Annotated in this window: 109 protein-coding genes and 1 riboswitch (1 of these 110 cut by a window edge); of the genes, 46 read left to right on the top strand and 63 right to left on the bottom strand. The window is 71.5% G+C overall.

Annotated features, from left to right (window positions below; translation table 11 throughout):
* Positions 1-26 precede the first annotated feature (26 nt).
* Positions 27-3,302 (bottom strand): efflux RND transporter permease subunit, encoded by a 3,276-nt coding sequence (locus tag ACTWPV_RS18165; protein ID WP_443152660.1) that lies wholly within the window; start codon positions 3,300-3,302, stop codon positions 27-29.
* Positions 3,303-3,407: 105 nt separating this feature from the next.
* Here ACTWPV_RS18165 and ACTWPV_RS18160 point away from each other — a divergent pair, with 105 nt between their 5' ends.
* Positions 3,408-3,872, top strand: a complete 465-nt coding sequence (locus ACTWPV_RS18160; RefSeq protein ID WP_347645128.1) for a MarR family winged helix-turn-helix transcriptional regulator — start codon at positions 3,408-3,410, stop codon at positions 3,870-3,872.
* A 66-nt stretch (positions 3,873-3,938) separates the two neighbouring features.
* On the opposite strand, the gene ACTWPV_RS18155 is transcribed toward ACTWPV_RS18160, so the two are convergent.
* Positions 3,939-6,317 carry a HelD family protein gene (locus tag ACTWPV_RS18155; RefSeq protein ID WP_443152659.1) on the bottom strand — a complete coding sequence of 793 codons (2,379 nt, stop codon included), beginning with the start codon at positions 6,315-6,317 and terminating at the stop codon, positions 3,939-3,941.
* A gap of 146 nt (positions 6,318-6,463) precedes the next feature.
* Between ACTWPV_RS18155 and ACTWPV_RS18150 the strand changes: the two genes are divergently transcribed.
* Positions 6,464-6,826: a DUF488 domain-containing protein gene (locus tag ACTWPV_RS18150; protein WP_443152658.1), complete on the top strand. Its 363-nt coding sequence runs from the start codon at positions 6,464-6,466 to the stop codon at positions 6,824-6,826.
* Positions 6,827-6,888: 62 nt separating this feature from the next.
* On the opposite strand, the gene ACTWPV_RS18145 is transcribed toward ACTWPV_RS18150, so the two are convergent.
* Complete coding sequence (locus tag ACTWPV_RS18145; protein WP_443152657.1) at positions 6,889-7,080, bottom strand: hypothetical protein; 192 nt, start codon at positions 7,078-7,080, stop codon at positions 6,889-6,891.
* Between the two features lie 108 nt (positions 7,081-7,188).
* On the opposite strand from ACTWPV_RS18145, the gene ACTWPV_RS18140 reads away from it, so the two are divergent.
* The gene (locus ACTWPV_RS18140) at positions 7,189-7,557 is read left to right on the top strand and encodes a hypothetical protein (protein WP_443152656.1); all 369 of its coding nucleotides are present in this window, start codon (positions 7,189-7,191) and stop codon (positions 7,555-7,557) included.
* Between the two features lie 153 nt (positions 7,558-7,710).
* On the opposite strand, the gene ACTWPV_RS18135 is transcribed toward ACTWPV_RS18140, so the two are convergent.
* Together ACTWPV_RS18135 and ACTWPV_RS18130 are read right to left on the bottom strand one after the other, a co-directional pair.
* Positions 7,711-9,978, bottom strand: coding sequence for an NACHT domain-containing protein (locus tag ACTWPV_RS18135; RefSeq protein WP_443152655.1), 2,268 nt, complete (start codon positions 9,976-9,978; stop codon positions 7,711-7,713).
* 69 nt (positions 9,979-10,047) lie between these two features.
* Complete coding sequence (locus tag ACTWPV_RS18130; protein ID WP_443152654.1) at positions 10,048-10,239, bottom strand: hypothetical protein; 192 nt, start codon at positions 10,237-10,239, stop codon at positions 10,048-10,050.
* Between the two features lie 63 nt (positions 10,240-10,302).
* Between ACTWPV_RS18130 and ACTWPV_RS18125 the strand changes: the two genes are divergently transcribed.
* The 5 genes from ACTWPV_RS18125 (at position 10,303) to ACTWPV_RS18105 (ending at position 13,345) form a co-directional block, all read left to right on the top strand.
* On the top strand, positions 10,303-10,470 hold the full coding sequence (locus ACTWPV_RS18125; protein ID WP_443152653.1) for a hypothetical protein: 168 nt from the start codon (positions 10,303-10,305) through the stop codon (positions 10,468-10,470).
* An 83-nt stretch (positions 10,471-10,553) separates the two neighbouring features.
* Positions 10,554-11,225 carry a hypothetical protein gene (locus tag ACTWPV_RS18120; RefSeq protein ID WP_443152652.1) on the top strand — a complete coding sequence of 224 codons (672 nt, stop codon included), beginning with the start codon at positions 10,554-10,556 and terminating at the stop codon, positions 11,223-11,225.
* Between the two features lie 219 nt (positions 11,226-11,444).
* The gene (locus ACTWPV_RS18115; RefSeq protein ID WP_443152651.1) at positions 11,445-11,696 is read left to right on the top strand and encodes a hypothetical protein; all 252 of its coding nucleotides are present in this window, start codon (positions 11,445-11,447) and stop codon (positions 11,694-11,696) included.
* A 73-nt stretch (positions 11,697-11,769) separates the two neighbouring features.
* Positions 11,770-12,027 (top strand): hypothetical protein, encoded by a 258-nt coding sequence (locus tag ACTWPV_RS18110; RefSeq protein WP_443152650.1) that lies wholly within the window; start codon positions 11,770-11,772, stop codon positions 12,025-12,027.
* A 901-nt stretch (positions 12,028-12,928) separates the two neighbouring features.
* On the top strand, positions 12,929-13,345 hold the full coding sequence (locus ACTWPV_RS18105; RefSeq protein ID WP_443152649.1) for a recombinase family protein: 417 nt from the start codon (positions 12,929-12,931) through the stop codon (positions 13,343-13,345).
* 92 nt (positions 13,346-13,437) lie between these two features.
* Here ACTWPV_RS18105 and ACTWPV_RS18100 read toward each other — a convergent pair whose 3' ends face one another.
* Together ACTWPV_RS18100 and ACTWPV_RS18095 are read right to left on the bottom strand one after the other, a co-directional pair.
* Positions 13,438-15,255 carry a hypothetical protein gene (locus ACTWPV_RS18100; protein WP_443152648.1) on the bottom strand — a complete coding sequence of 606 codons (1,818 nt, stop codon included), beginning with the start codon at positions 15,253-15,255 and terminating at the stop codon, positions 13,438-13,440.
* A 234-nt stretch (positions 15,256-15,489) separates the two neighbouring features.
* Positions 15,490-15,675, bottom strand: a complete 186-nt coding sequence (locus ACTWPV_RS18095) for a hypothetical protein (RefSeq protein ID WP_443152647.1) — start codon at positions 15,673-15,675, stop codon at positions 15,490-15,492.
* A 475-nt stretch (positions 15,676-16,150) separates the two neighbouring features.
* On the opposite strand from ACTWPV_RS18095, the gene ACTWPV_RS18090 reads away from it, so the two are divergent.
* Positions 16,151-16,912 carry an SDR family NAD(P)-dependent oxidoreductase gene (locus ACTWPV_RS18090; protein WP_443152646.1) on the top strand — a complete coding sequence of 254 codons (762 nt, stop codon included), beginning with the start codon at positions 16,151-16,153 and terminating at the stop codon, positions 16,910-16,912.
* Between the two features lie 42 nt (positions 16,913-16,954).
* Here ACTWPV_RS18090 and ACTWPV_RS18085 read toward each other — a convergent pair whose 3' ends face one another.
* From ACTWPV_RS18085 to ACTWPV_RS18075, 3 genes are all read right to left on the bottom strand, one after another.
* A complete protein-coding gene (locus tag ACTWPV_RS18085) occupies positions 16,955-17,425 on the bottom strand; it encodes a pyridoxamine 5'-phosphate oxidase family protein (protein WP_347645119.1) in 471 nt (156 codons plus the stop codon).
* 112 nt (positions 17,426-17,537) lie between these two features.
* Positions 17,538-18,278 (bottom strand): CPBP family glutamic-type intramembrane protease, encoded by a 741-nt coding sequence (locus tag ACTWPV_RS18080; RefSeq protein ID WP_443152645.1) that lies wholly within the window; start codon positions 18,276-18,278, stop codon positions 17,538-17,540.
* Positions 18,279-18,395: 117 nt separating this feature from the next.
* Positions 18,396-19,799: a hypothetical protein gene (locus ACTWPV_RS18075; protein ID WP_443152644.1), complete on the bottom strand. Its 1,404-nt coding sequence runs from the start codon at positions 19,797-19,799 to the stop codon at positions 18,396-18,398.
* Between the two features lie 357 nt (positions 19,800-20,156).
* Between ACTWPV_RS18075 and ACTWPV_RS18070 the strand changes: the two genes are divergently transcribed.
* From ACTWPV_RS18070 to ACTWPV_RS18060, 3 genes are all read left to right on the top strand, one after another.
* Positions 20,157-20,516, top strand: coding sequence for an ArsR/SmtB family transcription factor (locus ACTWPV_RS18070; protein WP_443152643.1), 360 nt, complete (start codon positions 20,157-20,159; stop codon positions 20,514-20,516).
* Positions 20,517-20,653: 137 nt separating this feature from the next.
* Positions 20,654-21,202 carry a dihydrofolate reductase family protein gene (locus tag ACTWPV_RS18065; RefSeq protein WP_443152642.1) on the top strand — a complete coding sequence of 183 codons (549 nt, stop codon included), beginning with the start codon at positions 20,654-20,656 and terminating at the stop codon, positions 21,200-21,202.
* A 90-nt stretch (positions 21,203-21,292) separates the two neighbouring features.
* Positions 21,293-21,655: a cupin domain-containing protein gene (locus ACTWPV_RS18060; protein WP_347645113.1), complete on the top strand. Its 363-nt coding sequence runs from the start codon at positions 21,293-21,295 to the stop codon at positions 21,653-21,655.
* 138 nt (positions 21,656-21,793) lie between these two features.
* Here ACTWPV_RS18060 and ACTWPV_RS18055 read toward each other — a convergent pair whose 3' ends face one another.
* The gene (locus ACTWPV_RS18055; RefSeq protein ID WP_443152641.1) at positions 21,794-22,567 is read right to left on the bottom strand and encodes a CGNR zinc finger domain-containing protein; all 774 of its coding nucleotides are present in this window, start codon (positions 22,565-22,567) and stop codon (positions 21,794-21,796) included.
* Between the two features lie 33 nt (positions 22,568-22,600).
* On the opposite strand from ACTWPV_RS18055, the gene ACTWPV_RS18050 reads away from it, so the two are divergent.
* A complete protein-coding gene (locus ACTWPV_RS18050) occupies positions 22,601-23,479 on the top strand; it encodes an SCO6745 family protein (protein ID WP_443152640.1) in 879 nt (292 codons plus the stop codon).
* Between the two features lie 8 nt (positions 23,480-23,487).
* Here the strand turns inward: ACTWPV_RS18050 and ACTWPV_RS18045 are convergent, their stop codons facing one another.
* Positions 23,488-23,829, bottom strand: a complete 342-nt coding sequence (locus ACTWPV_RS18045; protein ID WP_347777195.1) for a VOC family protein — start codon at positions 23,827-23,829, stop codon at positions 23,488-23,490.
* 63 nt (positions 23,830-23,892) lie between these two features.
* Between ACTWPV_RS18045 and ACTWPV_RS18040 the strand changes: the two genes are divergently transcribed.
* Together ACTWPV_RS18040 and ACTWPV_RS18035 are read left to right on the top strand one after the other, a co-directional pair.
* The gene (locus ACTWPV_RS18040) at positions 23,893-24,228 is read left to right on the top strand and encodes an ArsR/SmtB family transcription factor (RefSeq protein WP_443152857.1); all 336 of its coding nucleotides are present in this window, start codon (positions 23,893-23,895) and stop codon (positions 24,226-24,228) included.
* On the top strand, positions 24,225-24,662 hold the full coding sequence (locus ACTWPV_RS18035) for an SRPBCC domain-containing protein (RefSeq protein WP_443152639.1): 438 nt from the start codon (positions 24,225-24,227) through the stop codon (positions 24,660-24,662). Before ACTWPV_RS18040 ends, ACTWPV_RS18035 begins: the two co-directional genes overlap by 4 nt.
* On the opposite strand, the gene ACTWPV_RS18030 is transcribed toward ACTWPV_RS18035, so the two are convergent.
* The 7 genes from ACTWPV_RS18030 to ACTWPV_RS18000 all read right to left on the bottom strand — a co-directional run bounded on the left by ACTWPV_RS18030 (position 24,659) and on the right by ACTWPV_RS18000 (position 29,568).
* Positions 24,659-24,871, bottom strand: a complete 213-nt coding sequence (locus ACTWPV_RS18030) for a hypothetical protein (protein WP_132599661.1) — start codon at positions 24,869-24,871, stop codon at positions 24,659-24,661. The genes ACTWPV_RS18035 and ACTWPV_RS18030 overlap by 4 nt on opposite strands.
* A gap of 3 nt (positions 24,872-24,874) precedes the next feature.
* On the bottom strand, positions 24,875-25,609 hold the full coding sequence (locus ACTWPV_RS18025) for an alpha/beta fold hydrolase (RefSeq protein ID WP_347645107.1): 735 nt from the start codon (positions 25,607-25,609) through the stop codon (positions 24,875-24,877).
* Positions 25,606-26,217 (bottom strand): LysE family translocator, encoded by a 612-nt coding sequence (locus tag ACTWPV_RS18020; protein WP_443152638.1) that lies wholly within the window; start codon positions 26,215-26,217, stop codon positions 25,606-25,608. Before ACTWPV_RS18020 ends, ACTWPV_RS18025 begins: the two co-directional genes overlap by 4 nt.
* A gap of 41 nt (positions 26,218-26,258) precedes the next feature.
* Complete coding sequence (locus ACTWPV_RS18015) at positions 26,259-27,242, bottom strand: helix-turn-helix transcriptional regulator (RefSeq protein ID WP_443152637.1); 984 nt, start codon at positions 27,240-27,242, stop codon at positions 26,259-26,261.
* 185 nt (positions 27,243-27,427) lie between these two features.
* Positions 27,428-28,189: a sulfite exporter TauE/SafE family protein gene (locus tag ACTWPV_RS18010; RefSeq protein ID WP_443152636.1), complete on the bottom strand. Its 762-nt coding sequence runs from the start codon at positions 28,187-28,189 to the stop codon at positions 27,428-27,430.
* A gap of 79 nt (positions 28,190-28,268) precedes the next feature.
* On the bottom strand, positions 28,269-28,886 hold the full coding sequence (locus tag ACTWPV_RS18005; RefSeq protein WP_347619437.1) for an ATP-dependent Clp protease proteolytic subunit: 618 nt from the start codon (positions 28,884-28,886) through the stop codon (positions 28,269-28,271).
* Between the two features lie 112 nt (positions 28,887-28,998).
* Complete coding sequence (locus ACTWPV_RS18000) at positions 28,999-29,568, bottom strand: ClpP family protease (RefSeq protein WP_443152635.1); 570 nt, start codon at positions 29,566-29,568, stop codon at positions 28,999-29,001.
* A gap of 143 nt (positions 29,569-29,711) precedes the next feature.
* Here ACTWPV_RS18000 and ACTWPV_RS17995 point away from each other — a divergent pair, with 143 nt between their 5' ends.
* Both ACTWPV_RS17995 and ACTWPV_RS17990 read left to right on the top strand, forming a co-directional pair.
* Positions 29,712-30,941, top strand: coding sequence for a sensor histidine kinase (locus ACTWPV_RS17995; protein WP_443152634.1), 1,230 nt, complete (start codon positions 29,712-29,714; stop codon positions 30,939-30,941).
* A complete protein-coding gene (locus ACTWPV_RS17990) occupies positions 30,938-31,603 on the top strand; it encodes a response regulator (RefSeq protein ID WP_443152633.1) in 666 nt (221 codons plus the stop codon). The genes ACTWPV_RS17995 and ACTWPV_RS17990 overlap by 4 nt, the downstream gene beginning before the upstream one ends.
* A gap of 24 nt (positions 31,604-31,627) precedes the next feature.
* Here the strand turns inward: ACTWPV_RS17990 and ACTWPV_RS17985 are convergent, their stop codons facing one another.
* Both ACTWPV_RS17985 and ACTWPV_RS17980 read right to left on the bottom strand, forming a co-directional pair.
* A complete protein-coding gene (locus tag ACTWPV_RS17985; protein ID WP_443152632.1) occupies positions 31,628-32,491 on the bottom strand; it encodes a DUF2268 domain-containing protein in 864 nt (287 codons plus the stop codon).
* A gap of 61 nt (positions 32,492-32,552) precedes the next feature.
* Positions 32,553-33,326, bottom strand: coding sequence for a hypothetical protein (locus ACTWPV_RS17980; RefSeq protein ID WP_347645095.1), 774 nt, complete (start codon positions 33,324-33,326; stop codon positions 32,553-32,555).
* A 56-nt stretch (positions 33,327-33,382) separates the two neighbouring features.
* Between ACTWPV_RS17980 and ACTWPV_RS17975 the strand changes: the two genes are divergently transcribed.
* The 7 genes from ACTWPV_RS17975 (at position 33,383) to ACTWPV_RS17945 (ending at position 39,787) form a co-directional block, all read left to right on the top strand.
* Positions 33,383-34,384 carry an AAA family ATPase gene (locus ACTWPV_RS17975; RefSeq protein ID WP_132599621.1) on the top strand — a complete coding sequence of 334 codons (1,002 nt, stop codon included), beginning with the start codon at positions 33,383-33,385 and terminating at the stop codon, positions 34,382-34,384.
* Positions 34,385-34,388: 4 nt separating this feature from the next.
* Positions 34,389-35,321, top strand: coding sequence for a DUF58 domain-containing protein (locus ACTWPV_RS17970; protein WP_347645094.1), 933 nt, complete (start codon positions 34,389-34,391; stop codon positions 35,319-35,321).
* 64 nt (positions 35,322-35,385) lie between these two features.
* A complete protein-coding gene (locus ACTWPV_RS17965; protein ID WP_347645093.1) occupies positions 35,386-36,333 on the top strand; it encodes a VWA domain-containing protein in 948 nt (315 codons plus the stop codon).
* A gap of 11 nt (positions 36,334-36,344) precedes the next feature.
* A complete protein-coding gene (locus ACTWPV_RS17960; RefSeq protein ID WP_347645092.1) occupies positions 36,345-36,935 on the top strand; it encodes a class I SAM-dependent methyltransferase in 591 nt (196 codons plus the stop codon).
* On the top strand, positions 36,932-37,471 hold the full coding sequence (locus ACTWPV_RS17955; RefSeq protein ID WP_443152631.1) for a TrmH family RNA methyltransferase: 540 nt from the start codon (positions 36,932-36,934) through the stop codon (positions 37,469-37,471). The genes ACTWPV_RS17960 and ACTWPV_RS17955 overlap by 4 nt, the downstream gene beginning before the upstream one ends.
* A gap of 36 nt (positions 37,472-37,507) precedes the next feature.
* Positions 37,508-38,308, top strand: a complete 801-nt coding sequence (locus ACTWPV_RS17950) for a glycerophosphodiester phosphodiesterase family protein (RefSeq protein ID WP_443152630.1) — start codon at positions 37,508-37,510, stop codon at positions 38,306-38,308.
* Between the two features lie 45 nt (positions 38,309-38,353).
* On the top strand, positions 38,354-39,787 hold the full coding sequence (locus ACTWPV_RS17945) for an MFS transporter (protein ID WP_347645088.1): 1,434 nt from the start codon (positions 38,354-38,356) through the stop codon (positions 39,785-39,787).
* Between the two features lie 4 nt (positions 39,788-39,791).
* On the opposite strand, the gene ACTWPV_RS17940 is transcribed toward ACTWPV_RS17945, so the two are convergent.
* A complete protein-coding gene (locus ACTWPV_RS17940; RefSeq protein ID WP_443152629.1) occupies positions 39,792-40,298 on the bottom strand; it encodes a winged helix-turn-helix transcriptional regulator in 507 nt (168 codons plus the stop codon).
* 33 nt (positions 40,299-40,331) lie between these two features.
* Here ACTWPV_RS17940 and ACTWPV_RS17935 point away from each other — a divergent pair, with 33 nt between their 5' ends.
* From ACTWPV_RS17935 to ACTWPV_RS17925, 3 genes are all read left to right on the top strand, one after another.
* Positions 40,332-40,841, top strand: coding sequence for a nuclear transport factor 2 family protein (locus tag ACTWPV_RS17935; protein WP_443152628.1), 510 nt, complete (start codon positions 40,332-40,334; stop codon positions 40,839-40,841).
* 93 nt (positions 40,842-40,934) lie between these two features.
* A complete protein-coding gene (locus ACTWPV_RS17930) occupies positions 40,935-41,561 on the top strand; it encodes a hypothetical protein (RefSeq protein ID WP_443152627.1) in 627 nt (208 codons plus the stop codon).
* Between the two features lie 202 nt (positions 41,562-41,763).
* Entirely contained in the window at positions 41,764-42,108 is a 345-nt protein-coding gene (locus ACTWPV_RS17925; RefSeq protein WP_125637410.1) for an RNA polymerase-binding protein RbpA, read from the top strand.
* A gap of 57 nt (positions 42,109-42,165) precedes the next feature.
* Here the strand turns inward: ACTWPV_RS17925 and ACTWPV_RS17920 are convergent, their stop codons facing one another.
* The 12 genes from ACTWPV_RS17920 to ACTWPV_RS17865 all read right to left on the bottom strand — a co-directional run bounded on the left by ACTWPV_RS17920 (position 42,166) and on the right by ACTWPV_RS17865 (position 56,185).
* Complete coding sequence (locus ACTWPV_RS17920; protein WP_347645083.1) at positions 42,166-42,669, bottom strand: FxsA family protein; 504 nt, start codon at positions 42,667-42,669, stop codon at positions 42,166-42,168.
* 220 nt (positions 42,670-42,889) lie between these two features.
* On the bottom strand, positions 42,890-43,639 hold the full coding sequence (locus tag ACTWPV_RS17915) for a polyprenol monophosphomannose synthase (protein WP_443152626.1): 750 nt from the start codon (positions 43,637-43,639) through the stop codon (positions 42,890-42,892).
* Between the two features lies 1 nt (position 43,640).
* Entirely contained in the window at positions 43,641-45,194 is a 1,554-nt protein-coding gene (gene lnt, locus ACTWPV_RS17910; RefSeq protein WP_443152625.1) for an apolipoprotein N-acyltransferase, read from the bottom strand.
* Between the two features lie 851 nt (positions 45,195-46,045).
* Positions 46,046-48,238: a HelD family protein gene (locus ACTWPV_RS17905; RefSeq protein WP_443152624.1), complete on the bottom strand. Its 2,193-nt coding sequence runs from the start codon at positions 48,236-48,238 to the stop codon at positions 46,046-46,048.
* 349 nt (positions 48,239-48,587) lie between these two features.
* Positions 48,588-50,075 carry a glycosyltransferase 87 family protein gene (locus ACTWPV_RS17900; protein ID WP_443152623.1) on the bottom strand — a complete coding sequence of 496 codons (1,488 nt, stop codon included), beginning with the start codon at positions 50,073-50,075 and terminating at the stop codon, positions 48,588-48,590.
* Between the two features lie 158 nt (positions 50,076-50,233).
* Positions 50,234-50,704 carry an Lrp/AsnC family transcriptional regulator gene (locus tag ACTWPV_RS17895; RefSeq protein WP_443152622.1) on the bottom strand — a complete coding sequence of 157 codons (471 nt, stop codon included), beginning with the start codon at positions 50,702-50,704 and terminating at the stop codon, positions 50,234-50,236.
* Positions 50,705-50,727: 23 nt separating this feature from the next.
* Entirely contained in the window at positions 50,728-51,321 is a 594-nt protein-coding gene (locus ACTWPV_RS17890) for a GTP-binding protein (protein WP_443152621.1), read from the bottom strand.
* A gap of 258 nt (positions 51,322-51,579) precedes the next feature.
* Positions 51,580-52,446 (bottom strand): terpene synthase family protein, encoded by an 867-nt coding sequence (locus tag ACTWPV_RS17885; protein WP_443152620.1) that lies wholly within the window; start codon positions 52,444-52,446, stop codon positions 51,580-51,582.
* Between the two features lie 221 nt (positions 52,447-52,667).
* The gene (locus ACTWPV_RS17880) at positions 52,668-53,420 is read right to left on the bottom strand and encodes a protein phosphatase 2C domain-containing protein (protein ID WP_443152619.1); all 753 of its coding nucleotides are present in this window, start codon (positions 53,418-53,420) and stop codon (positions 52,668-52,670) included.
* A gap of 27 nt (positions 53,421-53,447) precedes the next feature.
* A complete protein-coding gene (locus ACTWPV_RS17875) occupies positions 53,448-54,086 on the bottom strand; it encodes a hypothetical protein (RefSeq protein WP_443152618.1) in 639 nt (212 codons plus the stop codon).
* Complete coding sequence (locus tag ACTWPV_RS17870) at positions 54,083-54,916, bottom strand: hypothetical protein (protein WP_347645071.1); 834 nt, start codon at positions 54,914-54,916, stop codon at positions 54,083-54,085. The genes ACTWPV_RS17875 and ACTWPV_RS17870 overlap by 4 nt, the downstream gene beginning before the upstream one ends.
* Positions 54,917-55,075: 159 nt before the next feature.
* Entirely contained in the window at positions 55,076-56,185 is a 1,110-nt protein-coding gene (locus tag ACTWPV_RS17865; protein WP_443152617.1) for a M24 family metallopeptidase, read from the bottom strand.
* A gap of 146 nt (positions 56,186-56,331) precedes the next feature.
* Between ACTWPV_RS17865 and ACTWPV_RS17860 the strand changes: the two genes are divergently transcribed.
* Positions 56,332-57,552, top strand: coding sequence for a PP2C family protein-serine/threonine phosphatase (locus ACTWPV_RS17860; RefSeq protein ID WP_443152616.1), 1,221 nt, complete (start codon positions 56,332-56,334; stop codon positions 57,550-57,552).
* Between the two features lie 31 nt (positions 57,553-57,583).
* Positions 57,584-58,477, top strand: a complete 894-nt coding sequence (locus ACTWPV_RS17855; RefSeq protein WP_443152856.1) for a 5'-3' exonuclease — start codon at positions 57,584-57,586, stop codon at positions 58,475-58,477.
* Here the strand turns inward: ACTWPV_RS17855 and menD are convergent.
* Together menD and ACTWPV_RS17845 are read right to left on the bottom strand one after the other, a co-directional pair.
* Positions 58,474-60,135, bottom strand: a complete 1,662-nt coding sequence (menD, locus tag ACTWPV_RS17850; protein ID WP_443152615.1) for a 2-succinyl-5-enolpyruvyl-6-hydroxy-3-cyclohexene-1-carboxylic-acid synthase — start codon at positions 60,133-60,135, stop codon at positions 58,474-58,476. The two genes, ACTWPV_RS17855 and menD, sit on opposite strands and share 4 nt — an antisense overlap.
* Positions 60,132-61,025, bottom strand: coding sequence for an o-succinylbenzoate synthase (locus tag ACTWPV_RS17845; RefSeq protein ID WP_443152855.1), 894 nt, complete (start codon positions 61,023-61,025; stop codon positions 60,132-60,134). The genes menD and ACTWPV_RS17845 overlap by 4 nt, the downstream gene beginning before the upstream one ends.
* Positions 61,026-61,163: 138 nt before the next feature.
* Here ACTWPV_RS17845 and ACTWPV_RS17840 point away from each other — a divergent pair, with 138 nt between their 5' ends.
* The 3 genes from ACTWPV_RS17840 to ACTWPV_RS17830 all read left to right on the top strand — a co-directional run bounded on the left by ACTWPV_RS17840 (position 61,164) and on the right by ACTWPV_RS17830 (position 64,221).
* Positions 61,164-62,309, top strand: coding sequence for an AMP-binding protein (locus ACTWPV_RS17840; RefSeq protein WP_443152614.1), 1,146 nt, complete (start codon positions 61,164-61,166; stop codon positions 62,307-62,309).
* A 43-nt stretch (positions 62,310-62,352) separates the two neighbouring features.
* A complete protein-coding gene (locus ACTWPV_RS17835; RefSeq protein ID WP_443152613.1) occupies positions 62,353-62,691 on the top strand; it encodes a hypothetical protein in 339 nt (112 codons plus the stop codon).
* A 183-nt stretch (positions 62,692-62,874) separates the two neighbouring features.
* Entirely contained in the window at positions 62,875-64,221 is a 1,347-nt protein-coding gene (locus tag ACTWPV_RS17830) for an RNA polymerase sigma factor (RefSeq protein WP_443152612.1), read from the top strand.
* A gap of 63 nt (positions 64,222-64,284) precedes the next feature.
* Here the strand turns inward: ACTWPV_RS17830 and ACTWPV_RS17825 are convergent, their stop codons facing one another.
* The gene (locus tag ACTWPV_RS17825) at positions 64,285-64,683 is read right to left on the bottom strand and encodes a hypothetical protein (protein WP_443152611.1); all 399 of its coding nucleotides are present in this window, start codon (positions 64,681-64,683) and stop codon (positions 64,285-64,287) included.
* Positions 64,684-64,797: 114 nt separating this feature from the next.
* Here ACTWPV_RS17825 and ACTWPV_RS17820 point away from each other — a divergent pair, with 114 nt between their 5' ends.
* Positions 64,798-65,358 (top strand): TetR/AcrR family transcriptional regulator C-terminal domain-containing protein, encoded by a 561-nt coding sequence (locus tag ACTWPV_RS17820; RefSeq protein ID WP_443152610.1) that lies wholly within the window; start codon positions 64,798-64,800, stop codon positions 65,356-65,358.
* 200 nt (positions 65,359-65,558) lie between these two features.
* The gene (locus tag ACTWPV_RS17815; RefSeq protein WP_132341476.1) at positions 65,559-65,756 is read left to right on the top strand and encodes a DUF5999 family protein; all 198 of its coding nucleotides are present in this window, start codon (positions 65,559-65,561) and stop codon (positions 65,754-65,756) included.
* On the opposite strand, the gene ACTWPV_RS17810 is transcribed toward ACTWPV_RS17815, so the two are convergent.
* Positions 65,723-66,394, bottom strand: a complete 672-nt coding sequence (locus ACTWPV_RS17810; protein WP_443152609.1) for an alpha/beta hydrolase family protein — start codon at positions 66,392-66,394, stop codon at positions 65,723-65,725. The genes ACTWPV_RS17815 and ACTWPV_RS17810 overlap by 34 nt on opposite strands.
* 81 nt (positions 66,395-66,475) lie before the next feature.
* Here ACTWPV_RS17810 and ACTWPV_RS17805 point away from each other — a divergent pair, with 81 nt between their 5' ends.
* Complete coding sequence (locus ACTWPV_RS17805) at positions 66,476-66,823, top strand: hypothetical protein (protein WP_347645060.1); 348 nt, start codon at positions 66,476-66,478, stop codon at positions 66,821-66,823.
* Positions 66,824-66,932: 109 nt separating this feature from the next.
* Here ACTWPV_RS17805 and ACTWPV_RS17800 read toward each other — a convergent pair whose 3' ends face one another.
* The 12 genes from ACTWPV_RS17800 to ACTWPV_RS17745 form a co-directional block, all read right to left on the bottom strand.
* A complete protein-coding gene (locus tag ACTWPV_RS17800; protein ID WP_443152608.1) occupies positions 66,933-67,730 on the bottom strand; it encodes a tetratricopeptide repeat protein in 798 nt (265 codons plus the stop codon).
* 93 nt (positions 67,731-67,823) lie between these two features.
* On the bottom strand, positions 67,824-70,655 hold the full coding sequence (gene gcvP, locus ACTWPV_RS17795; RefSeq protein ID WP_443152607.1) for an aminomethyl-transferring glycine dehydrogenase: 2,832 nt from the start codon (positions 70,653-70,655) through the stop codon (positions 67,824-67,826).
* Positions 70,656-70,833: 178 nt separating this feature from the next.
* A riboswitch (glycine riboswitch) is annotated at positions 70,834-70,933 on the bottom strand.
* Between the two features lie 58 nt (positions 70,934-70,991).
* On the bottom strand, positions 70,992-71,612 hold the full coding sequence (locus ACTWPV_RS17790; protein ID WP_132507171.1) for a MerR family transcriptional regulator: 621 nt from the start codon (positions 71,610-71,612) through the stop codon (positions 70,992-70,994).
* A 147-nt stretch (positions 71,613-71,759) separates the two neighbouring features.
* Positions 71,760-72,230 (bottom strand): bifunctional nuclease family protein, encoded by a 471-nt coding sequence (locus ACTWPV_RS17785; RefSeq protein WP_090771501.1) that lies wholly within the window; start codon positions 72,228-72,230, stop codon positions 71,760-71,762.
* 132 nt (positions 72,231-72,362) lie between these two features.
* A complete protein-coding gene (gene ftsR, locus ACTWPV_RS17780) occupies positions 72,363-73,022 on the bottom strand; it encodes a transcriptional regulator FtsR (protein WP_347645056.1) in 660 nt (219 codons plus the stop codon).
* Positions 73,023-73,089: 67 nt separating this feature from the next.
* A complete protein-coding gene (locus ACTWPV_RS17775; RefSeq protein ID WP_132603765.1) occupies positions 73,090-73,602 on the bottom strand; it encodes an FHA domain-containing protein in 513 nt (170 codons plus the stop codon).
* Between the two features lie 268 nt (positions 73,603-73,870).
* Complete coding sequence (locus tag ACTWPV_RS17770) at positions 73,871-76,375, bottom strand: sugar phosphate nucleotidyltransferase (RefSeq protein WP_443152606.1); 2,505 nt, start codon at positions 76,373-76,375, stop codon at positions 73,871-73,873.
* A gap of 4 nt (positions 76,376-76,379) precedes the next feature.
* Positions 76,380-76,961: a CDP-alcohol phosphatidyltransferase family protein gene (locus tag ACTWPV_RS17765; protein ID WP_347645053.1), complete on the bottom strand. Its 582-nt coding sequence runs from the start codon at positions 76,959-76,961 to the stop codon at positions 76,380-76,382.
* A gap of 256 nt (positions 76,962-77,217) precedes the next feature.
* On the bottom strand, positions 77,218-78,012 hold the full coding sequence (locus ACTWPV_RS17760; RefSeq protein WP_443152605.1) for a GNAT family N-acetyltransferase: 795 nt from the start codon (positions 78,010-78,012) through the stop codon (positions 77,218-77,220).
* The gene (locus ACTWPV_RS17755) at positions 78,012-78,599 is read right to left on the bottom strand and encodes a phosphoribosylanthranilate isomerase (RefSeq protein WP_347645051.1); all 588 of its coding nucleotides are present in this window, start codon (positions 78,597-78,599) and stop codon (positions 78,012-78,014) included. Before ACTWPV_RS17755 ends, ACTWPV_RS17760 begins: the two co-directional genes overlap by 1 nt.
* A 162-nt stretch (positions 78,600-78,761) precedes the next feature.
* Complete coding sequence (locus tag ACTWPV_RS17750; RefSeq protein ID WP_443152604.1) at positions 78,762-79,439, bottom strand: response regulator; 678 nt, start codon at positions 79,437-79,439, stop codon at positions 78,762-78,764.
* Entirely contained in the window at positions 79,436-81,040 is a 1,605-nt protein-coding gene (locus ACTWPV_RS17745) for a sensor histidine kinase (protein ID WP_443152603.1), read from the bottom strand. The genes ACTWPV_RS17750 and ACTWPV_RS17745 overlap by 4 nt, the downstream gene beginning before the upstream one ends.
* A gap of 129 nt (positions 81,041-81,169) precedes the next feature.
* Here ACTWPV_RS17745 and ACTWPV_RS17740 point away from each other — a divergent pair, with 129 nt between their 5' ends.
* Entirely contained in the window at positions 81,170-81,760 is a 591-nt protein-coding gene (locus ACTWPV_RS17740) for a class I SAM-dependent methyltransferase (protein ID WP_347645047.1), read from the top strand.
* A gap of 26 nt (positions 81,761-81,786) precedes the next feature.
* Entirely contained in the window at positions 81,787-82,968 is a 1,182-nt protein-coding gene (locus ACTWPV_RS17735; protein WP_443152602.1) for an acyl-CoA dehydrogenase family protein, read from the top strand.
* A gap of 283 nt (positions 82,969-83,251) precedes the next feature.
* Here ACTWPV_RS17735 and ACTWPV_RS17730 read toward each other — a convergent pair whose 3' ends face one another.
* From ACTWPV_RS17730 to ACTWPV_RS17720, 3 genes are read right to left on the bottom strand one after another with little or no spacing between them, the layout of a single operon-like run.
* Positions 83,252-84,031, bottom strand: a complete 780-nt coding sequence (locus ACTWPV_RS17730; RefSeq protein ID WP_347645045.1) for an enoyl-CoA hydratase/isomerase family protein — start codon at positions 84,029-84,031, stop codon at positions 83,252-83,254.
* Positions 84,028-84,942 carry an alpha/beta hydrolase gene (locus ACTWPV_RS17725; protein WP_443152601.1) on the bottom strand — a complete coding sequence of 305 codons (915 nt, stop codon included), beginning with the start codon at positions 84,940-84,942 and terminating at the stop codon, positions 84,028-84,030. Before ACTWPV_RS17725 ends, ACTWPV_RS17730 begins: the two co-directional genes overlap by 4 nt.
* Positions 84,943-84,951: 9 nt before the next feature.
* Positions 84,952-85,638: a gamma-glutamyl-gamma-aminobutyrate hydrolase family protein gene (locus ACTWPV_RS17720; RefSeq protein ID WP_347645042.1), complete on the bottom strand. Its 687-nt coding sequence runs from the start codon at positions 85,636-85,638 to the stop codon at positions 84,952-84,954.
* Positions 85,639-86,132: 494 nt separating this feature from the next.
* Between ACTWPV_RS17720 and ACTWPV_RS17715 the strand changes: the two genes are divergently transcribed.
* Positions 86,133-87,251: a globin domain-containing protein gene (locus ACTWPV_RS17715; RefSeq protein WP_443152600.1), complete on the top strand. Its 1,119-nt coding sequence runs from the start codon at positions 86,133-86,135 to the stop codon at positions 87,249-87,251.
* An 83-nt stretch (positions 87,252-87,334) separates the two neighbouring features.
* Positions 87,335-88,852, top strand: a complete 1,518-nt coding sequence (locus ACTWPV_RS17710; RefSeq protein ID WP_443152599.1) for a sialidase family protein — start codon at positions 87,335-87,337, stop codon at positions 88,850-88,852.
* Positions 88,853-88,895: 43 nt separating this feature from the next.
* Here the strand turns inward: ACTWPV_RS17710 and ACTWPV_RS17705 are convergent, their stop codons facing one another.
* The gene (locus ACTWPV_RS17705; RefSeq protein WP_347645039.1) at positions 88,896-89,687 is read right to left on the bottom strand and encodes a helix-turn-helix domain-containing protein; all 792 of its coding nucleotides are present in this window, start codon (positions 89,685-89,687) and stop codon (positions 88,896-88,898) included.
* 152 nt (positions 89,688-89,839) lie between these two features.
* Between ACTWPV_RS17705 and ACTWPV_RS17700 the strand changes: the two genes are divergently transcribed.
* Both ACTWPV_RS17700 and ACTWPV_RS17695 read left to right on the top strand, forming a co-directional pair.
* Positions 89,840-90,919, top strand: a complete 1,080-nt coding sequence (locus ACTWPV_RS17700; RefSeq protein ID WP_347645038.1) for a WD40/YVTN/BNR-like repeat-containing protein — start codon at positions 89,840-89,842, stop codon at positions 90,917-90,919.
* A 3-nt stretch (positions 90,920-90,922) separates the two neighbouring features.
* A complete protein-coding gene (locus tag ACTWPV_RS17695) occupies positions 90,923-91,231 on the top strand; it encodes a hypothetical protein (RefSeq protein ID WP_201761224.1) in 309 nt (102 codons plus the stop codon).
* Between the two features lie 108 nt (positions 91,232-91,339).
* Here ACTWPV_RS17695 and ACTWPV_RS17690 read toward each other — a convergent pair whose 3' ends face one another.
* The 6 genes from ACTWPV_RS17690 to ACTWPV_RS17665 all read right to left on the bottom strand — a co-directional run bounded on the left by ACTWPV_RS17690 (position 91,340) and on the right by ACTWPV_RS17665 (position 99,652).
* Entirely contained in the window at positions 91,340-92,293 is a 954-nt protein-coding gene (locus tag ACTWPV_RS17690; protein WP_443152598.1) for an endonuclease/exonuclease/phosphatase family protein, read from the bottom strand.
* A 259-nt stretch (positions 92,294-92,552) separates the two neighbouring features.
* The gene (locus ACTWPV_RS17685; RefSeq protein WP_443152597.1) at positions 92,553-93,560 is read right to left on the bottom strand and encodes a C-terminal binding protein; all 1,008 of its coding nucleotides are present in this window, start codon (positions 93,558-93,560) and stop codon (positions 92,553-92,555) included.
* Positions 93,547-95,316: an IlvD/Edd family dehydratase gene (locus ACTWPV_RS17680; protein ID WP_347645034.1), complete on the bottom strand. Its 1,770-nt coding sequence runs from the start codon at positions 95,314-95,316 to the stop codon at positions 93,547-93,549. The genes ACTWPV_RS17685 and ACTWPV_RS17680 overlap by 14 nt, the downstream gene beginning before the upstream one ends.
* Positions 95,316-96,686 carry a glucose-6-phosphate dehydrogenase gene (locus ACTWPV_RS17675; RefSeq protein WP_443152596.1) on the bottom strand — a complete coding sequence of 457 codons (1,371 nt, stop codon included), beginning with the start codon at positions 96,684-96,686 and terminating at the stop codon, positions 95,316-95,318. The genes ACTWPV_RS17680 and ACTWPV_RS17675 overlap by 1 nt, the downstream gene beginning before the upstream one ends.
* The gene (locus ACTWPV_RS17670; protein ID WP_443152595.1) at positions 96,683-98,512 is read right to left on the bottom strand and encodes a glycoside hydrolase family 15 protein; all 1,830 of its coding nucleotides are present in this window, start codon (positions 98,510-98,512) and stop codon (positions 96,683-96,685) included. The genes ACTWPV_RS17675 and ACTWPV_RS17670 overlap by 4 nt, the downstream gene beginning before the upstream one ends.
* 102 nt (positions 98,513-98,614) lie before the next feature.
* Complete coding sequence (locus ACTWPV_RS17665; protein ID WP_443152854.1) at positions 98,615-99,652, bottom strand: NAD(P)-dependent alcohol dehydrogenase; 1,038 nt, start codon at positions 99,650-99,652, stop codon at positions 98,615-98,617.
* Between the two features lie 256 nt (positions 99,653-99,908).
* Between ACTWPV_RS17665 and ACTWPV_RS17660 the strand changes: the two genes are divergently transcribed.
* On the top strand, positions 99,909-100,694 hold the full coding sequence (locus ACTWPV_RS17660; protein ID WP_443152594.1) for a universal stress protein: 786 nt from the start codon (positions 99,909-99,911) through the stop codon (positions 100,692-100,694).
* An 80-nt stretch (positions 100,695-100,774) separates the two neighbouring features.
* Here the strand turns inward: ACTWPV_RS17660 and ACTWPV_RS17655 are convergent, their stop codons facing one another.
* Positions 100,775-101,386, bottom strand: a complete 612-nt coding sequence (locus tag ACTWPV_RS17655; RefSeq protein ID WP_443152593.1) for a TetR/AcrR family transcriptional regulator — start codon at positions 101,384-101,386, stop codon at positions 100,775-100,777.
* Between the two features lie 95 nt (positions 101,387-101,481).
* Between ACTWPV_RS17655 and ACTWPV_RS17650 the strand changes: the two genes are divergently transcribed.
* A complete protein-coding gene (locus tag ACTWPV_RS17650; protein WP_443152592.1) occupies positions 101,482-102,987 on the top strand; it encodes a carboxylesterase/lipase family protein in 1,506 nt (501 codons plus the stop codon).
* 52 nt (positions 102,988-103,039) lie between these two features.
* Here the strand turns inward: ACTWPV_RS17650 and ACTWPV_RS17645 are convergent, their stop codons facing one another.
* On the bottom strand, positions 103,040-104,197 hold the full coding sequence (locus ACTWPV_RS17645) for an amidohydrolase family protein (RefSeq protein ID WP_443152591.1): 1,158 nt from the start codon (positions 104,195-104,197) through the stop codon (positions 103,040-103,042).
* A gap of 41 nt (positions 104,198-104,238) precedes the next feature.
* On the bottom strand, positions 104,239-106,377 hold the full coding sequence (locus ACTWPV_RS17640) for an anthranilate synthase component I (protein WP_443152590.1): 2,139 nt from the start codon (positions 106,375-106,377) through the stop codon (positions 104,239-104,241).
* A gap of 267 nt (positions 106,378-106,644) precedes the next feature.
* Here ACTWPV_RS17640 and ACTWPV_RS17635 point away from each other — a divergent pair, with 267 nt between their 5' ends.
* The 3 genes from ACTWPV_RS17635 to ACTWPV_RS17625 all read left to right on the top strand — a co-directional run.
* A complete protein-coding gene (locus tag ACTWPV_RS17635) occupies positions 106,645-107,838 on the top strand; it encodes a cytochrome P450 (RefSeq protein ID WP_347645025.1) in 1,194 nt (397 codons plus the stop codon).
* Between the two features lie 120 nt (positions 107,839-107,958).
* Complete coding sequence (locus tag ACTWPV_RS17630; protein WP_347645024.1) at positions 107,959-108,567, top strand: TetR/AcrR family transcriptional regulator; 609 nt, start codon at positions 107,959-107,961, stop codon at positions 108,565-108,567.
* 210 nt (positions 108,568-108,777) lie between these two features.
* Positions 108,778-111,243: the 5' portion of a S8 family serine peptidase gene (locus ACTWPV_RS17625; RefSeq protein WP_443152589.1), read on the top strand. The gene runs 1,020 nt beyond the window's last position; 2,466 of the gene's 3,486 nt are visible here — the first part of the coding sequence; it begins with the start codon at positions 108,778-108,780; its stop codon lies off the right edge, out of view.

Below are 111,243 nucleotides of genomic sequence, written 5' to 3'. Positions count from 1 at the left end.
GGCGACCTCCCGCCGCCGTGACCCCCTCAGGCCGGATGACCGGCCAGATCCTGCGCCCCCGCGCCGCCGGCATCCTCCCGCACCCGGGGACCCACCGGCCCCCGCCCCTGCTCGCCGCCCTTGCGCGTCACCACGACGTACAACGTCGGCACCAGAACCAGCGTCAGCAACGTCGAGGAGATCAGACCACCGATCACCACGATCGCCAGCGGCTGCGAGATGAACCCACCCGAACCCGTCACCCCCAGCGCCATCGGCGTCAGCGCGCAGATCGTGGCCACCGCCGTCATCAGAATGGGCCGCAACCTGCGCCGGCCACCCTCGATCACCGCCTCCACCACACCCATGCCCTGATCCCGGTACTGGTTGATCAGGTCGATCAGCACGATCGCATTGGTCACCACGATGCCGATCAACATCAACATGCCGATCAGCGCCGGCACCCCCAGCGCCGTGTCCGTGGCCACCAGCAACCCCACCGCGCCCGTCGCCGCGAACGGGATCGACACGAGCAGGATCAACGGCTGGACGAAACTGCGGAACGTCGCCACCATGATCAGGAAAACGATCGCGATCGCCGCCAGCATCGCCAGCCCCAGATCAGCGAACGCATCGGCCTGATCGGCCGACACACCACCGATCTCGTACGACACCCCCGCGGCCAGCGACAACCCGTCCAGCTTCGTCGTCAACGCCTGCGTCACACTGCCCAGATCCGCCGCGTCCGCCTTGGCCGACACCGTCGCCGACCGCTCACCGTCGATCCTGCTCACCTGCGTCGGCCCGGCCACCTCCCGCACATCCGCCACCGACGACAGCTTCACCATCCCGGCAGGCGTCGGCAGCTTCAAACCCTCGATCGCCTCGACGTCCTCCGGCGCGTCAGCCCCCCGCAGCACCAGATCGCTCGCCCGCCCGTCCAGCATGATCTGCCCCAGCGGCGCGCCACGGAACGCCTGCGCCACCGCCTGACCCACCTGCGCCTCCGACAGACCCCGCTCGGCGGCCTCCGCACGGTCCACCACGACCTCGACCCGCGGCGCACTCGACTCCAGGTCCGACGACACGTCCTTCAACCCGGAAACCTCGCCCATCGCCGCCGCCACCGTGTCGGTCGCCGCACGCAACGCCTCAGCCTCGGAAGCCTGCACGATCACATCGATCGTGTCGGAAGCGAACCCGGCCGCCTGCGCCCCCACCGTGACCTCGCCGACCCCCGACAGGCCCGCCACCTCATCACGCAGCGCCTGCTCGACCCTCACGGTGTCGGCACCCTCCTCAAGGGTCACCGAGTACGAAGCCCGATCCGCGCCACCGCCGACCGCCCCGCCCGACATCGCGTTCCCGCCGCCCACGTTCACCTGGTACGTCTCCACGCCGTCCAGGCCCGCCAGCACCTCCTCGACCTTCTGCGCCGCCTCATCGGTGGTCTTCAGATCGGTGCCCACCGGCATCCGCTGCGACAGCGAGATCGTGTTCTGCCCCGAGGCGTCCAGGAAGTTCGTCTGCAGCCCGCCCGCCAGCCCCATCGTGCCGACGAACACCGCCACCCCGATCAGCACCGTCACCAGCTTGAACCGGGTCGCGAACCGCAGCACAGGAAGGTAGGACCGCTGCAACGGCGAGCGCAACTCCTTCGCCTCGGCCTCCTCACGCTGCTTACGCGCCTGCTCCGGCGTCAGCGCGGGCGCCTTCAAGAACCAGTACGCCAGCACCGGCACCACCGTCAGCGACACCACCAGCGAAGCCAGCAACGCCACCGCCACCGTGATCGCGAACGGGCTGAACAACTCGCCCACCATCCCGCCCACGATCGCGATCGGCGCGAACACCGCCACCGTGGTCAGCGTCGAAGCCGTCACCGCCCCCGACACCTCGCGCACCGCCGTCAAGATCGCCTGAAGCTTCGCCTCGCCGTAACCCAGATGCCGCTTGATGTTCTCCAGCACCACGATCGAGTCGTCCACCACGCGGCCCACCGCGATCGTCAACGCCCCCAGCGTCAGCATGTTCAGCGAATAGTCGCCCGCCCACAACGCCAGCAACGCGATCACCACCGACAGCGGGATCGACACCGCCGTCACCACGGTCGACCGCACCGACAACAGGAACACCAGGATCACCAGGACCGCGAACACCAGACCCAGCAGGCCCTCAGTGGTCAGGCTCTCGATCGACTCCTCCACGTACGGCGCCTGGTCGAACACCACCGACACCGCCGTGTCCGACGAGTCGCCCAGCGCCCTGGTCAGCTCAGGCAACTTCTCCCGGACATCGTGCGAGATCGTCACCGCGTTGCCGTCGGGCGTCATCGTCACCGCCACGCCCAGGCTCGACCTGCCGTCCGTACGGGTGAGCGTCGTCGCCTCCGCCAGCCCACGCTTGATCTCGGCGACATCACCCAGCTTCACCGGCTTGAGCGGCTTCGGCCTGGCCGGCTGCTGCGCGACCGCCCCCTGACCCGGCCGGCCCTGGGCCTGCCCTTGCTGCGGGCTCTGCCGCTGCCCCTGCTGCTGAGACTGCTGAGACTGCTGCGGCCGAGCCTGCTGAGGAGCCGCCGCCGGCGGCGCAGGCGTCAGATACAGGCTCTCCAGCTCCGACACCGAGTCGACCCGCGAACCCACCTGGACCGTCAGCGCCTTGCCGTCATCGATCAGCGTCCCCGCCGGGATCGGCGTGCCGTTCGCCTTCAGCACCTCGGGAATCTGCGCCGCCGACACCCCCGCCAGCGCCATCTTCCTGGCATCCGGCTCGATCGTCACGACCTCCTCGCGGGTGCCCGTGACCGACACCTCGCGCACGCCCTCAACGCCCTGCAACTCCGGCACCAGGATCCGGCGCAGCTTGTCGGCCATCGACCGCTCGTCGCCGCCGTCACCCACCGCCAGCACCAGCACCGGGATGTCATCGGTGTTGCCCGCCACCACCTGAGGCTCGACGCCCTCCGGCAACGTCACCCGGTTGATGGCCTGCTGCATCTTGTTCACCGACGACTCGACGTCGGTGCCGTACTCGAAGGCCACCTGGATCTGCGCCAGGCCCTCCTTCGAAGTCGAGGTCATCTGCTCCATCCCGGCGAGCCCCTGGAAGGAGTCCTCGATCGGCTTGGTGACCTGATCCTCGACGATCTCCGGCGAGGCGCCGGCGAACGGCGCCACCACGAACGCGCCGGGGAACGACAAGGACGGCAGCAACTGCTGTTTCAACTGAGGGATGGCGAACACGCCGAACGCGCTGAGCACCACCGCGATCAGGATCACAAGGCTGCGGTTGACCAGGCTCAACCGGGCGAAAGCGGTCATGGGGTTCCCTCCAAGAGTTCGCCACAGACTAACACTTCGCCTGACACGAATATTTAGACAAGCCGAGCCTTCCTGATAGCCTTCTCAGGAAGGCGAGAGGTGAGTGTGAGCAGCGAACGCGAAGACCTGATCCACCGGATCTCCGAAACCCAGCGTGGCCTCGGGCGACTGTTCGCCCAGCACCACTCCCCCCTGTTCACCTCCAACCTCACCATGCGGCAGCTCAAGGTCGTCATGCTCCTGGCGATCAACGGCTCCTCCTCCGGCCAGGAGCTCGCCCACGCGCTCGGCGTCGGCCTCGGCACCGTCACCGGCATCGTCGACCGCCTCGTCGCCCAGGGCCTGGCCGACCGGCACGAAGACCCCCAGGACCGGCGCGTACGCCGCGTCCAGCTCACCCCCGAGGGCACCGCCCTCATCGAAGAGATCAACAACGCCGGCCACGAGCACTACCGCCGCATCATGGACCACCTCGACCTGGAGACGCTGCGCGCCCTCGACCACGTCACCCGCACCATCCGAGACGTCGCCGCAGACCTCATCCCCGGCAACGACACCTGCCGGCGGTGACGACCGCGGGCATCGTCGCAGGGTTTGCGGGGTGGACCATGATCGTTCTGATCCAAGCCGACGCCTTTACAAAGTAGATTTCTGGGCCAGCCGGGACAACACGTCCGGCAGATCACCCTCGTGCACCACCGTCAGCCGCCGCGTCGCCCGCGTCACCGCGACGTACAGGTCCTGCCCGCCCATCGGCGACTGGTCCAGGATGCCCTGCGGATCCACCACCACGACCGCGTCGAACTCCAGCCCCTTGGCCTGCCCCACGGTCAGCGCCACGACCGGCGCCTCCAGATCCCCCTCCGGAAACAACCGCGCCACCTCGGCGTGCCGTGCGTCCGGCGTCACCACGCCCACCCGGCCCGCGCCGATCTCGGCGCCGACCTCCGGGCCGGTTTCCGGGCCGGCCTCCGGGCCGGCCTCCGGGCCGGCCTCCGGGTTCGGCTCGGCGCCGACCTCCGCCAGCTCCGCCGCCACCAGCAGCGGCAGATCCGCGAGCCGGTCCGCCGCCGCGAGGCGCACCGCCCGCGGCTCCGCCCCGCCCGACCGCACCGACTCGGGCGGCTCCTGCTCCGGCGCGAACGCCCGCAGCACGTCAGCCGCCACTCGCATGATCTCCACCGGGGTGCGGTAGTTCACCAGCAGCCGCTCCACCCGCCAGCGGCCCTCCAGATGGGGGTCGAGCACCTCACCCCACGAACGCGCCCCCGCCGCCGACCCCGTCTGCGCCAGATCGCCCACCACGGTCAGCGACTTCGCCGGCACCCGCCGCATGACCATCCGCCAAGCCATCGGCGACAGCTCCTGCGCCTCGTCCACGATCACATGCCCGTAGGCCCACGAACGGTCGGCCGCCGCCCGGTCGGCAGTGGTCAGGCCCGAGCCGTCGTCGGCGTGCCGCTCGGCCAGCACGTCGGCCCGCTCGAAGATGCCCTGCTCGGCCACGCCCGTCGACTCCAGCACCTCCCGGGCGTAGCGCTCCTGCTCGGCCCACTCCTGGCCGGCCTCCCTGGCCGCCACCCTCGCGGCCGAGTCGTCCTCGCCCAGCAACTCGGCCGCCTCGTCAAGCAGCGGCACGTCGCCCGGCGTCCAGGCGGAGCCGGGCGGGCGTACCAGCTCCTGCCAGGCCAGGCCCGCCGGAGCCACCGACCCCAACGTCTCCGCCGACGACAGCAGATCGTCGATCAGCCGCTGCGGCGTCAGCTCGGGCCACAGGCCGTCCACCGCGCGCCGGATCTCCGGCTCGCCCCACAACCGCCGCGAGGCCAGCTCCAGGTCGATCTCGTCGAGATCGGCCTCCAGATCGAGCGGCTCGACCAGCTCCGGGTCGTCCACCTCCAGTTCCTCGATGTGCAGCGACTCCTCCAACGCCCGGGCCTCCGCCCTGGCCAGCTCCTTCAGCAGCTCGCTCACGTACAGCTTGCGTGCCATGTTGTGCGGCAGCCGCACCGCCCGCGCCCGCTCCCGCAACCGCGCGCACACCTCGTACGGCACCCGCAACCGCAGCCCGTCCAGCTCCACGACCAGCTCGCCGTCCGGCACCGCCTGGCGCAGCTCCAGCGCCCTGGCCACCACCTCGGCCATCCGCAGATCGCCCTTGGCCACCGCAGCGGCCGGGGAGTCGGCCGCGCGCGCCCGCACCCCCGGGAACATCTCCCCCACCGTGGCCATCACCACCTGGGTCTCCCCCAGCGCCGGCAGCACCTGGCTGATGTAGCGCAGGAACATCGGGTTGGGGCCCACCACCAGCACCCCGCGCCGCTCCAGCGTGTCGCGGTGGGTGTAGAGCAGGTACGCCGCCCGGTGCAGCGCCGCCACCGTCTTGCCGGTGCCGGGACCGCCCTGCACCACCAGCGCCCCCTGCAGCGAGGAACGGATCACCCGGTCCTGCTCGGTCTGGATAGTGGCCACCACGTCGCCCATCCGGCCCGTCCGCCCACGGCGCAGCGCCGCCAGCAGCGCCGCCTCTCCGACCAGCGAGCGCCGGTCGCCGTCGCTCATGCCGTCCAGGTCGAACACTTCGTCGTCGATGCCGACCACCGTGCGGTCCTTCAGGTGCAGGTGGCGGCGGCGCACCAGCCCGCCGGGATCGGTGGCCGTGGCCACGTAGAACGGCCGCGCCGCCGGCGCCCGCCAGTCGATCAGCACCGACTCGTGCTCCTCGTCACGCAGGCCGATCCTGCCGATGTACGTGCTCCGCCCGGAGCCGTCGTCGATGCGGCCGAAGCACAGGCCCCGCTCGACCGCGTTCAGCTGAGCCAGCCTCCGTGCCTGCTCCGAGGCCATCGCCTCGCGTTCGACCATCGCCTGGCGGGTGCCCGTCGCCCTGCCGTACGCCGCGCGCAGCGCCTCCTCCGCCCGCTGCCGGGCGGCGTCGAGCCGGCCGTACAGCCACGACACGGCACGCTGTTCGCTGTCAAGGGCTTGCGCGAAACCATCTTGACGATTAGCCATTCGGTGGTACACTCCTATCGGGAGGGCTGTGAACGCTCATGCTAGGTAAAGGCAGCATTCGAGCTTAACCCTCCGCCCCCTCGCGCGCAAACCCCTCGCGACCCGTCTCCCCGCCGCCGCGTATCGTCGTGAGTGAGGAGGCGACAATGGCTGAGACGACCACGATTCACGTGCGCCGCGTCTACGACGAGCCCACCGGCGATGACGGCACCCGGGTGCTGGTCGACCGGGTCTGGCCGCGCGGAATGGCCAAAGACCGGGCCCACCTCGACGAATGGTGCAAACAAGTCGCGCCCTCGGCGGAGCTGCGCACCTGGTACGCACACGACGCCGAGCGCTTCGAGGAGTTCGCCCGCCGCTACCGCAGCGAGCTCGAAGACCCCGAACGCGCCCAGGCCCTCGCCCACCTGCGCGAACTCGCCGCCAACCGGCCACTCACCCTGCTCACCTCGACCAGACGACCCGAGATCAGCCAGGCGGCCGTGCTCGCGGATGTGCTCAGCACGTAGGCCCGGCGGCGGGCGGGCCCCGCCACCCTTCCCCGAGACCCTGCGCCCTGCGCGCACGGGCCTCATGACGGCATGCCACCGGGACTGCGCGCGAGCACGCAGGCCACGGGCGGGTCGAGCACGAGCGTCTCGACCCGCAAAGAGACGAAACCGGCCTCGGTGAGCAGCTCCCGCAGCTCGCGGGCGGCCCGGACCGTGGTGTCCCGGGTAGCACCAGCTCGCGTTATCTTTGGTGACTCCCAGTAGTGCAGCAAGTACTTGGAGTAGTGTGGGCGGCTACTTGAAGCACAGTATCTGGGGGTTCGTACGGCATGTTGGGCAGGTCGGGTACGGCAGAGCGGCACTACCGGGCTGAACGAGCGGTGGCCGCCGACGAGTCGGTGTCGTGGGTGGTGGTCGACGATGATGACCTCGAGTTGCATGTCGAGGCGTGCGCGTACCTGGCGGGGCTGCGCGGGGCGGGCCGGGCGGGCCGGGCGTACAACACCGAGAAGACCTACGCGGGCCGGATCGCCTTGTACTTGTCGTACTGCCGAGGTCATGGGCTGGACTGGGCCGGCCCGAGCCTTCCGCAGCTGATGTCGATGATGCGCTGGCTGGTGGACGAGCCGATGCCGTCGCGATCACGCAATCCGGGCGCTCCGGTGCGGTATCGCAGCGAGGGCACCGCGAACGCGATCATGGGGACGGTCGGGGAGTTCCTGTCGTTCCCCGTCAAGTCTGCGTGTTGAACTTTTGCCGTTGTCTCGCCGACGTCCTGATGCTCAGGGGTGCAAGCCGGAGCCACGGGCTGCTGGGCCGGACGAAGAGCGAAGAGGACGGCCCCGGCGTGAGCGTGGGCCTCCAGCGTCGTGTTCCGGGATGGCAGCATGCGGCGGGAAGGCTCAGAGGCTGTCTCTCAGTGTCGGTAGTTGCGAGGCTCCACCAGCGGTGTCGGCGGTGGCGAGGTGATCGTGCAGGGCCGCGTGGCGGAACTGGTAAACGGGGCCGACGGCACGCAGTAGTCCTAGGCGGTGGGCGTCGTCGAGGAAGTCCATGACCCGCCAGGGAAGCCGGCGTTGGAGGGCTAGCCGGGCCACCGCGATGGTGCAGACCAGCCACGCATGATGGTTGCCCATCACGAACCCGGCCGTCAGGCCAACCGCGAGCCCGATCACGAGCCCGTACTTGGGCACGCCGTCGAGCTCGATGAACCCGAACGTGAGCACGACCGTAAGCCCGACCGCGATCCCGGGCACGATCATGCGCAGAAGGGTGAGCGTTCTGTCGGCTCGCCAACTGGAGCGGGGTGTGCTGGTTGATTCGAGCGTAGGCTGTTCCGCCCAGGTGATGAGCCAGGGTGCCAGGGTGATCCCGAGCCAGATGACGGGTCCGAGCACGACCACGAATGCAGCCGTCATCGCGGTCCCGGCCGCCCCGGCCTCAGGCCCGGCCGCGAGTCTGCCCACGATCAAGACCGCGAGCCCGGCCCCGAGCCCCACCACGAGCCCCACCACGAGCCCCACCACGAGCCTGACCACGAGGGCGGCTATGTTGAAGCGGAAAGAACGGAATGTTCGTCCGCGCAGGCGCAGGTTTGCATAGCCGGGTTTTTCGTTAACCCAAGATGTGGCGCGCACGAGCCCGAACACCAATCCGGTTATGAGCCCGGGCCAGGTCCAGCTGATGAAGACGATGACGACCCAGAATGTGAGTTCTCTGGCTCCGGTCATGGGTATGAGCCCAGGCGGCATTCCGACCGCGAGCCCGGTCGTGAGCCCGACTGCTGGTCGGATGTGGGGTGTGGTGCGGGCGATGTGCCACCAGGTGATGTCGCGGGTGGAGGCCGGGGGGAAGGCCCGGGCCAGGTAGGTCAGGTAGCGGCGGGTGGCGTCGGGGTCGAGCCGGTGGCGGGGCCGGAAGTGGTCTGCGGGGTCGGTGCTGGGCGGGCGGGCGGCGATGACAGCGGGGATGACGTGGTCCAGCAGGTGAGTGCGCAGCGCGTCGGCGTCGGCACCGAGAGGGCCGGTCAGGGGGGCGGGGTCGGCCCCGGAAGCGACATAGACGGTGCGGATCAGCCACAGGCCCAGCGGGGTTGCGGCGAGCCGGGTCAGGCCGGGGACGGCGCGGGATCGCAGTGCGGCCAGGATGTGGGTCCAGGCCTCGGTCGGGGATGAGGGGAGGCAGGCGGTCAGGTAGTCTGCTGCGGCCTGCGGGGTGAGGGGTTTGGGGACGATGACCGCCGCTGCGGTCAGCGGGCGGCCGGCGTCGTGGACGGCGGTGGTGAACTCGGCGCGGCGGCTGGTGAGGATGAGCTGGTCGCGGGCGGTCAGCGAGGCGTTGAGCGCGGCGATCACCTGGGCGCGCGCGGGGGCGAAGATTTCGTCCAGTCCGTCCAGGACCGGCAGGATGTGGCCGCCTTCGGCCAGCGCGGCGGCGGCGCCGGCGCCGAGCTGCGGAGCGGCCAGTGCCGGGTAGTCCTGTTCGAGCCGGACAGCGAGCCAGTCCTGCAGGCGGGGATGGGCGCTGGTGTCCCAGCCGGAGACCGGCAGCAGCACCGGCACCGGCACGACCTCCCCCTCGCCGGCACGAGCCTGATCGGCGGCGCGGGTGGACAACAGCTGCAGCAGCAGCTGGATCGCCAGGGTGGTCTTGCCCATGCCGGCGCCGCCGGCGATGACCAGCCGCCGCCGGGTCAGGGCACGGAAGGCCTCCGCCACAGCCGCCATGTCGTCGCTGCGGCCGGTCAGGGTGAGCTCGGCCTCGTTCGTGATCAGACGGGGCTGGCTCATCACTGTCTCGTCGGCGATGAGCTGCCAATGCACCGGGATCGGTTCGGGATCGTCGAGCAGCCGGTTGCGGGCCTCGTCCTGCCATTGCCGACGCACCAGATCGGCTAGCACATCGGCGGCTCTTGTCACATCGGCGAGATTGCCGGCGACGGTGTTGCGGCGCCTGGCCCACGTCACGACGGCGGCCGTGGCCACCGCTGCGGCGATCGCGACCGCAGCCAGGTCAGCCAGATTGACCTTGTCGGTCCGGTCCAGCGCGCGCCCCACCAGCACCACCGTCGCGACCAGCGCAACGATGGCCAGCAGAGCGGCCGTATTCCACCAGCGGATGCGACGTCGGCTCACACCGATATGATCGCCGCCGTCCAGCACCCGCGGCATGCATCAGGGCCCATCCCGGTGCCGAATCGTGACTATCGGCAGCCCGCCGCAGTCATCGCCGACGCCCTCTTAGCGCCGACGGAGCAGCGGCGTGACGTTCGGTTCAGGCAGGCCCAGCTGCTCCCGCAGTTCCTGGTTCTCCAGGGTGAGCTGGTGAATTGCCCGGACTAGAGCGGGGACGTCCTCGCGGATTTGTGCAAGTTCTTTGTTCTTGTTCGCGATCGTCTTCTTCAGCTTCTTGATCGTCTCGCGCAGCCGCACCTCGACGTCGGGGGTGGCTCCGCGAGCTTTGACGCGCTCATAGAACTCGTTTCGCAGGTCGCTTTGGCGCTGCGTGAGCGCGTTGCGGGGGACTTCGGCTTCCTGGGCAGGGCGACGATGGTGAGGGCGCCGGTGGAGTTCTCCGGCGCGCTGGCCAGGATGCGGTCCATGGCGGCGCGGATGCGCTCGCGTTCGTCGTGGGCGGGGCTCATGCCGAAGGCTCCTGAATAGTGATTCGGGTGCGGTCGTGCGCGTCAGCCTGGGCGCGTAGGTTGCCGGCTCGGGCGCGAAGCCGGTCGGTGATCGGCTGAGGGGTGTGCTCCCGCGCCGCCCTATGCCCGGACACGAACATCGAGCCTCCTGATACCGGGGAGTATCCCTTTTACGGCAAGAACGGCTACTACCGCAGCTGGGAGGCCACAAATCTCTCGACCGAGCGGCGTGATGCGGTCGAGAAAGAAGCGGAAAAGAGCGGGACCCGGCCGTCGGCCATCACCTATGTCATGACACATCCCACCGCAGTGAAGACCGCCCTGCTGGCCGATGAGGCGACCCGAAGGACGGCGCGGGAGGCCTTGGAGGAGTTCGAAGCCCGCCAGGCCGCCGCGGATGCTGAAGACCGCGCCGCAGCCGCCGAGGTCACCCGCCAGCGGCAGCGCGAATACGACAGCGAACATGACGGGGTCATCCACGCCGAGCGGGACGCCTATGCCGCACAAGCCCGCGAAGCCAGCCAGGGATCGCAGGCCGAGGCGTCCATGGACGTCTTCAACGCCATGGCCGAGATCCGCATGGCCGCCTCACGGGCGCTGGCGCTGCTGAGCAAGCAGCAGATCACCTTCACCACGGACCGCGCCGAGGCCATCGCGGAGCTGTGTGACGGCGCCGAGGCGGCGATCGCCGCCGTCCGCGACATGGCCACCGGCGCTGCTCTGGACGACGCCGCACTCGCGGCCTTCATGGACGAGAACGGCAAATTCCTGTGAGCCGCCGCCGTGATGAGACGGGCTGGACCCGCGCCGAGACCGACGTCGCCGAAGTGATGATCTGGCTGCGCAGCAACCACGGCCGCGAGCTCAGCTACGCCGACATCGCCGCTGGCGTCGGCATCAAGGACGGCCCCCGCCTGCGGCGGGCCGTCAAGGTCGTCCGCGTGATCGCGGCCAACCGCGGCGACCGCCTGCGAGTTCAGCGCCCGCGACGCCATGTCCGCCGCCCGCGCGGCGATGACCTCGGTCAAGGACATGCACCGCGCCACCACCTTCGAGGCCGCCAACCCGCACTCGATCGCCCGCACGGAGTCCGCCACTATGGCCCAAGCCGCAGACGAGTGCATCACCAAGGTCGCCGGCCTCGATACGGTCGGCGAGCAGGCGGTCCGGCGCAAGAACACCAGCCTGCTCACCCAGATGATCGCCGACCTCGAAGCCCGCCTCACCGAGCCGGCAGCAGGCTGACCGCGACCGTCATCGCGTTAAGGCAACCGTCCCCGGCCACGCCGCACCCCAATGACCGGCCAAGGAGCCCGTCATGACTCCGCTCGAACGAACCCTTGCCAGAGCTCCCACCGAGGTCGTCATCAGACTGGATCTCAGCGACGACGACGCCATCACGCCCGCGGGCACCATGGAGGTGATCGAGCCGGTGGCCGTCCTCCTGCAGGAGTTGTCCGAGCAGGACCGGCAAGCCCTCGCCGACCTGATCAACCAGTTCGCGCACCAGGAAACCGACCCCGAACGGCAGTTGTCTGTCAAAGAAGCGCCTGAAACCTTGGGTCTCCTGGCCTGAGGGAAAGCACGATGTGAGCGCGCGGCGAAAGGCGGAGCCAGGCCGGCCAGCTGCCCGCGTCCTCGGGATCGTCAGGCAGGACGTCCACCAGCAGATTCGCGGCCGTCTGCCGCCAATGGTCGCGCTCAGTCCCTGGGGCTACGCGATCACTATCAGGTTCAGCCGCACGCACTCAGCGCTGGCTAGTCTCCCTGGTATCCCTGGCGCAGGATCCGCTGCCCTTCTTCAGTTGCCAAGAATCGACGTCGAGTCTCTGCAAGAGCCGCCGAAAGCTCTCGTCTCGCCTCGGCCTCTCGCTGCTGTTCCGCCTGGCGTTTTGCTTCCCAGAATCGGCGCTCTTCCTCCGTCCAAACCCTCGGCGCTGGTGGGGGTTCTGGCGGCCGATACCAATTGCGAACAGCCCTCAGCCAACCCAGCAAGAACCAGAGGGCGAATGCCCCCAAGCCTGCGAGAAGGACCCAGCCAATCACAATGAGAGCTTGCTCCATGGGGTGAGCCCCTTCGCTCCATGAAACGCGTCGCCAACATCATGCCTTCCGAGCGCTTCGGTGTCCCTCACAACGACGAGACGGAAGGTTTCATCGCCCCATCCGGGCGTGAAGAAGGCTGAGCAGGAGGAGCCGTCGCATCCACTGCGCCCGCAGGCCTGTCCCAGGCTCAGCGACACGCTCTGTCTTCACCGAGGCTGTCATCCAACTCGACCAACTTGGCCTACGTGAAAGAAGAGATCATCATCTCCTGAGCTGCTGGAAGAGTCCGACGACCCTAGATAACGTGGGGAGCCGCTCCACCGGGTCGGGCCACATCCCCACGGAGTTGACGGCCAGAACGTCCTCGAGCGGATCGCCGAAGCCCGGCAGCCGCTCCACCGACGCGTGCGCGAGGTGCCGTCACTCTGGTCGTGCACGAGCACAAACGGCTCGGCCGCGGCCTGGCCCTAGCCGAACTCGCCGAGCAGCTGCGCGCCGCGGGCGTCGGGCTGGAATTCCTCACCGGCGAGCTCCAAGGCACCCACGATCCGACCCGCGTGGTGTTCACCGTGCTGGCGGCGCTGTCGGGGATGGAACGCGAATACATCCGCGACCGCGCCCTGCAAGGCCACGAGTCCGCCCGCAAGAACGGCAAGGCCATCGGCGGCGCCACCGTCACCGACCCCGCCATGCTGTCCATGGCCCTGCACCTGCGCGACCAAGACCTGAGCCTCCGCAAGATCGCCGCCCGCCTGGTCATCACCCAGGGGGCGAAGAAGGGCCGGCACCCCTCGCCGGCCACCGTCATGCGCATGTTGCGCAATCACGACGAGCGCCACCTCGTCTAGGAGCACCGACCGGCGCGCTGTGAGCGCGTCATATCGCGGCGAGAACTTCGGCCCGGACACCAGGAGGGGCCGCTATCGAACCTTCCCGACCATTAGCCCTCGTTGCGTGTGTGGAGGGTCGCCATGTGGAGTCCGGTCGCGTCCCACCATGCGATCACGAGGTGGCCGGCGTGGTCGCGGGTGAGCGTGGGACGGGCGAACACGTCGCCGGCGGCGATGGGACGGGTCGTGCAGCTGGTGCCGAGACACGAGATCAGCACAATGCTGGTCCCTTGCCGTCCGGCGACGAGGACTCGGCCGGATCGATCAAGGGAGACCGCGGGGGCCGGTCGGGTGCCCGGCGCGGTGGGATGGAGGCGGGCGATGGGGAGTCGCGCCGAGTCGGTTCGCGCGCAGTCCGGGGATTGACAGCTCACGAGCGTGGGAGGGCCGTTTCTGCCTTCGTACAGCACCACGGGGCGCCCGTCGGGCCGTGTGATCACCTCGACCCCCTGGGCCCCCTCCCGGGAGACCTGATTGATCACGATGGGTTTCCGGCATTCGGTCAAGTCGCACGAATGGATGCTGAGCGTGCCTTTGTGCCGATGTGCCACCGCCGCGATGATTCGCCCGTTGGCTGACGCGGCGACGTCGACGATCGGCTCCACGTCGACGTCCTGCGTGGTGCCCTTGGTCGTGTCCGTGCATCGCGGATCCCGGCAGGTCACCAGGGTCAACCCGTCCTTGTGGCCGGGCCGATTCTTCTGATAGGCGATCACCGCCCGCCCATCGGAGCCCACGTCGGTGGCCAGGACCGGGAACGTCCGGCCGGGAACCTCCAGATCAGTGCCGGGAACGCAACGGGCTCGCTGATCGCAAAGCCACGATGTGAGGTTCGGTTCTTGGATCCGCGCCACGAAGTAGCCGTCGCCGGGCCCGACGGAGACGGCGCCGAAGACCTCACCTCCCGGGCTTTCCAAGGTGGCCCAGCGATGCTCGCGGCAGCGGCGATCATCGCAGATCAGCTGTGTTTCGCCCGATACCAGCGAGGGACGGCCATCCCGGCCAACGGCGAAGGCGTCGATGCCGTCGCGGTCGTAGTCCATCCAGGTCAGCCGGGTGTGGTTGACCCCCGAGCGTGGGTCGATGGTGTGCTCCCAATGGTCGCCGGTGGTGATCTCCTGCCAGGAAAGCGGGTTGAACACCGCCATCCCGGCCAGCAGCAGCCCTGGAAGTAGGAGTCCGCCGAGGGCGATGGGCGGTCGCGGTCGCCACGCCTGTCCGGGGCCGGGCAGTCCATCGCGGAGGGCGGTCAACTCTCCCTCCGGCACCGCCTTCAGGAACAGTACGGCGAGCACCGCCCCTTGAACCGGGACGGTCAGCAGGAGGAGCGGAAGGCCGATAGCCGTGGCCGGCACGACAACGGCCACCCGGTCGCTCATCCAGTACGCGCCCACGACCGCCAGCACCGGAAGGATCATGCCGGCGACCAGCGTTGCCGAGATCGCCAGGCGCTTGCCGGAGGCCACGCTGAGGGCCCTGGCCAGGGCACCGACCAGCCCTTGTCGTTCCAGCACCACAGCGGGTATCGTCAGCGCGCCCTGCATCGCGACCAGACCCAGAAGGAGCACCACGAACACCCGGCCCGGGCCTGGCCTGGTCACGAGGGAGGACGAGATGAGCACAGCCGCGCCGACCACGACACCGAGGATGACGAACCCGAGCAACGCGGGCCAGCGGGCCAGGCACGCCCGCAACGCTCCCGCCGGCGAGACCGGCCGGTCGAGGAGGCGACCGGCTGCAATGAGCGTGGTGGCGGAGACGACCAGCACGATCGCGAACGCACCCACCGCTAGGCCCACGGCGGCTGAGAAGACAAGCGCCGGTCCCGGCTGCCCGGTGTATCCCGGCCGGCCGTTGACGAGCGCCACCTGGTCACCGACGACCAGCGCCAACGCTGATCCGATCAGGAGGACCAGCGGGGCCAGGGTCGACACCACGACTGTGACCATCGCGATCCATGACCGTCGTACCAGGGTCATCGCCCCGCGGAGAGTTCCTGTGCGCCGGATGTCAGCACGCCACGGCCCATCGCCCATATCAGTCATTTGCCGACCATACGGTCCGTCGATTTAGAACGGCTTATCGTGCGCGACTATGCCCCTTCAGGAGGGCGGCACGTCGTGACGGGCAGGGGCATCGGCGCTCCCGAGCGGCAGGCGTTCGGCGACGTCGAGACGTACTTCGCCGTAGGGCTGAACGTGCTGCCAGAACAGCGGAGTCAGCCCGCGCCGATCGGCAGGTTTGAGCAGCGTGGCCCTTTCGGGGTCGGCCAGGACGTCCTGCAGCATCGGGGGATCTCCGCGTTGTCCAGCGCAGAGGCCACGATCCGGGAGATCCGCCCAGACGTCGGCGGTTCGATCCGCTCCTCACGCAGATGCTTGCGCAATTCCTCCCGGACCCGCTCAGAACCCGCTGTGGTACTCGCCGGCGGGATCGCGGCGCTCCTCGCCGGAGCTTCGCTCGAAGAAGCCCACGCCAGGTCGCACGCGCCTGACCAGGCCGCCGGCACAAGCGATCTCACCGCCGGCGCTCGGGTTCTGTGACCGCGAGCCGGCCGCTCGATCGTCCCTCAGCCCGCGCACCGCAGGGCATCACCTCTCCAGGGCATCCCGAAAGCCGGGTATCAGCAGACGCGCCCCCGTCGCACGGCAACCGGCCACGCAACCCACGAAGGGCGGGTTTCCTTCGTCGGAGCAGCCCACGATCACGGTCGTCGACCCGTGCCTCGGTCACCGCTGAAGCGGGATGCTAGTTTGACGCTCCATGTCGGACTATCTGCGCGACCTGTTCTCCCTGCACGGCCGGCGCGCCCTGGTCACCGGCGGCAGTTCCGGGATCGGCTACGTCATCGCCGAGGCCATCGGCCGTGCCGGAGCCGAGGTCGTGGTGGTGGCCCGCAGGCAGGGCGCCTTGGACGAGGCCGTCACCCGGCTGCGCGAGCACGGCGTCACCGCCTCCTCGATCAGCGCCGACCTCGGCGACCGTGGCGACGTCGAGCGGGTCCGCGCCACCGCGGGCACCATCGACATCCTGGTCAACGACGCCGGCAACAACATCCGCAAACCCATGGCCGACCTCACGGTCGACGACTACGAACGCACCCTGGCCGTGCACCTCACCGCGCCGTACCTGCTCGGCCAGAACTTCGGCCCTCAGATGGCGGGCCGCGGCTGGGGACGCATCATCAACATCGGCTCCCAGCAGTCGATCAGCGCCTTCGGCGACAGCGGGGTCTACGGCGCGGCCAAAGCCGCCCTCGCCGGGCTGACCCGCTCCCAGGCCGAGGCGTGGTCGGCCCGCGGCGTGTGCGTCAACACGATCATCCCCGGATTCGTGCTGACGCCGCTGACCGAGCCCGCCCAGGCCGTGCCGGGCCGGGTCGAGGCACTCGCCGCTCGCCACATGACGGCCCGCAACGGCGTGCCCGAGGACTTCGCCGGGGCAGCGGTGTTTCTGGCCGGTGACGCCTCCGCATTTGTCACCGGCCAGATGCTCTTCGTCGACGGCGGGTTTTCGGTGCACTGAGGCAGATCGGTGCACCGAAAACCCGCGCCTTTACTTTGTAGATTACTTACGGCGGATCCGGCGCACCCCCGACCCCTCATGCCAGGCGTCCATGACCAGCTCGTCGCCCTCGACCCTCGTCCACACCACTTCCGTCAGCTCGATCCGGAACAGGTGGGAATCAGCCGCCGGAATCTCGAACGCCTCCAGCACCTGCGCGTCGGTGACCTCCACCGCGCGCCCGGCGAGCTTCACGTCGCCCTCCCACGCCGACGGGTCGTCCATGTCGGGCTCCGCCGAGGCGACGTGAAGCGCCATGCGCGGATCGCGCCGCAGGTCGAGAGCCTTGACGGCGCGCGGCATCGAGCCCGTCCACAACTCGCCGTCCCGCCAGCTCGTCTCGATGCCGCTGACCCGCGGCGAGCCGTCCTTGCGCAGCGTCGCCAGGACCCGGTGCCGGCTGCCCTCCAGCAGCCGCCGCGCCACCCCCGCCAGCTCGGGTGCCTCCCGCTCGAACTCCTGCCATGAAGCCATGGACGCCATCATGGACGACCGCACCGACAGAATCGGCCGGCGACCACGGTGCCGGGGCGACGGCAACGACCCGCCCCCTCCCCCGCTCCGGCCCGACCACGCGGTCAGCGGCTCAGACCAGCGCGGCGGCCAGCAGGAAGATCGCGGATCCATGGGCGAGAGCGGCCGCGATGACACCCGACCGCAGCCGCAAGAAGGCGCAGATCAGCCCTTCGTACAGGGTGAAGACCAGCAGCGGCCAGCCGACGTCGGTCACCGTCGAGGCCAGGAAGGCGTGGCAGGCGGCGAACAGCAGGGCCGACAGCGACGCCGCACGGATGCGGCCGGCGTGCTGCTCCAGCCGGCCCTGCAGAAACCCCCGGAAGAGCACCTCCTCGGCGAGGTTGCCCGCCAGGCTGAAGAGCAGCAGCACCGGCAGCAGCGAGACCGCGACCGCGCCTCCCCGCGCCGACAGCGGGGTCGGCAGGGACAGCAGCAGCACCGGAGCGGCCGCCAGCACGCCGCCGCCGATCCCCCGGACGAGCGTGACCGGGGTGAAGCGGCCCCAGCGCACCAGCGAGCGCAGCCCGCTGTCCAGGCCCAGCACGGCAGCGGTCAACGCCGCCGTGCCGAGGCCGAACAACAGCAGGATGCCCGCCTGGTCGGTGAAGCGCAGCCACGGAACGCCACCCACGGCGCCCAGCCGCCAGAACCCGAGCGGGGTCATCGCATCCCTGATCAGCACGAAGCCGAAGATGAGGATCAGGATGCGCAAGAGCGGATCCCGCCCGGCGCCCGCCAGCGTGAAGCACGCGCCGAGCAGCACCATGCCGGGCAGGATCCGCAGGCCATAGGCCAGGAGATCGGGCAGCACGAGAACGTCTCCGTTCCTGAAGAGGGGGAAGGCAGGGAAGTGCGGAGCGACCGGCCCGTCCTTGCGAGCTCCCGGCGAACGGCGGGGGCGACCGCGGTGCCGGTCACGTGGCCGTGGTCATGGACGTTCGGGCCCGGCAAGGTGCGCGCCGGCGGCGGGGAAGGGGACGACGGCGCGCACCTTGCCACCCGCGCCGTGCTGGATCGGCTCGGTGCCGCGTTCGAGGCGCACGTGGCCGAGGTGGTGACGGGACAGCAGATCGCGCATGCGGGCCTCGATCTGACGCCAGAGGGTTTCAGGGTCGGCGCCGGGTGCGGGGTGCAGCCGGACGCGCAGCGTGGCCGGCGCGGTCTGGACGATCTGGAACAGCTCCAGGCCGGGCACCGCTTCCAGCAGCGTCGCCAGCGGGAGCGGGGCGAGGGTGACCGGCGCCTGTTCTCCCGCGGGGCCGGGGCGGGGGAAGGTGAGCAGGTCGGCGGCGCGGCCCTGGACGCGGACGGCCGGGCCGGGGTGGCCGCACGGGCACGGATCGGGCCGGAGCAGGACGCTGTCGCCGAGGTCGTAGCGCAGGATCGGTTGCACGTGGTTGGCCAGGTTGGTCAGCAGAACGGTGTGCGAGGGCTCGCCTGCCGCCACCGGCCGGTACCGCTCGTCGACGGGTTCGAGAATCGCCCAGTCGGCGTTGAGGTGCATCCAGTTCTCGGAGCAGCCGTAGGACAGGAACGGGCACTCGTTGCAGGCATAGCTGGTGCGCACCTTCGCCCCCAGCGCGGCCGCGATGCGCGCGTACTCGCCTGTGGGCAGGCCCTCGGCGGTGAGCATGACGAGGGCGGGGTCGATGTGCAGCCGTCCGGCTTCGGCCTCGCCGGCCAGCAGCGCGCCGATGCTGGCGTAGGGGGCCAGCACCGCCGGGCGGAAGGCGTTGAGCCCGGCCACCAGGTCCTCCAGCGGTTGGTGCACGCTGAAGGCGGCGATGCTGGAGCGTCCGCGGAGCCGGGCGGCGGCCACGGTGGAGGCGAAATGCCCGCCCTCGGGTATCACCAGCGCCGTCCGGGCGCCGCCGCGTGCGATGCGGGCGACGTCCCGCACGCTCAGCCAGCCGGTGAGCATCCGGGCCAGCATCGCGGAGGTCACCGCCGTCGCGCGGGCGTCTTGCAGGAAGATGCCGTGCGTGCCGGTGGTGCCGGAGGTGGTGGTCAGGGTGTAGCGGCCGGCGAACGGCTGCCCGACGCGCGCCGGGTCGCCGGCGAAGGCCCGTGCCCGCGCCAGGGTGAGGGCCCGGTCGGTGACCCAGTCCTCGAAGGCGGCCATCAACTCGGGCTTGCTGGTGGGCGGCAGCAGGGCCAGGCCGGCCACCCCGGCCGGCAGGTCCCGGTACAGGCGCCGGTAGTAGGGGGAGCGGGTACGCGCCCAGGCCACGAGCTCGGTCAGGCGGGCCCGCTGCCGGGCGGCCATCGCCTGCTCGCCGCCCGTCCTGGCGCGGCGGGCGTCCGCCAGCAGCCGCAAGGCCGAGGCGTTCATGCGCCCGCCACCCAGGTGCCGGGCACGGGTGCAGGGTGAGCAGCGCACAGGTCGGCAGCTGGACACGGCAGCTTGGTGGGAATCACGTGGAGAGGTCCTTCCTGGGCGGTGGACGACCCGGCCGGGCACCCACGGGAGACTCGGCCAGGCATGAATGCGTGGCCGAAGGTCTCGCCCACCGGTCGGTGACCGGTCCCCGCCGCCGGAGAACGCGAGGTTCTCAGCATGTCGACGTGCGGGCGTTGCGGACTACTCCCCTTCGGAGTGCCTCCCATCCTCCACATATTTTGGGAATCGCGCAAGTGTCGAAATGTTGGGGTGAGCGGCGGGCCGCCTGCGCGAGACAATGGAGAGACGATGTCGACCTCCCCCGATCCGGGTTCACCCGGCGCCGAGCACCCACCGCCGACCCCCGCGCAGCTGAGGGCGGCGGCCGAGACGTTCGCCCTGCTGTCCAGCCCGGTGCGACTCCACCTGATGTGGCTGATCACCCACGGCTCCTACGACGTCAGCACGCTGGCCACGCACGCGGGCATCAGCATCGCCACGGCCTCCCAGCACCTCGCCAAGCTCCGCCTGGCCGGCCTGATCACCGCACGCCGGGACGGCCGCCGGACGCTGTACGCGGTGGAGGACCCCCATGTGATCACGCTGATTCGCCAGATCTTCGATCACATCGCCCCCGACGGGAGCCTGGCACCCGACCCTCCCCGGTAGCCGCGATCCCGCGGTCCGCGAGGGCGGCTCACCCCGAACGGATGGCCCGCCGGACGTGGCGCGCCGGCAGTTTGGCATACCTCGCCCCCTCTCAGTACGTTAGTAAATGAACCAGCATTTACTAACGGGAGACCTCCATGACCACCCGCCGCCCGTTCACCTGCTCGGTCTTCATCGGCATCAGCCTCGACGGGTTCATCGCCCGCGAGGACGGCGACCTTCACTGGCTCACCAGCCGGGGCGAGGCCGCCGGCGGCGACCTGGGCTACGACGCGTTCATCAAGGACATCGACACCGTCGTCATGGGCCGCGGCACGTACGAACCCGGCCTGACCTACGACCCGTGGCCGCATGAGGACAAGCACGTGGCCGTGCTCAGCAGCACCCTGCCCGAGGACGCCGACCCTCGCGTCACCGTCCACCGCGACCTCGACGCGCTCCTGCGGCACCTGACAGAGCGCGGCGCCAAGGGCGTCTACGTCGACGGCGGCCAGGTGATCCGCGCTTTCCTCCGTGCCGGACTGATCGACGAGATGACCCTGACGACGGTCCCGGTGCTGCTGGGTACGGGGCTGCCCCTGTTCGGCCCGGTCGGCGGGGACGTCCCGCTCGCCCACGTGTCGACGCAGGTGTTCGGCGCGGGCGTCGTCCAGTCCACCTACCGGGTCCACCGCCCGTCCGACTGAAGCCGCGCATGATGGCGCTCGCCCAGCTCAAGCGGCTTGTGACGGCCCGTCGGCGGTGTAAGACTGGACCTGACGGGAGGGGGGAACGTCATGATCGAAGTCAAGAGCATCGACAAGCCCGACGAACGCCGCGACTTCCCGATGGGCCACCTGGAGGTGTGCAACCTCACCGGGCTCACCTTCGGCGTCGCCACGTTCGAGCCGGGCTGGCGCTGGTCGGCCTCCGTCAAGCCGATCGCGGGGACGGACCTGTGTGAGGTCCACCACAACGGGTTCGTCGCCGAGGGACGCCTGCGCATCCGCATGAACGACGGCACCGAGGCCGAGGTGGGCCCGGGCGAGGTCTTCGTCTGCCCGCCGGGACACGACGCCTGGGTCGTCGGCGACCAGCCGGCCGTCGTCTACGACTTCGCGGGCGGCGCCGCCGACTACGCCAGGACCAGGAGCGGCTGACCGCACCACTCACCGCCGCATCCGGCCCGCCCTCCCCGGCGCGCCCACTCGGGGATCCACCTCGCCTCTCACGGAGGATGGGCCGGCCACGCGGCACACGGATCCGGGGAGGAACGCCCTTCGGCGGGCGGACGCGGGCTACGCGCGACGTCGGGCTCGGTAGGCGCTGGCCTTGGCGCGATTCTGGCAGGAGACGCCGCAGAACCGGCGCGAGGCGTTCCTGGTGACGTCGAAGAACACCAGGTCGCAACCGCTCGCGTCGCAGGAGCGCAACCGTATGCCCTGCCCGACGCCGATCACCATGGCCAGCGCTGTCGCGGCGTCGGCGGCCCAGGCGTCCACCCGGTCCGCCTGCGGCCGGTGAAAGGCCAGCATCGGCGGATCACCGTACAGGTTGGGCACGGCGGCGTGACGCACCAGGCACTGGTTGAGCATGGCTACCGCCTCCGAGGCGCCGGTGAAAGCGGGACGCAGTTCGGCGGCCACACCCGCGAGCCGGTCGGCCTCCTCGTCCGTCAAGGCCAGGCCGATGCCCGCCGCGCTGCCGTCCGGCACGGAGCCGGCCGCTCCGGCACGCGCTTGACCGCCGCCCTCGCCCGGGCCGGGCCCGCCCGCCCCGGCGCCGTCCCGCTGCGAGATGGTGTACGGCTGTGCAGCGCCGTCCGGGCCGGGGCGGGGCGGCGGGGAGGGGGTCCATGCGCTCCGGGCGAAGGCGGCTTCGAGGGCGGCGCGCCGCCCGGCGCGAGTCCCCGCGAACGGCCCCGCAGCCGGCTCGGCGGGCCGGCCGGCCGGGCGGCCGCGGGCCTGGGTGACGGCCAGTTCGTTCACCAGCAGGACCGCCAGCTCCACCCACCGTCCGACATAACTGTCTATTTGAGATTGACCAGTGATGCGCCATGCCTCTATCGTCACCGTCATACCTTATCTAGACAGTGAGGACATTCCATGAGCACCTGGTCCAGGCTTGCCCGCCGCATGTGGCACCAGCTCGAGCCGGTCCACGCCGCGGTGTACTTCTCGCCCCAAGCGTTCGAGGCGGCCGCGACCCTCGGATACGACGTCGAATCGCGCTGGCCGAGCTACTTCGCCTACCGCACGGCCCCGCTCGGGCGGGCCGGAGCGGGGCTGGCCACGGCGGCGTACTACAGCTTCAGCCCGCGGACGGTGGCCGAGCACGTGCCGGCCGTATGGGAGGTGGCCACGCCCGGGCAGGTCCTGGCGGCCCGGCTGGCGGCGGTCGACAGGACGTACCGCGACCTGATGGGCGGCAAGGTGGACGGACCCGAGGCGGCGGAGGCGGCGGAGCTGGCCAGGCGGGCGGCCGAGAGCGTGACGGTGGCGGGGCGTCCGCTCGCCGCGGCCAACCTGGATCTGCCCTGGCCCGAGGAGCCGCATCTGGTGGTGTGGCGGGCCGCCACCGTGCTGCGCGAGCACCGGGGTGACGGGCATCTGGCGGCGCTGCAGGCCGCGGAGCTGGACCCGTGCGAGTCGCTGGTGTCGTTCGCGGCGATCGGCGCAGCCCCCGTGGCGAACTTCGCCGGGCGCGGATGGAGCGAGCAGGAGTGGGCCGCCGCGCGGGAACGGCTGGCCGGGCGCGGGCTGGTCGGCCCCGACGGCGGGGCCACCGGGCAGGGCAGGGCGCTGCGCGAACGGGTCGAGCTGATGACGGACGAGCTGGCGGCCCAGCCGTGGCGGCTGCTCGGGGAGGAGCACGCCGAGCGGCTGGCCCAGCTCGTTTCGCCGTTCCTCGGCGCGGTGTTCGAGGCGGGGCTGCTGCCCATGACGAGCACGCTGGGCATCACCACCGTCGCGACCCCGGGCTGACCCTCGGATCAGCCGAACCCCGGGGCGGGCTGCCACAGGCTGATCTGGGTGCCCTGGTCGTCGGTGCAGGAACAGCCCCGCCCCGACCGGCCGGCGAACACCTCTCCGGTGCTGCCGCCCAGCTTGCGCACCTGCTCGACCGCCGCGTCGATGTCATCCACGTGGTAGTAGAGGTTCGGCTGCGCGCTGGGCTCGCCGGCGACGAAGCCCATCGGCACGGCGGTGTTGGTGACGTGCAGGTACGTGTCGCGCTCGCGCCTGAACTCCCAGCCCAGCAGTGGCCCGTAGAAGGCGGCTGCCCTGTCGATGTCCCGGACGGACAGGGTGTAGTAACCGAGATCGGCGGCCATGGGCGTACCTCCGCAATAATTGTCGCTATCGTTAAGGAGAGAGCCTAACAAAAGGCGGCAACCATTAACAACAACGTTAACGATCTGGACGGCACGCTCGCGGCGCTCGCCGACCCCACCCGGCGCAAGGTCATCGACCTGCTCCGCGACGGGCCACGCCCGGCCGGCGAGCTCGCGCAGGCCGTGCAGATGAGCGCGCCCGCCCTCAGCAGGCACCTTCGCGTGCTGCGGGCGGGCGGTCTCGTGCAGGCCGAAGCCGGCGGTGACGACGCCCGGCTGCGCCTCTACACCCTGCGCCAGGAGCCGTTCACGGCGCTGCAGGCATGGCTCGACCAGGTGCAGGCGTTCTGGGCCGAACAGCTCGGCTCGTTCAAGGACCACGTGGAGCGCGGCGGATGAGCTCCGTGCGGGCCAGCGTCACCGTCCCCGTCGAGCCCGCGGACGCGTTCCGTGCCTTCACCGACGAGATCGACAGCTGGTGGGTGCGCGGCCGCCACAGCTGGGTCGATCCCGCCCGCGCGGTCGGCATCCGCTTCGAGGACGGTTACCTGCGCGAGCTGTGGTCCGACGGCGGTCACGTCGACACCGGCCGGGTCCTCGCCTGGGATCCGCCGCACCGCCTGGCGTGGGCCGACCTGATCAACAAGACCGGGCGGATGGAGATCGAGGTCTCCTTCACCCCCGTCACGGGCGGCACCGAGGTCCTGCTGGAACACCGTGGCCTGGACACGCTGCCGCCCGACGTCGCCGGTCGCATCCGGAGCGGCTACTCCTGGCAGATCGCGCTGCGCTGGTTCGCCGGCCGGTGGGAGACCTACCGGTGGGAGACCTAGCGGCGGCCGTACTTCTTGTGCACGGCCTGCTTGCTCACGCCGACCGCCTCGGCGATCTGCGCCCAGGCCAGCCCCGCCACCCTGGCCCGCCGCACCTGGACCGCCTCCAGACGTTCGATCTCCCGGCGCAGCGCGGTCGTGGCGTGCAGGGCCCGCAGCGGATCGTCGTCCTGCGCCTGCCTCATGAGGGTCGCCAGGTCGTTCGTCATGCACTAAAGGTAATCCAGCAGCAGCGCGCTGATCTCCTCAGGACGTTCGAGGGCCGGCAGGTGCCCGGCCCACTCCAGCTCCACCAGCCGCGCCCGGGGCAGCTCGGCGGCCAGGTGCCGGGCGGAGGCCGTGAAGTACGGCAGGTCGTGCGCGCCGGCCACCACCAGCGCCGGCACGTCGATCGCCCGCGCCGACAGCTCCCCCTCGACCTGCTCGGGCTCCGGGTCGGCGGCCAGCTGCACCTCGAAGGCGTGCCGCTGCATCGCCACCAGCCGATCCCACGCCTCCGGGGAGGCCTCGGGACCGAGGAGGGTGCGCGCGTTCAGCTCGGCCGCGCCCTGCGCGTCGCCCTCCTCCAGCAGGCGCTCCTCCTCGTCCCAGTACGCCCGCAGGTCCGCCGTGGGAGGCAGGTCGGCCATCGGGTTCAGCAGCACCAGCCGGTCAGCCAGCCCGGCCGCGGCCAGCTCCAGCGCCACCCGGCCCGCGCCCGACGAGGAGACCAGCGCCGCACGGCTGATCTCCAGCGCGGCCAGCAGACGGGCCACGTCACCGCTGTCGCTGTACGGCCCGTCGGCACGGTAAGGGCTGCGCCCGTACCCGCGGAAATCCACCTTGATCACCCGGAACCGCTCGGACAGCGCCTCCCACTGCGCGTCCCACATGCCGGAGTCGGCCGCCGTCGAGTGCAGCAGCACCACGGGCTCGCCCGTCCCCCGCTCGTCGTGCCAGATCGTCATCGCGACTCCACCGCCAGCCGTACGCCCAGCCCGATCAGCACCACGCCGGAGACCTGCTCCAGCCTCCGCCGCACCGCGGGCCGGCCCAGCCACGCCTTCGCCCGCGCGACGGTCCAGATGACCAGCGTGTACCAGAGCAGGTCGACCAGCACCCACACGAGCGCGAGCGTGACCAGCGTGATCGGCACGTTCTGGCCGGCCGGCACGAACTGCGGCAGGAACGACATCGCGAACACCGCCGCCTTGGGATTGGCCAGGCACGTCCCGAGCCCGGCCAGGTAGGGCCCGCGCAGTCCCGGCACCACCTCGCCTTCGGCGGGCGGTGACCCCTTGCGGGCCTGCCACAGCGCCTGAGCGCCCATGACGACCAGCACCACCGCGCCCACGACCCGCATGGCGTCGTAGGCCAGCTGCGAGGCCACCACCAGCGCCGACAGGCCGGAGGCCGCGCCCAGCCCCCACAGGAGGATGCCGGTCTCGTTGCCGAGCGTGGCCGCCAGGCCCGAGCCGCGGCCGGCACGCAGCGTCTGGCGCATGATGACGGCGGTGCTCACCCCTGGCGCCATGGCGACCAGGACGCACGCGCCTGCGAAAGCGAGAAGATACATGCCGGAATGCTGACAGACTCGAGGCCCGGTCATCGCCTCATTTATTCGTACACCTTGCCGAGCTCGGCGACCGCCTCACGCATCAGGGCCCGCAGCTCCGGCGGCTCCAGCACCTCGACGTCGGCGCCCATGCGCAGCAGCAGCCAGCGGGCGTGCGTGACGGACTCGACCGGCACGGTGAGCGTGAGCCACCCCTCGGGGTCGGGCTCCCCCGCCGCGGCCAGCGCCGCGCCGACGACGTCGCCGCCCATCGTGTACGCCAGCAGCTCGCCCCTGCCGGGCGCCAGCCGGATGACGGCCTCGGCGGTGTACATGCGCTCGCGGAACTCCTGGGCGTACGCGCGCCAGAACCCGCCCAGCTCGAACCCCTCCGGGCGGCTGAACCGCCCCGGCAACGTCTCGACGGCCAGGATGCGCGCCACCCGGTAGGTACGGGGATCGCCCCCGGGCCGGCCGTCCGCCGGCGCGGCGACCATGTACCAGGAACCGCCCTTGAGCACCAGCCCGTACGGATGGATCACCCGCTCGACCTCGCGCGGCCCCCAGCGGCGGTAGGTCATGCGCAGCGGCCGCTGCTCCCACACCGCCTCCGCCACCTCGCTCAGATGCGGCACGTCGTCGCTCGTGCGGTACCAGCCGGGCACGTCCAGCAGGAAACGCTCGCGCATCCGGGAGGCGTGCGAGCGCGGCTCGGGCGGGAGCGCGGCCAGCAGTTTCAACTCGGCGTTGGCGGCCACCTCCGCCAGCCCCAGCTCGGCGGCCGGGCCGGGCAGCCCCGCCAGGAACAGGGAGGAGGCCTCCTCGGAGGTCAGCCCGTTGAGCCGGGTGCGGTAGCCGTCGAGCAGCTGGTAGCCGCCCGCGGGGCCGCGGTCGGCGTAGACCGGCACGCCGGCGGCCGACAGCGCCTCGACGTCGCGGTAGACCGTGCGTACCGACACCTCCAGCTCGGCCGCCAGCTCGGGCGCGGTCATGCGGCCGCGTGACTGCAGGAGCAGGAGCAGCGAGAGCAGGCGGCTGGCACGCACGTCCACAGTGTATTCGCGCCCGTCACTCATGCTCGGCGGGCACCAGGTGGCGGGCGTGATCGGGTTCGCCTGCTCCGGGGCGGGGCCGCCGTGCTGCCGCAGGTGTTCTCGGCCGCCGGGCGGCGTGACCCCGCGCCGGGGCGGGCGGCGTCGATCGGCTGCCCGGGTTCGTGCCGTGATGGATGTCAGCCGAACTGCTGCCAGCCCAGCCTGACCACCATGGCCGCCACCACGCACAGCAGGATGACGCGTACGAAGCCGGTGCCCCGCCTGAGCGCCATGCGCGCGCCGAACTGGGCGCCGGCCACGTTGCACACCGCCATGCCCAGCCCCAGGGCCCACTGCACGTGCCCCTGCGCCCCGAACACCAGCAGCGCTCCCAGGTTCGTCCCGATGTTGATGATCTTCGCGGACGCGGAGGCCGAGACGAAGTCCAGGCCGAGGATGGCGGTGAAGGCGATGATGAGGAACGTTCCCGTGCCGGGGCCCAGGATGCCGTCGTAGAAGGCGATGCCCACCCCCGCCGTCGCCACCGCCGCGACCACCCGGCCCCGGGTGCGCAGGTGCGGCTCCGGCACGGCTCCCATGGCCGGTCGCAGCGTCACGAACGCCGCCACCGCCAGCAGCACCACCATGACGGCAGGCCGCAGCACCTCGGCCGAGATCGACGCCGCCGCCCACGCCCCCAGCCCGGCGCTGAGCACCGCCAGCGCGGCGCCCGGCAGCGCCACCTGCCGGTCGACCTTGGTGGAGCGCGCGTAGGCCACGGCCGCCGACGCGGTGCCGAAGACGGAGGAGAACTTGTTGGTGGCCATCGCCTCGACCGTCGGCATACCGGTCACCATGAGCGCGGGCAGTTGCAGCAGACCGCCGCCGCCCACGACGGCGTCGACCCACCCCGCTCCCGCGGCGGCGCACAGCAACACCAGGACCTGCTCCAGCGGCACGCCACTCCCCCGATTTCCCCCAAGAAACCCCAAGAGTGTACAAGTCACACCTCAGCCGATGGTGACGGGATCCGGGCGGTCAGCGGGCCCCGGCCGGCGTGCGCTTCCTGGAGGCGTAGATGTCGTCCACCAGCCCGTAGGAGCGAGCCTGCTCGGCCGTGAAGATGCGGTCGCGCTCGATGTCCTTCCTGATCTCCAGCGTGCCCCGCCCGGTGTGCCGCGACAGGATCTCCTCCTGCTGGTCGCGCATGCGCAGGATCTCTCTGGCGTGGATCTCCAGGTCGCTGCCCTGCCCGCGCCCGCCCTCCGTGGCCGGCTGGTGCAGCAGGACGCGCGCGTGCGGCAGCGCCGCCCGCTTGCCCGGCGAACCGGCCGCCAGCAGCACCGCCGCCGCCGAGGACGCCTCGCCGATGCAGACCGTGTGGATCTCCGGCCGGACGAACTGCATCGTGTCGTAGATGGCCGCCATCGCCGTGAACGACCCGCCGGGCGAGTTGATGTAGATGTTGATGTCCTGGTCGGGGTCGAGCGACTCCAGCGTGAGCAGCTGCGCCATCACGTCGTTGGCCACGGTGTCGTCGATGGGCGCGCCCATGAAGATGACGCGGTCCTCGAACAGCTTGGTGTAGGGGGTCATCTCCTTCATGCCGTAGGAGGTGCGTTCGGTGAACGAGGGCAGCACGTAACGGCCGTTCATCGGACTTTCCTTTCGCCGGAGCCCTCGGGCCCGAGCCTTGGGGAGGAAGCGGACCGCCGCGTGGCGGTGCGTGGATCGACGGTTCGCCGTCCGGGCGAGACGTCGCGTGAACTCACCTCAGTTCATCCCCCTCTGCGATGTGGTCGACGAAGCCGTAGTCGAGCGCCTCCCGGGCGGTGAACCAGTGGTCGCGGTCGGAGTCGGCCTGGATGCGCTCCAGCGGCTGGCCGGTGTGGTGGGCGATGATCTCCGCCATCCTGCGCTTGGTGAAGAGCATGTTCTCGGCCTGGATCGCGATGTCGCTGGCCGAGCCGCCGATGCCGCCGAGCGGCTGGTGCATGACGATGCGGGCGTTGGGCAGGGCGTAGCGCTTGCCCTTGGCCCCCGCCGACAGCAGCACCTGGCCCATCGACGCGGCGAACCCCATCGCCACCGTCGCCACGTCGCACGGCACGAACTGCATCATGTCGTAGAGCGCCAGCCCCGCATGCACGGAACCGCCAGGAGAATTGATGTAAAGGGTGATGTCGCGCGCGGGATCCTCGGCCGCCAGCAAAAGCAGCTCGCCGCACAGCCGGTTGCAGATCTCGTCGTCGACCTCCTGGCCGAGAACGACGATGCGCTCCTTCAACAGGCGCTGGCTGAGCTGGTCAGGCCACTGCGCGCGCTGGGTCTCCGTCATGAACGTCACCTTCCCGTGCGGGTATTTCCGCGAAAAACGCTAGTGCGAGAACGCGTCGATTAAGGATTCTTTTCGCTGGCGGCGCATTTCTCTAAGGGCGCATTATTCTGTGAGCGAATAAACATCGACATATAATCGCCGGTGTGAGAAAGAACCTTCCGCGCCGGTGGGCGTGCCTCATCCTGGGCGGCGCGCTGCTGATGCCGTACATGATGGTCGGCGTCCTGGTCGCGGCGATCTGGCAGGGCGAGAACGCCAACGTCCTGCTGCCCACCCAGATCGGCGTGTTCGTGGCGGTGCTGCCCGTGGTGGCGGCGACCGGGTTGTTCCTGCCGGTGCGGGCGCTGGAGGTGAACGCGGCGCAGGGCCTGCTCGGGGCGCACGTCGAGACCCCGCCGCGGCAGGCGGGCCGCTCCTGGCAGGAGCGCCGCCGCACCGCCGCCTGGTTCACGCTGCATCTGGCGGTCGGCGGCGTGGTCAGCGGCTGCACGCTGGCGATCGTGCCGTTCACGGCGTTCACGCTCCTGCTGCCCGTCGTCGGGAACCCGACGCCGGTGTTCGGCGCCGTCGTCACGCCGGGGTGGAACGCGGTGTCGTGGGCGCTGGGCGGGCTCGCGACGCTGGCGGCGCTGGTCGCCGTGGCCGCGGGGGCGGGCGCGCTGCTGGCCAGGCTGGCGCCCGTCCTGCTCGGCCCCACCCCGGCCGAGCGCCTGGCCGCCGCCGAGGAGCAGGCCCGTACGCTGGCCGAGCGCAACCGGCTGGCCCGCGAGCTGCACGACTCGGTCGGCCACGCGCTGAGCGTCGTCACCCTGCAGGCCGCAGCCGCGGGCCGGGTCCTCGACCGCGACCCCGGCACGGCCAGGACCGCGCTCGCCGCCATCGAGCAGTCCGCCCGCGCCGCCCTCGACGACCTCGACCACGTCCTGGGCGTGCTGCGCGACGGCGACCACAGCGGCGCCCGCGACGGCGCCCGCGACGGCCGCGGTGTGCCCGACAGGCGCCCGCAGGCCACGCTCGCCGATCTCGGCGACCTCGTCGCCGCCTCGGGCGCGCAGGTGCGGCAGGACGTCGGCGACCTGTCCGGCGTGCCCGCCGTCGTCTCCCGTGAGGGTTACCGCATCCTGCAGGAGGCGCTCACCAACGCCATCAAGCACGGCCGGGGCCCGGTGCTCCTGTCGGCCGGCGTCCGGGACGGCGAGCTGCGGCTCGAGGTCACCAACGCCGCCGGAGGCGACGGCCCCCGCCCGTCGGGGGGCAGGGGCGTGGCGGGCATGCGCGAGCGCGTGCGCCTGCTCGACGGCGACCTCCACGCCGGCCCCACACAGACCGGGTGGACGGTCTCCGCGCGCCTGCCGCTACGGTCGAGTCCATGACTCTCACTGTCGTCATCGCCGACGACGAGGACCTCATCAGGGCCGGCCTGCGCATCATCATCGACGCCGAGCCCGGCCTGAGCGTGGTCGGCGAGGCCGCCGACGGCGCCGCGGTCCTGCCCGTCGTCCGCCGCGAGCGCCCCGACCTCGTGCTGATGGACGTGCGCATGCCCGCCCTCGACGGCATCCAGGCCACCGAGCGCCTCATGGCGCTGGACGACCCGCCCAAGGTGCTGGTCGTGACGACCTTCGAGAACGACGACTACGTCTACGACGCGCTACGCGCGGGGGCCAGCGGCTTCCTGCTCAAACGCGCCAGGCCAGACGAGCTGGTGCAGGCCGTCAAGCTGGTCGCGGCCGGCGAGTCGCTGCTGTTCCCCGCCGCGATCCGCACCCTCGCCAGGCGCCGCCAGGAGGCCGCCTTCTCGCCCGCCAAGGTGCCGGGCATCGACCGGCTGACCGGGCGCGAGGGCGACGTCTTGCGCCTGATGACCAGGGGCCTGTCCAACCACGAGATCGCCGCCCAGCTGGTCGTCAGCCAGGAGACCGTCAAGACGCACGTCGGCAACGTGCTGGCCAAGCTGGGGGCCCGTGACCGCACTCAGGCGGTGATCGCCGCCTACGAGTCCGGCTTCGTCTCCCCGTCTGAGACCACCCGCTGAGACCGCCTGCTGGCCACCCGCTGGCTACCCGCGCAGGCCCGCGCGCCTCATCAGCTCGGCGGCCGGCAGCACGGTCGCCTCGGCCGCCGTCAGCCCGGTGGCCTCCAGGATCTGGTCGACGAGCCGCAGCCCCACCGCATATCCCGCCATGTCGGGAATGCCGCGCGGCTCCTGCCCGAAGTTGCGCGTCGCGCTGTCGCCCAGCACGTACGCCGGCGTGTTCTGCATCCCGGCGAGGTCGAAGGCCGCCATGATCTTCTCGTACGCCAGGTCGTACCTCTCCCCGGTCACCATCGACGACCACGGCCCCATCGCCTGCGCCCCCGACAGCTCCCGCACGAACGCCTCGGCCAGCCCTTCCGCCAGCACGTGCTCGCCGACGGTCACGGTGACCGGGTTCCACTCGACGTTGGTGTAGCGCACGCCGTGGTGGAACTCGTGCACCGCGAGGTGCCCGATCTTCCCGACCACCTCGTCGGACGGCCAGGCCAGCAGGTAGATCATGCCCGGCGCGCCGCCCATGCCGTAGTAGCCGCCGGCCGTCGTCATGAGGTGCTCGTTGTCGGGATTGCCCATGACGAACCACACCTCCAGCGTGTCGCCCTGCTTGGCCCCGGACAGCCGTTCCGAGGCGCGGGTCAGCTCACGCCGCACCTGGCCCAGCACGTCGGCCTCGATCATGCGCTCGACGGCGGGCAGGTAGCGCGGATCGTCGGCGTCGACCCGGAAGCCGCCGCCGTTGTGGTGGATGTCGACGATGTCGCCCGGCATCGGGATCGCGTCGCGCAGCGGCGCCAGCACCTCCCGCAGCGCGTCCGGCCGCCGGTCGAGCGGCCCGCGCAACATCCCGGCCATCGGCGTCAACGTGTCATGAATGATGAACTCCATGGCGCAGGACCCTAAAGTCTCACGTTACGTGAGGGTCAAACGCGTTACCGGCCCCGACGCGTCAGAGCTCCGGCTCTTCGCCGCTCTCGTCGCCCGGCGACTCTCCCGGGGTGCCCGGCCCGGTCCGGCTGGGCTCGGGTGACTGCGACGGCGAGGGCTGCGGTTCTGGAGTCTCCGGCGTCGGCGGCGGCGTCGGCACGAACACCGTCGGCGGCAGCTGCCTGGGCTGCGGCTCGCTGTCCTGCCGACCGAGCACCAGCAGCAGGAGGATGGCCGTCACCAGGAGCAACAGCAGCACCAGGGCCAGCGCGGCCATCAGCACCCGCTTGCGCGTCTCGGTCAGCGGCCTGCGCCGCCGGGTCAGCCGGGGCAGCGCCGGCGCGCGGTCGGTCAGCCAGTACGGTACGAAGTCCGGCCCGTGAGCCTCCCCGATGAGCGTCCCGCCCACCATCACCGGCTCCAGGAACCGTTCCGCCCCCGGCCGGCCAGGCGCGTACGGCACCGCCACCCACGGCGCCCGCCCGCCGTCCATGTCGAGCACCTCGGGGGCGCCCTCCAGCACCGCGGCCCGCGGCCGGCCCGCCCGCCCGAGCCATCCCCGCATCCCGGACGGCCGGCTCTCGCCCGCGTCCTTGATGGCCGTCACGAACCGGTCGCGCGCGGCGGCGTCGAGCGCGGCGCCTCTGGTGAGCACCGCCAGCGACACGGCGCGCCCGTCGGGCGCCTGGCCCAGGTACACGAAGCCGGCCGGCGCCGTCTGCAGGCGCGCCCGCACCAGGTAGGGCCCCAGCCGGGGTGGATCGCCGTACTGCAGGGGACTTGCCACGTTTGCCATGAAAGCACAGACGTGGCGTCGTGCGAGTTTGCGGCACGTTTGGTGGAATGGGGCTCATGAGCGTCGCCGAAGAGTTGCCGGGCGGAAACGACGCGGCACTGCTGCGTCAGAGTCTCGACGAGGTCCGGCGTGTCATCGTCGGACAGGACCACATGGTCGAAAGACTCATCGTGGCCCTGCTGGCCCGCGGGCACTGCCTGCTGGAAGGAGTCCCCGGCGTCGCCAAGACCCTCGCCGCGTCCACGCTGGCCACCGTCGTGGGCGGCACGTTCGCCCGCATCCAGTTCACCCCCGACCTCGTGCCGAGCGACATCATCGGCACCCGCGTCTTCCACCCCTCCAACGAGAAGTTCGACGTCGAGCTCGGTCCCGTGTTCGTCAACTTCCTCCTGGCCGACGAGATCAACCGCGCCCCCGCCAAGGTCCAGTCCGCGCTGCTGGAGGTCATGGCCGAGCGCCAGGTCACCCTGGCCGGCGTCACCCACCCGCTGCCCAAGCCGTTCATCGTGCTGGCCACCCAGAACCCCATCGAGTCCGAGGGCGTCTATCCCCTGCCCGAGGTGCAGCGCGACCGCTTCCTCTTCCGGGTGCGGGTGCCCCACCCCACCGCCCACGAGGAGCTGGAGATCCTGCACCGGATGAGCGTCACCCCGCCCGTCCCCGACCGGGTGCTCGACCCCGCCAAGCTGCTGACGCTGCAGAAGGCCGCCGAGGACGTCTCGGTCCACCAGCTCGTCGCCGACTACGTGGTACGCCTGGTCATGTCCACCCGCTCCCCCGGCGAGTACGGCCTCGACGAGCTGGCCGACACCATCGAGATCGGCGTCAGCCCCCGCGCCACGCTGGGCCTGGTCTCCGCCGGGCGGGCGCTGGCCCTGCTGCGGGGCCGCGACTACCTGCTGCCCGACGACGTGCGCGACGTGGCCGTGGACGTCATGTCGCACCGGCTGATGCTCACCTTCGACGCCCTGGCGGACGGCGTCGACCCCGAGCAGGTCGTCCGGCAGATCCTGCACGCCGTGCCCCCGCCCGTCGTCGTCTGGAACCAGAACCGGTGACCCGATGAACACCGCCGAGCAGGCGCTGCGCCGGCTGGAGCTGACCGTCACCCGGCGGCTCGACGGGCTGCTGCACGGCGCGCACCAGGGGCTGCTGCCCGGCACCGGCAGCGAGGCCGGCGACAGCCGCGTCTACGTGCCCGGCGAGGACGACGTGCGCCGCATGGACTGGGCCGTCACCGCCCGCACCACCATCCCCCACGTACGCGACCTGATCGCCGATCGCGAGCTGGAGACGTGGGCGCTGGCCGACCTGTCGCCCAGCATGGACTTCGGCACCGCCGACACCGACAAGCGCGACCTGGTGGTGGCGGCGATCGGCGCGATCGGGTTCCTGTCCAGCAGGATGGGCGACCGGTTCGGCGCGCTGGTGATCCACGACGAGTACATTCACCGCATGCCCGCCCGCACCGGCCGGCCCGCCCTGTACGGGCTGCTCCACTCCCTCATGGACGCCCCCCGCGGCCGGATCGTGCCGGACCCGCCCGACCTGGCCGAGGGCATCGAGGTGCTGTCGGCCAGCCGCAGGCGGCGCGGCATGCGGCTGATCGTCTCCGACTTCCTCGACGCCCGCCCCGACCTCGACCCCGACGCCGAACGCCCGTGGGAGCGCCCCATCAGGCGTCTGGCGGCCCGCCACCAGGTGCTGGCCGTCGAGGTGATCGACCCGCGCGAGCTGGAGCTGCCCGACGTGGGCCGGGTCGCGTTCGCCGACCCCGAGACCGGGAACGTACGCGAAGTGCATCTTTCACCCAAAATTCGGCAAGCGTATGCCGAAGCGGCAGCCCAGCAACGCGAGGGCACCCGCCGGGCGCTGCGCCGTGCCGGCATCGCCCACCTCGTGCTGCGCACCGACCGCGACTGGGTGTTCGACGTGGCACAGTTCGTCCTGCGCCAGCGCCGCATGAGCCACCTGGCCCACCGGAGACCGGTGTGAGCGAGCGAAACGAGGAGACCATCACCGACGCTATCGTGGTCACAAGGCCCGGGAAGGAGGCCTGGTGAGCTTTCTCGCCCCTGCCTGGCTGTGGTTGTTCGTGCTGGTGCTGCTGCTGGTCGCCGGCTATGTCGTGGCGCAGTTCGCCCGCCGCCGCTACACCGTGCGCTTCACCAACCTGGCGCTGCTCAACCTCGTCGCCCCCGCCGGGCCAGGCTGGCGCCGGCACGTGGCGCCCGCGCTGTTCCTGGTCATGATGTCGCTCCTGGTCGTCGGGGCGGCGAAACCCGCCGGCGAGGTACGCGTGCCGCGCGACCGCGCCACCATCATGATCGCCCTCGACGTGTCGCTGTCGATGGACGCCGACGACGTCGACCCCGACAGGATCAGCGCCGCCAAGGCGGCCGCGCAGTCGTTCGCCAAGGAGCTGCCCGACCGCTTCAACGTCGGCGTGGTCTCCTTCGCCCGATCCGCCAACGTGGTCATCTCCCCCACCACCGACCACCAGGCCGTGATCACCGCCATCGGCAACCTCACCACCCGGCCGGGCACCGCGATCGGCGAGGCCGTCTTCAACTCCCTCGAGTCGGTGCGCTCGTTCGACCAGCAGGCCGCCACCGACCCGCCGCCGTCCGCCGTCGTGCTGCTGTCCGACGGCGACAACACCTCCGGCCGGTCGGTCAACGAGGCCATCGAGGCGGCCCAGCAGGCCGGCGTGCCGGTCTCCACGATCGCGTACGGCACCCAGGAGGGCACCGTCAACATCGACGGCAGGCCGGTGAACGTGCCGGTCAACAAGCAGACCCTGCAGTCGTTGTCCGACGGCACCAGCGGCCGCGCCTACACCGCCGAGTCCGGCTCCGAGCTGCGCGAGGTCTACGAGCAGATCGGCACCTCGCTCGGCTACAAGCTGGTCAACCAGGAGATCACCCAGTGGTTCATCGTGGCCGCCATCATGGCCGGGCTGCTGGTGGCGGGAGCGGCTGTGCTGTTCGGCACCAGGATCCCGTAACGTTCTGCCCCGTGGCCCACTACTTCTCCGACCAGCCGAAGAGCGCGAGCAGGCCGGGCTCGGTCGACCTGGTCCTGCCCGACCTGCACCTGCGGCTGGAGACCGACAGCGGCGTGTTCTCGCCCGAGCGGGTCGACCTCGGCACGCGCGTGCTGCTGGAGAGCGTCCCGCCGCCGCCACAGGAGGGCGACCTGCTCGATCTGGGCTGCGGCTACGGCCCCGTCGCGCTGACCATGGCGTCGCGGGCGCCGCGGGCGACGGTGTGGGCCGTCGACGTGAACCGGCGGAGCCTGGAGCTGACCGCGCGCAATGCCGAGGCCGCCCGCCTTTACAAAGTAAGGTCAGTGCATGCGGACGATGTGCCGGACGACGTGAGGTTCCGCGCCATCTGGTCCAATCCCGCGATCCGCATCGGCAAGCAGGCCCTGCACGACATGCTCACCAGGTGGCTGACCCGGCTGACGCCCGACGGTGTGGCCTACCTGGTCGTCCAGAAACACCTCGGCTCCGATTCCCTGCAGCGCTGGCTCGGCGAGCAGGGCTGGCAGGCCTCCCGCGAGGCCAGCCGAGCCGCCTACCGCATCCTGAAGGTGACCCGATGAGAAGGCAGTTGCGCCCCACCGACGTCAAGCGGCTCAACCGCACCTGGCGCAGGAACACCCACAACCGCCTCGGCCTGATCGTCGAGTCGGTCACCGGCCCGTTCAACATCGGCTCGATCTTCCGCAGCGCCGCCGCCTTCGGCGTCGACGAGATCTGGCTCGCCGGCAACGCGACCCCGCCGACCAATCCCAAGGCGGGCAAGACCGCGCTGGGCACCGAGCGGCTCGTCACCTGGCACGAGGCGATGCCGGCCACCGAGGCGGTCAAGGCCGCGCGCGAAGAGGGCTACACGGTGCTGGCCGTCGAACTGACCGCCGACGCCGTGCCCCTGCACCGGGCGGAGCTCGGCCGCGACGTGTGCCTGGTGGTCGGCAGCGAGGACCACGGCTGCTCCCCCGCCCTGCTCGACGCCGCCGACGGCGCCTGCTACATCCCCCAGATCGGCCGGGTGGGCTCGTTCAACGTCGCGGTGGCCACGGCCATCGCCCTGGCCGAGGTTCGCCGCCAGGAATGGGAGAATCTCCCCGAATCGTAATCCGCACCGTTCTCCCAGAAGGGCATACTTCAGGACGTGCTCAGCCGCCGTTTCGCCTTTCTCGACCACCCGGGCCCGCTGGCCTTCGCCCACCGCGGCGGAGCGGCGGAGAACGCGGAGAACTCCGCCGCCGCGTTCGAGCGGGCGGTCGGCCTCGGATACACCCATCTGGAGACCGACGCCCACGCCACCGCCGACGGCGTGCTGCTCGCCTTCCACGACCACACGCTCGACCGCGTGACCGACCGGCGGGGCCGCATCTCCGAGCTCCCCTACCGGGAGGTCAAGCGGGCCCGCATCGACGGCGTGCACGAGATCCCGCTGCTGGAAGACCTCCTGGGCACCTGGCCGGAGATCCGTTTCAACATCGACGTCAAGGAGCCGGCCGCCATCGCCCCGCTCGCCGCGGCGATCCGGCGCACCAACGCCTACGACCGGATCTGCCTGACCTCCTTCTCCGACGAGCGCCTGGCCCTGGCCAGGGCGGCGCTGGGCAGGGAGGTGTGCTCGGCGCTCGGCCCTCGTGGCGTCGCCGCGCTGCGCGCCGCCGCCGCGACCTCCGGCTACGGGCGGCTGCTCGCCCGCCTGTCCCGCGCCGGGGTGCCGTGCGCGCAGGTGCCGACGGGCTTCCGCGGCCTGCGCGTCACGACCCGGGCGCTGGTCCGCACGGCGCACGCCATCGGCATGCAGGTGCACGTGTGGACCGTCAACGACACCGCCCGGATGGAGCGCCTGCTCGACCTCGGCGTCGACGGCATCATGACCGACAACGTCACCGGCCTGCGCGACGTCCTCCAGCGTCGCGGCCAGTGGCACCCCGGCCGGCTGGCCGCCTGAGAGCGACGCACCCCCGCCCTGCCCTCATAGGAGCGACACGACACCATGCCCGCACCCCCACCCCCCGGGGCCCTCGACGACTCCCCCGCAGCCCGCCGGCGCGAGCAGCGCGGCTGGTACCTCTACGACTGGGCCAACTCCGCCTTCTACACCACGATCATCTCGGTCTTCCTCGGCCCTTACCTCATCCCGGTCGCCAAGACCGCCGCCTGCGCCCAGGACTTCCCCGGCATGGCCTCCGGCCAGTGCGTGGCCGCCTTCGACGACCTGGTGATCGCCAACCCCGGGCTGGGATACGTCGACGTGCTCGGCGCCGACATCAGGCCGGCCGCGTTCTTCGGGCTGATCATGACGGTCGCGGTGCTGCTGCAGATCGTGTTCCTGCCCATCGTGGGCGCGCTGGCCGACCACACCGGCCGCAAGCGGGAGATGCTCGGCGGCTTCGCCTACGTCGGCGCGCTGGCCACCATGGGCCTGTACTTCGTCGAGGGCGACCGCTACATGCTCGGCGGCGTGCTGTTCGTCGTGGCCAACCTGGCCTACGGCTCCTCGGTCGTGGTCTACGACTCGTTCCTGCCGCAGATCTCCACCCCGGCCGAACGCGACACGGTCTCCTCGCGCGGCTGGGCCGTCGGCTATCTCGGCGGCGGCCTGCTGCTGGCCCTCAACCTGGTGCTCTACCTGCAGCACGAGAGCCTGGGGCTGGCCGAGGGCATGGCGGTGCGCATCAGCATGATGTCGGCCGGGCTGTGGTGGGCCATCTTCACCGTCGTCCCGCTGCTGCGGCTGCGCAACCGGCCGGTTCCCGCGCACGAGACCACGGCGCTGCGCTCGGCCGGAGGCAGCTTCCGCCAGCTCGGCCGCACGCTGGCCGAGCTGCGCCGCTACCCGCTGACGCTGCTGTTCCTGGTGGCCTACCTCGTCTACAACGACGGCGTGCAGACGGTCATCGGCAACAGCGCGGCCTTCGCCTCCGAGGCTCTCAAGCTGGACAAGACCGTGCAGATCAGCGCGATCCTGATGGTGCAGTTCGTGGCGTTCTTCGGCGCGCTGCTGCTCGGGCGGCTGGCGGGCGTCTTCGGCACCAAGCGCACGGTGCTGGCCAGCCTGGTGGTGTGGACCGCGATCGTGGTGGTGGCCATGTTCGTCGGCGAGAGGCAGGCCCTGCAGTTCTACCTGATGGCGTTCGCGATCGCGATCGTGCTCGGCGGCACCCAGGCGCTGTCGCGCTCGCTGTTCTCGCAGGTGATCCCGAAGGGGCGCGAGGCCGAATACTTCAGCCTGCTGCAGATCAGCGACAAGGGTTCGGCGTTCATCGGCTCGCTGACGGTGACGGTGGCGCTGCAGCTCACCAACAGTTACCGCATCGCCATCGTCTCCATGATCATCTTTTTCGTGCTCGGTTTCGTGCTCCTGGCCCTGACCAACCTGCCCAAGGCCATCCGCGCCGCGGGCAACGAGGTGCCCGAGCGCATCTGAGCGCTCAGCCGGCGCCCCCTCCGGCGCCGCCGGTGATCCGAGTGCCGACGAGCATCGTGCCCGGCCCCTGGGACGCTCCAGGGCCGGGCACGGCCGTCACCGTGCCGGCCGTGACCTCCCCGCCGCAGTGCGGGCAGGTGACCACGGGCGTGAAACGTTCGCCGCAGGAGTGCACCAGCAGCGCCGGCGGGCCACCCGGCGGGGTGGACCAGCGATCTCCCCAGGCCATCAGGGTCGTCAGGGCGGGCACGATGTCACGGCCCGCCTCCGTGAGGACGTACTCGTGGCGCACCGGCCGCTCCTGGTAGGGACGCTTCTCCACCACCCCCGCCGCCACCAGGCGCTCCAGCCGGCCGGCCAGGAGGTTGCGGGAGATGCCCAGATCCTCCGCCAGATCGTCGAACCTGCGCAGCCCGAGAAACAGGTCACGCAGGATCAGCGGCGTCCATGGCTCGCCGACCACTCCGACGGCCTGGGCGATGGAGCAGTGCATCTCACCGAACCTGTTCATGGACCCAGCATAGTGGGTTGATAAAGTGAACCTATGTCAGTTCATATTCAGGACTCACCCGCCGCCGCCTATCGCCGGGCCGGCGAGGCACACGACCTCGACGCGCTCATGACCACGCTCGCCGCCGACGTGACCCTGCACTCACCGCTCAGCGCCGGCGCCACCTTCGAGGGCAAGGGGCAGGTGGGCGAGCTGTTCTCCGTCGTGCTGAGCGTCCTGTCCGGCATGCGCTACCACAGCGACATCGGCGACGACCGGACCCGCGCGCTGGCCGCCACCGCCCGCCTGGGAAGCCTGGAGATCCACGAGGCCGCCATCGTCGAGGTGGACGGCGACGGGCTGGTCAGCGACATCACCCTGTTCGTCCGGCCGCTGCCCGCCTTGACCGCGCTGATGGGCGCGCTGGGTCCCGGAATGGCCCGCGCGTCCGGCAGGCCGGGGCTGGCGCTGCTCGTCGGCGCCGCCGTCAGGCCGCTGGCGGCGATGACCCGGCTGGGCGACAGGACGCTGGTGCCGCTGGTGACCCGGCGAGACAGAAGGTAGCCGATCTGATTCGAGAGCAGTGCTCTTGACATGAGCCGCATCAATAGAGAGCATTGCTCTCACAAAAGAGCGGCGCACATTCAAGGAGCACCGATGTCCCCCAAGCCGGTCGCCGCGGCGTTCGCCGCGGCAGGGATCCTCTTCTTCCTCTATCCCGCGATCCGCCCCTCGGGCGACGATGCCGCGGCCATGGCCTCCTCCGCCTGGGTCGCCGGGCACTCCGCCGCGATGGCCGGGTTCGTCCTGCTAGGCCTGGCGGTGCTCGGGCTGCACCGGGTGCTGGGCGACCGGCTGTCGCTGCGGGCCGCGGCGGTGACCTGGGCAGGCGCGGGCCTGACACTCCCCTACTACGGCGCGGAGACGTTCGGGCTCAACGTGATCGCCCAGCGCTCCATGCGCGACCAGGCGCCCGCGCTGACGGAGCTGGCGGCGGAGTTCAGGTTCGGGGCCGTCCCCGTCAGCATGTTCGCGGCCGGGCTCGTCCTGCTCGCCGCCGGCACCGTGATGGCCGCGGTGTCCGTCCGGCGGTCAGGAACGCTGCCCAGGTGGAGCGGGACGGGGTGGGCACTAGGTTTCGTGCTGTTCATCCCGCAGTTCTTCGGGCCGTACCCGCTGCGCATCGCGCATGGCGCCCTCATCATGGCCGGCGCGCTGTGGCTCGCGGCGGCGATCGTGAGCGGGCGCCGCGGGAAAGCGGTCACGGGCCGATCAACCGCATGAAACGCGGTGCGTACGCGCTGAGCTGGCCCGGAACCCCCGAACCCCCGGTCAGGAGACCCGCGGACGGGACCCGCAGGAAGAACCGAGGCCCCAAGCGCGATTGGATCACCCCTCGGGTGGGAATCCCATCACGGTACCAAGCGTTAGACACCGTGGGAGACAGACCCCCCACGCATGGGGGCCCTGTAGGAGGCATTTAAACATGGGCGAGCGCGCGCTTCGTGGCACCCGGCTCGGGGCAACCAGCTACGAGAACGACCGTAACACGGATCTGGCCCCACGCCAGGAGGTGTCCTACACCTGTCCTAAGGGGCATCGCTTCGAGGTTCCGCTTGCCGCCGAGGCTGAGATCCCCGCGACGTGGGAGTGCCGCATGTGCGGTGTGACCGCCGTTCGCGTGGACGGCGAGCAGCCGGAATCGAAGAAGACCAAACCGCCGCGGACACACTGGGACATGCTCCTGGAGCGGCGATCCATCGAAGATCTCGAGGAGGTGCTCAACGAGCGGCTCGCCGTGTTGCGAGCCCAGCGTCGTAAGAGCGCCTGATCTCCTCTCACGGTGAAACCCCCGGGCGGCGCCCGGGGGTTTTCTCGCGCGGGAACGTCAGGATTCGCGGTCTTCCCTGATCACCTCGCCGTGCACCACCCGGGCGCCCTTCGGCGCACCCTCATCGGGAGAGGCGGCGCCGGGGAAGTCACCACCCGGCGGGAACATGCCGGCGTAGGGGGAGGCGGCGGCCATGCGCTTCACCCTGCGTTCGAAGAACGACGAGCCCAGGCGGCGCATCAGCGGCCGGGTCACCGGCAGGACGCACGCCAGCCCGAGAACGTCGGAGACGAAGCCCGGCACCAGCAGCAGCCCGCCGCCCACCAGGATCAGGCCGCTGTCGGCCAGCTCGCGCTCGGGCATGCGCCCGGTCTGCATCGACTCCTGAAGGACACGCCAGGCCCTGCGTCCCTCGCGGCGCATCAGCCAGGCCCCCAGCAGGCTGCCGCCGATGAGCAGGGCCACGGTCGCCGGCCCGCCGATCGCGGCCCCGACCTGGAACATCAGCCAGATCTCCAGGACGGGGAAGAGCAGGAAGGGCAGGAAGAGCAGGAGCCGCATCGTTTCCTCGTTTCCACACGCGCGTACAGCAGGAACAACGCGCGGCGCGGCCGAACCGTTCCGCCCGGCGGCGGATCGCGGACGGTCGGCGCGTTCCAGACGGCCCACGCCGCGCACACGGTGGTCCTGCCGGGGTCGTCGGGCTCGATCCGGCCGCGAGGCGCCACCCGGACCAGGCGCGGCCATGCGCCGCCGCGTCCCGAGCTCGCGGATCCTCGCCCTAGCCGTGGCCTCGCCTGCCGCGCAGGCGTTTGGGCAGGCCCGTGACACCCCACAGCCCGATCCGCCACAACGCCTCGGACATGACCTTGCCGCTCATCTTGCTCTTGCCGACCGTACGCTCCACGAACGTGATCGGCACCTCGACCACCCGCAGCCCGTGCCGTGACGTACGCAGCGTCAGGTCGACCTGGAAGCAGTAGCCCTGCGACTCCACCCCCGCCAGCCCCACCTTGTCCAGCGTGGCCGAGCGGTAGGCGCGGAACCCGGCGGTCGCGTCGCGCACGGGCAGGCCGAGCATGACCCGCGTGTAGATGTTGGCGCCCTTGGACAACATCTCGCGCCGGTGCGGCCAGTTGACCACCTTGCCGCCGGGCACGTAGCGGGAGCCGATCGCCAGGTCGGCCCCGTCGGCCAGCGCCTCCAGCAGCTTGGGCAGCTCCTCCGGCTGGTGGGAGCCGTCGGCGTCCATCTCGACCAGCACGTCGTAGCCTTCGTTCAGGCCCCACCGGAACCCGGCGATGTACGCGGCGCCGAGGCCCTGCTTGCCGGGCCGGTGCAGGACGTGCACGTGGTCGTCGCCGGCGGCCAGCCCGTCGGCGATCTCGCCGGTGCCGTCAGGGCTGTTGTCGTCGGCCACGAGCACGTGGGCCACCGGCACCGCGGCCCGCAGCCGCTCGACGATCTTGGGAAGGTTGTCGCGCTCGTTGTATGTCGGCACGACGACGAGCACCCGGCCGAGAGTCTCCATGTCAGTCGTTCCTCATCCGGTCTTCTCGCCGCCTGCCACGCCACGCGACGACTCCGGCCGCCGCCGCTCCCATCATCATCAATGCCCACTCAGGAAACGCCCCCACCCTGGTTGCAAGCGTTTTCTCAGTGCGTACGGGCACCGTGACCACGTTCATGTCCGCGACCAGCTCGCGGGTCTGCCAGGAGACCTTACCGTCAGGCGTGACGAACGCGGAGATCCCCGTGGTGGCCGCGGTCACGACGGCCCTGTTGTGCTCCACCGCCCGCAGCTTCGACATCGCCAGCTGCTGCGGCGGCAGGTTGGACAGGGCGTAGCTGGCGTTGTTGGTCTGCACCACGAGAGGGGTGCCCCCGGCACGCACGGTCTCGCGCACGGTGCCGTCGTAGGCCACCTCGTAACAGTTGACCGCGCCGATCGTCACGGGCCCCATCCGCAGGTCGCCAGGCTTGTCGCCCGGCACCGACTGGCGGCCCACCAGGCCGGCCCGCTCCCACAGGGCCAGCACGATCTCCTTGAGCGGCGTGAACTCCCCGAACGGCACCAGGTGCTGCTTGTCGTAATAGTCGCCCGCGCCGGTCACCGGGTCCCACACGAGGCTGCGGGTGGCGCGGTGCTCGTCGCCGATCGCCACGACCGCGCCGACGAGCGTGGGAACCCCGACGTCCCGAACGGAGTCGTGGATGGTCTCCCGGGCGAACTGGTCGCGGTAGGGGTCGATGTCGGTGGAGTTCTCCGGCAGGACGACCAGGTCGGGCTTGGGGAGCTTGCCCTCGCGTACGGCCTGGGCCAGGCGCTTGGTCTCGTTCGCGTGGTTGCGCAGGACGACGGCGGGCTCGTCGCCGAGCACGTTCATGCCCCGGCCGGGCACGTTGCCCTGCACGATGCCGATGTTGACCGTACGGCCCTCGTCGCCGGGCCTCGGCACGGCCAGGCTCAGCACGGGCACGGCCAGGGCCAGCGCCACGGGAGCCGCCCTGCGCCAGAGCGCGCGCCCGCCGCGCGACAGGAAGGCGCGGGCCAGCAGGGCGCCGCACAACACGACGGCGAACGACACCAGCGGCACGCCGCCCAGCGCCGCGTAGGTCGTGAACAGCGACTCTCCCTGGCTGAAACCCACCCGCGCCCACGGGAACCCGCCGAAGGGCACCAGGCCGCGCAGCCACTCCATGGCCACCCACAGGCCGCCGAACCACACCGGCCAGCCCGGCAGGCGGAACACGAGCGCCGCCGCGGCGGCCATGGCGGCGTAGAAGAGGCTCTCCGCGCCGACGAGCATGAGCCAGACGTCGTCGCCGATCGTGCGCACCCACGCCACGCCGGGGAACAGGAACGCCGCTGCGCCCACGTAGCCGAGCCAGGCGGCCCTTCTGGGGCGGGTGCCGTGGAGGGAGGCGACGATCAAGGCGATGCCCAGCGGGGCCAGCCACCACCAGTCGAGCGGCGGGAAGGCGGCGAACAGCGCCAGCCCGCCGGCCACGGCCGCCGCGACCCTGGCCACCAGCACGCGCCGCGGCTCGCGTCCCGGCCCTCCGGCGGCCTTGGGACCACGCACGCCCTGGCTCGCCTCGGACGCGGGCGCGGGCTCACGCCCGCGCCCGGACCCGGCCGGGGACGGGGATGTCGGGTCAGGCCCAGGCCCGGACTCAGGCCCGGACCCGGACACAGACACAGGACCAGGCTCGGACGTGGGCGCGGGCTGGGACTTCGGCTCGGGTCCGGGCCGCGACTCGGACGTGGGCTCGGGTCCGGGCAGGTCCGGTGCGGCGGCCGGGCCAGGGGGCGCCGCCGCGGCGGCCTGGGGCGACGCGGCGGCAGGGGCGTGACCACCGCCAGGGGTCGAGTCGCGCCCGGGTGTGGGCGGTAGGCTCGCTCTGTCCTGAACCACTCCGGGGTCTCCTCCGCCGTCATCGCACGCCTGCTTGCGAAAACGCTACCGTCCCACAGCCCCACTTCATGCAGCGCGGCGCGGGGAGATCGAAAAAAGGCGGGCGGTCGCGGCAGGGTGATCCCGCGGGTGACGGGACCACCCATGCGCACGGCGGTCCTGCGCACGAGAACGGGAAGAGGGCCCGGAAACCCTTCGGACCGGACCCGTCTCGTCGGCGGCGAGCGCGGAATTCCGTTGTCTACTGGGCTCCCGGGCCCGTCCCGGGTCCAACCCCCCGCCCGGTTGGGGTGCCCCGACTCGACGGACCGACGGCCCTGCACCTGGCTGTGTGGACGAAGTCACACTCCGTCACGGACGCAGGATCCGGCGATGTCAGAGACGGCCAACCGGCCAAGTCCCGTGCTGGACTGCGCAGCAAACTACCGACTCCACCTCAGATGTCAACCGTGTCCCGATCAGCAGAAACATCAAGTTTTCGCAGGTGGTACATGATCGGCGGCCCGCGGTAAAGCGGATCAAAGCCCTTTTGCGGGCGCCTGCGAGCGGCCGGGCAAGCCCCTCAGCGCCTCGGAGAGCGGCTGCTCGTGCACGACACCGAGCCGTTGCGTGGCACGGGTGAGAGCAACATACAGGTCGCTCGGCCCTCGTGGCGACTGGGCGGCGATGACGTCGGGCTCGGCCACGACGACCGAGTCGAACTCCAGCCCTTTCGCGTCCGTCACCCCCATCACGGCCACCGGCGCGTCGAGCGCCTCCGCGCCCTTCGCCCGGCCCGCCCCCGGCGCCACCACCACGGTGCCGGCCACGGCCGCGGCGACCTCGGCGCCGAGCGTGCCGAGCAACCTGTCGGGCACCACCACGGCGACCTTGCCGCCCTCTCCCACCTCGGCCTTGACCAGCTCGGCCAGCGCGGAGAGCGGCGCGGACCAGGGTTGCACGCCCAGCTCGCGGACGGACACCGGGGCCTTGAGCGCGGGGTCGACGGTGGCCAGGACGCGCGCCGCGACCGCCATCAGCTCCACCGGCGTGCGGTAGTTGACGGTCAGCCGCTCCTGGCGCCAGCGGCCGGCCACGTACGGGTCGAGCACCTCCGCCCAGGAGCGCGCGCCGGCCACCGAGCCGGTCTGCGCGATGTCGCCGACGATCGTCATCGAACGCGTGGGGCAGCGCCGCATGACGGCCCGCCAGGCCATCGGCGAGAGTTCCTGGGCCTCGTCCACGATCACGTGCCCGTAGGCCCAGGTGCGGTCGGCGGCGGCGCGCTCGGCGGTGGTGAGGTGAGGGCCGTCGCCACGCTGGCGTTCGGCGAGGCGCTCGGCCTCCATGACGTCGGACAGGCCCGTCAGCTCCAGGACCTCGCGGGCGTAGGCGAGCTCGGCCTCGCGCTCGCTCTCCTCGGCCTGCCTGGCGGCGGCCAGCTCCTCCTCCGCCTGCATGGCGCTGGCGCGCAGCACCTGCTCGTCGATGTCGCCGAGCAGGTCGGCCGCCTCGTCGAGCAGCGGCACGTCGGACTCGGTCCACGCGCCGCCGTCCCGGCGCAGCAGCGCGCGCTCGCCGGGGGCGAGGGACGAGGCCGCGTACTCCAGGCGCTCGGGCGAGCCGTACAGGCCGAGCAGGAGGCGCTGCGGGGTGAGGTACGGCCACAGCCGGTTGAGCGCGGACTTGACGACCGGCTCGGTGCGCAGCTCCTCGCGCATGTCGGCCAGGTCGTCCTCGTCGATGAGCCCCTTGCCGATCTTGCGGGCCTGCTGCCGGGCCAGCGCGTTGAGCAGCGACCTGACGAACACGGCCCGGGCCTGGTTGTGCGGGCGGCGCGAGCGGGTCGCCTTGTTCCTGGCCGCGTCGAGCATGGCGCGGTCGATGGTGAGGGTGAGGCGGCCGAGGGTGAGCTCGACGGGCCGGCGCGGCACCCGCTGCCGGTCGCGTACGGCCTTGGCGATCACCGCGGCCATCCGCGCGTCCCCCTTCAGCGCCGCCACCTCGGCCCGCTCGCGGGCGGTGGCGGTGACGCCGGGATAGAGCTCGCCGACCGTGGACAGCAGCACGTCGTTCTCGCCGAGCGAGGGCAGGACCTGCTCGATGTAGCGCAGGAACGTGAGGTTGGGCCCGAGGATGAGCACGCCCCTGCGCTCCAGCCGCTCCCTGTGCGTGTAGAGCAGGTACGCGGCGCGGTGCAGGGCCACGACGGTCTTGCCGGTCCCAGGGCCGCCCTGCACGACCAGGACCCCGTTCAGGTCGCCGCGGATGACGCGGTCCTGCTCGGACTGGATGGTGGCCACGATGTCGCGCATGCGGCCCGTGCGCCGCTCGTCCAGCGCGGCCAGCAGGGCCGCCTCGCCGTTGAGCGTGGCGCGGTCGTCGTCGGTGAGCGAGTCGAGGTCGAGCAGGTCGTCGTCGACGCCGACCACCGCGCGGCCCTTGGTCTGCAGGTGGCGGCGCCTGGTCACGCCCATCGGGGCGGCGGGTGTGGCGCGGTAGAACGGCTGTGCGACCGGCGCCCGCCAGTCGATCAGCAGGCGCTGCTGCTCGTCGTCGGTGAGGCCGAGCTTGCCGATGTAGAGGCGGCCCTCCTCGACGTGGTCGAGCCGGCCGAAGACCAGGCCGCGCTCGACCGCCCAGAGCCGGGCGAGCCTCACGGCGTACATCTCGGCGAACGTGTCGCGCTCCGACCTGTTCTGCATCGTGCCGACGGCGCCGTTGGCGAGCACCTCCTTCAGCTGTCGCTGGGTGCGCTCGCGCAGCTCGTCGAGACGGTCGTAGAGGCGGGTGACGTACGCCTGCTCTCTGGCGCGTTCCGTTTGACGCGTTACCGCCTGACCATTAATGTGGTTAATGGGACACTCCGGGCCATTCTGCTTGTTGTTACGACAAACGATGACATTAGCACGCCTGATGCGGCACTCCCATCGCTTCGTCCCGTTCACTGCGATTCTCGGATTATCGGTGATCCGCCGCGTAGCGGATATCCGGACCCGCGCCCGGTCATCCATAGCAGGTGCGGCAGGCGCGCTCACCACACGACACACACGGCGGAAGCCTGGTGTGCCCGGGCGCCCGCTACTGACGGCCCCGGTGGGCGCCGCGGGCCACGCCCACCGGGGCCGTGCGTGACCTGCGGAGAACGGCGCCCGCCAGGACCGCCGCGCCGGCGGCGGCGTAGGCGGGCGTGCCGGCCTCCGGGGCGAGGTAGGCCACCGCGCCCGCCAAGGGGACGCCGAGCCACTCCCAGCGGCCGTCCAGGGCCACCAGGGCGACGATGAGCAGCGCGTACCACGGATATCCGGGAGTCAGCAGCAGGAACGCCGTGCCGGTGACCACCAGCGCGCCCCGCCACGGCCGGTCCGGGTCGCCGCGCGTGACGACGTGGAACGTCACCGCCGCCATGACGAGGACAACGGCGGGCACGGCCCAGGAGTCGGGCAGCACCAGCCGCAGCAGCCCGTAGCGGCCGCGCGCCCCGGCCTCGTCGTAACCCTCCTCGGCCACGTACCCGGACAGGTAGCCCAGCACCGAACCCCGCGACACCAGGACGTAGGGCAGGTAGGCGGCGGCCACGACGAGAACGGCGAGCACCGTCGTCCACACGGCCCGCCGTCCCGCCCGGCCGCTCGACGGCGCACCGGACAGCGCACCCGACAGTGCACCCGGCAGCACCACGGCAGGCACCAGCTTGACCGCGATCGCCCCGCCGAGCAGCGCCCCCCGCAAGGAAGGCCCTGCCCGCCCGCCGAGGGCGAGCACCACGGCGGCGACGGCGAGCATGTCGACGTGGGCGTTGTTCACCGCCTCCATGGGAACGGCCGGGCACCACGCCCAGCACGCGGCCCGCCGCGCATCGTTCCCGCGCAGCAGGACCAGCAGCGTGCCCGCGGCCAGCAGCGCACCGGCGACCTGGAGCGGCTTGTGCCGGGCGTCGCCGGGCGACAGCCGGTCCACCACCATGAAGTACGCCTCCGCCAGCGGCGGGTAGATCGTGTGCGCGGACGGCCTGTTGATCCTCGTGCACGCGCCCCCTTCGATCGGGTAGAAGTGCCCCTCCGAGCAGCGGGGGAACAGCCACGGGTCCCGGAGCGAGGCGAGGGCGGGGTCGGCCGGGGCGTGGTCGTAGGGCGAGATGCCGGCCGACTGGACGCGGCCGTCCCAGGCGTAGCGGAAGGAGTCGGTGCTGGTCGCCGGAGGCCCGAGCAGCCCGGTGGCGATCACGGCCAGGCCGCCCGCCAGCACCAGCCTTCCCGCCGCCGGGCCCGGCACGCCGCGCGACGCCCACACCGCGGCCCCGAACAACACCCACGTGATCGCGTACCACCCCACCAGGGTGCTGCCGGGGGGCGCTTGGAAGATCCCGGCCAGCACGGCCGCCTGGAGGGCGAGCAGCGCGGCGACGGCCGGGCCCCGCCACTTCCCGCCTGGACCACCACGCCGCTCACCACCACGCGGCGCAACCCCACGCGACGGCCCGCCGTGTGGCGCCCCGGCGCGCGGGCGGTCGGCGCGCGGAGGGTCCGCCGCGCGGCGACGGAGGCCGCGCCGTCCGCGCTCCCCCATCGCCCGCCTCGCCTTCCCCGCCTTCCCCGCCACGCCCGCGGCGTCTCCCCTGACAGGGACACGTCCACATCATCGGCCACGCTCCCCCGGAAGGCGCCGATCTCCGGCTCCCCTGGCGTGCCTCGCGAGGACCTCAGCGATCCTCCGGCGGGACGGGGTCAGCCGGTGCGTTCCGCCGGGGCTTCGCCGGCCGGTTCGGGGGCGCGGTGCTCGTAGGGGGTGCTCAGCACGACCGTGGTGCGGGTCGAGACGTTGGCCGAGGCCCGGATCTGCTGCAGCAGGTCTTCGAGCGCCACCGGCGAGGCCACGCGGACCTTCAGGATGTAGCTTTCGTCACCCGCCACGCTGTGGCACGCCTCGATGGCCGTCAGGTGCGCCAGCCGGTCCGGGGCGTCGTCGGGGGCGGCGGGGTCGATCGGCTTGATCGACACGAACGCGGTCATCGGCAGCCCGACGGCGTCGTGATCGATGATCGCTGCGTATCCGCGGACGACTCCTCGCTTCTCGAGCCTGCGTACGCGCTGGTGCACGGCCGAGACCGAGAGCCCGGTCTCCCTGGCCAGATCGGTGAAGCTCATGCGGCCGTCGCGGGCCAGCAGCGTGACGATCCGGCGGTCGATTTCCTCCACCGGTCAAAGGTAGCCGGTCATGGTCACGACATGGTCCCGACCGGGGTGACGCCCCTGCGGATGGCGTGCTCCATCAGCGTGATGAGCACCTCCCTGCCGGAGTCGCGCCTGCGGGCGTCGCAGAGCACGATCGGGATGTCCGGCTCCAGGCTGATCGCCGAGCGCACCTCTCCGACGGTGAAGGGCCTGCTGCCGTCGAAGCAGTTGAGCGCCACGACGAACGGCTGGTCGCGCTTCTCGAAATAGTCGACGGAGGGGAAGCAGTCGTCGAGGCGGCGGGTGTCGGCCAGCACCACGGCGCCGAGCGCGCCCACGGCCAGCTCGTCCCAGACGAACCAGAACCGTTCCTGGCCGGGGGTGCCGAACAGGTAGAGCATGTAGTCGTTGCGGATCGTGATGCGGCCGAAGTCCATGGCCACGGTGGTGGTGAGCTTGCGCTCGACGCCCGCGAGGTCGTCGATGTGCGCCCCGATATGGGTGAGCGCCTCTTCCGTGCGCAGGGGCCGGGTCTCGGACACGGCTCCGACCATGGTGGTCTTTCCCGCGCCGAAGCCCCCGGCGATCAGAATCTTGATCGCCGTGGGAAGCCGCCAACGGTCAGTGTGACCGAATTCCATCCAGCACCGCCTGTACCTCTCCCGCGCATGCACAACCCCGCCCCTGTGGTGCCGTGGTCAGTGGTACCTGTCAAGGCGCGTTGAGGAGGTCGATCCACATGCCTGGCATCGAGACACCCTAGCAACGCCACATTTTCCTCTCAAGCCGCAAGCTTTTACAAGAAACAAAATGTCACGGTTTGTTGCCTATAACACCCTTATTCGCCGATACTGCCGGGCTGGTGTCAAGCTCGCCTGTCAAGGAATCCGACAAGTCTTTTACGCTGTCCGGTCGAAGTCCGAAATTCCGTTGATGCCGGCGGTGAAGCCGATCTGTCGTCGCAGGTAGGTGGCGGTACGCGGGCTGCGCTCGCGTACCGGCTCGATGAGGTCCGCGGCCTCGCGTGCCAGCCCGGCCATCGCCTCCCTCACCTCGGTGCTGCTGACGCCGAGCGACAACACGTTCAGGTCGCCCCAGCTCACGTCCTTGCGGTAGGAGGTGACGTCGCCGAGCAGGTGCAGGTAGCGCTGGACCAGCCTGCTGACGTCCCGCAGGTCCTCCAGGTGCGCCCTGGCCCAGCGGTCGGCGGTGTAGATCCAGTGCGACAGGTCGACGAAGCACGAGCCGCGGCTGTCGGCGTTGTCGAGGTAGCGCTCCAGCGTCGGCACGGCGTTCCTGTCGCGCCACACCCACGCCCTGACCATGCACGTCAGCATCCTGGCGAGCTGGTCGCGCCAGAGCCACCGCAGCTCGCCGAACTCCCCGGCCGTGGCCAGTTCGTCCCGCAGGTCGGCGAGGAAACGGGTGGCCGCCGACCGGGGCACGGCTCCGTCGGCGACGGACAGGCACTCGCGGACCACGCGGCCGGCCTGCTCACGGGTGATCGCGGTGTGGTTGACCAGCCGGTCGACGGCCATCACCCACAACGCGGCCCTGTTGGCCACCTTCAGGCGGTCGGCGCTGGCCCAGGGCGCGCTGAAGGCCATGGTGAGGGTGAGGGCGTCGTAACACCCCGCGTCGAAGGCCGCCGCGGGGAACAGCCCGCTGTACATCTCCGCGCACCGTCGCAGGTCTCTGCCGCATTCGGCGGCCAGCGCGCACGTCCGCCCGAGCTCGAACGCCTCGTCCAGCTCGTCGTCGCGCATCCTAGGGCCGCTCGATCGGCTCGCGGATCATGGGCGACGACCCCCAATATCCGGCTCTGTGCTGTTACCGAATTGTTTCATGATCGTGCGCGTACGATCAAGGTATCAGCAGCGTGACCGATCAGCCCGCTCCGATATCTGCGGGCGACACTCCCCTGGCCGGCCCCAGCCCGGCGGAGGACCCCGGGCGCCCTCCGCCCTGGGCGAAGACCCGGGCAGGTCTAGCCGTCCAGGCGTCCCCAGGCCACGGTGGCGTCGTCGTGCGGCTTGCCCGACACCGGCCCGCGGGCCGACTCCAGCTCCCGCACGGCCGCGATCAGCGCGGCGGGCCCCCTGTCGGCCAGCGCTGCCGGCACGTCCGACCAGCTCCATCCGTACCAGTCGACGAGCCGCGCCACCCCGTCGGTGAGCACGGCCGCCCCGGTGGCGGTCACCGCCCCGCACACGCTCTCCCTGGCCGCCTCGGGGCGCGCGCCCGCCACCCAGAAGCCGCCGGGCGCGTTGCGCATCCGCCGCACCAGCTCCAGCGAGTACGGCCGCCCGCCCGGCAACCGCTCCAGCCGGTCGTCGACCACCGCCATGACCCCGCCATCGGCCAGGGAGCACACGACCGGCGAATCCCCCAGCACGAGGTAGTCGACCCGCCCCCGATCCGCCCGCACCATCGCCACCGTCGAGGACGGCGAATCGGGGTTGCCCAGGTCGCAGCCACCGCCGTGGGCCGCCGCCAGCTCCTCGATGGAGGCTTCCAGGATCGCGGCCAGCGCGTCGCCCTGGCCGGTGGCCAGCCGCGCCGCCAGCGCTCCCCCGAGCCGCGCCACGAGCCACGGGACGTCGTGCGCGCACCCGCTGTCCACCCCGGCCGCCGCGGTGGCCCCGTCGAGCACGACGATCCACGACGGCCCGGCGATCACCAGGTCCTCGTTCCTGCGCGGGGAACCGGCGCTGGTGGCGTACGTGACCTCAGAGAACATGGCAGCGACTGTGCCACACCCGCCCGGTCAGCGGGCGGACGGCACGCGCCGGCGCTCCTCGCCGGGGGCGGCGCCGCCCACCGGCCGGGCCCGGATCTCTCTGAGTTCGGCCCGGCTGTCGCGGATGCCGGTGATCAGCACGTACGCGACCAGCAGCAGCCCGAGGCAGAGGGCGTCGGCCGCCCACCAGGGGATCTCGGCGAGCAGCAGGTAGCCGTCGCGGTCGCTCAGCTCCCTGATCACCACCGTGACCACGGCGATCACCACGGTCACCAGTAACCAGGTGCGCAGCCGGGGCAGGCTGCCTTTGCTCCACAGCCGGAGCCGCCAGTTCATGAACACGGCGAGCACGCCGAGCAGCGCGCAGAACCCGATCAGCCACCAGGGCAGGGCGAAGGCGGTCTGGTCGGCGATCTGCTGCTGCGTGGTGCGCAGCTCCGCCTCGGCCTTGCGCTGGGCCGCCACGGCCGCGTCGAGCTCGCGTTCGAGCTGGGCCACGGTCTTCTGCTGCCGCTGGGGCGGCGTGGCGTCCTCCGTCGGCAACATCCGCGCCACGACGGTCAGCATGATCGCGATGAACGACAGCGCGAGCACGATGGCCATGAACAGGTCGATGAAGCGCAGGTCGAGCGGCGGCGCGAACGAGGTGGAGGGCCGCTTCCTCACGGCTCCCTCACCAGGGTGTACTTCTGCGGACGGGTCTCGGCCGCGCTCATCCGCTCGACGGCGGTGCGCAGCGCGTCGAGGCCCTTGACCAGCTCTTCGGTCCTGCCCCTCGTCTGGGCCATCTCCTGCCGGGACTGGGCCAGCTCCTGCGTGAGGCCGTGCATGGCGGGAGCCGCCTGCTTGGCGGGCAGGCGCGCGATGTAGATGAGGAACACGTCGTCGGCGGCCACCACGCTGGCCCGCTCGGACCGCTCGACCAGCGCCATCGCGCCGAACGCGACCACGCTCAGGAACAGCGCGATCAGGGTGACGCCGAACGCCGAGGCCAGCTCGGGCAGCACGTGCTGCTTCAGCGCGTCGATCAGCACGCTGGGGTCGCCCTGGTCGTCCAGGGCGTTGGAGAACGAGGTGACCATTCCGGCCATGGTCAGGGCGGTGCCGATGAACCCGAAGACGGGCAGCGCCCAGATGAGCGCGTGGTCGAGATGGTGCTTGTTGGCCATCTCGCTGTCGTCGAGCGCGGAGCGGGCGCTCAGCACCGCCTCGCAGTCGTTGCCCGCCTCGGCCGCCTCCCTGAACAGGCGCAGCCGGCGCCCCACCAGGGTGTCGTCACCGGGCTTCACCGCCTGCACGTTCGCCACCGCCCGCGCCGTCGCGGCGCTCTCCCGCCGGATGTCGGGCACGGCCCTGACGATCCGGAGAACGGCGGTGAGGAACACCGCGATGATGAGCGTGACCACGAACGCCGCGCCCGCCGGCGCCGTCGTCGCGCCCACGAATGTCAGCAGCGCTCCCACCGCCCCCGACACCAGCAACAGCATCGAGACCATCAGGCTCACCGCCGGCGCGAACGCCGAATGACACCAGCCGTACCTTGACACCCTTCAACTCCACTCCGGCACACAACAAGTCAAAGGAATACCTAAGCACACGTAAAGGAGTCGTAGAGTCACGACTGGCGACCGATTCGCGGGAATCCGGACCGTCGTTCAGACGATCACCAGGTCACGCGGGGTGGTGTTCAGCCGTTCCCCGCCGTTTTCGGTGCAGACCACGATGTCCTCGATCCTGGCGCCGTGCCGCCCCCGCAGGTAGATGCCCGGCTCGACCGAGAACGCGAACCCGGGCTCCATCACCTCGCCGTTGCCGGCGACGATGTAGGGCTCCTCGTGCGTCTCGATGCCGATGCCGTGGCCGGTGCGGTGGATGAAGGCCTCGCCGTAGCCCGCCCCGGCGATCAGGTCGCGGGCCGCGGCGTCGATCGACTCGCAGGGCACCCCCGGCCGCACCGCCGCGCAGGCCGCGTCCTGGGCCCGGCGCAGCACCTCGTAGTAGGCGGCGAAATCGGCGGGCGGCTCGCCCACGCTGTAGGTGCGCGTGGAGTCGGAGCAGTAGCCGTTGTGCAGCTGGCCGCCGATGTCGACCACGACCGGCTCCCCGGCCCCGATCACCCGGTCGGAGACGTCGTGGTGCGGGCTGGCGGCGTTGGGGCCCGAGGCCACGATGACGAAGTCGACGGTCGCGTGCCCGGAGGCCAGGATCGCCTCGGCGATGTCGCGCCCCACCTCGCGCTCGGTGCGCCCGGCCCGCAGGAACTCCGGCACCTGCCGGTGCACCGAGTCGATGGCCTGACCCGCCTCGCGCAGCGCCGCCACCTCGGCCGGCGACTTGCGCATGCGCAGCTCCCGCAGCACGCTCCCGGCCAGCACCTGCTCGGCGTCCGGCAACACCTCGCGGAAACGCAGCGACGACATGGCCCACATGCGGTCGGCCAGGCCCACCCTGGCCACCCGGCCCAGGCGCGCGGCCACGACCGCGTAGGGGTCGTCGGTCTCGTCCCACGCCACGAACTCCAGCCCCAGCCGCGCGGCGGGCGACGCCTCGGCGGCCGGCAGCTCCAGCCTGGGCACCATCATGAAGGCCTCGCCGGAGGCGGGCACCACCAGGCACGTCAGCCGCTCCAGCGGCTTGGCGTCGTAGCCGCTGACGTAGCGCAGGTCGGGACCGGGAGTGAGGAGCAGGGCGTCGAGACCGCTCTTGGCGGTGGCCTCGTGAACGGCGGCAAGGCGGGAGGTGGGATAAAGATCTGAGGACGTCACAGGCCCAAATCTACTCCTGACGGCGCCTCCTAAAATCCGCGAAAAGCTCTCACGACACCGGAAGATGTCGCTACACTCCGCCCCACGTCGCTCACGTAATGTGAGGCCAATTGTCCAGTTCCACTGCGCTTTGAGAGTGAGACCCCATGGTCGACGTCATAGGCGCCGCCGGGCTGCTCGGGCACGGGAGCGACGCCGAGCTGCTGGCGGTACGACTGGCGCACGCCCAGCGGCTGGGCAACATGGGCTGGGCGGAGTGGCACCCGCACACCGGCGAGACCATCTGGTCCGACCAGGTCTACGTGATCTTCGGGCGGGACCCCGCCCTGGGCCCGATCCCGCTGCCCGAGCTGGCCGAGCTCGTCGAACCCGCCGACATGGGCGCGCTCGACCGCCTGCTGTGGTCAGTCGAGCGCGGCTCCGAACCGGTGCAGGCCGAGTTCCGCATCCGCCGCGGAACGGGCTCCGGCGAGCTGCGTGACCTGCGGGTCGTCCTCGAGCCGCTGACCATGCCCGGCGGCCCCGTGGGCATGCACGGCGTCATCCAGGACATCACTGGCCGCCGCCGCGCCGAACGCATGGTCTCCGAATCGCGCCGGCAGCTCCTCGAATCCCGCGAGCAGGCCGCCGAGGAACGCCACGTCATGCTCGCGATGCGCGACGCCGTCCTGCCGGGCCCCGCCGGACGCCTCGACCTGCCGCACGCCAGGATCGCCGTACGCTACGTGCCCGCGGAGAAGAGCGCCAACCTGGGCGGCGACTGGTTCGAGGCCGCTCACGCGCCCGACGGCCGGCTGCTGCTGGCCGTCGGCGACGTCTCCGGCCACGGCCTGCCCGCCATCGCGCGCATGGCCCAGCTCCGCCACGCCCTCGTCGCCCTCGCCATGACCGGCCGGCCCGCCCACCGCCTGCTGGCCTGGCTCAACGAGCTGGTCATGCACCAGGTGAAGGACACCACCGCCACCGCGATCGTCGGCCACCTCGACCCCGGCACGCGGGTGCTCACCTGGAGCCAGGCGGGCAACCTGGCGCCCATCCTGGTGCGCGACGGCGTGGCCAGCCGGCTCGCCCAGCCCCGCGGTGTGCTGCTCGGCGCCGGCTGGCCGGGCCCGTACGAGCCGGCGACCACCCGGCTGCTGCCCGGCGACCTGCTGCTGATGTTCACCGACGGGCTGGTCGAGCGGCGCACCCGCGACATCGACGTCGGCCTCGACCTGGTCATGGCCGCCGCCCGCGACGTGTCCGTCCGCGACCTGGAGTCGGGTCTCGACCGCCTGCTGGCCGACATCGGCGGCCCCAACCCCGAGGACGACGCGTGCCTGCTCGCCGTCGGCGTGCCCGCGTGCGAGGAGGAGCGGTCCGGGTGAGCGGCGAGAGTGCGACGATAGAGGCGTGCTCATGCTTCTGGACACCCCATCGCTCTACTTCCGCGCCTTCTACGGCGTCCCCGAGTCGGTCAAGGGGCCGGACGGCTCGCCCGTCAACGCCGTACGCGGGCTGATCGACATGATCGCCACCCTCGTGCGCGGCCACTCCCCCACCGCGATGGCGGCCACCATGGACGCCGACTGGCGGCCCGCGTTCCGGGTGGCGGCGATCCCGACGTACAAAGCGCACAGGGTCGCCCACGGCGACACCGAGGAGGTGCCCGAGGCGCTCGTGCCGCAGATCGCGGTCATCCAGGAGGTGCTCGACGCGCTCGGCATCGCCCGCCTGGAGTCGCCGGGCTACGAAGCCGACGACGTGATCGGCACGCTCACCCACCAGGCCGCGGGCGCCGTCGACATCGTGACCGGAGACCGCGACCTGTTCCAGCTCGTCGACGACGCGCGCCCCGTACGCGTCCTCTACACCGCCCGCGGGATCCGCAACCTGCAGATCGTCGACGAGGCGTTCGTCACCGCCAAGTACGGCATCCCCGGGCGTGCCTACGCCGACTTCGCGACGCTGCGCGGCGACCCCAGCGACGGCCTGCCCGGCGTCGCCGGCGTCGGCGACAAGACCGCCGCGGCGCTCATCACCCGCTTCGGCTCGCTCGACGCCCTGCTCGAAGCGCTCGACGCGGGCGTCACCGACGGTTTCCCCGCCGGCAGCCGCACCCGCCTGGCCGCGGCCCGCGACTACCTGCGCGCCGCACCCGCCGTCGTCGAGGTGGCCTCCGGCGCGCCGCTGCCGGCGGCCGACCTGACCCTGCCGGCCAAGCCGCGCGACCCCGAGGCGCTCGTCCGCCTGGCCGACCGCCACGGGCTCGACAGCCCGCTCAACCGGCTGCTCGACGCCCTGGGCGGTTAGCTCTCGAGCAGGGCCAGGACGGCCGCCTGGGCGGCGTCGCGCAGGCGGCCGTGCACGAGCACGTTCTCCTCGCGGTCGGTGCGCACCTCGACCAGGCGCGGCCCTTCGCCTCGCAGCGCCTTGGGCAACTCGGTGATCTCGCCCACCAGCGTGTACGGCGTCCCCGTCGCGGCCGCCACATGGCCGAGGTCCACCCCGTGCGGCGTGCCGAAGACCCGCTCGAACGGATCGCGGACCGCCGCCTGGGGCAGCAGCGAGAAGATGCCGCCCCCGTCGTTGTTGACGACCACGAAGCACAGGTCGGGCCGGGGCTCGCGGGGCCCGAGGATCAGGCCGTTCTGGTCGTGCAGGAACGACAGGTCGCCCATCAGCGCGTACGCCGGGCCGTTGTGCGCCAGCGCCGCCCCCATGGCCGTCGACACCAGCCCGTCGATGCCGGAGGCGCCCCTGTTGGCCATCAGCCGGATGCCGCGCCGCGGCCGCATCGCCTGGTCGAGATCGCGGATCGGCATCGAGGAGCCGCAGAACAGCAGGGCTCCGTTGGGCAGCGCGTCGACCAGGTCCCTGGCCAGGCGGGGCTCGCTCGTGCCCGATACGTCGAGCACCTCGTCGAGCGCCGTTCTCGCCGCCTGGTCGGCCTGGCGCCAGGAGTGCAGCCACGTGTCGTCACCGGAGGCCACCGGGATCTCCACGGCCTGCGCCACCTGCGTGGCCGACCTGGTGGGGTCGGGCCAGCGGTCGAGGTCGGGCGCCACGACGATGTGCTCCCCCGCACGCCGCAACCACGACAACAGCGGCCGCGACAACCCGGGACGGCCCAGCGTCACCACCACGTCGGGCAGGTGCGTGTCGGCGAACTCGGGCGTGCCCAGCAGATAGTGGTAGGTGGAGACGGCGTGGTCGCCGTAGCGTCCGCCGCCGTTCGGCTCCGACAGCACCGGCCAGCCCGCCATGCCGGCCGCGGCGACGTAGCGGCGCACGTTGGCGGCTCCGTCGCCGACCACGAGCACGCCGCGTCTGGTCGGCGGGAGGTGCAGGGCGACCGGTGGAGGCGCGACCCTGGCCCGCACCCAGGGGCCGTTGGCGCCGCCGTCGAGCGGCTCGCACCAGGCGGTGTCGCCGTCGGGGATCAGCGGTTCCCTGAAGGCCAGGTTGAGGTGGACGGGCCCAGGCGCGGCCGGGCCCGACGCCCGCTGGTAGGCGCGGCAGGCCAGCGACCGCCAGTAGGCCACCTGGCCCGGCCGGTCCTCCGGCACGCCGACCTCGGCGAACCAGCGGGTGGCGTCGCCGTACAGCTTGATCTGGTCGATCGTCTGGTTGGCGCCGGTGCCCCGCAGCTCGGGCGGGCGGTCGGCGGTGAGCACCAGCAGCGGCACGTCCGCCTCGCCCGCCTCGATCACGGCGGGGTGGAAGTTGGCGACGGCCGTGCCGGAGGAGCAGATCAGCGCCACCGGGCGCTCGGAGCGCTTGGCCAGCCCCAGTGCCAGGTAGGACGCGGAACGCTCGTCGATGCGCACGTGCAGGCGCACCCGCGACTCGGCGTGCAGCGCCAGCGCCAGGGGCGCGGAGCGGGAGCCGGGGGCCAGCACGACGTCGGTCAGGCCGCAGCGCACCAGCTCGTCGATCAGCACCGTGGCCAGCGCGGTAGCGGGGTTCAACGTGACGCCTCCTGCATCCGGCTCAGCCACTGGGGAGAGTCGATTTCATATGCCGACAAATGCTGATAATTCACCGTCGGACGCCGTACGGCCAGCCGCCCGTCCACCGGCACCAGCGAGTCGTCCACGACGTCACCCGACAACAAGGGCATCGTGCCCAGCCCGCACGCGTACGGCAGGGACGGCAGCGCCGCGGCCAGCGCCAGCCCCGCGGCCAGCCCCACCGACGTCTCGACGGCGCTGGAGACCACCGCGGGCAGCCCGCACGCCTCCACCACCTGCAACGCCGCGCGCACCCCGCCCAGCGGCTGCACCTTGACCACCGCGATGTCGGCCGCCTCCGCCGCCTTGACCCGCAGCGGGTCCTCCGCCCTGCGGATCGACTCGTCGGCCGCGATCGGCACGTCGCACGCCCGCCGCACCGCCGCCAGCTCGTCGAGGGTGGCGCACGGCTGCTCGGCGTATTCCAGCCCGAACCGGTCGAGGCGCTTGAGCCGCTGCACGGCCTCGCCGACCTCCCACGCGCCGTTGACGTCGACCCGCAGCCGGCCGGACGGGCCGAGCGCGTCGCGCACGGCCTCGACCCTGGCCACGTCGTCGTCGAACGTCTGGCCCCGCTCGGCCACCTTCACCTTCGCCGTGCCGCAGCTGGAGCGGCGCACCATGTCGTGGGCCCGCACGGGATCGACGGCGGGCACGGTCGTGTTGACGGGCACGCTGTCGCGCACCGGCTCGGGCCAGCCCTCGAAGGCCGCCTCTCGGGCGCAGGCCAGCCAGCGGGCGCACTCGCGCGGGCCGTATTCGGGGAACGGGGAGAACTCGCCCCAACCGGCGGGACCCTGGAGCAGGACCCCTTCCCTGACGGTCTGCCCGCGAAAACGCGTGCGCATCGGGATGCGGAAGACATGGACCCGGTGGTGATCACGGTGGTGATCACGGTGACCTGGCCCGTGCTCGGGCTCCATGGGAGAACGCGTCACGACCCTCCCTGCACTTCTGTCCGACCTGTCGCCACTAACCTTACGAGCATGTGGAGGAACCCGTCGCATCCGGACCGTCCGCTTCACGCCATTGTGCAATCTCCAGGACCTGCCCTGTTCGCGGCGATCCGGGACGCGCTCGCGGGCGACGGCCCGGCCGTGCTCCCCCTTCCGCCCGGCCACTCCGAGGCCGCGCTGGCGACCCTGCGCCCCACCCACGTCAACGGAGCCCTCCAGGCCGGCGGCGAAGGCGTGCCGGGCGACGTCGCGGTCGTCATCGCCACCAGCGGCAGCACCGGCGCCCCCAAGGGGGTGCTGCTCTCGGCCACGGCCCTGCGCACCTCGGCCGCGGCCTCCCTGCGCCGCGTCGAGGCCTCCAAGGGCGAGCGCTGGTTGTGCTGCCTGCCCGTCTCCCACGTCTCGGGGCTGCAGGTGCTCGTGCGCGCCCTGTTGTCCGGGAGCGAGCCGATCATCCACCCGTCGTTCGACCCACACGCGGTCCTCGCCTCCGGCGCCGACCACGTCTCCCTGGTGCCCACCCAGCTGCACCGGCTCGTCGGGCTGGGCGCGGACCTGTCGGTCTTCCGCACGATCCTGCTCGGTGGCGCGGCGCCGCGGCCCGGGCTGCTGGAGCAGGCGAGGGATCTCGGGGCGCGGCTGGTGACGACGTACGGGATGAGCGAGACGTGCGGCGGCTGCGTGTACGACGGCCAGCCCCTTTACAATGTAGATCTCAAGGTCGGCGACGACGGCCTGATCAGGATCGCCGGCCCCGTGTTGTTCTCGGGCTACCGTTTCGGCGGGCCGGCCCCGCTCGAGGGCGGCTGGTTCGTCACCTCCGACCTCGGCGAGCTGACCGGGGGCCGCCTGCGCGTGCTGGGCCGCGCCGACGATGTCATCAACACCGGCGGCGAGAAGGTCGTGGCCGGCGCCGTGACCGCCGTGTTGTGCACGCATCCCGAGGTGGCCGACGCCGCCGTGTTCGGCACGCCCGACCCCGAATGGGGCGAGCGGGTCACGGCCGTCGTCGTTCCCGTCAACCCCGACACACCCCCCACGCTTGCACAATTAACGGCATACTGCCGCGATAGGCTTCCCCCCTATGCCGCCCCACGCGAGCTGCGCCTGGAGCTCCGGCTGCCGCTGTTGCCGAACGGAAAGACCGACCTTGTGCGGTTGAGGGCAGGAACCTGATGAGTTGCGGCTGCGTCAAACCGGGGAAAGGGAGGGAGCCTTCATGGACCAGACCCGCAAGATGTGGGCATCCGTCGCCGTCGTCGGCGTGATCGTGGTCGGAGGCGCCTCCATCGCGGCGGCCGCCTCGGCGGGCAAGCTCTCGCAGGTGGGCGAGGAGACCAGGGCCGTGGTGGAGCAGGCGTCGCCGTCCGGCGGGCCAGAGACCTCCACGTCCGATCCCAGTGGCGATCCCAGTGGCGACCCCACCGGCGACGACGTCGTCGTCTCCCGCGAGGTCAACCCCGATCCCGGCCAGGTCATCGAATACTGGACCGGCGAGCGCATGGAAGACGCCGATCCCATGCCGATGCCCGAGGTCTCGATCGAGGTGGGCGACTAGCGAGCGAGCCGAAGGGGTGGTCCGCCAGAAGAGGCGATCCGCCCCTTTTTCATGACATTCGTCCGCACGGGGGAACAAATGGCGGCGATTGGCGTTATTGATACTGGTGCGCCGTGCGGACGACGAAGCCGCCCCACCACAACCTGCCTGATCGCTTCTACTCCGTACGGAGGAGGTGTCCTCATGCCCAGAACCGCCTTGGCGACCCCGCCCGTGTCTCTCGACCAGTTGCTCGAACGAGGGCGAGCCCAGGGTCACCTATCTCTGGCGGAGCTGCGGGACGCGTTCGGCAAAGCCGGGATCAGCCCCTCTGAGGGCCGCACGATATTGCGTGAGCTGTCAGAGGCCGGCGTGAGCCTGGCCGCCGAGAACGAGCCGTCTCTCAGCACGACCGCCACCCCCACAAAGACCACCCAGAAGAAGGCGGCGACTCCCAAGAAGGCTTCGCGGGCCAAGACTACCGGCCGCAAGGCAGCAGAGGCAAAAATCCTTTCCCCGGCGGACGCGAAGTCCGTCATCCCCCCGGACCCCAAGCCGGAGCACGAGGAGGACGTGCCGGAGGAGATCGAGCTGAGCGCCGAGGACGACGGCGACGCCGTCGACCTCGACGACACCCAGTCGGTCATGGGCGACTCGGTGCACACCTACCTGAAGTCCATCGGCCGCCGCACGCTGCTCACCGCGGCGCAGGAGGTCGAGCTGGCCAGGCGGATCGAGGCCGGCCTGTACGCCGAGTACAAGCTCGAGACCCAGCCCGATCTGCCGCCCGCCGCGCGGGAGGACCTGCGCCTGGTCGTCGAGGACGGCAAGCAGGCCAAGGACCACATGCTGGAGGCCAACCTGCGCCTGGTCGTGTCGGTGGCCAAGAAGTACACCGACCGCGGCATGTCGCTGCTCGACGTGGTCCAGGAAGGCAACCTGGGGCTCATCAGGGCGGTGGAGAAGTTCGACTACACCAAGGGCTTCAAGTTCTCGACGTACGCCATGTGGTGGATCAGGCAGGCCATCCAGCGCGGCTTCGCCGACTCGGCGCGGACGATCCGGCTGCCGGTGCACGTGCTGGAGATGTTGTCCAAGCTGTCACGCATCGAGCGCGACATGCACCAGCGCCTGGGACGCGAGCCCACCCCCGAGGAGCTGGCGGTCGAGCTGGACAAGACCCCGGACCAGATCGAGGAGCTGCTGCGCACCAGCCGCCAGCCGATCTCGCTGAACGCGACGATCGGCGAGGACGGCGAGACCACGATCGGCGACCTCATCGAGGACGTCGACTCCCCCGAGGCGTCGGAGATCGTCGACCGCCAGCTGCTGGGCGACCAGCTGCGCGGCGTGCTCGACAACCTCTCACCGCGCGAGTCGAAGATCATGGCACTGCGCTTCGGCCTGGTGGACGGCAAGCCGCACACGCTGGACGAGATCGGCAGGCACCTGGGGCTGACCCGGGAGCGGATCCGCCAGCTGGAGAAGGAGTCGCTGTCCAAGCTGCGCCACCCGAGCAACACCCGCCCGCTGCTCGACTGGGCCAGCTGACAACGGAGCCCCGGCACACCACGTGCCGGGGCTCTCGTTTCCTGGACGCCTGGTGACCGGCGCTCAGACGGTGGCGGGCACCGGGCGCGGCACCCGCGGGATGCCCCACATCCGGTTGTCCTCGCGCAGCGTGCGCAGGCGCTCGACCTGTGCCGTCCACATGGCCCCCGCGGGGGTCGCCTTGGCCTTGCGGCGCGCGATCCGGTCGTCGTAGGCCTTCACCCCGAACGTGGCCCGCTGCCCCGCCTCCGCGGCCCGCAGCGTGTCGGTCAGCGCCCGGTCGAGCGCCTGGCCCGCGGCCAGCAGCTCGATCTCGTCGGCCGCCGAGGCCTGCAGCTCGCGCAGCGTCCGCTCGGCCTCGCGGGCCTTCTCGAGCAGCTCGGGGAAGCTCCTGGAGATCTCCTGGTCCGCGTGGAAGCGAACCTCGGCCTCCCGGCTCACCCGCGGACGGAAAAACGCCATCGACTCGGCCCCTTCACGCTGTCGTCATTCGTTCCGACGCTTAGCGTACGCCGTCCCGCGACACGTGCGGAAATCGGCCAGGAGCGAGCGCCTTTACATAGTAAGATGATCTCCATGCCCGCCAAGCGACCACCCGTCCCCCTCTCCCGCGAGCGCATCATCGAGGCCGCGCTCCACATCGCCGACGGCCAGGGCCTGCGCCGGCTCACCATGCGCCGCCTGGGCGACGCCCTGCAGGTGGAGGCGATGGCCATCTATCACCACCTGCCCCGGGGCAAGGAAGCGCTGATGGACGCGCTGGCCGAGCACGTCACCGCCATCCACGTCGAGCAGCGCTCCACCTGGCAGGAGACGGCCAGGGCCTGGTGCCGGGCGAGCAGGGAGGCGCTGCGCGAGCATCCCGGCGTGCTGGCCCTGGCCCTCACCAAGCCGCCCAAGGGCGCCACGGCGGTCGCCGTCAAGGAGCAGACCGAGCAGCTCGCCGACGCGGGGCTCCAGGACGCCGCCGAGGCCGTGCGCACGCTGCGGGCCTTCGTCTTCGGCAGTGTCGCCGTCGAGGTGCAGCAGTCAGGCTGGGCCGACCCAGACGTCGATGAATGGGTCAGACGGGACGAAAGAGCTGATATCGACTTCGAGCGCGGGCTCGACGCTCTCCTCAAGGGATTGCAAACGTGATGCGCGTGTCGCGCTTGGCCGGTTATCCTGCATAAGGCACGCTGTGTCGAAGGTCACACGCACCAGGGATCCTCCTGTAACAGCCCGAACGGGCTATGTCGGAACGCGTGACACAGTCGCACACTTGCCAGGACAACAACCCGAGCCGGCTCCCGCCCCTCCAGAACGGGAGCATCCCACGAGATATCGGAGGCACGCCGATGTGCCCGCACGACCCGGCCTGTCCGGATGCCGAGGCGCCTGACCGCGAGGCGGCACGCACCCTCGCCTGCCACCCCGAGCAGGGGTGGAGCCTGCTCTGCAACGGCGTCGTCCTGTTCGAGGACACCGGCGAGCTGCTGCCCAGCGGCACCGTCATCGCACCTCATCGGCCCGATCCGCTGGTGGGCGCGGCCTGATCCGCACGCGGGCGGCGCCGCCGGCCGGTGCTGCCCTGCCGTGGCGGCCCGCCGTAGCGGGTGATCCACTCCGCCACGACCTCGCCCACCCGGGCGGGGTCCTTTTTCAGGTCATGGCCCTCTCCCGGCAGCACCACCAGGCGCGCGGCATCCGCGGCGTCCGGCACTCCGAAGGGGTCACGATCACCGTTCACGACCAGCACGTCCACCCCGGCGCCGCGTAGCTCCCCGGCCCGGGAGCGCTCCGGCTTCCCCGGCGGATGCAGCGGAAAGGCCAGCGCCACCACCGCCGCCGCGCCGACCGCCTTCGCCGTACGGCACGCCACCCGAGCCCCGTTGCTCCGCCCGCCCTGCACGAGGGGCAGCCCCGGCAGGCGCGCGCGCAGCTCGGCCAGCACGATCTCCCACGCCTCGTCCTGCCTCGCCGGCGGGCCCGGCGCCCGCGCCCCCGCCATCCTGAACGCCTGCGTCACCCGCGCCACGCTGGCTCCCACGCCCATGGCGGCGTCGCGCACGGCCAGCAGATCGGGAGCGTCCACTCCCCCGGCCGAGCCATGGGTCAGGACCAGCAGCAGCCGCGCGCCCGGCACCTCGTCGATCTCCACGAGCGCGGGCCCGCGCGGGGTCATCACCTCCATGCCAGCACCGTACCTGGGGAGGATGACGCGCTAGCCCTCAGGTCGGATGACGACACCACTTCCGGGATGGATGATGACCTTATGCCGGACCAGCGTCCCATCAGGGAAGACCTTCAGGCCACGCTCGACGCCCGCCGCGATCTCGGGCCCGACTACGAGGCGGCGCTCGTCGACTCGTTCACCGAGCGCCTCGAGGCCACCATCGCCGCCCGGGTGCGGGCCGAGCTCGACCGCCACGGGCCCCCGCCGCACAAGAAGTCCGCGCCGGGCGCGACGATGATCCCGGTCGCGCTGGGCTCGATGGGCATGGGCATCCCGCTGACGGCCATCGGGGTGGTCAACGCCGGACTGGTGGGGCTGATCATCACGTGGCTGGCCATCGTCATCATCAACGTGGCCGCCGCGGCGGCCATCATGCGCCGCGGCTGACCTCCGGCCGGCGGAGGGAACGGGAGCACCTCCGCCGGCCCGCGGGCACGCCCGGGAGGAGCGCCTCGGTGGCATGGGCCGGGACGTCACGCACACCGGGCCCCGGGCGTCAGGTGTCGCGCTGGTAGCGGAGCCTGACCTCCGCGGCCAGCGTCTCGTCGGCGTGCTCCAGCCCGTACGACCAGACCCGCCCCGCGTCGTCGTCGCGCCCGCGCAGGGGCAGGGTGCGGGCGAGCAGCTCGATGGCCAGCGCGCTCGTCTGCGCGTCCGCGCCTCCCTCCACGGTCTCCGCGAACTCCGCGCAGGCCAGCTCAAGGTGCGCGATGCCGAGCCGGACCCGCAACCCCGGCGTCTCCTCCTCGGGCACGGCCTCCAGGGCGTCCAGGAGGAGCTCAGCCGCCGCCCCGGGCTCTCCGTGCTCCATCAGCAGGTCGGCCAGCTCCTGCGCGGCGCGCGCGGCGACCTCGCCGTCGCCGGCCGCCATCGCGGCCCGCAGCTCCTGCTCCGCCTCCTCGAGGTTGAGCGCCCGCACGGCCAGCCGGGCCAGCGCGAGATGGGCCAGCGGGACGTACGCGGCCGCGCCGACCCCCAGCACGGCCTGCCAGGCGGCTCTGGCCTGCTCGGCCCGCCCTTCGCGTTCGAACCCCTGGGCCAGGTGGCAGGCGGCCTGCGAGGCGTATTCGGGGTGCCCCGTCGCCAGCGCGGTCCTGGCGGCGGTCCTGGCGGCCTCGACGTCGCCGCGCTCCTCCAGCACCACGGCCAGCCCGACGGCGGCCTGAGCCCTGTCGGGCTCGTCGGGGTCGGCGGCGAGCTCGCTGAGGATGGCGGCGGCGCCGTCGAGGTCGCCGCGTTCGGCCAGACGCCGGGCGGTGTCGAGAGGCGGGGTCTCCAGCTCTGAGGACGTCAAGAGAGCTCCTTCTGGCGACGGTCGCCCTGAGCCTAACGACTTCCGGCGATCATGTCTGCCCGGTTGACGCCGAAGGTCTGGCCCTCCCGGTGACTAGTCCTCGTACGCCTCCAGCGGGGGGCACGAGCACACCAGGTTGCGGTCGCCGTAGGCCTGGTCGATGCGGCGCACCGGCACCCAGTACTTGCCGTCGCGCAGCGACGGCAGGGGGTAGGCGGCCTCGGTCCGCGTGTACGGGTGGTGCCACTCGTCGGCGCTCACCGACTCCGCGGTGTGCGGCGCGTTGCGCAGGGGGTTGTCGGCCTTGTCGTAGTCGCCGGACGCCACCTTGGCGATCTCGCCCCTGATGGCGATCATCGCGTCGGCGAACCGGTCGAGCTCGCCGAGGTCCTCGCTCTCGGTCGGCTCGATCATGAGGGTCCCGGCGACGGGGAACGACATGGTGGGCGCGTGGAAGCCGTAGTCGATGAGGCGCTTGGCCACGTCGTCCACGGTGACGCCGGTCTCCTTGGTGATCTGGCGCAGGTCGATGATGCACTCGTGGGCCACCAGCCCGCCGCGTCCGGTGTAGAGCACCGGGAAGTGGGGGGCCAGCCGCTTGGCGAGGTAGTTGGCCGACAGGATGGCCTGCTCGGTGGCCGCCGTGAGCCCGTCGGAGCCCATCATCCGGATGTACGCCCACGAGATCGGCAGGATCCCGGCCGACCCGTAGGGCGCCGCGGAGACGGGCCCCACCGGCGAGCCGTCGCGCAGCGGATGACCGGGCAGGTAGGGCGCCAGGTGGCCGCGGACCGCGACCGGGCCGACGCCGGGGCCGCCGCCGCCGTGCGGGATGCAGAACGTCTTGTGCAGGTTGAGGTGGGACACGTCGGCCCCGAACTCGCCGGGCTTGGCCAGCCCGACCAGCGCGTTGAGGTTGGCACCGTCGACGTAGACCTGGCCGCCGGCCTGGTGGACCTTGGCGCAGATCTCGGTGATGGTCTCTTCGTAGACGCCGTGCGTCGACGGGTAGGTCACCATGATCGCGGCGAGCGCGTCGCGGTGCTTGGCGATCTTGGCGTCGAGGTCGGCCAGGTCGACGTTACCCTCGGAGTCACAGGCCACGACCACGACCCGCATGCCGGCCATGACGGCGCTGGCGGCGTTGGTGCCGTGGGCCGAGGAGGGGATGAGGCAGACGTCCCGCCCGCTGTCACCGCCCGCGTTGTGGTAGGCGCGGATGGCCAGCAGCCCGGCGAACTCGCCCTGGGAGCCGGCGTTGGGCTGGATGGAGACGGCGTCGTAGCCGGTCACCTCGGCCAGCCAGCGCTCCAGCGTGCCGATCAGCTCGAGGTAGCCCTCGGCCTGGGCGGCGGGCGCGTAGGGGTGGACGGCGGCGAACTCCGGCCAGGTGATCGGCTCCATCTCGGTGGTCGCGTTGAGCTTCATCGTGCAGGAGCCCAGCGGGATCATGGACCGGTCGAGCGCGATGTCCTTGTCCTGCAGCCGGCGCAGGTAGCGCAGCATCGCGGTCTCGGAGCGGTGGTCGTGGAAGACCGGGTGGGTCAGGTAGGCGGACTCGCGCAGCAGCGGGGCGGGCAGCGCGTCGGCGGCGCCCTCGACGTCGGTGCGGGGGGTCGTGACCCCGAACGCGGCCTGCACCGTGGCCAGGTCGGCGGCTCCGGTCTTCTCGTCGCAGGCGATCGAGACGTGGTCGGCGTCCACCTGCCAGAGGTTGACGCCCCGCTCGGCGGCGGCGGCGACCACGGCGGACGCCCGCCCGGGCACGCGCACGAGCACGGTGTCGAAGAACTCGGCGTGCACGACCTCCACGCCAGCCCGGCGCAGCCCCTCCGCCAGGGCTGCGGCGTGGCGGTGCACCCGGTGGGCGATGCGGCGCAGGCCCTCCGGGCCGTGGTAGACGGCGTACATGCTCGCGATGACGGCGAGCAGGACCTGCGCGGTGCAGATGTTGCTGGTGGCCTTCTCGCGGCGGATGTGCTGCTCGCGGGTCTGCAGGGCCAGGCGGTAGGCGGGGTCGCCGTCGGCGTCGACGGAGACGCCGACCAGGCGGCCGGGCAGCTGCCGCTGCAGGCCCTCGCGTACGGACATGTAGGCGGCGTGCGGCCCGCCGAACCCGAAGGGCACCCCGAACCGCTGCGAGGAGCCCACGGCGATGTCGGCGCCCAGCTCGCCGGGGGCGGCCACGAGCGTCAGTGCCAGCAGGTCGGCGGCGGCCACGACGAGGGCGCCCGCCTCGTGCGCGGCGGCGGCCACGGCGCGGAAGTCACGCAGCCGGCCGGACGCTCCTGGGTACTGGACGAGCACGCCGAAGCACTCGGGCAGCTCGCCGTCGAGGGAGTGCTCCACGAGCGTGATGCCGAGCGGCTCAGCCCTGGTGGCGAGGACGGCCTTGGTCTGGGGCAGCGCGTCGGCGTCGACCACGAACACGGCGCTCTTGGACTTGCCCGCCCTGCGGGCCAGCGTCATGGCCTCGGCCGCGGCGGTCGCCTCGTCGAGGAGCGAGGCTCCGGACACGGGCAGGCCGGTGAGGTCGGAGACGACGGTCTGGAAGTTGAGCAGCGCCTCGAGGCGGCCCTGCGAGATCTCCGGCTGGTAGGGGGTGTAGGCGGTGTACCAGCCCGGGTTCTCCAGCAGGTTGCGGCGGATGACGGCGGGCGTGACCGTGTCGTGGTAGCCCAGCCCGATCATCGAGGTCAGCACCTGGTTACGGTCGGCCAGGGCGCGCAGCTCGGCGATGGCCTCGGCCTCGCCGGCGGGGGCGGGCAGCGTGAGCCGGTCCTTCGCCCTGATGGACTCGGGGACGGCGACCGCCACCAGATCCGCCACGGACTCGAAGCCCACGGCCTCGAGCATGCGCTGCTGTTCGGACTCGGAGGGGCCGATGTGCCGGGACGAGAACGGCGGGGCGGACAGATCGGTCATGGAGATGCCTCCCGAGGCTGTGGAGACCGGCGCCAGGGCGCGGGCGTGTGCCGGATCTCCCCCTCTGTCAGCGCGGGCCCCGGACAAGCGCGGGGCCGCGACCTGAGAGCTTCACCCCGGTGGGGCTTGCACCGTCGGTGAGGCGCGCCTGGCGGGTGCGCCTGCTTTCCAGAGTTGCCTCGCCCGAGCGGTACGGGATGCCTGAGAGATTCCGGGGAGGGTTGCTCCTTCGGCGCCCCGGAGCCCAGGGGGCCCGGAGACTCTCCCGCACGGGGTCGTCGGCCTTTCTGCCCTCAGGTTACTACGCCCGATTCGTACGGCTGCCAGGAGCCGTACTCACCCCGTGCGGCGGGCGCGGCGGCGGCGGGCGAGTTCGTCAGCGGGATGGTCGGCCGGGACGGTGTCCTCGACCGCCGCGCGTTCCCCCGGCAGCTCCGCGAGGGAGCCCTCGACCTCGCGCCAGACCCGGCCGAGCGCGATGCCGAACACGCCCTGCCCGCCCTGGAGCAGGTCTATCACCTCGTCGGCCGAGGTGCACTCGTAGACGCTGACGCCGTCGCTCATGAGCGTGATCTGCGCGAGGTCGGCGACCCCGCGGTCACGCAGATGTTGCACGGCCGTGCGGATCTGCTGCAACGACACCCCGGTGTCGAGGAGCCGCTTGACGACCTTGAGGACCAGGATGTCGCGGAAGCTGTAGAGACGCTGGGAGCCGGAGCCCTGCGCGGCTCTTATCGTGGGCTCGACGAGGCCCGTGCGCGCCCAGTAGTCGAGCTGCCGATAGGTGATGCCGGCCGCCGAGCATGCCGTCGGCCCGCGGTATCCGATGTCGCCCGGCAGCGCCGCGGGCTGTTCGTCGAAGAGCAGACCCTGCTCCCCGGCACGCTGCCGCGCGCTTTCGCGCCGCACCGGATCTTCCTGGCCGGCCGTCTTTCCCTCGCCGCTGCTGACCGCCACGCGGACCTCCGGCTTTCTCTCATCCCGTGGCCTGATCTGGGGGTACGTGAAGCGCGGCCACGGGTTTCACTTGCACCGTAGGACCGCGACCATGCTCAGTCAACGATCCGGCTCGGCGCGTCGTGAAGCGTAAATGCACTGAAATACCTACCCCGCCCGGCCGAAGTCCTCGGGAGTGATCGTGTCAAGAAACTCCCTGAACTTCTCCACCTCGTCTTCCTGGTCGTCCGGGATGATCACCCCGGCCTCCTGGACGACCTCTTCGCTGGCGAAGATGCGCGCCCCGGTGCGCAGGGCGAGCGCGATCGAGTCGGACGGCCGCGCGCTCACCTCCACGCCGTTGGAGAACACCAGGTCGGCGAAGAAGATGCCGTCACGCAGGGCGACGATGTTGACCGCCCGCAGGCCTACGCCCAGCGCGCTCAGCACGTCACGGAAGAGGTCGTGGGTGAGCGGCCGCGGCGGAGGCTCCTCTGCCTGGGCCAGAGCGATGGCCGTGGCTTCCGTCATGCCAATCCATATAGGAAGGAACCGCTCCCCGTGTGCCTCCTTCAGCAAGACGATCGGCTGATTTGTGGGCATTTCAACCCGAACGCCCACAACCTCCATCTGCAACACGGGCTGCTCCGTATTCCTGACCGGTGACCCGGCACAGCTATTTGGTCGTTGCTTCTGCTGACTGGCTTCTGCATTTCAACGTAACACCCGGCGGGCCTGGAATGTGCCGCCGCCTCCCAGCTCGCCGCGGTCTCAGCGCCCCAGCACGGACCGGACACCCGTGCGCACAAGGGATGCGTGCAGGTCGAGCAGGAGTGCGGAAAGCTCCCTGGCCACCTCGTCGGCCTCGCCGATGGCGCCGGGGGCGCGCCGCTTGAGTATCGGTGCGACGGTCTGCTCGACCAGGCCGCACTCGCGCTCGGCCGCCGCCTTGACCGCGCGCAGATGCCGGGCGCGCAGGCCGAAGCGGGCCAGGGCGCCGACGGTGCGGGCCACCGCGAGCGCCTCCTCGTCGTAGCGACGGGCCACCGGGGCGAGCAGGCCGTAGTCCTCCAGCTCGGCGAGGGTCTCCTCGTCGATGCTCGCGGCCTCGATCAGCTCGGCCCGGCTGAGCCTGATCTCCTGCTTGCCGTTGTCCTGCAGGGCGCGCGGGCGGCCGAAGCCCTCCGCCATCTTGTCCTTGATCACCCGCAGCGGCAGGTAGTGGTCGCGCTGCTCGGTGAGGATGAAGCGCAGCTGCTCCACGTGCAGGTGCGTGAACTTGCGGTAGCCGGACGGGCTGCGCTCGGGCTCGATCAGCCCTTCGCCCTCCAGGAAACGGATCTTGGAGATGGTGACATCGGGGAACTCGCCCTGCAGGAGCGCGAGCACCTCCCCGATGCTCATGTGCGAGCGTGCCGCCTGCGACGTCATGCGCGCTCCTCCCCTTGCCGCATGGTCACGCACGAGACGGCGTCCGCCGGTCGCCCGCTTCGCCCCCTCATGCCCCGGAGCTGCCCCGCATCAGGAAGACAAGGCGGAACTTGCCGATCTGCACCTCGTCGCCGGAGTGCAGGGGAACCTCCTCGATCCGCTCCCTGTTGACGTAGGTGCCGTTGAGGCTGCCCACGTCGCGCACGGAGAACTGGCCGCCGCGGTGGCGGTAGAACTCGACGTGGCGGCGGGAGACGGTGATGTCGTCGAGGAAGATGTCACTCTCCGGATGGCGCCCGGTCGTGGTCAGGTCCTTGTCGAGCCGGAAGCGGCTGCCCTGGTTGGGCCCTCTGGTCACCGTGAGCAACGCCGCGCCGGGCGGCAGCTGCTCGACCAGCGCCCGCTCGGCCAGGAGCATGTCGCCTGTCTCAGCCTCATACGCCTCGATTCCCGCCACCGAGATCGTCGATGTGGTGTCCCCGGAGACCTCGAGTCTGGTCAGCGGTGACCCACAGCGGGAACAGAAACGGGCATCCTCGGGGTTGGCGTGCCCGCACTGCGTGCAGTAGACGCTCGGCATCGATCGGCTCGGCCTCCTACCGCGAAGACGCGGCGACGGTGCTCTGGAGCGCGCCTCGCTTCGCTTTTTCAAGTTTGCGAATGCCGCAACTTACGCTGATCAGCGGCAAAGGTCAAGACGGGGCGCTGGACTGTGGTCAGGACGCAGACAAAGTTACCGCCGCCCCTGCCCTGCGGTCCATGCCGCCGCGCGTTTCTACATTACGATCTTGCGGGACCGTCCGCGCACAATCGCGGCCCGGCCGTTCTCGCGCCCGCCCGGCCGCGGGTCACGTGGCGGCCTGTTCCACGACGCGGGCCCAGCGTTCGAGCAGCGCCTGCGCGCCGTCCACGTCGGAGGCCTCGGCCCACAGGTCGGTGACGGGCTCGGCCGCGGCCGGCAGCACCAGCACCCAGCTGCCGTCGTCGCGGGCCACCCGCACCCCGTCGGTGGTGTCGATGCGGCGGCCCTCCGGCTCGGCCTCGGCCGCCTCGATGACGGAGCGCATCACGGCTCCCTTGGCCGCCCACGGCGTGGGCACGGTCCGCCTGAGCAGCTTCACCTCGGGGATCCTCGCGTCGATCTGGCTGAGCGACAGGCGGGTGCGGGCGACCAGGCCGAGCAGGCGCAGGAACGCGGCCAGCCCGTCGATCGCGGGGCTGAACTCCGGCACCACGAAGCCGCCGCGCCCGTCGGCCGCGAAGATCATGTCGGGGGCGGCGGCGGCCGAGGTGAGGGCGTCGAGCGCGGTGGACGTCCACTGCACCTGCACGCCGTGGAAGCGGCACACCTGCTCGGCGACCCTGGTCGTGGTGACGGGCAGGGCCACCCGGCCGCTCCTGCGTTCGGCGGCCACGAGGTCGAGCACGACGAGCAGCGCGCGCTCCTCGCTGATGAGCTGGCCCATCTCGTCGACCAGGGCGATGCGCTCGCCGACCGGGTCGAACCTGACGCCGAAGGCCGCCCGCGAGGAGCTGACCAGCTCCGACAGGCGTTGCAGGTCGCGCCGCCGACCGGCGAGCGTCTCCGTGGGCGAGACGTCGTCGAGGCGGGCGTTGACGGTGAGCACCTCGACGCCGACCCGGCCGAGCAGCGTGGGCAGCACCAGCGAGGAGGTGCCTCCCGCGCAGTCGACGACGACCTTCATGTCCTTGACGCCGGTCACGCCGGCGTGACGCAGCAGTTCGTGGGTGTAGTCCTCGACGGCCCTGGCCGGGTAGGCGAGCTCCGCGATCTCCCCGGGGAAGGCGCGGCGGAACTCCTGGCGGGAGAAGACCCGCTCCAGCTTGCGCTGGGCGGCCGGGGGCAGGTCGGCGCCGCGGTCGTCCATGATGACGATGTCCACGCTCTGCGGGTCGCCCGGCGTGGTGCGCAGCGCGATCCCGCCCGCCGCCGAGCCCCTGGCGGTGTGGAAGCGGGCCACCGGCAGCGGGGCCGCCTCCAGATCGAGCACGTTGATCGCGCCGGCGGTCAGCGCGCCGATGACGGCCCGCTTGAGCGCCCTGGCGGCCAGGGAGCAGTCGCGCGAGGTGACGACGTGCTCGCCCTTCCTGAGGGTGGTGGCGTACGCGCTGGCCAGGCGGACGCACAGTTCGGCGGTGATCTCGACGTTGACCAGGCCGCTGACGCCTCTCGTGCCGAAGAGGTTGCGCTGGCCGCGCGACTCCCAGATGACACTGGTGTTGACGACCGCGCCGGCCTCGATCGTCTTGAACGGGTAGACCCGGACGCCGCTGGAGACGTACGCCTCCGCCTCGATGACGCATTCGTCCCCGATGACGGAGTTCTCCTCGATGCGGGCGCCGGACATCACGTCGGTGCTCTTGCCGATGACGCAGCCCCGCAGGTGGGCGCCGGGGCCGAGGTAGACGTTGTCGTGGACGACCGCGCGGTGCAGGAAGGCGCCCTCGCGGACGACGACGTTGTTGCCGAGCACGGTGTATTCGCGCAGCTCGGCCCCCGCCTCGACTTTGGCGTAGTCGCCGATGAGCAGCGGGCCCTTGAGCACGGCGTCGGGGTCGACCGCGGCGGAGTCGGCGACCCAGACGCCCGGCGAGAGCTCGAAGCCGCCGATGTCCACCGCGACCCTGCCGGACAGGGCGTCGGCGTGGGCCTTGAGATAGCTCTCGTGGGTGCCGACGTCCTCCCAGTAGCCGTCGGCCACGTAGCCGTAGATGGCCGCGCCGCGGGCCAGGAGCGCGGGGAAGACGTCGGAGGACCAGTCGACGGGCTCGCCGGTGGCCACGGCGTCGAGGACCTCGGGTTCCATGACGTAGACGCCGGTGTTCACGGTGTCGGAGAAGACCTGTCCCCAGGTGGGCTTCTCCAGGAAGCGCTGCACCCTGCCCTCGTCGTCGACGATGATGATCCCGAACTCGAGCGGATTCGGCACACGTTTCAGCCCGATGGTCACCAGGGCGGCATTCTCGCGATGGAACCGGATCATGTCCGTTAAATCAATATCCGTCAGAGCGTCGCCGGAGATGACCAGGAAACGATCGTCGCGGAGGCGGTCGGCGGCGTTCTTGACGCTGCCCGCGGTCCCGAGGGGCAGGTCCTCGGTGGCGTACTGGAGGTTCATGCCGAGCTCGTCGCCGTCGCCGAAGTAGGTGCGCACGAGAGCGGCCAGGAACTGGACGGTGACCACCGTCTCGGTGATGCCGTGCCGCTTGAGCAGGCGCAGTACGTGCTCCATGATCGGGCGGTTGGCCACGGGGAGCAGAGGCTTGGGCTGGTTGGCGGTCATCGGACGCAGCCGAGTGCCCTCCCCGCCCGCCATGACGACCGCCTTCACCCGATCACTCCTTCTTGGCCGAGATTACGAGCCGGCGCACCTGTACCACATACAGCACCCCCGCCCACCAGTACAGGCCCGTTCCCCATAGGGCGAACGCCCACCCGACAATTCGGGCTATATCGGCATACCACCCAGTGTGGGAGGCAAGGAAGAGGAGAGGGAAGGCGTACATGAGATTGAACATGGCGGCCTTGCCCAGGAAATGCACCTGAAGTGCCTTATAGCCATGTTTGCGAAGTACGGGGAAGGAACACGCGACGAAGAGTTCGCGACCGACGATGACCGCGACCAGCCACCACGGGATGACGTCGCGCAGCAGCAGCGCGAAGATGGTGGCGAAGACGTAGAGCTTGTCGGCGGCCGGGTCGATGATCCGGCCCAGCCTGCTCGTCTGGTTGAAGGCCCGGGCGATCTTTCCGTCGAGCCAGTCCGTGAACCCGGCGACCGCGAGGATCCCGATCGCCCACCCGTCCGCCTTGGGCCCCAGAACCAGCCAGAGGAACACGGGGACGCCCAGGAGGCGCAGGAAGCTCAGCAGGTTAGGAACCGTCCAGATCCGGTCCTCGGCGGAAGTATCGCTCACGCAGGAGACCCTACTGCGTGGAACTCCACCGCAGCGGTCCCGCCCGAACTCCCTTCACGGCGGGCCCCGCGGCCTCGACGGCGGTCCGGGGCGCCCGCCGGCCGCTCGCACACGAGCGCCCGCTCACCGCCCGCTTCCGGTCCGGCGGGCCCCTGGGCACCGCCTCCGCGGGTAGCCGGAGCGGGTAGCCGAGCGGGGTCGCCAGAGCGGGCCGTCAGAGCAGGCCCGCCGGAGCAGGCCCGCCGGAGCAGGGCCGTCAGGCGCGGAGGAAGGCGTGGGTGGAACCGAGGGGTTCGAACCCGAGCCGGCCGTAGAAGTCTTTCGGCCAGTCGGCCGCATCGGCCACCAGGAAGATCAGCTCGGCCTCCGCCTGCTCCGCGAGCAGCGCGGTCATCAGGGCCCGCGCATGGCCCTTGCCCCGGTGCTGCTCGCCGGTGAAGACGCCCTCGATCTGGGCGACCCCGCCGTCGACGTACAGGTCGGCCCTGGCGGCGATCTCCCCCGCCTCCCCGTCGCCGGCGCGGACCCCGCGGAAACCCACCGTGCCCGCCGTGCCCGCCCCGCGCAGCCGGCGCTCCACGCGCCGGGCGAGCCCGTCGATCACGTCGTCGGGCGCCTGCGGCAGCGCCTGGCGCCAGTCGCGGCGCAGCACGGGCAGCAGCTCCGGCAGTTCCAGCCGGTCGGCCGCGGGCGGGTCGTGGGGGATCGCGCCGCGGTAGGCCATGATCAGGTTGGTCTCGTGCTCGTAGCCGGCGGCGGCGAAAGCGGGTGCGAGGGTGGTGCCGAGCCGGTCGTCGTCCACGCACACCAGCCGGTGGGCCCGCTCGGCGAGCACCTCGTCCGCCGCCCGGAGCAGCTCGTCCGCATCCGGGTCGCCGGACCAGACGATCAGCTTGTTGTCGTCGTAGGAGCGGGGGAAGCTGTCGTCCAGCACCGCGAACCCGCCAGGGACCGGCACCTCGACGGGCGCCCTGCGCCGGGCGAAGGCGTGGGTGAAGCCGATGGCACGGGCCAGGTCTCCCGGCGCGGCAGCGCGGGCGTGCCCGTCCATCAGCCGCGTACGGCCGTCAGGAACGCCCTGATGAGAGCCGGGTCCTTCACCCCGGGCGACGTCTCCACGCCGCTGGACACGTCGACCCCCCACGGCTCGGCCGCCGCGATCGCGTCGGCGACGTTGCCCGGGGCGAGGCCGCCCGCCAGCAACCACCGGCCGGACGGCCTGCCGCGCACGGCCGCCCACTCCCAGGGCAGGCCGGATCCGGCGTGTGGCGCGTCGACGATGAGCAGGTCCTCGTCGAAGGCGCCGCACCGCAGGTCCGCCTCCGCGTCGACGGCCCTGACCAGGCGCACACCGAGGTCCTTCAGAGCGGTGAAGTCGCCGTGCGGATGCCTGCCGTGCAGCTGCACGGCCCGCACCCCGGAGGCCAGCGCGGCCGCGCGCACCGTCTCGGGGTCCTCGCCCCGGAACACCCCGACGGTGAGCACGTGGGCGGGAACGAGCGCGGCCAGCGCGGCCGCCCGCTCGACGGTGATCCTGCGGGGGCTGCGGGTCATGACCAGCCCGATGGCGTCGGCTCCCGCCTCGACGGCGGCGGCAACGTGCTCGGGCTCGCTCAGCCCGCAGATCTTCACGTACACACTCCCGACCTTAGCGGCGGCGGACGCCCTCCGGCGACCGCGGCCCTCCGGCGGTCAGGACCGTCCGGCGGCGACCCCGCAGGACGTGCCGCCGGCCGGTACGCCGGCCCGCCCGCCGCCCCGCATACCGGCGGCGCTCAGCCGGAGGGCGGGGGCGAGCGCTCAGCCGCGGGGCGGGCGTACGGGGCGGAAGGAGGCGTCGACCAGGCCGGTGCGGTGGGCGACGACGGCGGCCTGGATGCGGTTGCGCAGGCCCAGCTTGTCCATCGCCGCCGCGATGTGGGTCTTGACGGTGGTGACGCCCACGTACAGTTCCTCGGCGATCTCCGCGTTGGACAGACCTGCCCCCACCAGGGCGAGCACCTCGACCTCCCGCTCGGTCAGCCCGGCGGGCGGGGCGGGCGCGACGTGCTGCTCCCCCGCGGCCAGGAACCGCTCCACGACCCTGCGCAACACGGACGGCGCCAGCAGTTGCTCCCCGGCCGCCGCGCGGCGCACGGCGTCCACCATGCGCTCGGGATCGTCGTCCTTGACCAGGAACCCGACCGCGCCGGCCCGCAGGGCGGCGTAGACGTTGGCGTCCTCGGCGAACGTCGTCAGCACCACGATCCTGACCCCCGGACGGGTCCTGACCACGCGTTTGATCGCCTCCAGGCCGTCGACCTTGGGCATGCGCAGGTCCATGAGGATCACGTCGGGCAGGTGGCGTTCGGCCAGCCGCACCGCCTCGCCGCCGTCGACGGCCTCGCCGATCACCTCCATGTCGCCCGCGGCCTGCAGCAGCATGCGCACGCCCGCGCGGACGAGCGCCTGGTCGTCGGCGATCAGCACGCGGATCACGCGGTGCTCCCCTGGGACAGGCGCGCGGGCAGGCTGGCGGCCAGGAGCCAGCCGCCCTCGCCGTCGGGGCCGGCGGACAGGGTGCCGCCGAGGGCGCGGACGCGTTCGCGCATGCCGGCCAGCCCGCGCCCGGAGGAGGGCAGCCGCTCGATGTCGGTGGGCGGCCGGCCGTTGCGGATCTCCACGGAGAGCCCGTCGCCTGACGGGGTGACGCTGACGCGGACCTGCGTGCCTGGTCCGGCGTGTTTGAGCACGTTGGTGAGTCCTTCCTGGACGATACGGGCGGCGGAGGCGCGGGCGATGAGCGGGGCGCGGTCGGCGGCCGGGTCGAGGTCGAGCTCGACGTCGAGGCCGGCGGCGGCCATGCGGTCGGCCGACTCGCGGATGACGTCGGCGGGGTTGGCCAGCAGGCCGGGCTGCCTGTCGGGGTCGCGCAGCAGGTCGAGCAGCTCGCGCAGGTCCTGCAGCACCTGGTGGCCGGCGTCGCGGATGTCGGTGAGCGCGTCGGCGACGGGGCCGTCGGGCGCGGCGTAGCGGGCGGCGCCGGCGCGCAGCACCATGGCGCCGACGTGGTGGGCGACGATGTCGTGCACGTCGCGGGCGATGCGCTCGCGTTCGGCCAGCTGGTCGGCCCGCACCTGCGCGACGGCGGCGCGGGCGGACTCCTCGGCGCGCAGCCGTTCCGCGGCCAGGGCGGCCTGCCGCATCCCGAGGTAGCGGCCGATCGCGATCGGCGTGGCCACCAGCGTCATCAGCACGCCCGCGCGGAACGGGGTGATCTCGGTCTCGGGGCCGACCACGGCGATCGCGGTGAGCAGGCAGCCGGTCAGGTAGGCGGCCCCGACCCAGGCCCACGACCCCACCCGCATGGAGAACACGCCGATCGCGGTCAGGGTGAGGATCACGCAGGTGTTGACGGTGTTGTTCAGGTAGGTGTCGGCGGAGACGAGCAGCACGCCCTGCAGCAGGAACACCAGTCCCGGCAGCCGCCTGGCGATGCCCAGCGACAGGCCGCCCACGACGGCCAGCAGCCCCACCACCCAGACGGGCTGCGCGCCCAGGTGCCAGGAGCTCCACGTGCTGAGCACGGTGATGGCGACCCCGCCGGCGGCGAGCAGCGCGTCGGGCGTGACGTCGCGCTCCTCCAGCCGCCCCGCCGTGCTGCGCAGGTAGGCGCCGAGCACGGCGGGGAAGACCGGCAGGAGGACGGAGTACATCCAGGTGTTGGCGGTCGGCGCGAAGCCGGGGTCGGCGATGTTGCACGCGGTGGCGAGGATGGTGACGGCCACGGCCGCGGTGGTGGCCCGCAGGCCGGAGCGGTGCCCCGCCACGCCGAGGGCGACGCAGATGAGGATCTGCGCGGTGTTGGAGGTGAACGAGCCGATCTGGTCGGTCACCATGAGCAGCGCGGCCAGGCAGAAGGTGACGGTCACCGGCCGGTGCCGGACGAGCCCCATGGGCAGGCCCACCAGCAGCGCCATCGGGAGGTTCATCTCGGCGGGCAGGAACTCGGTGTCGCCCGCGTGCGCCGTCGTCAGCAGGTCGAGGCCCACGCCGGAGACGGCGAGCAGGACATCGAGAGGGACACCGCGCCAGCGCATGCGCACAACCGTATCCGCCCAGCGTGGAAGGCCGATCCTTCCCGTGGACGGCTCCGCCTCCTCCTACTGGCCGCACATCCGCCCGGAGGAGGGAGCGACCCACCAAGATCCTGCCCATAAAGTCGTGCCATGTCGAACGACAGCGCACTCTTCCTTGGCCAGTTCCTGCGTGCCCCCTCCAAGATCGGCGCGGTCGCCCCGAGTTCGCGCCGGCTGGCGGCGAACGTCTGCGCGCCGATCCCCGAGCGCGGCGAGCCGACCGTGGTGGAGCTGGGACCCGGCACCGGCCCGTTCACCGCGGAGATCCAGCAGCGGCTCGCCGGGCGGGGCCACCATCTCGCCGTCGAGGTCAATGACTTGATGGCGCAGCTGCTCGCCGAGCGCTTCCCCACCGTGGACGTGGCGCACGCCGACGCGGCCCGGCTCGGCGAGTTGCTGCGCGAGCGAGGGCTGCGGCAGGCGGACGTGGTGGTCAGCGGGCTGCCGTGGGCGGCGTTCCCCGAGGAGACGCAGCGTGACCTGCTCGGTGCGGTGACGTCGGCGATGAGCCCGGTGGCGGCGTTCACCACGTTTTCCTACGTGCACGCCATCCCGCTCAGCTCGGCGCGGCGCTTCCGTGCGCTGCTGGCCGAGCGCTTCGAGGAGGTCGTGCCGGGGCGTACGGTGTGGCGCAACCCTCCCCCGGCCTTCGTCTTCCACGCGCGGCGGCCTCGACCCTGATCAGAACATGATTCTACGATGGCGTGATGGACTTCTCCCTTCCCGAGAGCGCCCTCGCCGTCCAGCGGGGCATCGGCGCCATCTGCTCGCGATACGACCTCGCCTACTGGCAGCGGTGCGAGAGCGACAAGCGCTGGCCTGAGGAGGTCTGGGACGAGCTGGCCAAGGGCGGCTGGCTGGGCCTGGCGGTCCCGGAGGAGCACGGCGGCGGCGGGCAAGGGCTGCTGGAGCTGGCGGTGGCCACGGAGACGCTCTCGGCGTCGGGCGCGGCGGGCGGGTCGGCGTTCACGTACGTGCTGACCCCCGGCTTCGGCGCGCTCACGATCGACCGGCACGGCAGCGCCGGGCAGCGGGCGGAACTGCTGCCGAGGCTGGCCACGGGCGAGGTCGAGACCTGCTTCGCGCTGACCGAGCCGGACGCCGGATCCAACTCGCTGGCGATCACCACGTCGGCCCGGCGCGACGGCGGGGATTTCGTGGTCAACGGGCAGAAGATCTGGATCACCGGCGTGCAGCGGGCCACCTGGATGCTGCTGGTGACCAGGACGGTCCCGGCCGCCGAAGCGCGCCCGCGCAGCCACGGGCTGACGGTGCTGCTGGTGAACGTGCCCGAGGCGGTCGCCTCCGGAGGCCTGTCCTACCGGCCGATCCCCAAGATGGGCGCGAACACGACGCCGTCGAACATGGTGTTCATCGACGATCTGCGGGTGCCCGCCTCCAACGTGGTCGGTGAGGTGGACCAGGGTGTGGCGGTGTTGTGGGACATCCTCAACCCCGAGCGGGTGCTGCTGGCCGCCTCGGCGCTCGGCACGGCGGAGGTCGCGTTGCGGGTGGCCGTCGACTATGCCAGGGAGCGGGAGGTGTTCGGCCGGCCGATCGGCGCCAACCAGGCGATCTCCTTCCCGCTGGCGCAGGTGAAGGCCAAGATCGAGCTGGCCAGATTGATGATCTACAAGGCCGCGTGGTGCTTCGACCGGCGGCTGCCGTGCGGCACCGAGGCCAACATCGCCAAGCTCACGGCGTCACAGGCGGCCTGGGAGGCGGCAGACGCGGCATTCCAGACGCACGGCGGGATGGCCTATTCCCACGAGTATCCGGTCGCCAGGCTGCTGACCGACGCCAGGATCGCGAAGGTGGCACCTGTGACCGAGGAGCTCCTGCTCAACTACCTCGCGACCCAGGTGCTCGGACTCCCCCGCAGCTTCTAGCGGCCGGGCCGGTCGGGCCGGCCGCGAGGCGTGGAGCGCCGACGCCCGCCCGTTCTGGCGCGTTCGCCCCGCTCGTCCACCCTGCTCGTCCACTGGGCCATCGCCGCGCGCTCTCCCCCTTCGTCGTACGGCGTGCGCCGGACGCCCTGCGAGGCTTTCGGCTCCGCGTCCGCCGGGGCGACGTTCTCGGCCTCGGCGAACAGTGCCCGCCGGTGCCGGCGCGGTCATCTGGTCGACCTTGGGGCTGCGCCTACCCGGGCGGGCGGCAAGCACACCCGGCGCATCAGCCGAACGACGGCGGCCGCTTGTCCCGCAGGGCGCGCAGGCCCTCGGTCACGTCGGGCCCGGTGAAGCCGAGGAACTCCATGGCGAGGGAGGCGTCGAACGACGGGCCCGCCAGGCGCAGCCAGTTGTTGAGCGAGTATTTCGTCAGCCTGATCGCCTCCTGGGCGCCGGCGGCGAGGCGTACCGCGATCTCCAGCGCCCTGTCGTGCACCTGGTCGTCGTCGACGCAGAGGCTGACCAGCCCCATCCGCTCGGCCTGCTCGCCCGTCACGGGCTCGCACAGCAGCAGGTGGTATTTCGCCTTGGCCAGCCCGCACAGCAGCGGCCAGACGATCGCGGCATGGTCGCCCGCGGCGACGCCGAGCCTCGTGTGACCGTCGATGATCCGCGCGGTGCGCCCGGCGACGGAGATGTCGGCCAGGAGCGCGACGGCGAGCCCGGCGCCGACGGCGGGGCCCTGGATGGCCGAGACGATCGGCTTGGAGCAGTTGAGGACGTTGTAGACGATGTCGCGGGCCTCGGCGAAGACGCGCAGCCTGGTGGCGTGGTCGCGGGTCATCTCCTCGATCATGGACAGGTCGCCGCCGGCGGAGAACGCCGTGCCCTCTCCCCGGACGAGCACGGCCCTGACGCCGTCGTCGCGGTCGGCGTCGCGCCAGATCTCGCCCAGCTCGCGGTGGGCCGCGGCGTCGACGGCGTTGAGCCGGCCCGGCTCGCTGATCGTGACCCGCAGCACGCCGTCGGCCGGGGTGTCGATCTTCAGCTTGGTGTAGGTCACAGCGCCTCTCGCAGCCGCCCCGCGATGTGGTCGCGGGCCTCGCCCGCCTGGTCGAACAGGCCGGGCAGGCCGAAGAAGTTGTGCACCGCGCCGTCGAACCTGCGTAGCTCGACCGGCACGCCGGCGTCCGTCAGGCGCCGGGCGTAGCTCTCGCCCTCGTCGCGGAGCACGTCGTATTCGGCCGTCACGATGGTGGCGGGCGCCAGGCCGGCGACGTCGGGCAGGCACAGCGGGGACAGCCGCGGGTCGGCCGGGTCGGCGTCGGGGGCGTACTGGCGGGCGAACCACGCCATCTCCTCGGCCTCCAGCCCGAAGCCCTTGGCGAACTCCGTGTAGCTGGGCGTCCGCATCGCCACGTCGAGCACCGGGTAGACGAGCACCTGGTGGGCCAGCCGGAGCCCGGCGTCGCGGGCCTGCCATGCGGCGACGGCCGCCAGGTTGCCGCCCGCGCTGTCGCCGACGACGGCCACGCGGCCGTTGCTCTGGTAGAAGGCGGGCCTGGCGAAGATGTCGCGCACGACCGTCCACGCGTCGTCGGCGGCGGCCGGGAAGGCGTGCTCGGGGGCCAGCCGGTAGTCGACGGACACGACCACCGCGCCGGTGCGGATGGCCAGGTCGCGCCCCAACGCGTCGTTGCGCTTGACGCTGCCGAGGACCCACCCGCCCCCGTGGAAATAGACCACGACGGGCAGCTGGCCGTCGCCCGGGTCGGCGCGGTAGATCCGGATCGGCACGCCCTCGGCGCGCTCGTCGCGGACGAACGGCAGCTTGGTGAGCGGACCGCGCTGGGCCGCCAGGCCGTCATGTGCGCGCAACTCCTGGATCCCGGCCAGGTCGAGCATGGCCGGATCGGCGCCCAGATCCGACGGATGGACGGCGATGTAGTCCCGCGACTGAGGGTGCAGCGGCATGATCGAAGCTTATCGGGCCGCCTCCATGAACGCATCGAAGAGCCGATCCTCGAGATCGCGCTCGGGATGCCATTGCACGCCCACGCCGAACCTGTGGCCCTGCACCTCGACGCCCTCGACGATCTGGTCGTCGGCCCAGGCCACGGCCAGCAGCCCGGTGCCGAGGCGGCGGACGGACTGGTGGTGCGGCGCGACGACCTCGACCCGGTCGCCGATCGCCTTGCCGAGCTTGCTGGACACGCTGACCTGGAGCGTGTGGGGCGTGCCAGGCTCGGCGTGATGGTGGTCGCCGAGCACGTCGGGCAACCAGGGGATCAGCGTGCCGCCCTGGGCGACGTTGAGCACGTGCATGCCCCTGGCGATGGCCAGGATCGGCACGTCGGCCTTGACCGCCGCCCTGGCCAGGGCCAGTTCGAAGCGGTCGCGGTGCGGCTGCCCATCGGGGACCCGGTCGTCGCGCTCGCCGTTGTAGGCGGAGGCGTCCACCTCGACCCCTCCGGCCAGGACCACCCCCCGCAGGCCGCGTACGTAGTCGTCGATGGCGTTCAGGCCGAGCGGCGGGAGCACCACGGGCGCGCCCCCGGCCCGGTCGACCGCCTTGGCGTAGGAGGGCGGCGAGAGCACGGCCTCCCGCACCCAGTCGCTCCAGCGGGCGGCCTCGAAGTAGGCGGTGATACCGATCAGCGGACGGGACATGCGATCTCCAGGGGCATGGTGGAGTTCGTTCGGCCACCAGCCGGTCGAGGTGACGGCTACATGCCCATCATGGCGCACAGCCTTTCCGATTTGTCACCCCTCCCCAAGATCCCCTCCCGCCACGTGCCTCCCACGCCCCCCGGCGATCGACCCGGTGATCGACCCGACGACTGACCCGACGATCGACGGGCCCGTGCTCGAGGCGAGGCGCCGTGACGCCCGGAGGGCGCATCCGGCTCCCCCATCACATGAATGCGACTTTTATTCACGATTATTGTCCGAAAAACCTAGGAATATCGTACGGACAGTCCTGCGCAAGATTCTGCTTCGCACCTTATTGGAGGGAAATGGTTGTGACGCGTCATCGGTGGTGTAAGACTCATTTGCGAGCGCAGCAGAAGTGCCGGGGAGGGACGTGCGCTCATCACCCGGAACCGTCAGGGAGGTGAACGGCAAGACCGGAATGCGTTTCCGGTCACAAGTGGGGTGGGAATATGTCGTTGAATCCGCGCCTGGTCAAGGAGAGTTTCTCCGTCATCGAGCCGGTGGCCGAGCAGGCCACGGCCTACTTCTACGGCCGGCTGTTCGCTGAGAATCCACACCTGCGAGGCATGTTCCCGCCGGCTCTGGACGTCCAGCGCGACCGGTTGTTCAGCGCGTTGACCAGGATCGTGTGGAGCCTGGACAGCCCGGACAGCATGGCGGGGTTCCTCGGCCAGTTGGGCCGGGACCACCGCAAGTACGGCGTGGTCGCCGACCACTACGCGGCCGTGGGCAAGGCGCTGCTCGCCACGGTCCGCCGCTTCGCCGCCGAGGTATGGAGCCCCGAGATCGAGGAGGCGTGGGTGGCGGCGTACGCGGCCGCCGCCAAGATGATGATCGACTCGGCCGAGGCCGACGCGGGGGTCTCGCCCGCCTGGTGGCTCGCCGAGGTCGTCGGCCACGAGCTGCGCCACCAGGACATCGCGGTCATCACGTTGCGGCCCGCGCAGCGGCTGCCGTACACGTCCGGCCAGTACGTCACCGTGCAGACGGCGCGCTGGCCCCGCGTGTGGCGCACGTTCTCCATCGCCAACGCGCCGCGCCAGGACAACACGATCAGCCTGCACGTGCGCTCGGTGCCCGGCGGCTGGGTGTCGACGACCCTGGCCAGGCACACGCGGGTCGGCGACACGGTCATGCTGGGGCCGCCGATGGGCACGATGACACCGCGCGAGCAGAGCGTGCGCGACGTGCTGTGCGTGGCGGGCGGCACGGGCCTGGCGCCGCTGAAGGCGATCGTGGAGTCCATCATCGCCTCCGGCCGGCGGCCCGCCATCCACCTGCTGCACGGCGCCCGCACCGCCGGCGAACTGTACGACCTGCCCGACCTGATCAGGATGGAGTCGGCCTTCCCGTGGCTGCGGGTCGTGTCCGTGGTCTCGGACCAGCCGTCGTACGACGGGATGCGCGGCCACCTACCCGAGGTCACCCGGCGCCTGCGCTCCTGGACCGAGCACGACGTGTACGTCTGCGGCCCGTCGCCCATGGTGAACGAGACGGTCCGCTGCCTGCAGCGCGACGGCGTGCCCCTGTCGCGGATCCACCGCGACGTCGTGCGCGCGGAACGATGAGGGGGCCCGATCGGCGATCAGGAGGTTGACAGCGGCGGCGGAACGGTGCCAGCTGGAACTGACACGCCAAGTGGAGGTGGACTGTGCCATCCCCCGCCGGGCGCCGAGGAACCGGGCTCCTGTCCGTACCTGCCGCCGTCGCCGCGACCCTCCTGCTCACCTCCTCCTCCCCCGCCGCCGCGGCGGTCCCGCTGACCGAGATCGGGTCCGACGCGTACGCCAACGCCACCAGCCAGCACGGCACCCAGGCCGGGCCCGACACCTTCCAGTGGGGCTCGGCCCTCGTGACCGCGCACCAGTCGGGCCGGTTCTTCGACGGCGGCGCCACCGGCATCGCGTTCGCCGCCTCCTCCGACAACGGCGGCACCTGGACGAAGGGAGTGCTGCCCGGGATCACCACGTTCGGCGGCGGCTCCCACGACCGGGTCAGCGACCCGTCGGTGGCCTACGACGCCCGGCACCGCGTCTGGCTGATCGCGTCGCTGGCGCTGTCGGAGGAGGGCGGGATCGCCGGGACGGCGGTGCTCGCCAGCCGCTCCGCCGACGGCGGCCGTACGTGGGACGCGCCCGTCACGGTCGCCACGGCGGGCGACGACGACGGCGACAGGGGCGGGGACGGGGACGGCGGGAACGGCGGCGATGAGGGCGGGGACGGGGGCGGCGACCTGGACAAGACCTGGATCGCCTGCGACAACAGCCTGTCCAGCCCTTTCCACGGCCACTGCCACGCGACCTTCGACGACCACGCCGCGGGCAACGCGATCACGATGGCGCGTTCCTCCGACGGCGGCCTGACCTGGACGGTGACCGCCACCCCCGCGAACGGGCTCGGCGGGCAGCCGGTCGTGCGGCCTGACGGGGTCGTGGTGGTGCCGTACCTGAGCGACGAGGGCGAGATCCGCTCCATCCGCTCCGGCGACGGCGGCGCGAGCTGGGAACCCAGCGTGCTGGTCACGGCGGTGCGGCGGCACACGGTCGCGGGCGGCCTGCGGGCGGCGCCGCTGCCGTCGGCGGAGACGGACGCGACCGGCGCCGTGTACGTCGCCTGGCACGACTGCCGCTTCCAGTACCGGTGCTCCGGCAACGACATCGTGCTGAGCAGGTCCGCCACCGGCGAGGAGTGGAGCCGTGTCATGCGGGCCACCAGCGACGGCGGCGACCACTTCATCCCCGGCCTTGGCGTCGACCGCGCCAGCGCGGGCGGCACGGTACGGCTCGCGCTCACCTACTACCGCTACCCCGACGCCGCCTGCACCGCCGCCACCTGCAGGCTGACGGTCGGCTACACCTCCTCCACCAACGGCGGGGCCACCTGGGCGGCCCCTCAGGAGCTGCACGGGGCGATGCCGCTGGACTGGTTCGCCGACACCGCGCAGGGCCGCATGGCGGGCGACTACATCTCCACCTCGGTCGTCCCCGGCGGCGCGGCCCACGCGGCCTTCACGGTGGCGGCGCCGCCTTCGGGCGGGGCGTACGACGTCCGCACCTGCACCGTCACCGGCGGCCTGCCGATCACGGGCGGAGGCCCGGCTCCGATCTCCGTCGAGGTGGCCACCGCGACGGGCGAGGAGACACCGGTCCCGCCCGCCACGGCCCGCTAGCCCCATCGCCGCGGGCGTAACGGCCAGGGGCGGCCAGGAGCGGTCAGCGGAAGGTGGCGGCGGTCTCCTCGTCGGCGGGCCAGAAGGTCTCGATGGCCAGCTCGGAGACCGTCACGTCCATCGGCGTGCCGAACGTCGCGATCGTGGTGAACATCGACAACACCCGGTCACCGGCGGCGACGCGCAGCGGCAGCAGGATGTCGCCGGGTCCCGGCACGTGCGCCACGTTCAGGTCCACGCCCGGATAGGCGTAGGACGCCAGCTCGTCGTGGAGCTCGGCCAGGCGCCCGTCGCCGGACGTCTCGGCCTGCCTGCGCAACCGGTGCAGCAGGTGGGCCCGCACCTCGGCCAGGTTGAGCAGCCGCCCTCCCATCGCGTCCGGGTGCAACGACAACCGCATCACGTTGACCGGCTCCGCCAGCAGCTCCGCCGGCACGCCCTCCATGAACATCGCGGCCGCCTTGTTGGCCGCCACCAGGTTCCAGGCGGCGTCCACCACGAGCGCCGGATACGGCTCGTGCCCGGCCAGGATCCTGTCCAGGGCCTGCCGTACGAGGTGCATCTCCGGAGCCCGGACGGCGCGTTCGGGATAGATCGGGGCGAACCCCGCGGACACCAGCAGCCGGTTACGGTGCCGCAGCGGCACCTCCAGCTCCTCGGCCAGCTTCAGCACCATCTCGCGGCTGGGCCGGGCGCGCCCGGTCTCCAGGAAGCTGACGTGGCGCGCGGAGACGCCGGCCTCGATGGCCAGATCGAGCTGGCTCACCCGCCGTCGTTGCCGCCACGACCGCAACAAATCACCAAAAGATTCCTCATGTACGGCTACCGCTCCCATATCTGGAACGTTAGCGCCTGGTGGGAATGGCGACGATTACGTCCCGGGTCATGCGCGACCGGACCGGTGCGGAGCGACGGGAATCTCCCAGACTTCGGTAACTGTCGGTGGCGCGTGACACGATGGCCGCAAAGCGAACCTGGGAGCGTGTCATGAGTGACGCAGTGCTCGCGATCGGCACCCGCAAGGGCCTGTTCCTGGCCCGCTCGGCGGGCGGTGGCCCGTTCGAGATCCAGCCGATCCAGTTCTCCACGATCGCGGTGCCCTCGGTGGCCGTCGACACGCGCGGCGGCGCGCCCCGGCTGCTGGCCGGCGTCGAATACGGCCACTTCGGTCCGTCCGTCATGTATTCGGATGACCTCGGGCAGACCTGGCAGGAGGCGGAGCAGCCGCCCATCGCCTTCCCCGAGAAGACCGGGGCCACGCTCACGCGGGTGTGGCAGCTCGCGCCCTCGCCGTCCGAGCCCGGCGTGGTGTGGGCGGGCGTCGAGCCGGGCGCCCTGTTCCGCTCGGAGGACCGCGGGGTCACCTACCGGCTCGTCGAGGGCCTGTGGGAGCACCCCCACCGCCCGCTCTGGGAGCCCGGCGGCGGCGGGCTGTGCCTGCACACGATCGTCAGCCACCCCACCGACCCGGCGGTCATGGGGGTGGCCGTCTCGACCGGCGGCTTCTACCGCACGACCGACGGCGGCCTGACCTGGGAGGCGGCCAACCAGCACATCCGCGCCCCGTTCATGCCGGAGGGCAGGCAGTTCCCCGAGTTCGGGCAGTGCGTGCACAAGGTGACCACCGACGCGGCCCGGCCGGAGCGGCTCTACCTGCAGCACCACTTCGGCGTCTATCGCAGCGACGACTTCGGCGGCAGCTGGCACGACATCGGCTCGGCCCTGCCGTCCGACTTCGGGTTCCCGATCGTGGCCCATCCGTCTCGGCCGGACACGGTCTTCGTGCTGCCGCTCACGGCCGACATGGACCGCACGCCCGTCGGCCACCGCTACCGCGTCTTCCGCAGCGACGACGCCGGCGAGACGTGGCGGCCCTTCTCCGCGGGCCTGCCGGAAGGGCCGGTGCACGCGGCCGTGCTGCGTGACGCGATGACCGCGTCGGAGGCGGGGGTGTTCTTCGGCACGCGCGACGGCGAGGTCCACTGCTCGCGCGACGACGGCGAGACCTGGTCACTGGTCGCCCGGCACCTGCCCGACGTGCTCACCGTGCGCGCGGCGGTGCTCTAGCCGATGAGCAGGCCGGTGATGTTGGTCGTGTTCGTGCTGCCCAGCTCGTTGCGCAGGTGGGTGAGCGGGATGCAGGAGGTGAAGGTCTTCGCGGTCGGCGCCGACCGCGACTCCCCGCCCACCCTGGGCTCGGCCCTCGACATGCTCCGGCGCACGCATCCGCTGCTGGAGGAGCGGCTGCGCGACGAGTACGGCCGCATCCGCAGGCACATCAGCATGATCGTGTGCGGCGAGAACGCCCGGGGGCTGGGCAGCCTCGACTGCGCGCTGCCGCCGGGCGCCGAGGTCTACGTGCTGCCCGCCCTCGCCTGAGCCCGGCCGGCCGTCCGCCGTCCGGGCCCGTGGCAACGGTTGGCGCCCGACGGATTTCGGGCACGACGAACCAGGGCGACCTGCCTGGGGTCGCCCAGCGAGGCCGGCTCAATTCCCGGTGGCGACCGAGACGGTGGCGTCGACGATGCGGTGGTCGGAGCAGGGCTTGTCGCGGTTGCCGCCGCAGACGTGCCCGATCGGATGGGCGTCGGCGCTGTAGCGGGTCAGCCGCTCGGCGGGGACGAAGATCAGATCGACCTTCCCCGACTGGCCGCAGGCCCCGAGCTTGTTGCTCTCGGTGGTCTGCTCGCCCCAGCCGGGGCACACGGCCTCGCGGTCGTCGAGCTCGTGGTAGCGGCCGGTGTTGCCGTGGTTGGCGTCGGTGTTGACCGTGGCGTCGTACCAGGTGTCCAGCAGCGGTGAGTCCGGCTGCACGTTGAAGTCGCCCGCGATGATCGGGATGTCCCCCCTGGAGCGGTACGACTCCAGGACGCCGTGCACCTGGCCCAGCTGGGCGGACTTGGAGGCGGCGACCGTGGTCAGGTGGGTGGTGCAGAATCTGGTGCCGGGTCGCGCGGCGACGTGCGCGCAGAGGAGCTTGCGCTGCTTGCCCGACCCGTCGTACGGCAGGGTCTGCCGTAGGGTCTCGCCCAGCGCGAAACGGCTGAAGACCGCGATGCCGATGCCGTGCCCGGCACAGTAGCCGGGGTCGCCGGCCGCCGTCATCGGCTCGAAGCGGGCGAAGTTCGTGGCGTTCTGCGGCCAGCCCATGCCCTGCAGCGCATCGATCACGGCGCCGTACTGGTTGCGGCAGATCTCGTTGATCGACACGAGGTCCGGCTTGCGATAGCTGATCGATCCGGCGATCGCCTGGATGATGCCGTTCGTGGTCGAGCCCAGGTGCGAATGATGCCCGGCCATGTTCCAGTGCCAGATCTTGTACGTCGCGGTCGCCGAGGAGGCCGCCGACGCGGGAGCCGTCAGAAGGGCGGCGGTGGTGACGAGGGAGGCCACCACCGTCCACAACAGGCGCCCGAAGCCGGGCACACGCGAGATCCCCATGAGAGCCGTCCCCTTCTTCGTGACCAGCTCCCAGCGATCCTGCCGGAGGGGATTTTCCGGCACCAGACGGATAGCGGACAGAGATCCCTCCCGATCGGACGGCGAGAGGGCATGGTGGAATTTCCTGATGGCCGATCACGCTGTGTGCCCTTCTCCGCGGTCCAGGTCACACCTCCCGCAGGCCTTCCGGGCAGCGACGTTCGCGTCGGCACGAAGCGTTCGCAGGGCCCCCGGGGCCACGATCTCGTGCCCGGGTTCCTCAGGGAGAGCCGGCCGTCACGTCGTTGACCGGGCTACGGGCGCGTCGCCCGGTCAGGACCCGTACGGCCTCTTCCGCGGCGATGCGCCGCACTGTCGTGACGGCTTCCTCGGAGTAGTAGGCGGCATGGGGAGAGATGATCACGTTGGGCAGCGTAAACAGGGGGTTGCGCGGACGCCAGTCCCGCTGTTTCGCGGGCTCCTCCTCGAGGTCGTCCAGTGCCGCGCCCGCGATCCATCCCTCGGTCAGTGCCTGGTGGATCGCCGCGTCCTCCACGATCGGGCCGCGCCCGGTGTTGACCAGGATCGCGGTCGGCTTCATCCTGCGCAGCGTCGTACGGTCGAAGGTGTGGTGTGTCCCAGGGGTGAGCGGCGCCTGGATCACGAGGTAGTCGGCACCTTCCACGAGCTCGCCGAAGGACACCGGCCGCACCTGGCGCGATCGGATCTCGGACTCGTCGAGGAACGGGTCGTGCGCCCAGACCTCGACGCCGAACGCTCTGGCGCGTTCGGCGATGAGCTGGGCGATGAAGCCGAAGGACAGCAGCCCGAACACCCGTCCCCGCAGCCGCCAGATCGGCTCCCCGCTCTGCCACTGCCACACGCCCTCACGGGTTTCCCGGTCATACACGCAGATCTTGCGGGCGGCGGCCAGCCAGAGCGCGACGGCGTGATCGGCGACCTCCTCCGCGCACCACTCGTTCGGCGCGTTCGTGACCTGGATGCCCCGCCGGGTCGCGGCGTCGACGTCGACGATGTCCACGCCCGTGCCGTAGCGGGCGATCACCCGGCACCGGGTGAACGCGTCGATGGCGCGGGCGCCGACCCGGACGTACTGGGTCAGCAGGCCGTCGACGTCCCGGCCCTTCTCGATCACCTCGTCCTCGCTCTTGCACTGCGCGGCGAGCAGCTCGAATCCGGCGCCCTCGACGATCGCGCGTTCGATGTCCACGTCGCCGAAGTCGTAGTCGGCGATCATGATGGTGCCTCTGGCGTCAGTGCGAGTCACGGGGAATCCCCTTGGTGTGTACGAGGTCCTGGTAGGCCAGAGCCAGCTCCAGGCAGCCTCCGCTGTCCAGTTGCCCGACCGTGGAGCGGTAAATCTCCTGCCACGGTGTCTGGTTCTCGACCACCGGCGGTGTGTGGTCGGCCCACCGCGCGGCGATCTCCTCATCCGGCAGGAGGACGTCGACGCGTGCGTTGTCCACGTCGATGCGGATGCGGTCGCCGGTGCGCAGGATGGCGAGATTGCCGCCGACCGCGGCCTCGGGGCTGGCGTTGAGAATCGACGGCGCGTCCGAGGTGCCGCTCTGGCGGCCGTCACCGAGCGTGGGCAACGTGGTGATGCCCCGCCGGAGCAGCGCGGCGGGGACCTCCATGTTGACGACCTCGGCCGAGCCCGGATAGCCGATCGGCCCGGTGTAGCGGATGACGAGGATGCAGTCCTCGTCCAGGCCCAGTTCTGGATCTTCGATGCGGGCGTGGTAGTCCTCGGGCCCGTCGAAGACGATGGCGCGATAGTCGGACACCGCGCGGAAGTCGCCGGTGAGGACCGAGGTCTTCATGACCGCGGAGTCGAACAGGTTGCCCGTCATGATGAGAAGCCCGCCGTGGGCGGCGAGAGGCTCGTCGAAGGGACGGATGACCGTCGGGTCTGCGGGCGGGGCATCGGCCAGGTTCTCGGCCACGGTACGGCCGGAGACGGTCACGGCGTCGCCGTGCAGGCGCCCCGCCGTCAGCAACGACCGCATGACGGCGGGGACACCGCCGGCGCGGTAGAAGTCCTCGCCGAGGAACTCACCGGCGGGGGCGACGTTCGCCAGCGCCGGGATGTCGGCTCCGACCCGTTGCCAGTCCTGGATCGACAACGGCACCCCGACGTGTCGCGCGATGGCGTTGATGTGGATGGGCACGTTGGTGGAGGCGGAGATGGCCGAGGCGACCATGATCGCGTTCTCGAAGGCCCGCAAGGTCATGATCTTGCGCGGGGTGAGGTCCTCGCGTACGAGATCCACCGCTCGACGGCCTGTGTCGTAGGCCATCTGCGCTCGCCGGCGATAGGGGGCCGGGATCGCCGCGCAGCCCGGCAGGGACATCCCCAGTGCCTCGGCCAGGCTGTTCATCGACAGCGCGGTCCCCATCGTGTTGCAGTGACCGATGCTGGGCGCGGAAGCGCACACGCGCGCCATGAACTCGTCGTAGTCGATCTCCCCGGTGGCCAGCAGCCGCTTCGACTGCCAGATCACCAGCCCTGAGCCGGACGCGCCGATCCGCTCGCCCTCGCGATAGCCGTTGAGCATCGGCCCTCCGGACAGGACGATCGCCGGAATGTTCACCGTCGCCGCCGCGGCCAGGCACGCGGGCGTGGTCTTGTCACAGCCGGTCGTCAGCACGACCCCGTCGAGTGGATACCCGTAGAGCACCTCGACCAGCCCGAGGTAGGCGAGGTTGCGATCCAGCGCGGCGGTCGGGCGTTTCCCGGTCTCCTGCAGCGGATGGACGGGGAACTCGAGCGGGATGCCACCGCCGTCGCGGATCCCGTCCCTGACCCGGCCGGCGAGGTCGAGGTGGTGGCGGTTGCAGGGCACCAGGTCGCTGCCCGTCTGGGCGATGCCGATGACCGGCCTGCCGGACCGGAGTTCGGCCGGGGTCAGCCCGAAGTTGAGATAGCGTTCGAGATACAGGGCCGTCATCTCCGGGTTGCCGGCGTTGTCCCACCAGATCTGGCTGCGCAGGGCACCCGTGGCGCGCTCCGTCGACGGCATCAGCTGCTCCTCACCGAGGCAGGACCGTCCGATCCGGCCGGATACTCGCCAAGCGGCGCCAGATCGCCCGACCAGGCCGACATGACCGGCGCGAGGACCCGCCAGGCCTCTTCGGCCTCGTCGCCGCGGATGGACAGGGCCGCGTTCCCCAGCAGCACGTCCAGCAGCAGGCGGCCGTAGGCAGGCAGTTCGGAGGGCGCCGGCCGTGCGGTGAGGGTCAGCGGGGCGAGAGTGCGGGCGTCGGTGCCGATGCCGGCCAGCGCCAGGGTCATGCTCTCCGGCTCCAGCCCGAAGCGCAGCACGTTGGGCTCGGCCTCCTCCCCGAGGCCGAGGGGCAGGTGCGGGACGGGCCGGAAGCGTACGGCGACCTCTTTGCGGTCATGGCCGAGCGCCTTGCCGGTGCGCAGCCGGAAGGTCGTGCCGGACCAGCGCCAGCTCTCGAGCTCCAGCTCCACCTCGGCGAAGGTCTCGGTGCGGCGTCGCGGGTCCACGCCCTCCTCCTCGGCGTAGGCGGGCACGTCGCGGTCGCCGGCGCGGCCGGCCAGGTAGCGTGCGCGGCGCGTTCGGCGTACGACGTCGTCGTCGGTGAGCGGGCGCACCGAGCGGAGCACATCGATCTTCCGGTCCCGCAGGTCGCGTTCGCCGAGGCTGAGCGGCGGTTCCATGGCCACCAGGCACAACACCTGGAGCAGATGGTTCTGCACCATGTCCTTCAGCGCCCCTACGCCGTCGTAGTAGCCCGCCCTGCCCTCCAGCGCGAGGGTCTCGTCCCAGATGATCTCCACCTCGGAGATGTGGGCGCTGTTCCAGAGGGGCTCCAGGACGCGGTTGGCCAGCCGGCTGCCGAGCACGTTCTGGACGGTCGTCATGGCCAGGAAGTGGTCGACACGGAACACCGCCTGCTCGGGCACGACCCCCACCAGCAGCCGGTTCAGCTCCACCGCGCTGTCGAGGTCTTCGCCGAACGGCTTCTCCAGCACGATCCGGCTGCCCGGCGGGAGGTTCGCGGCGCCGAGGGCGGCGACCACGCCGGGAAAGATCGCCGGCGGGAGGGCGAGGTAGACGGCGACGGGACCGTCACCGGCGACGAGCGAGGCGATGTCGGCGGCGTCGGTGGCGTCCGTCCGCCGGTACCGGGCGCGGTCGGCGATCGCCTTCCTGGTCTCGCCGGACTCCGCCGCGGCGTGCCGGTCGAGCTGGTCGGACGCCCAGCGGCGGAACTCCTCGCCGGTCCAGTCCCGCCGGTCGGCGCAGACGAGTTCGAACCGGTCGCCGACGTGGCCAGCCGCGTGCAGGGCGGCCAGGGCCGGCAGCAGGAAGCGGGCGTTGAGGTCGCCGGTGGCGCCGAGGATGACGAGCCGGTCGATCATGCCGGGGTGCCTCCTTCGGCTCGTGCCAGGTTGACGCCGCTGGCGATGATCCCGATGTGGCTGAACGCCTGCGGAAAGTTGCCCATGAATGTCCCCGTGGACGGGTCGATCTGCTCGGGCATCAGCCCGACCGGGTTGGCGCGGGCGCACAGCGTCGCGTACAGGTCCGCGGCCCGGTCCCGGTGGCCCTGCAGGATCAGGTTGTCGACCAGCCAGAAACTGCACAACACGAAGGCGCCCTCGTCGCCGGCCAATCCGTCGGGCGAGTCCCCGTGCAGGTAGCGGTAGAGCAGGCCGTCACCGGCCGACAGGCGTTCGGCGACGGCCGCGGTCGTGGCGGCCATGCGCGGGTGGTCGGCGGGGACGACCTTGCGCAGCGGCAGCGCGAGCAGGCTGGCGTCCAGGCCGCCGCTGCCGTCGAGGTGCTCGCTCAGGCACTGCCTGTCCTCGTTCCAGGCCTGGTCCAGGATGAGCCGGCGGAGTTTCTGCGCGGTGGCGCGCCAGGTGTCGATCGGCCCGGACAGGCCGAGCCGCTCGCCGATGGCCGCGGCCCGGGTCAGTGCCACCTGGCACATGCCGACCGAGTAGGTGAAGATCCGGCCTTCGCTGCGTACCTCCCAGATGCCCTGATCCGGCTGCTGCCACGTGTGCGCGGCGGCCTCGGCCAGCTCCGCCAGACCGGACCACAGCGCCGGCTGGAGCTCGCGGCCCGGAAGCAGCCACTGGTCGGCGCAGTCGAGCACCTCGCCGTAGACGTCGTGCTGGCGCTGGTCGGCGGCGCCGTTGCCCCAGCGCACCGGAGCCGAGCGCCGGTAACCCTCCAGGCCGGCGTCGTGGACCTCTTCCGGTACGGGGCGGCCGTCAAGGGTGTACATGATGCGCGGACGGCGGCTCTGCTCGAAGGCGTCGAGGACCCAGCCGAGGAAGGCGTCGGCCTCCTCCTCGAAGCCGACGCGGCGCAGCGCGAACACGGAGTAGGCGGCGTCACGGATCCAGGTGTAGCGGTAGTCCCAGTTGCGCACCCCGCCGATCGGTGCGGGCAAGGAGGACGTGGGCGCCGCGACGAGTGAACCGTTGCCCCAGTCGTCGCACAGCTTCAGCGTGATCACCGAACGCCGGACCAGCGCTTCCTGCGGGCCGCGGTAGCTGCACTTGCGCATCCAGCGTCGCCAGGCCTCGATGGTCTGCCGCACCATCGCCTCGGGGTCGAAACGGTGATGGCGGTGGATGCGTCCCCACGACAACACCAGATCGAGGCGGTCGCCCTCCTGAAGGTCGTGCTCGGTGCGCAGGCCGGTCAACGGACGGTTGGAACGCAGATGCAGCCGCAGGTCAGGCCGCCGGGAGGCGCTCACCTCCAGGCCGCCGTAAAGGGCCCGCGCCCGCCCGCCGCCGCGCGGCTCCAGCTCCGCCCGCAGCCGCACGGTCCCGGCCCGCACGACCGCGGACCGGACCAGCTCGCCCCGGCCGCCTCCCGCGTCGTCGCTGAGGTCGGCGCCGGCGCGCAGGGCCAGCGCGTCGGTGATCCGGACCAGGCCGGTCGGGCCGCGCAACTCGGTCACCAGCACCGCGGTGTCCGGCTCGTAGAACTGCCGGGCCTCGCGCAGGTCGTCCACGGTCAACGTGAAGTGGCCGCCGTGCTCACGATCAAGCAGCCCGCACAGCAGCGGCTCGCTGTCGAAGCGGGGCAGGCACAGCCACGGGATCGAACCGTCGACGCCGGCCAGCGCCGCCGTCGTGCCGTCGCCGATGAGGCCCAGGTCCTCCAGCGCCGGATAGCCCTCCTGGCGGCGCACCGGGCGGAAAGGTGGATCGAGATCGAGCATGTCTGCGTTTCTCCTCCGTACCGACGTGCCACCGCCGGAGAGGGGGATGCTCCTGGTGAGCGGACGTCGCCGCTGTCCGTTACCGACAATGATCAGCTTCCGTCACGAGAACGTGATCAGCACTTTCACCATGTCGTCGAGCTTCTTGTCCGAGACCTCGAAGGCGCGCTCCATCTCGTCGAAGCGGAACGTGTGGGTGGTCATGCGCGTGGGATCGAGCCGCTTGCTCTCCAGTACGCGCAGCAGCCGTTCCATGCGCAGCCTGCCGCCGGGGCACAGGCCGCTCGTGATCGTCTTGTCGGCCATCCCGACGCCCCACTCGACGCGGGGGATGCGTACGAACTCGCCTTCTCCGTAATAGCCGGTGTTGGACACCGTCCCACCTGGTTTGGTGATCTTTATGGCGGTCTGGAAGGTGGCGTCCGCGCCGAGGGCTTCGATGGCGGTGTCCACGCCCTGCCCCCGGGTCAGGTCGAGGATGCGCTCGACGACGTCCTCGGTGGTGAAGTCGACGATCTCGTCGGCGCCGTAGTCGCGGGCGAGCCGCTGCCGGCTGAGCACCGATTCCACCCCGATGACCAGGCCGGCGCCGCGCAGCTTGGCGCCCGCGGTGGCCATGAGGCCCACCGGGCCCTGGGCGAGCACGGCCACCGTCCCGCCGATGGGGATGTTGCCGTTCTCCGCGCCCATGAACCCGGTCGAGAGCATGTCGGCGCAGTAGACCGCCATCTCGTCGGGGACGCCGTCGGGGATCTTCGCCAGGTTGGCGTCGGCATCGTTGACGTGGAAATACTCGGCGAAGACCCCGTCCTTGGAATTGGCGAACTTGAACCCTCCGAGTGGTCCGCCGGACTGCGACGGATGACCGTTCTGGGAGGCGAGATCGCCCCAGTCGGGGGTGATGGCGCCCACCAGGACGCGGTCGCCCGGCCGGAAAGCCGTCACCTCGCCACCCACCTCGTGCACCACGCCGACGCCCTCGTGGCCGAGCGTCAGGTTCTCCCGCGGCCCGATGCCGCCCTTGACGGTGTGGGAGTCCGACGTGCAGATCAGGGCGGTGGTGGTTCGCACGACGGCGTCCAGGGGCCCGGGCCGCGGAACGGGCTTGTCCATCAAGCCGACCTGTCCGATCTGCTTCATCACGAACGCTTGCATCGTGCCCCCGAATGTTCCCCGTGTCCGGCGTCGCCGAGAACGCCGCAAACACGCCCAGCTCTACCCTGTCGATCTCGGCGTCTAACGTGAGCCCTTTCGTCGCGGACTGTCCGCGGATGGCCGTCGACGTGCACGGATGCCCGATCCGGGAAGCATGGCGTGAGGGGAGAACTCATGGGGAGGCCGATATGGCTCGACCGATCGTGGCCGCCGCGGACGGCTCCAGGCAGCGAACGCGGCGGTGCAGTGGGCGGCGGGCGACGCCCGGCGGCGGCGACTGCCGCTGAGGGTCGTGCACGTGTGCGAAGGGGCGCTTGCCGGCTTCGACACCAGGACGTACTGCGAGGGGACGGTGGCCGCCGCCGCCGACCGCGCCCGCGCCGCGGAGGCGGACGTCGAGGTGAGCACCGAGTTGCTCAGCGGGAATGTCGTCGACGCGCTGATCGGCCAGTCGGTGTCCGCCGACTCCCTGGTGCTGGGCAACAGGGGCAGGGGAGGATTCGCCGGATTGCTTCTCGGCTCGGTCAGCATGGCGGTCGCAGGCCATGCCGCCGGGCGCGTCGTCATCGTGCGTGAATCCGTCGCCGGGGAACACGGCCGGATCGTGGTGGGCGACGACGGCTCGGACTGCACGGCGCAGGCGGTGGCGTACGCCGTCGAGCAGGCTCGCGCCCGGCGTGCGTCGCTGGCCGTCATCTACGCGTGGAACATGCCGATGGTCTCCGCCTACGCATCCAGGTACAGAGACCTTCTCGAGAACGCGAGCCGGGAGGACTCCCGTGCGGCTCGAGAGCGGGTGGTCCGCTGGCGGAAGGACCATCCCGACATCGAGATCGACGACCAGCAGGTGTGCGAGCACCCGGTCCTCGCCCTCGTCGACGCCTCCGCCGCGGCGGACCTGGTCGTGGTCGGCTCCCGCGGGCTGGGTGGTTTCACCTCCGCCATGCTCGGGTCGGTCGGGCACGGCGTGCTGCACCGTGCCGCGTGCCCGGTCGCGATAGTGCGGCCACGCGGAGAGACGTCATGAGCGTTCGCGCGTGCCGCGCAGGCGTACGGCGGTGACCTCGCGCTCGGGGCCTGCAGTCGCGGTGCCGGCTTGGCTGGAGGTCACGCGCTCCGGCCGTTCCCGCTGAACAGCCTGTCCAGATGCAGATCGATCGCGGCGAGCGCGTCCCCGGGCCCGATCACGCCCAGTTCGATCAGCGGGGTGAATCCGGTGAGGGCGAGAAGCAGGTTGGTCTCGGTCGCCGGGTCGCGGCCGGGGTCGATGTGCCCGTCGGCGACCGCCTGGCGGACCAGCTGCTCGACCTGGGCCCGTCCGTGGGCGAGACCCCGGCGCGCCTGCTCGTGGACGGCCTCGTCGTGCAGCGCCTCCAGGACGTAGGCGGCGCTCATCCGGCTGGTGGCGCGGGCGTCGGCATGCAGGGGGAGCATTTCCGCGAGCGTCAGTCGCAGCACGTCACGGGGGTGCGGACGGTCACCGAGCTTCTCGAGTCCGTGGCCGACGCGTAGCGAGGTCTGCTCGGACGCGAAATCCATGGCGAAGGAGAGCATGGCGGCCCGGGAGGCGAAATAGTGCTGCAGCTGCCCGAGGGAGATGCCCGCCTCCCGCGCCACCACGCGCATCGTCAGATGCGCAACGCCGCGCTGCTCCACCACCCGCCACAGCGCGCGGGCGATCGCTTCGCGGCGTCCTCGGTGATCCACCTGTTTGGGCATTGCCGACCTCTCTCTCGTACCCCGAACCTTTCTCATACAGTTGACATAATACAGTTGACTTATAACCTTGGAATCCACTTGAGGAAGGAAGCGCCATGCCTGAACGACTGCCGGAACAGCCAAGGGTGCGGACCACGGAAGGTGTGGTGCAGGGGCGCCGACGGCAGGGGCACGCGGTGTTCCGCGGCATCCCGTACGCCCAGCCCCCGGTGGGAGCGCTCCGCTTCGCCGCGCCCGCGCCGCCGCACCGCTGGGAGGGGACCAGGCAGGCGACGGAGTTCGGCCCCGTCGTGCCGCTGTCCCTGCCGATCGACACGGGTCCGCCGCAGGGCACGGACTGGCTGACGCTCAACGTCGGCACTCCGGATCCGGGCGCGGCAGGACTGCCGGTGCTGGTGTGGATCCCCGTGGGCGGCTACGTCTCAGCGGCGTCGAGCGACCCGATGTTCGACCCGGCGGCGCTGGCCGAGGCCGGACTCGTCGTGGTGAGCATCAACTGCCGCGTGGGCGCGGAAGGTTTCGCGTTCCTCGACGACGCGCCGCCCAACCGCGGATTCCTCGACCAGATCGCGGCGCTGGAGTGGGTGCAGCGCAACATCGCCGCCTTCGGAGGCGACCCCGGCCGGGTCACCGTGGCCGGGGTGTCCGCCGGAGCGGGGTCGGTCGCCGCCCTGCTGACGATGAAGCCGGCGCGCGGCCTCTTCCGGCGGGCCATGGCCCACTCGGTGCCGGGCCTGCACAGCACCCCCGCGCTGGCACGGCAGGTCACCGCCGCGCTCGCGGACCGGCTCGGCGCGGCGGCCTCCACCGCTGCGGCCCTGCGCGACATCGACCCCTGGCACCTGGCCGCGGAGCTCACCTCCTTCAACGCCGGCCTCCACGCACACCGGGAGAGCTGGGGACGGCTCACGGAGACCGGCACCGCCCTGTGCCCCGTCGTCGACGGTGAGGTCCTCCCCGAAACGCCCTGGCCCGCGCTGACCGGCGGGCGCGCGAGCGGGACCGAGCTGCTCGTCGGCCACACCCGGGACGAGTTCCGCTTCTTCAGCGTCATGAGCGGACGACAGGGCACCTACACCGAGCAGGACGCCCAGGCCGCCCTGGAACTGCTCGCCCCGCAGCCGCACGGCCCCGAGGCGTACCGCGCCGCGTTCCCGCAGGCCGGCCCGGAGGAGCTGGTGGAGACGGTGTACTCCGACGCCCTCTTCCGCATGCCGTCACAGAAGCTGGCCGAGGCCAACGCCGCAGCCGGCGGCACGTCGTACGTGTTCGAACTACGCTGGACCGCCCCGGTCCTCGGCGGCGCCCTGGGCGCCTGCCACAGCCTCGACATCCCCCTGGCGTTCGGCACACTGGGCAGCCCTGTCGGCACGCAGCTCATCGGCGACGAGCCCACCCCCGAGGCCGTCGCGCTCTCCCGCGAGCTCAAGGAGGCATGGGTCCGCTTCGTCACCACCGGGGACGCGGGATGGGCCGCCCACCGGCCCGATCAGCGGCTCACCCGCGTCCTGGACGCCGAGTCGCAGACCCGGCCCTACCCAGAACAGGCCTCCCGCCGGATCTGGGAAGGCCACTTCCCCGCCCCCTTCGACCTCTCGTAAGTGCGGGGACACCGCAGGTCAGGACGTCTCGACGCGCCCCTCGAAGCCCGCGTCACAGCCGGTAGATCCGGCGGGCGTTCCCCGAGCCGATCATGTGGGCGACCCTGGCCGCGTCCGCGACGCTCCACTCCCCCGAGCCGAGCCTGGCCCGCAGCGCCGCGCCCATCGCCCGCCGGTAGGAGAGCGCGCCCAGGTAGCCGGTCTCGGCCACGGAGTGGCAGCCGGAGCCGAACAGCTGCTTGTGGAAGGGCGCCAGCTCCAGCAGCTCCTCCACGACCCTCGCCGAGGCAGCGGCGGTGTGCGGGAGCGCGAGCCCGACGTCCACGTAGACGTGCGGGTAGAGGCCGGCCAGGTAGGCGGCCTGACGGTGGAACGGGTAGCAGTGCAGCAGGATGACCGGCACGGCGGCCGGCTGCAGCGCCCTGACCAGGGCGCCCAGCCTGGCCGGATCGCTGCGGTGCAGGTCGGGCCCGGAACCGCTGAAGCCGGTGTGGAACTGCACGGGCAGCCCCCGCTCCCTGGCCACGTCGATCGCGATCCACAGCAGGTGGCGCAGCAGGAAGGGGTCCGTCAGCGGCTCCTTGGGGTCGGACAGCCGCCGGTTGACCGCCGCGATCACCGAGCCCCTGCTGGGCCGGGACGGGTCGAAGTCGAGGCCGTAGAGCGACCCGATGACCGTCGTGAGCCCGACCGCCCTGGCGGCCCTCGCGGTCAGCTTCTCGCCAAGGTCGTCGAGGTAGTCGACGGAGATCTGCGCCGTCTCGGCCACGTCGCGCTCGACGGCCTCGATCCGTACGAGCTCGTCGGCGGCGGCGCCGCCGTGCCGGCCCATCTCGGTGGCCGACAGCAGCTCGCCGTCCTCCCAGGCGCCGGCCGGTTCGGTGTCCACCAGGAAGGCCACCACGCCGGCCGCCGCCAGGAGCCGCCGGTTGACCTCGCCCGCGCCCAGCTCGGCGCGGCGGGCGAGGTAGACGGCGGGCGGCGCGTGCGGTTCGAGGTCGAGCAGCGGCGCGCACCAGCGGCGCACCGCCGCGCCGAACGGCGTGTCGAAGTGGGTGGTGCCGGGCGGCGCCGGGCTGCCGCCCTCGTTGATGAGCAGCTCGAACTCGGCTCTGGTCAGGTCGTCCCGCCGCACCCCGTGACAGTGGTGGTCGACGAGCGGGGCGAGCAGCGCGTCGCGTACCGTGCCGGGCAGGTCTGCGGGGAGCATGCGGGAACTCTAGGCGAGCCCCGCACGCGCCCGCGGGCGTTTTACCTACGGCAGAGACGCAGCACGTTGGCGATGACCTTCGCGCCCGCGCCGCCCTCCTGCGTCAGGATCGACTCGGGGTGGAACTGCACGGCGAAGCGCCGCCGCTCGGCGTCCTCGATGGCCATGACGTTGCCGTCGGGCGTGAGCGCGGTCGGCGTGAAGCCGACGACGCCGGGCCGCTTGGCGTGCAGCGAGTGGTAGCGGGCCGCGGTGAACTCCGCGGGCAGCCCCTCCAGCAGCGCGCCGTCGCCGAGCCGCGCGACCTGGCCGCGCTTGCCGTGCTCGGGGTAGTCGAGCAGTTCCAGGGTGCCGCCGGCGTGCTCGACCATGGCCTGCAGGCCGAGGCAGACGCCGAAGACCGGCAGGTCGCGGGCGTAGATCTGGTCGAGCAGCGCCGACATGCCGAAGTCGGTCGGCCAGCCGGGGCCGGGCGAGAGCACCACCAGGTCGGGGGCGATCTCGTCGAGCATGCGGGGCGGGAAGCCGTGGCGCAGCGTCGTCACCGCGGCGCCCTCCTGGCGGAAATAGTCGGCCAGGGTGTTGACGAAGGAGTCCTCGTGGTCGACGAGCAGCACCTTCATGCCGTGGCCCGGCTGCTCCCTGGTCTCGGCGACGGCCTCCGCGCCGGTCCGCCCGACCGCCGCCAGGGCGCCGAGCAGGGCGCTGGCCTTCAGCTCGGTCTCGCGCTCCTCGGCCTCGGGGTCGGAGTCGAACAGCAGCGTGGCGCCGGCCCGCACGGTGGCCACGCCGTTCTTGATCTGGGCGGTACGCAGGGTCAGGCCGGTGTTCATGGAGCCGTCGAAGCCGATGACGCCGATGGCGCCGCCGTACCACCGGCGGGTGGTGGCCTCGTGGTCCTCGATGAACTGCATGGCCCACGTCTTGGGGGCGCCGGTGACCGTGACGGCCCACATGTGGGTCAGGAAGGCGTCTAGCGCGTCGAACTCGGGGCGCAGGCGGCCTTCGATGTGGTCGACGGTGTGGATCAGGCGGGAGTAGAGCTCGATCTGGCGGCGGCCGATGACCTTGACCGTGCCGGGCACGCAGATGCGCGACTTGTCGTTGCGGTCGACGTCGGTGCACATGGTCAGCTCCGACTCCTCCTTGACGCTGGACAGGAGGGTGCGGATGGCCTCGGCGTCCTCGACCGGGTTGCTGCCGCGGGCGATGGTGCCGGAGATGGGGCAGGTCTCGACGCGGTCGCCGCTCACCCTGACGTACATCTCGGGCGAGGCGCCGACGAGGTGCTCGCCCTCGCCGAGACTGATGATGAACTCGTACGGGGCCGGGTTGCTCTGGCGCAGGCCGCGGTAGAAGGCGGACGGGTCGGCGCAGGTGGCGTGGAAGACCTGGCCGGGCACGACCTCGAACAGGTCGCCGCGCTTGAACTTCTCCTTGGCGGCGGCGACGACCTTGGCGTATTCGCCCTTCTCCGGGTCGGGCGGCACCTGGGCGGGGGCGACCGGGGCCTCGGTGGCGCCCGCCCTGTCGAGGCCGCGGGTGGTGGCGCCGTCGACGGTGAACTCGTAGCGGAACTCGAGGCTGGTCTCGCGCTGCCGGTCGATCACGACGAGCCGGTCGGGCAGGTGCAGCACGAGGTCGCGCTGGTCGTCGGGGCGGACGAGCTCCTGCCGGATCGGCTCGAACTGGAAGGCCAGGTCGTAGCCGAAGGCGCCGTAGAGGCCGAGGTGGGGGTCGTCGCCCTTGAAGGCGGCGATGACCTCGCGGATCGCGGTGAACACGGTGGGCCGGCGGCTGCGCATCTCCTCCGGCAGGAGATCTCCGGGATCGCTGCCGGGCTCGGCCACGTGCACCTCGACGCGGTCGGCCGTGGGCTCGCTGACGGGCTTGCCCGCCGCCAGCAGGCAGGAGGCGACGGCGGGCAGCACGACCCTGCCGCGCTCGTTGAGCGCGACGGCCGCGATGGTGCGGCCCTTGGCGACCAGTTCCAGGCAGGGATCGACGTAGCCGAACGCCCAGCGGCTGTAGCGGCCCGGATAGTCCATGCCCGAGGAGAAGGCTCCCCCGCGTCTCTCTCCGAGGGCCGTCACGATCTCTTCGAGCGCCGCCTCGTCCACCTCGCGCGTCTCGCGCTCGACGACGATGCCCCCCGCGGTGGTATATCCGCTCGTCTCCACTTGCTGCCCCTTATCACGTCAACATGATGAGCCCCGGGGGCGGACACGAGAAAGGCCGCCATCCGGGGCGGCCGTCCTTTGAGGAATGCGAAACACGCGCCGCCTAGAAGCGGCGCCACCACTGGAGCTGAGCGTGATTTCGCATGGGGACAGGTTAGCTCCCGCACCATGATCGCGCAACGCGACCCGCTCGCCGCCCCCGGTGTCGCCTATTTGAATACAGAGCAGTACTGTATTCAAATCTGACCGGTCGAGAGGAGACCCAGGATGACCGAGACCGGAGCGATCACGCTCCCCACCGCGCGGCCCACGCCCTTCGACCCGCCCGGCGACCTGGCCGAGCTGCGCCGGGCCCGGCCCATCACCCCGCTCGCCTACCCCGACGGCCACCGCGGCTGGCTGGTGACCTCCCACGCGCTGGCGCGGGACGTGCTGGCCGACAAGCGCTTCAGCGCCAGGTCCGAGCTACGGCACCACCCCGTCGAGGAGCCCGGTCAGGGGCCCGCCCAGGCCGCGCCTCCCGGGATGTTCGTCTCGACCGATCCGCCCGTGCACACGCGTTACCGCCACCTGCTGGCCGGCGAGTTCACCGTGCGCAGGATGCGCCGGCTCACCGAGCGCATCGAGGAACTCACCACGGCGCGGCTGGACACCATGGAGCGGCAGGGGCCGCCCGCCGACCTGGTGGAGACGTTCGCGATGCCGATCCCCGCGCTGGTGATCGGCGAGCTGCTCGGCGTGCCGGAGGAGGAGAGCGAGCGCTTCCAGGCCCAGGGCGGCAGGATGACGCGGATGGACCTCCCGCGCGAGGAACGGATCGCCACCTTCCTCGCCTTGCGGGCGCACATGGAGGAGCTGGTCCTGGCCAGGCGGGCCACGCCCACCGACGACCTGCTCAGCGGCCTGACCAGGAGCGACCTCACCGACGAAGAGCTGACCAACATCGGCTTCATGCTGCTGGGCGCCGGGCTCGACACCACCGCCAACATGATCGCCCTGGGCGCCTTCGCGCTGATGCGCCACCCCGGGCAGCTCGCCGTGCTGCGCGGGGAGCCGGACCGGATCGACCAGGTCGTGGAGGAGCTGCTGCGCTACCTCAGCATCATCCCCTTCCTCGTGCGCACCGCGCTGGAGGACGTCGAGCTCGGCGGCGAGCTGGTACGGGCCGGGCAGTCGGTCACCATCTCGATCCCGGCCGCCAACCGCGACCCCGAGCGCTTCCCCGACCCCGACACCCTCGACCTGCACCGGCCGGGCGGCGGGCACGTCGCCTTCGGTCACGGCGTGCATCAGTGCCTCGGCCAGCAGCTGGCGCGGGTGGAGATGAGGGCGGCCTACCCGGCGTTGTTCGCGCGGTTCCCGTCGCTGCGGCTCGCCGTCGGGCCGGACGAGGTGCCGCTCCGCACCGACATGCTCATCTACGGCGTCCACCACCTCCCGGTCACCTGGGACGCGAGCTGAACGACCGGCGCGGCACGGCTCACTAGACTCCTGCGGGCCGCCCTTCCCGCGGGTTTCCTTGACCAGGGCCGCCGTCCCCGCGGGCCGGCGACCCGCGACGAATGACGAGGAGCGACCGACATGACCGACCGCACGACGTCCCCGCGGCCGGCCGGCCGGCCGCGCAGCCAGGAGGCGGATCTGGCCATCCTCACCGCCGCGCTCGACGTGCTCATCGAGCAGGGCGCCAGGCACACCAGCATCGAGCAGGTCGCCCGGCGGGCGGGGGTCACCAGGGCGACGGTCTACCGCCGCTTCGCCGACAAGACCGCGCTGCTGGTGCGGGCCCTGGAGTGGGCCAACCACGACCACGACCCGGCGTTCACCGGCTGGCGGGACATCGACCACATGCTCGACGAGTGGGCCGCCCATCTGGCGGTGCCGCGCAACCGCCGCCTGCTGCGCCGGGTCTACGGCGCCCGTGACGACTACCCGGAGCTGACCACGACGTACCGCCAGGTCAACAGCGGGCGGCGGGCCGCGGTGGTGCGCGAGCTGCTGCTCCGCACGCGCGAGAGCGGGTGCTTCCCGGCCGGCGTCGACCTGGACACCGTGCAGGAGGCGCTCAGCGGCGCCGTGCTCCACCACCTGGGCACCCACCCCGACGACGAGAGCGCCGCGGAGATCAAGGCCTACTTCCTGCGCGTCGCGTGGCAGCTCGGCTGGCGCCCGGCGGGAGCGGAGGGCTAGGCCGGCCGTCCCGGGGAGCTGCTCCACCTGGGCGAAGGGCCGGAACGAACCTGGTCGGCGACGTGGCCTCTATGACGACATTTCAGCCGACCAGATTACATTTTTCCCCGCAAAGTAACATTTCATGACAAGTCTTGCTTTCCGGACAGGAGCTCTTCACCCTTCTCCACAGAGGCGTAAAGATCACCTCTTCTGTCCTAAGGAGAGCGCGTGCCCCACACCCCCCGCTGGCGTGCGATCCTCACCGGGATCGTCACCGCCGCCGGCCTCCTCGTCCCGCAGGCGGCCCAGGCGGCGCCCGACCCGGGCAAGATCGACAGTGTCGTCCAGGCGCAGCTGGCGCAGGACGACAAGGCCACCTTCTGGGTCCGGATGAAGGGATCCGCCGACCTGAGCGGCGCCCGCCGGGCCGAAACCAAGGACGCGAAGGCCGAGCAGGTCTTCAAGGCCAAGACCGAACGGGCCACGAGCTCCCAGGCGGGCCTACGCAAACTGCTGGACTCCCAGCACGCCGCGTACACCCCGTACTGGATCGTCAACGCGGTGCAGGTCACCGCGGACGAGAAGCTGGCGGCCGAGATCGCCAAATTACCTGACGTCGACCGCATCGACCCGATCCGCACCGTCGCGATCCCCAAGCCCACGCCCGGCAAGGCCGAGGCCAGGGTGAACGCGGTCGAGTGGAACATCGACCGGGTCAACGCCCCGCGCGTCTGGAACGAGCTGGGCAACCGGGGCGAGGGCATCGTCATCGCCCACATCGACTCCGGCGCCCAGTTCGACCACCCCGAGTTGGTCGCCGGCTACCGGGGCAGGAACGCGGACGGCACGTTCAGCCACGACTACAACTGGTTCGACCCGGCCGGCGTCTGCCCGTCGCCCGCGCCGTGCGACAACAACGGCCACGGCACGCACACCATGGGCACCATGGTCGGTGCGAACGGCATCGGCGTCGCGCCGGGCGCCCGGTGGATCGCGGCCAAGGGCTGCGAGTCCAACTTCTGCAGCGACGCGTCGCTGATCGCCGCCGGCCAGTGGATGCTCGCCCCGACCGACGTGAACGGCGAGAACCCGCGCCCCGACCTGGCGCCCGACATCGTCAACAACTCGTGGGGCGGCGACGGGTTCGACCCGTGGTACAAGCCGGTCGTCGAGGCGTGGATCGCCGCGGGCATCTTCCCGGCCTTCGCCAACGGCAACGAAGGGCCCGCCTGCCAGACCTCCGGCTCCCCCGGCCAGTACGTCATGAGCTACAGCGCGGGCGGCTTCGACATCGACAACGCGCTCTACCGCAATTCGAGCAAGGGCGCGGGCGAGGACGGGGAGATCAAGCCGAACATCGCCGCGCCCGCCGTCAACGTGCGCTCCTCGACGCCCGGCGGCACCTACGACACCTACACCGGCACGTCGATGGCCTCCCCGCACGTGGCGGCCACGGTGGCGCTGATCTGGTCGGCCTCGCCCGCCCTCGCGGGTGACGTGGAGGGCACCCGGCCGCTGCTGGACACCACCGCCGTGGACGTCGAGGACACCAGCTGCGGCGGCACGGCCGCCGACAACAACGTGTGGGGCGAGGGCAGGCTCGACACCTTCGCCGCCGTACAGGCCGCTCCCGCCGGGGAGACCGGCGCCCTCGAGGGCGCCGTCACCGCGGGCGGCGAGCCCGTGGCCGGCGCGACGATCACGGTGACCGGGCCGCTCACCCGGAGCGTGACCACCGGCGAGGACGGCGCGTACGCCATCCCCCGCCTGCTGCCGGGCGAGTACGAGCTCAGCGCCGGGAAGTTCGGCTACGACACCGCCACCACCTCCGTGACGGTCGCCGCCGGGGAGACGGCGACCGCGGACGTGACCATGACCAGGAAGGCGTCGGGCGTGGTGTCCGGGACGGTCACCACGGCGGGCACGCCGGAGACCGGCGCGACGGTGGCGGCCACCGGCACGCCGGTGAGCGCGGTGACCGACGCGTCGGGCCGCTACAGCCTGACGCTGCCGCACGGCGAGCACGAGCTGGTCGTCACCCCCGTCTCCCGCTGCTCCAGCGGCGCGACGGCCGAGGTGACGGTGGCCGGCGACGTGGTCAAGGACGTGGAGCTGCCGCTGCGCGGCGACAACTTCGGCTACACGTGCGCGATCGGCGACCAGGCGTACGTGGCGGGAACCGAGAAGCTGGCGCTGACCGGCGACGACGAGGCCCAGCAGGTGACGCTGCCGTTCGCGGTCCCGTTCTACGGCACCGGCCACACGAAGGCCTGGATCGCCACGAACGGGTTCGCCACCTTCGCCGCCGACCGGGTGACCGCCGCCGGCAACGGCACGCTCCCGTCCTCGGGCACCCCTAACAACGCGGTCTACCCGTACTGGGACGACCTCAGGGTGGACGACCAGGGCGGGGTCTACACGGCGGTGACGGGCACGGCCCCGAACCGCACGTTCGTCATCGAGTGGCGCAACGTCACCTTCTACAACGACACGGCCCAGCGGCTGTCGTTCGCGGCGCTGCTGGGCGAGAACGGCTCGATCGGCTTCCGGTACAAGGACGTGGACAGTGAGCGCGAGCAGGGCACCAGCGCCACCATCGGCGTGGAGAACGCCGCGGGCGACGACGGGCTGCTCTACGCCTACCAGGAGGCGGTGCTGCCCACCGGGCAGGCCCTGACGTTCACGGCCGGCAGG

The organism is Nonomuraea sp. KM88 (assembly GCF_052245635.1).
Taxonomy (GTDB): Bacteria; Actinomycetota; Actinomycetes; order Streptosporangiales; family Streptosporangiaceae; genus Nonomuraea.
The sequence above is the reverse complement of the archived record's forward strand: the minus strand, read 5'-3'. Positions and strand labels throughout refer to the sequence as shown.

Excerpts from the sequence above, each read along its gene's own strand:
- ACTWPV_RS18165 (WP_443152660.1), bottom strand. The coding sequence starts at position 3,302 with ATGACCGCTTTCGCCCGGTTGAGCCTGGTCAACCGCAGCCTTGTGATC.
- ACTWPV_RS18155 (WP_443152659.1), bottom strand. The coding sequence starts at position 6,317 with ATGGCTAATCGTCAAGATGGTTTCGCGCAAGCCCTTGACAGCGAACAG.
- ACTWPV_RS18150 (WP_443152658.1), top strand. The coding sequence starts at position 6,464 with ATGGCTGAGACGACCACGATTCACGTGCGCCGCGTCTACGACGAGCCC.
- ACTWPV_RS18135 (WP_443152655.1), bottom strand. The coding sequence starts at position 9,978 with ATGCCGCGGGTGCTGGACGGCGGCGATCATATCGGTGTGAGCCGACGT.
- ACTWPV_RS18115 (WP_443152651.1), top strand. The coding sequence starts at position 11,445 with ATGTCCGCCGCCCGCGCGGCGATGACCTCGGTCAAGGACATGCACCGC.
- ACTWPV_RS18110 (WP_443152650.1), top strand. The coding sequence starts at position 11,770 with ATGACTCCGCTCGAACGAACCCTTGCCAGAGCTCCCACCGAGGTCGTC.
- ACTWPV_RS18095 (WP_443152647.1), bottom strand. The coding sequence starts at position 15,675 with ATGCTGCAGGACGTCCTGGCCGACCCCGAAAGGGCCACGCTGCTCAAA.
- ACTWPV_RS18090 (WP_443152646.1), top strand. The coding sequence starts at position 16,151 with ATGTCGGACTATCTGCGCGACCTGTTCTCCCTGCACGGCCGGCGCGCC.
- ACTWPV_RS18085 (WP_347645119.1), bottom strand. The coding sequence starts at position 17,425 with ATGGCTTCATGGCAGGAGTTCGAGCGGGAGGCACCCGAGCTGGCGGGG.
- ACTWPV_RS18075 (WP_443152644.1), bottom strand. The coding sequence starts at position 19,799 with ATGAACGCCTCGGCCTTGCGGCTGCTGGCGGACGCCCGCCGCGCCAGG.
- ACTWPV_RS18070 (WP_443152643.1), top strand. The coding sequence starts at position 20,157 with ATGTCGACCTCCCCCGATCCGGGTTCACCCGGCGCCGAGCACCCACCG.
- ACTWPV_RS18065 (WP_443152642.1), top strand. The coding sequence starts at position 20,654 with ATGACCACCCGCCGCCCGTTCACCTGCTCGGTCTTCATCGGCATCAGC.
- ACTWPV_RS18060 (WP_347645113.1), top strand. The coding sequence starts at position 21,293 with ATGATCGAAGTCAAGAGCATCGACAAGCCCGACGAACGCCGCGACTTC.
- ACTWPV_RS18050 (WP_443152640.1), top strand. The coding sequence starts at position 22,601 with ATGAGCACCTGGTCCAGGCTTGCCCGCCGCATGTGGCACCAGCTCGAG.
- ACTWPV_RS18045 (WP_347777195.1), bottom strand. The coding sequence starts at position 23,829 with ATGGCCGCCGATCTCGGTTACTACACCCTGTCCGTCCGGGACATCGAC.
- ACTWPV_RS18035 (WP_443152639.1), top strand. The coding sequence starts at position 24,225 with ATGAGCTCCGTGCGGGCCAGCGTCACCGTCCCCGTCGAGCCCGCGGAC.
- ACTWPV_RS18030 (WP_132599661.1), bottom strand. The coding sequence starts at position 24,871 with ATGACGAACGACCTGGCGACCCTCATGAGGCAGGCGCAGGACGACGAT.
- ACTWPV_RS18025 (WP_347645107.1), bottom strand. The coding sequence starts at position 25,609 with ATGACGATCTGGCACGACGAGCGGGGGACGGGCGAGCCCGTGGTGCTG.
- ACTWPV_RS18020 (WP_443152638.1), bottom strand. The coding sequence starts at position 26,217 with ATGTATCTTCTCGCTTTCGCAGGCGCGTGCGTCCTGGTCGCCATGGCG.
- ACTWPV_RS18005 (WP_347619437.1), bottom strand. The coding sequence starts at position 28,886 with ATGAACGGCCGTTACGTGCTGCCCTCGTTCACCGAACGCACCTCCTAC.
- ACTWPV_RS18000 (WP_443152635.1), bottom strand. The coding sequence starts at position 29,568 with ATGACGGAGACCCAGCGCGCGCAGTGGCCTGACCAGCTCAGCCAGCGC.
- ACTWPV_RS17990 (WP_443152633.1), top strand. The coding sequence starts at position 30,938 with ATGACTCTCACTGTCGTCATCGCCGACGACGAGGACCTCATCAGGGCC.
- ACTWPV_RS17985 (WP_443152632.1), bottom strand. The coding sequence starts at position 32,491 with ATGGAGTTCATCATTCATGACACGTTGACGCCGATGGCCGGGATGTTG.
- ACTWPV_RS17980 (WP_347645095.1), bottom strand. The coding sequence starts at position 33,326 with ATGGCAAACGTGGCAAGTCCCCTGCAGTACGGCGATCCACCCCGGCTG.
- ACTWPV_RS17975 (WP_132599621.1), top strand. The coding sequence starts at position 33,383 with ATGAGCGTCGCCGAAGAGTTGCCGGGCGGAAACGACGCGGCACTGCTG.
- ACTWPV_RS17970 (WP_347645094.1), top strand. The coding sequence starts at position 34,389 with ATGAACACCGCCGAGCAGGCGCTGCGCCGGCTGGAGCTGACCGTCACC.
- ACTWPV_RS17955 (WP_443152631.1), top strand. The coding sequence starts at position 36,932 with ATGAGAAGGCAGTTGCGCCCCACCGACGTCAAGCGGCTCAACCGCACC.
- ACTWPV_RS17945 (WP_347645088.1), top strand. The coding sequence starts at position 38,354 with ATGCCCGCACCCCCACCCCCCGGGGCCCTCGACGACTCCCCCGCAGCC.
- ACTWPV_RS17940 (WP_443152629.1), bottom strand. The coding sequence starts at position 40,298 with ATGAACAGGTTCGGTGAGATGCACTGCTCCATCGCCCAGGCCGTCGGA.
- ACTWPV_RS17935 (WP_443152628.1), top strand. The coding sequence starts at position 40,332 with ATGTCAGTTCATATTCAGGACTCACCCGCCGCCGCCTATCGCCGGGCC.
- ACTWPV_RS17930 (WP_443152627.1), top strand. The coding sequence starts at position 40,935 with ATGTCCCCCAAGCCGGTCGCCGCGGCGTTCGCCGCGGCAGGGATCCTC.
- ACTWPV_RS17925 (WP_125637410.1), top strand. The coding sequence starts at position 41,764 with ATGGGCGAGCGCGCGCTTCGTGGCACCCGGCTCGGGGCAACCAGCTAC.
- ACTWPV_RS17920 (WP_347645083.1), bottom strand. The coding sequence starts at position 42,669 with ATGCGGCTCCTGCTCTTCCTGCCCTTCCTGCTCTTCCCCGTCCTGGAG.
- ACTWPV_RS17915 (WP_443152626.1), bottom strand. The coding sequence starts at position 43,639 with ATGGAGACTCTCGGCCGGGTGCTCGTCGTCGTGCCGACATACAACGAG.
- ACTWPV_RS17900 (WP_443152623.1), bottom strand. The coding sequence starts at position 50,075 with ATGGGGGAGCGCGGACGGCGCGGCCTCCGTCGCCGCGCGGCGGACCCT.
- ACTWPV_RS17890 (WP_443152621.1), bottom strand. The coding sequence starts at position 51,321 with ATGGAATTCGGTCACACTGACCGTTGGCGGCTTCCCACGGCGATCAAG.
- ACTWPV_RS17885 (WP_443152620.1), bottom strand. The coding sequence starts at position 52,446 with ATGCGCGACGACGAGCTGGACGAGGCGTTCGAGCTCGGGCGGACGTGC.
- ACTWPV_RS17880 (WP_443152619.1), bottom strand. The coding sequence starts at position 53,420 with ATGTTCTCTGAGGTCACGTACGCCACCAGCGCCGGTTCCCCGCGCAGG.
- ACTWPV_RS17870 (WP_347645071.1), bottom strand. The coding sequence starts at position 54,916 with ATGGTCTCGATGCTGTTGCTGGTGTCGGGGGCGGTGGGAGCGCTGCTG.
- ACTWPV_RS17860 (WP_443152616.1), top strand. The coding sequence starts at position 56,332 with ATGGTCGACGTCATAGGCGCCGCCGGGCTGCTCGGGCACGGGAGCGAC.
- ACTWPV_RS17855 (WP_443152856.1), top strand. The coding sequence starts at position 57,584 with ATGCTTCTGGACACCCCATCGCTCTACTTCCGCGCCTTCTACGGCGTC.
- ACTWPV_RS17845 (WP_443152855.1), bottom strand. The coding sequence starts at position 61,025 with ATGCGCACGCGTTTTCGCGGGCAGACCGTCAGGGAAGGGGTCCTGCTC.
- ACTWPV_RS17840 (WP_443152614.1), top strand. The coding sequence starts at position 61,164 with ATGTGGAGGAACCCGTCGCATCCGGACCGTCCGCTTCACGCCATTGTG.
- ACTWPV_RS17835 (WP_443152613.1), top strand. The coding sequence starts at position 62,353 with ATGGACCAGACCCGCAAGATGTGGGCATCCGTCGCCGTCGTCGGCGTG.
- ACTWPV_RS17830 (WP_443152612.1), top strand. The coding sequence starts at position 62,875 with ATGCCCAGAACCGCCTTGGCGACCCCGCCCGTGTCTCTCGACCAGTTG.
- ACTWPV_RS17825 (WP_443152611.1), bottom strand. The coding sequence starts at position 64,683 with ATGGCGTTTTTCCGTCCGCGGGTGAGCCGGGAGGCCGAGGTTCGCTTC.
- ACTWPV_RS17820 (WP_443152610.1), top strand. The coding sequence starts at position 64,798 with ATGCCCGCCAAGCGACCACCCGTCCCCCTCTCCCGCGAGCGCATCATC.
- ACTWPV_RS17815 (WP_132341476.1), top strand. The coding sequence starts at position 65,559 with ATGTGCCCGCACGACCCGGCCTGTCCGGATGCCGAGGCGCCTGACCGC.
- ACTWPV_RS17810 (WP_443152609.1), bottom strand. The coding sequence starts at position 66,394 with ATGGAGGTGATGACCCCGCGCGGGCCCGCGCTCGTGGAGATCGACGAG.
- ACTWPV_RS17805 (WP_347645060.1), top strand. The coding sequence starts at position 66,476 with ATGCCGGACCAGCGTCCCATCAGGGAAGACCTTCAGGCCACGCTCGAC.
- gcvP (WP_443152607.1), bottom strand. The coding sequence starts at position 70,655 with ATGACCGATCTGTCCGCCCCGCCGTTCTCGTCCCGGCACATCGGCCCC.
- ftsR (WP_347645056.1), bottom strand. The coding sequence starts at position 73,022 with ATGACGTCGCAGGCGGCACGCTCGCACATGAGCATCGGGGAGGTGCTC.
- ACTWPV_RS17775 (WP_132603765.1), bottom strand. The coding sequence starts at position 73,602 with ATGCCGAGCGTCTACTGCACGCAGTGCGGGCACGCCAACCCCGAGGAT.
- ACTWPV_RS17760 (WP_443152605.1), bottom strand. The coding sequence starts at position 78,012 with ATGGACGGGCACGCCCGCGCTGCCGCGCCGGGAGACCTGGCCCGTGCC.
- ACTWPV_RS17745 (WP_443152603.1), bottom strand. The coding sequence starts at position 81,040 with ATGCGCTGGCGCGGTGTCCCTCTCGATGTCCTGCTCGCCGTCTCCGGC.
- ACTWPV_RS17740 (WP_347645047.1), top strand. The coding sequence starts at position 81,170 with ATGTCGAACGACAGCGCACTCTTCCTTGGCCAGTTCCTGCGTGCCCCC.
- ACTWPV_RS17735 (WP_443152602.1), top strand. The coding sequence starts at position 81,787 with ATGGACTTCTCCCTTCCCGAGAGCGCCCTCGCCGTCCAGCGGGGCATC.
- ACTWPV_RS17725 (WP_443152601.1), bottom strand. The coding sequence starts at position 84,942 with ATGCCGCTGCACCCTCAGTCGCGGGACTACATCGCCGTCCATCCGTCG.
- ACTWPV_RS17720 (WP_347645042.1), bottom strand. The coding sequence starts at position 85,638 with ATGTCCCGTCCGCTGATCGGTATCACCGCCTACTTCGAGGCCGCCCGC.
- ACTWPV_RS17715 (WP_443152600.1), top strand. The coding sequence starts at position 86,133 with ATGTCGTTGAATCCGCGCCTGGTCAAGGAGAGTTTCTCCGTCATCGAG.
- ACTWPV_RS17705 (WP_347645039.1), bottom strand. The coding sequence starts at position 89,687 with ATGGGAGCGGTAGCCGTACATGAGGAATCTTTTGGTGATTTGTTGCGG.
- ACTWPV_RS17700 (WP_347645038.1), top strand. The coding sequence starts at position 89,840 with ATGAGTGACGCAGTGCTCGCGATCGGCACCCGCAAGGGCCTGTTCCTG.
- ACTWPV_RS17695 (WP_201761224.1), top strand. The coding sequence starts at position 90,923 with ATGAGCAGGCCGGTGATGTTGGTCGTGTTCGTGCTGCCCAGCTCGTTG.
- ACTWPV_RS17690 (WP_443152598.1), bottom strand. The coding sequence starts at position 92,293 with ATGGGGATCTCGCGTGTGCCCGGCTTCGGGCGCCTGTTGTGGACGGTG.
- ACTWPV_RS17680 (WP_347645034.1), bottom strand. The coding sequence starts at position 95,316 with ATGCCGTCGACGGAGCGCGCCACGGGTGCCCTGCGCAGCCAGATCTGG.
- ACTWPV_RS17675 (WP_443152596.1), bottom strand. The coding sequence starts at position 96,686 with ATGATCGACCGGCTCGTCATCCTCGGCGCCACCGGCGACCTCAACGCC.
- ACTWPV_RS17670 (WP_443152595.1), bottom strand. The coding sequence starts at position 98,512 with ATGCTCGATCTCGATCCACCTTTCCGCCCGGTGCGCCGCCAGGAGGGC.
- ACTWPV_RS17665 (WP_443152854.1), bottom strand. The coding sequence starts at position 99,652 with ATGAAGCAGATCGGACAGGTCGGCTTGATGGACAAGCCCGTTCCGCGG.
- ACTWPV_RS17655 (WP_443152593.1), bottom strand. The coding sequence starts at position 101,386 with ATGCCCAAACAGGTGGATCACCGAGGACGCCGCGAAGCGATCGCCCGC.
- ACTWPV_RS17650 (WP_443152592.1), top strand. The coding sequence starts at position 101,482 with ATGCCTGAACGACTGCCGGAACAGCCAAGGGTGCGGACCACGGAAGGT.
- ACTWPV_RS17645 (WP_443152591.1), bottom strand. The coding sequence starts at position 104,197 with ATGCTCCCCGCAGACCTGCCCGGCACGGTACGCGACGCGCTGCTCGCC.
- ACTWPV_RS17635 (WP_347645025.1), top strand. The coding sequence starts at position 106,645 with ATGACCGAGACCGGAGCGATCACGCTCCCCACCGCGCGGCCCACGCCC.
- ACTWPV_RS17630 (WP_347645024.1), top strand. The coding sequence starts at position 107,959 with ATGACCGACCGCACGACGTCCCCGCGGCCGGCCGGCCGGCCGCGCAGC.